Genomic DNA, 115,343 nt, shown 5'->3' on the forward strand with positions numbered 1-115,343 from the left:
CATTTGCAAGGTTTTTCTTTTCTGGCGCAACAGAGGTAGAAATAGACAAGCAGGGGCGAATTAATATTCCAGCTACTCTTATGCAACATGCACATCTTGTAAAGGAATGTGTAGTGTTGGGGGTTTCAAATCGAATTGAGATTTGGGCTAAAGATGCATGGGAAGCTTACTTCAGCGAGTCCGAACAATCTTTTAATGAAATTGCAGAAAATATGATTGGCTTTGATTTTTAACTTTTGATAAGCATGTCCATTCAAAGATGACATGAGGTTAAGGCCTGAAAGGAGCGAGTGGTATGTTCGATCATACAACCGTGTTATTAAAAGAAACTGTTGATGGGTTGAACATCGATCCTGATGGTGTATATGTGGACTGTACGTTAGGTGGTGCAGGCCATAGTGAATATTTAGTTCAACAATTATCTGATAAAGGCCGTTTAATTTGTTTCGATCAAGATATGACGGCTATCGAAAATGCGAAAATTCGATTAGCGCCTTATATTGAGCGCGTCACGTTTATACATTCGAATTTCCGGTATTTAAAAGAAGAATTATTAGCTCATGGTTTTGAACAAGTGGATGGTATTTTATATGACTTAGGCGTATCTTCACCTCAGTTAGATACACCTGAACGAGGCTTTAGCTATCACCATGATGCACCACTTGATATGCGCATGGATCAAACGGCAACACTTACAGCTTTTGAAGTTGTCAATCAATGGGCATATGAAGATTTAGTACGTATTTTTTTCCGTTATGGAGAAGAAAAGTTTTCAAAGCAAGTTGCTCGTAAAATTGAAGAGGCGCGTAAGTCAGCACCAATTGAAACAACTGGACAACTTGTAGAGCTTATTAAAGAGGGTATTCCAGCAGCGGCACGCCGAAAAGGTGGGCATCCAGCAAAGCGCATTTTCCAAGCAATAAGAATTGCTGTCAATGACGAGTTAGGCGCGGCAGAGGATTCATTAGTCGATGCGATTGATATGATAAACGTAGGTGGACGCATTAGTGTCATTACGTTCCATTCATTGGAGGACCGCCTATGCAAGACAATCTTTAAGGAAGCGTCATCATTACCGGAATTACCACCAAATTTACCAGTAATTCCAGATGACATGAAGCCAACTTTAAAGCTTATTTCACGAAAGCCAATTCTTCCATCAGATGAAGAATTAGAAGTGAATAATCGGGCTCGTTCAGCAAAGCTTAGAGTGGTGGAGAAAATTAACGACAAAGGGCGTGAGTAAATGGCAGCCGTACGTGTAAGGCAACAGCACCAACATCAACAAGTGCAACAACCGATAACACCACCTAGTCCACAACCCACTATCATACGTCGTAAAAAAACGAACCAGAAGTTTGAGAAAACAATGCTAATTGTTTTAGTTAGCATTATTGCTGTATTAGGAGTCCTAGTATTAAATAAACAAGCAGCTATTCAAACGACAAGCATGGACATTCAAAAGATCGAATCAGAAGCAGATGAGATTGCAAAACAGAATGTTGACTTAACGGTTCGTGTAAGTGAACTTTCTACATACGATAACATATGGAAAAAAGCGAAAGAACTCGGTTTAACTCAAAATGAGAAAAATGTAAAGGTAGTGCCGGGAGAATGAAAAAAAAGAGATTTCGATTCCAATGGGGAGCCTTTCTATTAATGATTTTTTATGGAGGGCTCTTTTTTCTATTATTCACAAGAATGGTGAACATTCAGGCGACAGGGCAAGTAGAAGGACAGGAGCTTGCAGCAAGAGCAGCTGCTAAGTATGGTAAGGAAAGTGTTATCACAGCAAACCGAGGAAAAATTTATGACCAAAACGGTCAAGTGATTGCAGAAGATACGTTAAGCTATCGTCTAGTTGCAGTCGTGAGTGAAGCTGCTACAACAGATCCAAAAAAACCTAGGCATGTTGTAGATGCTGAAAAAACGGCTCAAGTTTTAGCGAAGTATATTCCGGCAATGCAAGGAAAAGAAGATGAAGTTCTGAAAAAACTAAATAACCGTTATAGAAGCGATGGTGAACCATTATATCAAGTGGAATTTGGGAGTTCTGGACGCGGTATTAGTCACGAGGTTATGAGTAAAATAAAGGAAGAAAAATTACCAGGAATTCTATTTGTTAGTGATTTAAAACGTTATTATCCAAATGGTGTCTTTGCCTCCCATTTAATTGGCTATGCACTGAAAAAGGATAATGCGGATGGAACTGTTACTACAAAAGGCGAAATGGGCCTAGAATATACGTATGACAAAGAACTGACAGGTGTTAACGGTAAAATGAAATACGAAACAGATGCTTTCAGTTATTTATTACCGAACAGCGAGAAGATGGTGACACCTGCTAAAGATGGGGACGACATTTATTTAACGCTCGATAAAACCATCCAAAGCTTTTTAGAAGAAGCAATGACAAAGGTTGAACAGGAATATAATCCTGAGTCCATGACGGCTGTTGTAGCAGATCCGAAGACTGGGAAAATATTAGCGATGTCCCAGCGTCCTACATTTAACCCAGAAACACGTGATAGTCAAAATATGAAATGGCTGAACGAGGTAATTGAAGAAACAATTGAGCCTGGTTCAACGATGAAAACATTCACACTTGCTTCGGCTATTGATACAAATACATGGGCTCCGAATGCAGAATACCAATCAGGCTCTTATACAGTACATGACCGAACAATTCGAGATCATAATCAGGTTGGATGGGGACAAATTAGCTATTTACAGGGATTCCAACGCTCTTCGAATACGGCCATGGCACATTTATTAAAATTGATTGGCGATGATGTCTTTGTGGAATATTTAGACCGCTTTGGTTTTGGCCACAAAACCGGAATTGATTTACCGAATGAAGCGGCAGGTACAATATTATCAAAATATCCAATTCAACGAGTAACGACAACATATGGGCAAGGGTCAACCGTAACACCTATCCAAATGATCCAAGCCATGACTGCTATTGCGAATGATGGCAAGATGATGCAGCCTTATGTGATTGACCGTATTGTTGATTCATCAACAGGGAAGGTTATTCAAAACCATGAACCTGTTGAAAAAGGACAACCAATCAAAGCAGATACAGCTAAACAAGTACGAGAAATCCTTGCCTCTACACTGACATCAGAATTTGGTACTGCGAAGGATTTTATTCTAGAGGATTATGAGGTTGCAGGGAAGACAGGGACAGCACAAATTCCGAGAGCAGATGGTACGTATGCTTGGGGTGCTAACCAATTCCTATATTCATTTTTAGGAATGGCTCCTGTCGATGATCCTCAGCTCATCATGTATGTCTCAGTGAAAAAACCTAAGTTAAATAATGAGCTTGGATCAGTCCCAGTATCTAAAGTGTTTAATCCTGTTATGTTAAATAGCTTAAAGCACCTTAATATTAATCCAGGTGATGTACAGTATGTGGATAAGGTAGATATTAAGGATTATACAGGTCAAAGTGCTGAGGCGATTGAGGTAGAACTAGGGAATGATGGATTACAGCCTGTTATTGTTGGAAGCGGGGGTAAAATCATAGATCAATATCCGAAAGATACAAAACAACTAGTTAAAGGTAGTTATGTATTTTTGAAGACGGATGGCGATATCATATTGCCAGACTTTACGAATTGGTCATTGAGAAATTTACTTGTTTTCAAATCTATGACAGGGGTAGAGATGGAGATTTTCGGTGAAGGCTTTGTAGCGAGTCAAAGTGTGTCTCCAGGGACTACTATAACGGATAATTCACCGATTGTTGTTAAGCTCAAAACACCTGCTGAAAGCTTTGTACAAGATGTAGAGGCAGCTTCTGAGGGTGAAATTGAACAAGTAGAAGATGAATAATACTGAATAGAAGTCCACTTTATTTCATACGTTGTAAAAAACAAGGTGTGATGTCGAATGAAGTGGATTTCTATCCATTCTAAAAAGCGTTTACGTATTTTATATGTGTTGTTTATGTGTGCGGCAGTGGCGATAGTGATTAGGCTTTTCTTTTTGCAAGTGTTGGATCAAAAGGAACTGACAACGAAGGCAGAAGAGAACTGGGACCGAGAAATCCCATTTGCTAATGAACGAGGGCATATTACTGATCGAGATGGTGAGAGTATTGTAACCAATAAGCTAGCACCAACATTATATTTTATGCCTTCCCAGAGTAAAGATATTGAAGGGGCAGCTGAAAAAATTGCGCAAGTTCTAGAAGTGGACAAAGAGAAACTTTTAGAGAAGATGAAGAAAAAAGCCTATTTAGTAAAGCTAGCGCCTGAGGGGAAAAATATCCCCTATGAAAAAGCAGTGGAATTACAAGGCTTACAAATTGAAGGATTATATAGTGGTGTCGACTACTCAAGAGACTATCCATATGGGACACTTTTATCTCGATTTTTAGGTTTTACAGGGTATGATGCACAAGGCTTAGCTGGTATCGAATATGAATATGATAAGTTTTTGCAGGCTAATTCATCTGCAATTCGCCTATTTACCGATGCAAAGGGCAATAATTTACCGAATGTCGCGAGTGCTTGGAAGGCTGGCGAGGATGGGGCAACTATTGAGCTAACGATCGATGTCGATGTCCAACAGGTCGTTGAACGTGAATTGTCACAGGCTATGGAGCGCTATGAAGCGGACCAAGCATTGGCTATTGCTATGAATCCAAATAATGGAGAAATCTTAGCGTTAGCCTCCTATCCAACCTTTAATCCGGCTGAATATCAATTAGTCGAGCCTGCGATTTATAATCGAAATTTACCAGTGTGGATGACATATGAGCCTGGTTCTACTTTTAAAATTATTACCCTTAGCGCTGCATTGGAAGAAAATTTAGTGGATTTAGAGCATGATACTTTTTATGATCCAGGGTATACGATGGTTGCTGGAGCAAGACTTCGTTGTTGGAAGCGTGAAGGGCATGGACATGAAACCTTTTTAGAAGTTGTGGAGAATTCCTGTAACCCAGGCTTTATTGAATTAGGGCAGCGGTTAGGTAATGAGCGACTATTGCAATATATTAAAGATTTTGGCTTTGGTCAAAAGACTGGTTCCAATATTGCTGGTGAAGCTTCAGGAATATTATTTTCTAAGGAAGCCTTCGGACCTGTTGAACAGGCAACAACCTCATTTGGGCAAGGGGTAGCGGTAACTCCAATTCAGCAAGTTCAAGCGGTAGCAGCAGCAATAAATGGAGGCAAGCTTTATACGCCTTATGTTGTGAAAAAAGTATTTAATCCTAATACAGGCGAAGTCATACAGGAAACTAAACCTGTTGTCAAAAATCAGGTAATTCGTGAGGAGACTTCTGCAAAGGTTCGGGGCGCATTGGAGTCTGTTGTAGCGAATGGTTCAGGTCGACAAGCCTTCCGGGATGGTTTGCGAATTGGCGGTAAAACAGGAACAGCACAAAAGGTTGAAAACGGCCGTTACAAAAGTGGAGAATATATCGTATCATTTATTGGCTTTGCGCCAGCCGACAATCCGCAAATTGTCGTCTATGTAGCAGTCGACAACCCTAAAAAGACGACGCAGTTTGGTGGCGTTGTAGCAGCACCTATTGTTGGGCAAATTATTGAGGATGTTGCACCGTTTATAGGTATTGAAAAATCGAAGGAACAGCTCGAAAAGGATTATCGTTATGGGGATCCAATTACTGTGAAGGTACCGAATTTTATCGGGCAAACAAAGGATGATATTGCCAAGCAGTTTTATCCATTCCGTATAGAATGGCATGGAGAAGGGACTAAAATTGGTAACCAGTTACCTGAAGTGGATAGTGTTATCAAACAAGATGGTACCATTCATTTATATTTGGAGAACTGAAATAACTTTACCTTTAAAAAATGGGAAAGAACCACTATTATTATGAAGGGTAGTAATAAATAAATGAAAGTTTATGCTTTTTTCCTAACGAAGAAAGTGAAACAAGATTTAAAGGAGATTTTTCAATGAAACTCGCAACAACACTTACCATTTTAGCTCTTGCTTTTATAGTAACAGTTATCCTGGCACCAATTAGTATTCCACTTCTTCGACGCCTAAAGTTTGGGCAAAGTATTCGTGAAGAGGGACCAAAATCACATATGAAAAAAGCTGGTACACCAACAATGGGCGGTATAATTTTCTTAATTTCTATCGTCCTAACAACTGTTGGTGTAGGAAGCTTTTTAGATTTATTAACGACACAGACCGTAGTACTTTTACTAGTATTAGCAGGATTTGGCTTAATAGGTTTACTGGATGATGGTTTGAAGGTTGTATTTAAAAGGAATTTAGGGTTAACCTCTCTTCAAAAATTAATTGGTCAAATTGTTATCGCCATCCTTGCATATTTTCTACTGCATGTTGGATCGTTTGATACAACACTTGCTATTCCATTTACAAATTGGACAGTTGATCTTGGTGTCTTCTATGTTGCCTTTTTAATTTTTTGGTTAGTAGGTTTCTCCAATGCGGTGAATTTAACAGATGGTTTAGATGGACTAGTGGCAGGAACTGCATCGATTGCTTTTGCGGCATTTGGTGTTATTGCACTTTTCCAAAGCCAAGCTGATATTGCTTTATTTGCCTTTGCTGTTACAGGAGCATTATTAGGGTTTTTATTATTTAATGCGAATCCAGCAAAAGTATTTATGGGTGATACGGGTTCATTAGCATTAGGTGGGGCGTTAGCCATGGTATCGGTATTAGTAAAAGAAGAGTTTTTACTATTACTAGTTGGCTTGGTATTTGTCATCGAAACATTATCCGTTATTTTACAGGTAGGAAGCTTTAAACTGCGTAAAAAGCGTATTTTTAAGATGAGTCCAATCCATCACCATTTTGAATTATCAGGTTGGTCAGAGTGGAAAGTAGTGCTTGTCTTCTGGTCAACTGCCCTAGCAGTAGCATTGATTGCAGTCTTATCGGAGGCGTTTTAATGAAAAACTATACAGATTTACAACATAAAAAAGTACTTGTGTTAGGCCTAGCAAAAAGTGGTGTGGCAGCTGCAGAAATTTTACATGAGCTCGGCGCCTTTGTCACAGTCAATGATTCCAAACCATTTGATGAAAGCCCTGATGCTCAGGGACTATTACAAAGGGGGATTACCGTGATTTGTGGCCGCCATCCTGAGGATTTACTGGATGAAGGTTTTGAATTAGTCGTTAAAAACCCAGGCATTCCTTATAGTAATCGCATTGTAGCGGATGCTCTACATCGCGATATTCCTGTGTGGACGGAGATTGAACTTGCTTATTTAATAAGTGATGCACCATTTATAGGTATTACAGGCTCGAATGGTAAAACAACGACGACTACTTTAATCTTCGATATGTTGAACAACGGAAGTAAAAATCCTTTGATTGCAGGAAATATTGGTACAGTTGCTTGTGGCGTCGCTAAAGAAGCTAATGAAGATGACATTATTGTAACGGAGCTGTCATCGTTCCAATTGATGGGGACTAAAACATTTAAGCCTAAAATTTCTATTCTAACAAACCTTTATGATGCCCATCTTGACTATCATGGAACATTTGATAATTATGCTGAAGCGAAGTTTGCTGTGACGCGTAATCAAGATGAAAGTGATTACTTTATTTATAATGCTGATCAACCAATTGTAGTTGGATATGCAGCGCAATCAAATGCACAAAAAATTCCATTCAGTTCAAATGGACGTACTGTCAACGGAATCAGTGCAGATGAGACAACGATATATTGGCAAGGGGAACCTTATATGGACCGGGCGAATATCGCGCTGCCTGGTAAGCATAATTTAGAGAACATCCTAGCAGCAGTGGCAGCCTGTATTTTAGTTGGCTGTGACAAAGGGAAGATGGAAGAGGTTTTAGCAACATTTGGCGGAGTGAGACACCGTACTCAATTCGTACGCGAATGGAATGGTCGGAAGATTTATAATGACTCCAAAGCTACAAACTGTTTAGCAACAAAAAGTGCTTTAGACGCATTCCAAGCGCCGGTTATTTTGCTAGCAGGTGGTTTAGATCGAGGACACTCTTTTGAGGAGCTTCGATCAAGTATGAATCATGTGAAAGGCGTCGTCGCATTCGGAGAAACTGGACTACGTTTTGTTGAATTTGCAAAATCATGTGGTGTCCAACAAACAGTTATCGCTCAAAATGTGGAGGACGCTGTACACTATGCAGCACCGATGTCAGCAGAGGGAGATATTATTTTATTATCTCCAGCATGTGCAAGCTGGGATCAATATGACAGCTTTGAAATACGCGGAGATGTTTTTATTGATGCTGTAATGAAGCTGTAATGAGCCTGTAACTATTTTAGAATATACTTGACTTGGAAGGATGGCATTACTGAGAGGGAAAGAAAGTTACTTATTGCTCGTCACAACTTTGATGCTATCAGTAATCGGCATTATTTTCGTCTATTCTGCGGGGACTTATTGGAGTGCCATTCATTATAGTGGAAAAATGCCGTTTTATATGAAGCAAAGCGTATACTTTGTGGTAGCCATAATTGTATTTTTAATCACAATTCGATTAAATATTTTGAGAGAGCAGTCCTTTTGGAAAATGGCCTATATATTTTCGTTAATTTTACTTGTTCTAGTGTTAATACCTGGTATTGGGCTAGTTCGAAATGGTTCGCAAAGCTGGATAGGGGTTGGTCCATTGACAATCCAGCCAGCGGAGCTAACGAAAATAACTGTCATTGTTTACCTGAGTCATATTTTAGCGCAGCATAAAACAGGGACGCCCGTTGTTAATTGGCGCCATGCTTTAATCCTATTAATCCCTGTTGCTTTGATTATGTTGCAGCCTGACTTCGGTTCAGTATTTATTCTTGTTGTGGCTGTATTTTTATTGTTTTTTGTCGCTGGGTACCCGTTAAAGCTATATGCCATGATTATGTTGGTTGGTATAGCGGGACTAGTAGGGTTAATTGCAACTGCACCATATCGACTAAAGCGAATAGAAGCATTCCTCGATCCATGGGCTGATCCCTTGGTAAGTGGGTTCCAAGCAGTGCAATCACTAATGGCGATTGGTCCTGCCGGAATTTTTGGTCATGGTTTTGGACAAAGTCGGCAAAAGTTTCTATATTTGCCTGAGCCACAAAATGACTTTATTTACGCTATTATTTTGGAAGAAGTCGGCTTGATTGGTGGTCTCTTTATTTTAGCACTATTCGTACTGACAATTTATGCGGGCTATCGATTTGCTGTACAGGCTAAAAATCGAACATCCTATTATGCGATTATAGGGCTAGTCACAATGCTGATGGTGCAAGCGTTTCTTAATATAGCTGTAGTAATAGGTTTAGTACCTGTAACCGGTGTTACATTGCCTTTTATTAGCTATGGAGGAACATCTTTAGTCACAATGTGGTTAATAATAGGTATTATTTATCAATTGGCGAAATAAATATAAAGGAGGAGTACTTTTTGGAGAAAGTAATTGATATAGAAGATCGTATACCTACGCTAAAAAAGCGACGAAAAAAGCGTACAAATCGTAAATTTATCGTGCTAATATTACTTTTCTTTATTGTGTTAGCGGTACTCCTTTATTTTCAATCTCCTTACAGTAACATCAATAAAATAACAGTCAATGGTGCGAAGCTGGTAGATAATGAACATTATGTGGAGACAAGTACCCTTGCGCTAGGTAAATCAATGTGGGGGTTCAAAATAGAAGACGTGGAGAATCTTCTGTTAAAGGATAAATGGGTAAAAGAAGCACATGTTAAACGTAGCTGGCTTCGAGGCGTAACGATAGATGTGAAGGAATGGAAAAAAGTTGCGTATTTGGCTGGGGACGGCACCTATTATCCGTTGCTTGAAAATGGTGAACGTTTTGAGCAAAAAGGGAATGATACTCCAATTGATGCCCCTGTTTTTATTGGAATTACTGGTGAAAAAACAATTAAAAAACTAGTTGCACAGTTAGCACAATTAAAACCAGAAGTATTAGCTTTAATTTCTCAGGTTAACACGAATAGTAATGATACAAATCCGAACGCGGTAAAGCTTTATATGAATGATGGCTATGAGGTACGAGCTATTATTCAGACGCTTGCAGATAAGTTAAATTATTACCCCTCCATTGTTGCACAAATTGCAAATTTAGAAAAAGGTGTAATTGATTTAGAGGTCGGTTCCTATTATCGTCCTTTTAACGAGGAGTACAACAAAATAAGCATCGACATGGAAGCTAATGAAGATGGGGAAATGGTTGACCAGGAAGTGACAGAAGATGAACAACAAGAAGAATAGCAAAGGGAGTTTTTTTTCTAGAAAACAATTTGAACTATTGATTGTTTGTGTGACAACAGGGTTTATCATCGGCTATTCATATAATCAGGCAAAAGATAACCGCGAAGCAGGTACAATTAATTCAGAGCTTTATGAGCAAGAAGATTCTTATCGTGAGGAATTGATCACTCAGCAAGAACGCAATAAAGAGCTAACGGAAGAGTTAAATAGCCTACAGGAACAAATTCGGAAGTATGAGAAATCATTTGCTTCTGATGAGAAAGACTATAAGAAGCTTGTTGAACAAGCGGAGGATTTACGGCTCTTACTTGGTGAGTTGAAGAGTGATGGAAAAGGAATACGGATTACTCTCCAAGATGGTGATTATGATCCAAAATCTTTGAATCCGAATGATTATATCGTTCATGAAAGCCATGTTTTTAAATTGTTGAATGAATTGAAAATTTCGGGTGCTCAAGCAATTGCTATTAATGGGCAACGTGTCTTGGCCAATTCCTATATCAGATGTAATGGTCCAGTAATAACTATTGATGGTACACAGCATCCCGCTCCTTTTGTAATAGAAGCTGTAGGAGATTCCGATACTTTAATGGCTTCTTTAAATTTAAATGGCGGTGTCGTTGATCAATTATTAAATGACAATATTGTGGTGTCTTTAGAAGAACATCAGAAACTTACAATGCCAAGAGTAAAAGTAGAAAGTTAAGGACAAGTCCTAGTTCATGTTTAAAGTCTAATTTCAGCCTCTAGGGAAGTTTTACATTGACTACTGAGGGGCATACGATACGTCTAGGAGGGGCTATTTTGCGAAGAAATATGTACACCCGAATAACGATCGTGCTATTTATTATCGGTTTGATGATAGCGGTACAATACAATACCATACAAAAACCAGCAGAGCGAGATACACGAGATATTTGGGCAATAAGAGAGGAATTAGCACAAGAAAAGCAAAGGCATTCCGCATTACTGGCAGAAATTCGCTCACTTCATGAAGTAGTGGATCGCTATGAGCAATCTGAAAAAGTAAATCAGCAAGCAGCTTTACATGAAACATTAAATCGTTTAAAGCAACAGGCTGGACTAACAGAAGTGATAGGGCCTGGTGTCATACTTCGGATTGAACCAGCACCTGAATTAATAGAGATGGGCTATGAAATTAAAGAAATATCGCCCGATTTATTAACTCAATTATTAAATACGCTGTTTAAAAACGATGCAACCAGTGTTTCAATAGATGGCAATCGTGTTGTTCAAACAACGGCCATTCGGGACATTAATGGGAAGACAACGGTGAATAGTGTACCATTGTTGTCACCTAAATTTGATATATATGTTGGGACAAGCGACTATAAAGCAGCTCAAAAAATGTATAATTCGCTTCAAGCCTCGACGTTTATAGATTCATTTTATTTAGATAATTATAATTTAGTAATTGAAGAGCCAATAGATCAATTACAAATTCCAGCATTTGATCAGCCATTGACAAATGATTACTTAGCAGAGGTAAAAAAAGGAGATTAATTTATGTGGCTACCATTTTTAGGTTTGATATTTGGACTTGCCCTTGGCTTGTTAACAAATATACAAATCCCCTCTATGTATGAAAATTATCTGTCAATAGCAGTTTTAGCAGCTTTAGATACATTATTTGGTGGTATCCGTGCTCAATTACAGCAAGTGTACGACGATAAAGTTTTTGTATCAGGATTCTTTTTTAATATAGTTCTCGCAGCAGGGTTAGCGTTTATAGGTGTGAATTTAGGGATAGATTTGTATTTAGCAGCTATTTTCGCTTTCGGAGTACGTTTATTCCAAAATATTGCAATAATTAGGCGTATATTACTAACTCGCTTGGATGAGAAACGTCACAAGAAAGAAAAAACTTCCATAGATTAAGAGAAAAATTGACCAAAATACTCGATTTGCTTAGACATTATGCCAAATTTACAATAGAATGAAAATAAGAGCATTTTTCAAGGAGGTGCAGCGAATTGAATCAGCAAGATTTATACATTTCACTTGATATTGGATCCTCCTCTATCAAGGTATTAATAGGTGAAATGAGTGACGGACAATTACATGTAATTGGCGTCGGAAATGTAAAATCGAATGGGGTTCGAAAAGGAGCAATTGTTGACATCGATGCAACAGTTCAATCTATTCGAAAAGCAGTAGAACAAGCCGAACGAATGACAGGGTATCAAATTCAAGAAGTCGTTCTAGGCGTTCCTGCTAACCAAACGATGTTACAGCTAGTTAAAGGTGTTGTCGCTGTAAATAGTGAAAACAGAGAAATTACAGATGATGATTTAGACAGAGTGGTAGAATCTGCACAAGTCATGTCAATACCTCCTGAACGTGAATTAGTTAACATCATTCCAAGACAGTTTATTGTGGACAACCTTGATGAAATTAAAGATCCTCGTGGTATGATTGGCATCCGTCTAGAAATGGATGCAACAATGATAACGACATCCAAAACGCTTTTACACAATGTTCTTCGCTGTGTTGAGCGTGCAGGTTTAAGTATACGAGAAATATATTTGCAACCATTAGCATCAGGCTACTTTGCATTAACTGAAGATGAAAAAAACCAAGGAACTGCCTTTGTAGACATAGGAGGCGGCTCTACTACAATCGCGGTATTTGAAGAGGGATTGTTAACGCATACAGGCGTCCTACCAGTTGGTGGTGATCATATAACGAAAGATATTTCCATCGTTTTAAAGACACCAACAGAACAAGCTGAAAATATCAAACACCAATTTGGACATGCCTTTTATGATGATGCATCTGACGATGAAATCTTTGAAGTACCAATTGTAGGAACAGATTCTACTGATCAATATAGCCAACGCTATATCTCAGAAATTATTGGCGCTCGCCTAGAAGAATTACTAGAATTAGTGATTGACGAGTTAGCACGTCTAGGTGTTAGAGATTTACCTGGTGGCGTTGTTTTAACTGGTGGTGTTGCTAAACTTGAAGGTATCGCCCAGTTAGCACGTCAAATTCTACAAACGCGTGTAAGAATTTATACACCCGATTATATTGGCGTTAGAGAGCCTTCATTTGCAACAGCGGTTGGACTTATTCGTTACGCCTATTTAGAAGATGATTTTTACGGTAAAAGTACGAATACGCAACCTGTTGAATATGCAGCTGTAGGAGCTCAAGCAGCTATGCCTAAAAAGCAAGAGTATTCTGCACCTTCAGAACCAAAAGAAAGCGTAATCGGGAGAGCAAAAAAATTATTTGATAAGTTTTTTGATTAACTAGAATGCGTAATGATTGATACAGAGTCGAGTTACCGTGGGAGGAAAAAGAGATGTTAGAATTTGATACAAATGTAGATGAACTTGCAGTAATAAAGGTCATAGGTGTTGGTGGCGGCGGTAACAACGCTGTCAATCGAATGATAGAACATGGTGTACAAGGTGTTGACTTTATCGCAGTTAACACAGATTCACAAGCATTGAATTTATCAAAGGCAGAGGTTAGGCTTCAAATTGGTGCTAAACTGACGCGTGGATTAGGGGCAGGTGCTAATCCAGAAGTAGGAAAAAAAGCGGCTGAAGAGAGCCGTGAGCAATTAGAAGAGGTTCTACGTGGCGCAGACATGGTATTCGTCACTGCCGGTATGGGTGGAGGCACTGGTACTGGTGCAGCGCCAGTAATTGCACAAATTGCTCGTGAGTTAGGAGCACTAACAGTAGGTGTTGTGACACGTCCATTTACGTTTGAAGGACGTAAACGTCAAACACAGGCTATCGGCGGAATTGGTGGTATGAAAGAAGCCGTGGATACGCTAATTGTTATCCCGAACGACAAGTTATTACAAATTGTCGATAAATCAACACCAATGCTAGAAGCTTTCAGAGAAGCAGATAACGTACTTCGTCAAGGTGTCCAAGGTATTTCTGATTTAATCGCAACACCTGGTCTTATTAACTTAGACTTTGCAGACGTGAAAACAATTATGTCAAACAAAGGCTCAGCATTAATGGGTATCGGTATTGCTACTGGTGAAAACCGTGCTTCAGAAGCAGCAAAGAAAGCCATTTCGAGTCCTTTACTAGAATCGTCTATCGATGGTGCTAAAGGCGTTCTTATGAATATTACAGGTGGCTCTAATCTTAGCTTATTTGAAGTACAAGAAGCAGCAGATATCGTAGCTTCTGCATCTGATGAAGAAGTAAATATGATTTTCGGTTCTGTCATTAATGAAAACCTAAAAGATGAAATCATTGTGACAGTTATCGCAACAGGTTTTACGGAAGAAGCTTTACAACAACAACGTCATACAGTAAAACCATCACTCAATATAAATAGACAGTCTGCTCCACAACAACAAGCACCAATTCGTGAACAACGACAAGAAATGCATGTTCAACAAGAGCAGCCACGTCAAAATCAGCAACAGTATGCACAGGATGACATGCTTGAAGTCCCAGCATTTTTACGTAATCGCAAAAATCGTGGTTAATTGAAATCAAACAACTTCTAAAAAGCTCGTATTTTACATATGTAAAATACGAGCTTTTTAAATTTGTTGTCGAGATGTTCATTTGTGTAAGGAAACCATGTATTTTGTCAAAACATTTTAAGGAAATGATGCGATTGTTTGACAATATTTGTGGGAGTAACATGCTAACTTTGTAAGTAGGAGGCGGCTGTTATGTATGGAGAATGGCTGGTGCTCATTAATACGCTTTTTAATCTAGCGATACTCACGTTTACAGCAAGAGTAACAGGGGTTCTAGTCAAGAATTCAAGATTATTAATGAGTTCGTTTTGTAGTAGTTTAGTAGCTGTAATTGGCGGTCAAATGCTGTGGACAACGGTTCTTAGTTTTATATTACTTATAGGTATAGCTTTTCGCTTTAGGATTCGGAGCTTCCAGAAGCAAGGACCGATCGTTTTAACAGCAACGATCGTTATCGGCGGATTGTTAACAGCACTACAACCTTTTTTAAAAAATCTTTCTGCCACCCATTTTATAATGATTTGTTTTGTACTCGCAGTTTTAAATCTCGTTGCATTCTATAAGCAATGGGGATTTGTGAAGCTAGAGCGTTTAAGTGGACAATTTGTATTTGACACAACTTTAAAAATTTTTGGTGCAATAATACCACTTTCAGCATTTGTGGATACAGGTAACCAAGCAATTGAGCCGCTTTCAGGTAAGCCCGTTCATTTCGTCTCATATACAGCTTTAAGTCCACATTTACCTGCGGATTTCCGCAAATCATTAATAGAATGGCAAGAAACAGATCCGTACAATGTATCTATGTTTTCAGAAGACTATCAGCGTTATATACGATTTATTCATATCAATACTGTACAGCAACAAACTGTTGTATTAGGTTTTCGCTTTGATGAATGGCTTATAAAGGGGGAGCCTTCGCAGGTGAAATCGAATGAATATATCGTTTTAACAAAAAAGGCTAAAAATTTTCCACATAGCACAGCAGCAATTTTACATTTTTCAGCGCTTTCAAATAACTCATAGAGGGGGAGAACTATTGCTTCTTAGGCTACTTGCTAGCTTGAAAAAATTTTGGAGTAAGTTTCGTAGTCGTGAAACGTACTATATAGGGGGAAATGATTCATTGCCAGTGCCACTAAGTCGAGAAGAAGAAGTTACAGTCATTGCATCCTTTATGAAAGGTGATTTACGTGCTAGAGACACACTAATTGAACGTAATTTACGTCTTGTTGTTTATATTGCTAGACGTTTTGACAATACGGGGACGCCAATCGAAGATTTAATCAGCATTGGTTCTATCGGGTTAATAAAGGCGATTGAAACGTTCAATACAGATAAAAATATTAAGCTTGCAACTTACGCATCACGATGCATTGAAAATGAAATTTTAATGCACTTACGAAAAACTAGTCGTATGAAGGGTGAAGTGTCATTAGACGAACCATTAAACTCTGATGCAGATGGAAATGAATTATTACTATCAGATATTTTAGGTACAGAAGAGCACATTATTCTTGATAATGTAGAGAAAAAAATTGAACGTCAGCATATGTTCCATGCCATTAATTTATTAGGTGCACGTGAACGATATATTATGGAATGCCGTTTTGGTCTCAATGGGAAAGTGGAAATGACGCAAAAAGAAGTGGCAGATCATTTAGGGATATCACAATCATATATTTCCCGCTTAGAAAAGAAAATTATTCAGGATTTACGTGAAAATTTAAATCAGCCAATTTCTTAGAAAGGGAAAATTAACCTACCTAAAATTGGTCATAGCTTTTGTGCATATTCTTGTTTCTCTCGGACAAACTGATGTCACGGTTTAGTCAGAGAATAACATCCGGAGGAATCGAATATGCGAACAAAAGTAGATCTTTGCGGCTTAGATACATCGACTTTGCCAATTTTAAAGCACGAGGAAATGAAGGAACTCTTCATTCGTTTACAAGCTGGTGAAACTGAAATCAGAGAAGAGCTTGTCATGTGCAATTTAAGGTTAGTGCTAAGTATTGTTGGTAGATTTGCCTATAGAGGTGAACAGGCAGATGATTTATTTCAAGTAGGCTGTATTGGCCTCATGAAAGCCATTGATCATTTTGATTTAAAACATAATGTGAGATTTTCAACATATGCTGTCCCAATGATCATTGGTGAAATTCGTCGCCATCTGCGTGATCATCATGCATTACGAGTATCTCGTTCTTTAAGAGATATTGCGTATAAGGCAATGCAAGCAAAAGAACAGTGGATAACCGAAAATTTGCGCGAACCAACGATTGAAGAAATTGCTGACATGATCGAGATGAAAAAAGAAGATGTTTTATTTGCTTTAGATGCAATTCAAGACCCAATGTCATTACAAGAGCCCATATATTCAGATGGAGGGGACGCTGTCTATATGATGGACCAATTACGTGATGATGATGTATCAGAAGATCAATGGGTTGCCTATGTGTCGGTAAAGGAAAGCTTGCAAAAACTAGATGAACGTCAGCAAATGATCGTGGCAAAACGTTTTTATTATGGTGAAACACAAACTGAAATTGCTAAGGAATTAGGCATTTCACAAGCACAAATTTCACGTCTTGAAAAAAATGCAATTGAAACAATGCAAAAAGATTACAAATAAAAAAATGCGCATCGAATTATTCGGTGCGCATTTTATCTTCATTCAATGAACGATTGATACATAAATATAAAGAGACAGCAAAGTTTGATGATAGAGAAAAATAATTTAGATGAAAGAGTAATGGATAGAGGAGGTTTTTCATTGCGGTTCTCATTATTACAACAAAAAGAAGTAATTGAAGCAGGAAATGGGCGATTTATAGGATTTGTGGTAGATGCAGAGGTATCGAAAGAAACGGGCTATGTAACAGCATTTTTAATTGCCGAGCCCCGAAAATATCTTGGTTTTTTTAAAGGAGAAGAATCTGTAAGAAAAGTGTATATGAAAGATGTGCTTGTCGTTGGCAAGGATGTCATTTTGGTAAAGGCACTTTCCTAAAAGGCTGACATAGGTCAGGCTATTCATTGATAAATCAAGCATTGCTTGTTACAATAAGAGAAACTAATGTTGTAAAGTTGGGAAAAACAGTGACAAAAATTTTAGCAAATTTAAACAAACTAAATGATTTAATAGCAGCAGCAGAAACAAGAGTCAATCGTGAAGCCAATAATGTTCAAATAATAGCTGTGACGAAAGAGGTTTCTGTAGAAAGAACCCAAGAAGCAATCGAAGCTGGATTGACTCATTTAGGAGAAAACCGACCTGAAGGTTTAAATCGTAAACTATCTGCGATTCAAGCCCATGTCAATTGGCATTATATCGGGTCCCTACAAACACGTAAAGTAAAACAAGTGATTAACAGCATTGATTATTTACATTCATTAGATCGTTTGAGTTTGGCAGAAGAAATTGAAAAAAGAGCAGTAAAGCCTGTAAAATGTTTTATACAAGTAAATGTTTCAGGGGAAGAATCAAAACATGGTTTAAGCATGGAAGCAGTTTTACCTTTTGTAGAATCATTGAAAGGTTTTACAAAAGTCGAAGTTGTCGGTTTAATGACAATGGCACCAAACACAGAAGACGAAACACTTATTCGTTCTGTATTTAAGCAATTAAAACAATGTCAACAGCAAATAGCCGAGCAAGGATTCGCACACGCACCTTGTACCGAGTTATCAATGGGCATGTCTAATGACTTTGAAATTGCGGTAGAGGAAGGGGCTACTTTTGTTCGAGTCGGAACGGCTCTTGTTGGAAATGAAAGAGGGGAACAGGATGAGCATGAAAAATAAAATTAAAAACTTCTTTTACCTTGAAGAAGAATTAGAAGAAGAAATCACGCAAGCTCCTATTCAGCAGCAACAACCCGTACAACAACAACAACAGCAACCGATTCATTCAGTAAAGCCTAAAAAAACAATTAAAGAACGTAAGGCATCGATCCATGAAATTGTGCCGCAAAGTACAGCTACTCCGAATAATATTGTCAGCTTACAAGCTGCAATGAGTTCCAAAGGAGCAAAAGTTGTCTTAATAGAGCCTAGAGTCTATGCAGAAGCACAAGATATCGCGGAACATTTAAAAAATAAACGTGCAGCTATCGTTAATTTACAACGTATTGAGCGAGAGCAAGGTAAACGCATTATTGATTTTTTAAGTGGCACAGTTTATGCCCTTGCAGGGGATATACAACGTATTGGGAAAGATATTTTCCTTTGCACTCCAGACAGCGTAGAAGTGACTGGTGAAATTACGAACTTTATTTTAGACGATAATTAATAGCGAGGATTGTAGTTTATATGACTTTTTTTATAATACTTGGTTATGTATCATTAGCATTTAGGATTTATTCATTTATGCTAATTGCATATATCTTAATGTCTTGGGTGCCTGCCGCTCAAAATTCAGCCATTGGACGAATGCTTGAAAAAGTGTGTGAGCCTTATTTGGGGATATTCCGAAAGTTTATCCCACCGCTTGGTATGATTGATATTTCACCAATTGTGGCAATCTTTATGCTGAATTTTATTGAAAGAGGACTTGTGATAGTCATTCAGAAATTATTTCTTATGTTCGTATAAATATAAAATCCTCACGTTTTAGTGGGGGTTTTTTATTTATATTGAAAATAGAAGAAAAGCAGACGTCGCGAATTTTAAAGTGGCTATTCGAGTGAACTCGAAAAAATTTTAATGCCATGATGTCAAAGTACCAATGATTGGGAATACTATGTTTATCCAATCCATGAGGCAAATAGGAACGATGAAAGAGGAGACAACGAGATGGAGCACTTGATTCAGCATTTTCGGAAAGATGAGCAACCTTTTATTGAACAGGTAATAAGCTGGCAGCGGGAGGTAGAGGATCGCTATGCACCTAAGCTGACTGATTTTCTTGATCCAAGACAGCGCTTTATAGTGACATCTATTATTGGACAGGATGACTCAATGAATACATTATGTGCGGGGTTATTTAATGAGGCGGAGAGACAACGTATGCTCATTTATCCAGCCTACTATGAGCCTACAGATAAAGACTTTCAACTGACAGCTTTTACACTTCAGTATCCCGTTAAATTTGTACAATTACGCCATCCTGATGTTTTAGGAGCCTTGTTATCATTAGGGTTAAATCGTAGTAAATTTGGTGATATTCGCGTGAGTGAGCATCAAATCCAATTTGTCGTTGCACGAGAAGTGGCAGAATATGTACGTTTACATTTAACAGGCATTGGTAAAGTAAAGGTACATGTTGAATCCCTTAAAGAACAGGCGCCGCTCCTTATCAATGAAGATGAATGGCTGGAGGAATCTCACACGGTTACCTCCATGCGATTAGATGTTATTATGGCAACCGTTTTGAAAGTGTCTCGTCAAAAAGCACAAGCTTTAATTACTGGTAAAAAAGTGCGTGTCAATTGGACAGAGCGTGATGCCGTTGCTTTTGAATTACAAGAAGGGGATATTTTATCGATAAGAGGGAGCGGTCGTTTGAAAATAATTATGACAGAAGGCCGTACAAAAAAAGATAAAATCCGTCTACAAGTCGGTCGATTGGCTCAAAAAAGCTAAAAGAAAAGTAAATTTCATTATTTTATACTGCTAAGTTGTCGGAAGAATTGTATAATAGGAATTACGAATGTACACGAAAAGGAGAGAAGGATAGTATGCCATTATCACCTATTGATATACATAATAAGGAGTTTACAAAAGCTTTCAGAGGATATGCTGAAGATGAAGTAAATGAATTTTTAGATCAAATCATTAAAGACTATGAAATTTTGCTGCGTGAAAAAAAAGAGGTTGATAAGCAACTAGAAATGGCCTTAGAGCAAGCGAGGCATTTTAGCTCTTTAGAAGAAACATTACAAAAGTCTATTGTGGTTGCACAAGAAGCTGCAGATGAAGTACGTAGAAATTCTCAAAAAGAGGCAAAGCTTATTGTCAAAGAAGCAGAGAAAAATGCTGATCGAATCGTTAATGATGCTTTAACGAAAGCACGTAAGGTTACAATTGAAATTGATGAACTTAAAAAACAATCTAAGGTGTTCCGTAATCGTTTCAAAATGCTTGTTGAAGCCCAGCTTGATTTATTAAATGCTGACGATTGGGAGCATTTGCTTCAGTATGATATCGATTTAACAGAAATTCAAGCTTCTGTAGATGAAGCGCAAGAAGCAGAAGATATGTAACTCTCCTTTTCATGGAGAGGATCAAATTTAAATGAAACTTGACGCGATTGTTTGAATTTCATATACTTTGTTATAGCAATTATTTTGTACAGACATATGCATAGAAGCAGAGACGAAGACAGTATTTGTTAGGCGTGGTGAAGCGATTTGGGGATAGTGGAAGCCCAAACAAGCAACTAACAATGAACATCACTTCTGAGCTAAATAACTGAAAAAAGTAAGTTATTTCGTGATGCACGACGTTAATGTGCTTGAAAGAGGTAGTGCAACCTATTTGGATTGTGCTACAAGTAGGGTGGTACCGCGAGTAGAAGCTTCTCGTCCCTTAGTGGATGAGGGCTTTTTTTATTTGTCCGCGAATTGTTTCAGAAAAGTTAGCCCATAACTGTCGTATGAGAAGAGTGTCGATATGCTTGATGTAAAATAAAGGAGGATTTTTTTATGGTGGAATACAAAGATACTTTATTAATGCCAAAAACGGATTTCCCAATGCGTGGAAATTTACCAGCAAATGAACCAAAAATGCAAGATAAATGGAATGAGATGGATATTAACAAATTACAGATGGAGCGTACGGAAGGTCGCCCTGAATATGTACTTCATGATGGCCCTCCGTATGCAAATGGTGATATTCATATTGGACATGCATTGAATAAAGTATTAAAGGATATGATTACACGTCATCGTTCAATGACTGGTTACCATGTTAATTATATTCCTGGCTGGGATACGCATGGTCTACCTATCGAACAAGCATTGACAAATAAAGGTGTCAAACGTAAAGAAATGTCAGTAGCAGCTTTCCGTCAACTTTGTGAAGAATATGCATATGAGCAAATTGACAATCAACGAAATCAATTCCGTCGTTTAGGGATCCGTGGTAATTGGGAAAATCCTTATATTACATTGAAACCTGAGTTTGAAGCTCGTCAAATTGAAGTATTCGGAAAGATGGCGGAAAAAGGATATATTTATAAAGGTTTAAAACCAGTATATTGGTCACCGTCTTCTGAATCTGCTCTTGCTGAAGCAGAAATTGAATATAAAGATATTAAATCGCCTTCCATTTATGTAAGCTTTGCTATTAAAGATGCAAAAGGTGTTGTACCAGCAGATGCTAAATTTGTTATTTGGACAACAACTCCTTGGACATTACCAGCAAACTTAGGGATTTCTTTAAATCCTGAGTTCGTTTATGTTGTCGTTGCAGTAGCAAATAAAAAATTCATCATTGCAAAAGATTTATTAGAAACTGTGGCAACTGCTCTTGAATGGGAAGCATATGAAGTTGTTCAAGAAGTGAAGGGTGAAGCATTAGATCGTATTGTCGCTCAGCATCCTTTCTATGATCGTGATTCACTTGTAATGGTAGGGGAACATGTTACTGCTGACGCAGGTACTGGCTGTGTTCACACAGCTCCAGGACACGGGGAAGACGATTATCATATTAGTAAGCAATATGGCTTAGACATTCTTAGCCCACTTGATAACAGTGGCTGCTATACGGATGAAGCACCTGGGTTTGAGGGCGTCTTTTATAATGATGCCAATAAACTAGTGACAGAAAAGCTAAAAGAAGTAGATGCATTAGAAAGTCTTGGTTTCATTTCACACTCATATCCACATGATTGGCGTACAAAAAAACCAGTTATTTATCGTGCCACACCACAATGGTTTGCGTCTGTTGAAGCGTTCCGTGGAGAGCTATTAGAGGCTGTTAAAGCAACTGCATTTACACCAGCTTGGGGAGAAACACGTCTTTACAATATGATTCGTGACCGTGGAGATTGGGTAATTTCTCGTCAGCGTGCTTGGGGTGTACCAATTCCAATTTTCTACGCTGAAAATGGTGAACCAATTATTACACCTGAAACAATTAGCCATATCTCAGCACTATTCCGTGAACATGGCTCAAATATTTGGTTCCAAAAAACAGCAAAAGAGTTGTTACCAGAAGGCTTTACACATCCGGGTAGCCCGAACGGTGAATTTACAAAAGAAAATGATATTATGGACGTATGGTTCGACTCAGGTTCTTCACACCAAGGTGTACTTGTAGAACGTGGCATGAAATACCCTGCTGATCTATATTTAGAAGGCTCTGACCAACACCGTGGATGGTTTAACTCTTCACTTATTACATCAGTAGCTATTAATGGCTTAGCACCATATAAAGGACTTTTAACGCATGGTTTCGTTCTTGATGGTGAAGGTCGTAAAATGAGTAAATCATTAGGGAATGTCATCATTCCACAAAAGGTAATGGATCAATATGGAGCAGATATTCTTCGTCTATGGGTTGCTTCTGTAGACTATACTGCTGACGTGCGAATTTCTATGGATATGTTGAAGCAAGTATCAGAAGTATATCGTAAAATTCGTAACACTTTCCGTTTCCTACACGGCAATATTGCTGATTTCGATCCAACAAAAGATCGTGTAGCCTACGCAGAGCTTCGTGAAATGGATCAATATGTGTATATGCGTTTACAGGATGTCCTAAAAACTGTACGTGCTGCATATAATCGTTATGATTTTGCTGCTGTTTATCATGTTGTGAATAATTTTGTAGCAGTAGAGTTATCTTCATTCTATTTAGATATTGCAAAAGATGTAGTTTACATCGAAGGTTCTGACAACAAAGATCGACGAGCAATGCAAACAGTTATTTATGATACATTAATGACTTTAGTTAAAATTATGACACCAATCATCCCTCATACTACAGATGAAATGTGGTCATACTTACATGCTCAAGGTATTGTAGAGGAAGCTTCTGTTCAATTAACGGACTTCCCAATGGAAAATGTACAAGCTAATTTTGAAAATCTTCGTGCAAAATGGGAAAAAATCATTGATGTACGTGATGATATTTTAAAAGCATTGGAAGAAGCTCGTAATGCTAAAACGATTGGTAAGTCTCTTGAAGCAAAAGTAACAGTATATGCAAAAGAAGATATAGTATCATTATTGAACGATGCAAACATTGATTTTGCACAACTATCTATCGTTTCTGCTTTTGAGGTAGCTACAATTGAAGAAGCACCAGCAGATGCTTTGGTACTTGAACATGTATCCATTGTTGTTGAAAAGGCTACAGGTGAGAAGTGTGAACGTTGCTGGTCTATTACGGAAACAGTTGGTGCGAATGAGGCACATCCGACAGTTTGTGCGCGCTGTGCAGAAGTAGTAGAAAAATATTACGCGTAAGTGGAATCAGTGAATAATAAGAATCTGCTTTCTATGTAGCTTATAAGCAAGTCTCCTTTAAGGGGCTTGCTTTTTTCATGTGGTTTTTGCAGATTCTCGAAAAACTACATCCTATTTAAACAAAATTTCTTTCGTATTGCGGTAGTCTGTTGGCGATATTCCAACATATTTTTTAAAGGTTAGACTGTAATAATTCGGTGTATTGAACCCACAGGTAGAGGAGATTTTATCAACCGTATAATCAAACTTTCGTAAAAAGGGTAAAGTTTTGATAATACGTGTAAAGGCAACATAGTCAACAAAATTGCGACCCGTTTCTCTTTTAAATAGCCTGCTAAAATGTGTTGGGCTAAAGCTTATATATTTCGCAACTTCACTTATAGAAAGCTGTTCGTCAAAATGCTCCTCTATAAATTGAATGGCTTTTTGAAGCTGTGGGTGCTTCGTTAAATCTTCGTAATACCGTATATGAATGTTATCAATAGGCGGTTTTCTTCGAGCTTTTCGTGCCTGAGTATAGGATTCCTTCACTTGCATAGCATCCTGAAATACTCCCCCAACCCCCATGAAAAGGTGGATACAATGGTCCTTTTTTAGTGTCTCGATGACCTCTAATAAAGATGCTTTGCCCTCTGACCAATGCTTGAATGAGTTATAGTCTTTTGGAATTCGCAAAAGAAGAAGTAAATAGCGTTCAAAATGTAAAAAGGACAACGGCGCTTTATCGGCAAATTTCTGCTGAATAACAGTTGTGATAATGCTACACGCATCTTGTGGATGAGCTCTCTGTTCATTTACATCAATATAGCCTTGTATTAAGAACACCATATTAGGAATACAGTTAGTCGATAAAAAGGATGCAGATTGTATGATTTCCTGTTCATTATCGATCTCACCGCGTATCAGACGTTTTAAAAAAGCTTCTCGGAAAGGAGAAGTTTGATGTTGGGAAATTTGTTGTGTCAGTTCGAGCATGGTAAGTGTGCTACCCTTTTTCTCCTGATAGGAAGTGTGTAACTTTTTTACAATTCGTAAAAATTTTGATTTTTGTAATGGTTTGATGAGAAGTGCAGGTAAAACTAATTCAATTGCTATACCAGTCGAGTAGGTGAGGTGTTCTGTAACAATTGGGACAATTATACTATTAGGATAATTTCTTTTTAGTCGCTTAATCTTCACCCAATCAAATAACCGATTGACTTCATAGACAATAAGGGTGTCATCTTCTGGTTTTGGCTCTTTACACTCCATTAAAGCGTTTGGTAAAACTTCTTCTAACCAATCTCTCATTTGTTGCTTATCCAATGAGCTTTCCATAAACCATACCACCTTTAAAATGCTACCAACCCCCAAGAATAAAAATGATAGAAATATTTTAACTTAAAATAGCATTTTTTTGTACTAATACAGCAATATTTTATATCTATATTGAAGTTGAAATAGAATAAAATAATTGTAGTGAATAATAATTTGAAATTTCAGATAATTATTTACTGATACAAATAAAGGGGGAGTTGGCTATGGCAGAAGTAGGGAGTCATGATTATGAATACGTGGAGGCAGGCACCATTGATGTAAAGGATCTTCCACCTCTAGATGCGGAGACAAATAAAATTATGAAAGATGAATTTACAACGGGTTTAGGCTTATCGATATTTTATTTTATATTAATTTTTAGTATCCCTGTTATGAATTGGTTTGCACCAGCATTTGCCTTTAAGAAAATGTGGGGTGGCATGACGGTAACCTGGTTTGTGACAACTGTTGTCATGATGGCGATGGCATTTATTATCGCTTATGTGCATACTGCCATGTACGAAAAACGCCTGAAAAAATATGATTTAGCCAATAAGTAGTTGAAACAAGGGGGATGAGTTGAATGATGGGAGCTCTTTTAGAACCAAAGATGTTAATGACCATTGCATTAATGGGAACGATTGTATACATTACGTATTTAACAAAAAGAAATGCAACTGCATCGGATTTCTTTGTAGGAGGAAGAAGCTTTGGCTGGTTTACAAATGGTTCTGCAATCGGTGGGGATTATTTAAGTGCAGCCACATTCCTCGGTATTGCGGGTTTAACATTTCAACTAGGATATGACGGGGCTTATTATGCTTTTTGTTTCTCAATTGGTTTAACCTTATTAGCTATATTTGTAGCAGGCCCTTTGAGACGATTTGGTGCATTTACGGTAGCGGATTTTTTGGGCTATCGTTTTCATAGTAAACGAGCACGACTAGTAGCGGTTGCGGTAGTATTAGCAATTTCAGGCTTTTATGCAGCTCCGCAACTATTAGGTGCTGCTCAAATTTTAAGTATGTTTTTCGGCACTTCCTATGAATTTGGTATTATCTTTACATGTATTGTCATGATTTTTTATGTAGGTATTGGTGGTATGAAAGGAACAACCATTAACCAAGCTTTGGAGCTGTGGATTCGTCTTGGTGCATTTATTGTGATGCTAGTAGCAGCGGTATACAGTGGCTTGCATTACGATAAAATTCTTGCAGCTATTAATTCCTTTAGCGGTCCTATTACGGGCACATCCCCATATGCTTTAGATGGGAATGATGTTAATTTTGATGGTGCCGCATGGACAGGGACAGGCTTTTATTTCCCAACATTTTGGCAAACGATTAGCATGACGATTGGTTTAGCTTTAGGAACGATTGGACTTCCTCATATTTTATTGCGTTTTTATACGAATCCAAGTGCTAAAGCAGCTCGAAAATCCGCGCTGATGGCTATTGGGATTGCTAGTACATTCTTTTTATTAGCGGTTTATTTGGGTGTTGTTGGTCGTTCAATTTTCATCTCGGGAACAGCGAGTGAAGAGGTTATGCGTGATCTTGTACTGGGCGGAAACAACATGGTGATACCGACTACAGCGCTAGCTCTAGGTGGTAAATGGTTGCTTGGCTTAGTTATAGCGGGGGCATTTGCAGCTATATTCTCCAATCTTTCAGGGCTCTTTATTACAAGCTCTGGGGCACTTGCTCATGATTTGTATGCTAACATTATGAAAAAGGACATTACGCAAAAACAGCGCGTCATTGCTGGGAAATTTGCTATCGTCCTATTGGGTATTTTATATGGGGCCCTGGGGCTTCTTGTTAAGGATGCATCTATCGGTCATTTAGTGGCGCTCGCCTTTACAGTCGCAGCAAGTACATTTACGCCAATATTCATTTTAGGTATTTGGTGGAGAGGCATGACAGAAAAAGGAGCCATTGCGGGATTACTTATTGGACTTGCTGTGTCCATGTGGATGATTTTTTTACCAGGAACTTTACCGAGTTTCTTACAGTTTAAAATTCCAGGGATTGTGACGGTTCCTGTCGGTTTCTTATCAGTGATTATTGTGTCACTATTAGATCGAAAGGTACCTGCTGATGTCAATGATTTTATGAAGCGCGTCCATTCAAAAGAATCTGAAACAGTATAAAACAAGAAGTTTGGCTATTTCTATTGCTCAAAAAGTGATAGAGATAGCTTTTTTGTATTTTCAAGAGATTTGGAATCCGCCATATTTTGATGTGATATTAGTTATTGTCAATGGTGCTGATATGGTAGAATAGGTTAGATGTTGAGCGAACGGAGGAATGTTTGTGTATAAATATTATGGATTGGCTGCCTTTGTCGTCTTATTGGACCAATGGACAAAGTGGTTGATTGTGAAAAATATGGAGTATGGTGAACGTATTGCTGTATTAGACCCATGGTTTGGCATTTTGTCTCATCGTAACAGAGGTGCAGCATGGGGGATGCTAGAAGGGCAAATGTGGTTGTTTAGTATCGTAACAGTTGCCGTTATCTGTGCCATTGTCTATTTTTATCATAGAGAGGCAAAAGGGAAGCCAATTTTTCAAGTGGGCTTAATGCTCTTACTTGGTGGAGCAATAGGGAACTTTATTGATCGTATATTTAGAGGAGAAGTGGTCGATTTTGTAGATGTTTTAATTCCAATTATTAAGTATGATTTCCCAATTTTTAATGTGGCAGATGCTGCATTGACGATTGCTGTTGTTATACTTATGATTGGCTTAATTATGGAAGATAAAAAAGAGAAGAAACAGGTGAAACAATGACGCAAGTAACATATACAATCGAAGAACAACAGCAAGGAGAGCGCATTGATAAAGCACTTTCAAGCTTACAATCTGAATGGTCGCGCACGCAGATTGGGAACTGGGTTAGTGACGGAAATATCAAAGTAAATGGCGATGCTGTGAAACCAAAATATAAGGTAAAAGCGGGGGACGTTATTGCTATTGATGTACCAGAAGCTGAACCGCTTGATGTAATCGCAGAAAATCTAGCACTTGATATTGTTTATGAGGATGCTGATGTTCTTGTTGTGAACAAACCAAAGGGTATGGTCGTTCATCCAGCACCAGGGCATTTGACAGGCACGCTAGTAAATGGGTTAATGTATCAATGTAAAGATTTATCGGGGATCAATGGGATTATGCGTCCAGGTATAGTCCACCGTATTGATAAAGATACATCCGGCTTATTAATGGTTGCCAAAAACGATGTAGCTCATGAATCATTAGTGGATCAGCTAGTCAATAAAACTGTTACTCGTAAATATATTGCTCTTGTACATGGGCATATTGCACATGATAAAGGGACTATTGATGCGCCAATCGGTCGTGATCAGAAGGACCGTCAGAAGCAGGCTATTGTTGATAATGGTAAACATGCAGTAACTCATTTCCATGTGGTAGAGCGCTTTGGTGATTATACGCTTGTAGAGTGTCGTCTAGAAACAGGACGAACACATCAAATTCGTGTGCATATGAATTATATCGGCTTCCCGCTTGTTGGAGATCCAAAGTATGGACCGAAAAAGACAATTGATTTTGGTGGACAAGTTCTTCATGCAGCAACGCTAGGCTTCAATCATCCTTCTTCAGGTGAATACTTAGAGTTTGAAACACCACTTCCTGCTGATTATGAGCAATTATTAAATGAATTACGAAATAAGCATTGACGTATACGCAAAGAAAGTCTATACTAACGACAGTGAATGAACAACCTAACTAAATATTCACCTTTAATAGCAGTCCAGAGAGGCTGAGAAGGGTCATGTGATAGTGTTGCAAAAAAATTTGTGCTGCAAATTTTTCAACATGCTTTTTTAACACGTATACAACCCTCTCAGGCTATTCGCCTCGAGAGGTTTTTTTATGGACATATGACCACATTAGATGGTAGAGAGGAGGAAACGAATTTGGCTCAAAATGAATTGTTAGATGGTCCTTCAATGGCACGAGCATTAACACGTATTGCTCATGAAATTATTGAACGTAACAAAGGAATTGATGAATGTATTTTAGTTGGCATTAAAACACGAGGTGCCTTTCTAGCCAAACGCTTGGCACAACGAATTGAAAAGATCGAAGGTAAACCGATTCGTACTGGCGAGCTTGATATTACACTTTACCGCGATGATTTAACAATGAAGCATGAAAATGAACAAGCACATGTTGAGCAAGTTGACATTGAGCATGAAGTGAAAAATCAAAAAATTATTTTAGTCGATGATGTTCTTTATACAGGACGAACAGTTCGCGCAGCACTAGACGCTGTCATGGATTTAGGAAGACCTGGACAAATTCAACTAGCTGTTCTAGTTGATAGAGGTCATCGAGAGCTACCAATCAGAGCAGATTATGTAGGGAAAAATGTTCCGACTTCTGGCTCTGAGCGCATCATTGTCAATTTACAAGATGTGGATGGAGAAGATTGCGTTATTATTTATAAAGAAGACGAACAATAAAGTGAGGAAACAAAATGTCAAATGCAGTATTAGATATTAAGGATAAACCAACCCCACTTCAGCTAGTGACATTAAGCTTCCAGCATATGTTTGCGATGTTTGGTTCAACAATCTTAGTGCCACAGTTAGTAGGTCTTAGCCCTGCAATTGCCCTTTTAACAAGTGGGATTGCAACAATATTCTTCCTATTAATTACAAAATTTCAGGTACCGGCTTACTTAGGCTCCTCCTTTGCCTTTATTGCTCCCATATTATTGGCGGCAGGCGGTTTGAACGAGGATGGCTCCAGTGTAAACCCAGGAAATGCCATGATTGGCGCAATGGCTGTCGGAATCACCTACGGAATCGTATCCTTAATCATTTGGAAAAGTGGTTATAAGTGGATCATGAAAATTTTACCACCGATTGTAGTTGGACCAGTAATCATGGTTATTGGATTAGGCCTATCGGGTACGGCCGTGAATATGGCGATGAATGTCAATGGGGAGTATAGCTTTTTACACTTCTCAGCAGCTTTAGTCACAGTGTTTACAGCGATTATCTTCACGATTTTCTTTAAAGGAATTTTAAGTACAATGCCAATTTTGATGGGCTTAATCGTTGGCTATGTTTACTCCATGATTGTCGACATTGTAGATTATACACCGATTGCCAACGCAAAATTCTTTGCTATGCCAGACTTCTTGCTACCCGGTGTGCATTATGAATTTGAAATCACAACAAAAATTCTACTTGTCATGGTACCAATCGTGATTGTAACGATTTCTGAACATATTGGTCATCAGCTTGTATTAGGGAAAGTAGTTAACCGTGATTACATTAAGGAACCTGGTTTACACCGCTCCCTACTAGGTGATGGACTTGGCACATTCGTAAGTGCGCTAATCGGTGGTCCACCTAAAACAACTTACGGTGAAAATATTGGAGTTCTAGCAATTACTCGTGTTTATAGTGTGTACGTTATCGCAGGTGCTGCAATAGTAGCCATCTTACTATCATTCTTCGGGAAAGCAATGGCAGTGATTGCAACTATTCCAACCGCAGTACTAGGTGGGGTGTCCATCTTGCTCTTCGGTATTATTGCAGCTAGTGGTTTACGTATGCTAGTAGATAATCATATTGATTTCGGGAATAGTCGTAATCTAGTAATTGCTTCAGTGATTTTAGTCATCGGGATTGGCGGAGCGAAGTTCGTCATTTCAGAATCATTAAGTATTGAAGGAATGGCACTAGCCGCTATCATCGGGGTGCTATTGAATGCCATATTACCAGGTAAGAAAGAAGCCGAAAAACCTGTACCATACAATCAAAATAAAAATTCATAGTAGTACCTTTTAATGAATTGTCCAGAGAGGCAAAAAAAGGGAAGTTGTGGATAGACTAAAGTAAGGATGATTTCCTGCTGTAGTTTGTCACGCCTCCTTATGCCTCGTTGATGACATCAACGGGGCTTTTACTTTATGAAAAGAACGTCATACATAGACGTTCATGACATACAACCTTATGGGGGGTCACATGATGAAGAACTTATTATCGATGGAACATTTAACAACAGAAGAGATTAACCACATCCTAGATCTTGCGCAAGCGTTTGAAAATGGTGAAACATCATCGTTATCTCGGATATACAACGTTGCCAACTTATTTTTCGAACCAAGTACACGGACAAAATCAAGCTTCGAAATGGCTGAGCATAAAATTGGCTGTCATATCATCCCTTTCGACGCTGGATTTTCGAGTGTGACTAAAGGGGAAACATTGTACGATACGGTCAAAACTTTAGAAATGATTGGTTTAGATGCAGTCATTATTCGAGCATCAGAAGATGAATATTATAATGAGCTACTAAATGGTATTAATGTAGCTATCATCAATGCAGGAGACGGCGCAGGGCAGCATCCATCCCAATCATTATTGGATCTATATACGATAAAAAAAGAGTTTGGTTATTTTGAAGGGCTGAATATTACGATTGTTGGGGATATCTCACATAGTCGAGTAGCAAAATCAAATGCCCATGCATTACAACGTTTAGGGGCAAATGTTCACTTCCTTTGTCCAGAAGAATGGTCAGGAGGATTTGAAGCTCATCATTCTTGGGATGATTTAATCGAGAATAGCGATGTCATTATGCTATTACGTGTGCAACATGAACGTCATAAAGTAAATAAAAGCTTTTCGAAAGAAGGCTACCATCAAGAATACGGCTTAACAATTGAACGAGAAAAGCAAATGAAAGAATCAGCTATTATTATGCATCCAGCACCAGTGAATCGTGATGTAGAAATTGCTACTGAGCTTGTAGAGTGTGGACGTTCTCGAATTTTCGAGCAGGTACGAAATGGAGTCTACACACGGATGGCCATTGTGGAAACCATTTTAAGGGGGAGAGAATAACATGACGAAAGTACTTCAAAATGTGCAAATGTTAAATGAACAAGGTGAGCTGCAAACAGTCAATATCGCCATGGCAGAAGGAATAATTACAGCAATTGGCCAAGATGTAACGGTAGTAGGTGCGGAGGTTATTGAGGGTAAAGGCTTTATTGTAGCGCCAGGCTTTGTCGATGTGCATACACATTTACGAGAGCCAGGCTTTGAACATAAAGAAACAATCGCAACAGGGTCTGCCTCAGCAGCAAAAGGTGGCTTTACGACAATTTGCGCCATGCCAAATACAAAGCCGGTACCAGATTCAGTGGAAAACATGCAGCTTATTAATGGGCTGATCAAAGAAAGTGCTGTTATTCGAGTACTCCCATACGGTTCGCTAACAAAGGATATTTCTGGGGAAGTTCGAACAAATGTGGAGGAGTTAAAGGCGCATGGAGCTGTAGCGTTCTCAGATGATGGCGTAGGAATTCAGCTTGCTTCAACCATGTATGAGCAAATGAAGGATGCTGCCCAGCACGATATGGTAGTTGTAGCGCATTGCGAGGACAATTCATTAATTTATGATGGGGTTATGCATGAAGGAAAGCGGAATAAGGAGCTTGATCTTCCAGGGATTCCTTCCATTTGCGAATCCGTTCAAATTGCACGAGATGTACTGCTTGCTGAGGCTGCAGGTGCACGCTACCATGTTTGTCACGTATCAACAAAAGAATCTGTTCGTGCGGTAAGAGATGCAAAGGCAGCCGGAATTCGTGTAACAGCTGAGGTTTGTCCGCATCATTTATTACTTGAAGAAATGGATATTCCATCTGATGATGCGAACTGGAAAATGAATCCACCGTTGCGTGGGGCTGATGACAAAGATTCGCTACATGCCGCACTACTTGATGGGACTATCGATTGTATCGCGACAGATCATGCGCCACATACAGTGGAAGAAAAATGCTGTGGTATGGTGGGCGCACCATTTGGCATTGTAGGTTTCGAAACAGCCTTTCCACTACTCTATACACAATTTGTTGAAATAGGAAAATGGACTTTAAAACAATTAATCGACTGGATGTCCGTGAAAGCAGCTGAAATTTTTGATCTACCATATGGCACATTAGCAGTTGGTGCTTCAGCGGATATGATTTTAATAGATATTCAAAAAGAACAAACAATTGATGCGGAAGGCTTTGTATCAAAAGGACGTAATACACCATTTAACGGTTGGGTTGCAAAAGGTTGGCCGGTACTAACCATTTTTGAAGGAAATATCGTATATCAGGAGGCAGAGTAATGAAAAAACGTTTACTAGTTTTAGAGGATGGCACAGTATTTACAGGTACAGCATTTGGGAGTGATCGTGCTTCACAGGGTGAGGTTGTATTTACGACAGGTATGACAGGGTATCAAGAAACAATTTCAGACCCTTCATTCTACGGTCAAATTGTTACATTGACGTATCCAATGGTAGGAAACTACGGCATTAACCGAGATGATTTTGAGTCCATCACGCCAGCTATACGTGGATTTGTGGTACGCGAACTAGCTAAAACGCCTTCTAACTTCCGTTGCGATTTAACATTAGATGACTATTTAACATCGAAAGATATTCCTGGTATTGAGGGAATTGATACGCGTAAATTAACACGTATTATTCGTAGTAAAGGATCAGTAAAGGCGATTTTGACAGCAGCCGATGAAGAAGTAAATGTGAGTGAGGTTATCGCGCAATTGCAAACGACACCAGCTATAACACACCATGTACGTGAAGTATCGCCAAAAGCTGCCTATCCATCACCTGGACGAGGTAAACGAGTGGTCTTAATTGACTACGGCATGAAACACGGCATTCTTCGTGAATTAAATAAACGTGATTGTGATGTACTAGTCGTTCCTTACAATACGTCAGCTGAAGAAATTTTAGCTTGGCATCCAGATGGCATCATGCTATCAAACGGACCAGGAAATCCAGAAGATGTCCAAGAAGGTATCGAAACAGTACGTAACTTAATCGGAAAAGTGCCAATGTTCGGTATTTGCTTAGGTCATCAAATCTTTTCGTTAGCGAGTGGAGCGAAAGCCTTTAAACTACCATTTGGACACCGTGGTGGCAATCATCCAGTAAAAGATTTACGCACAGGTCGTACAGATTTAACATCTCAAAATCACGGCTACGCTATCGATATCGAATCATTACAAGATACTGATTTAGAATTAACGCATATCGCCTTAAATGACGGTACATGTGAGGGTGTACGTCATAAAAAATATCCAATTTTCACAGTACAATACCACCCAGAAGCATCACCAGGACCAGAAGATTCAAACCACTTATTTGATGAATTTATCGAAATGATGGAAGTAGAAGCAGGGAAGGGGAAACAACATGCCTAAACGTACAGATATTGAAACAATTTTAGTAATCGGCTCAGGCCCTATCGTCATCGGACAAGCAGCAGAATTTGACTACGCAGGAACACAAGCTTGTTTGTCATTAAAAGAAGAGGGCTACCGTGTTATCTTAATCAACTCAAACCCTGCCACAATTATGACTGATACAGAAATTGCGGATAAAGTTTATATCGAACCGATTTCTCTTGATTTTGTCTCTCGCATTTTACGTAAAGAACGCCCAGATGCTATTTTGCCAACGCTTGGTGGTCAAACTGGTCTGAATATGGCGATTGAATTAGATCAATCAGGCATCTTAGATGAGCTTGGTATAGAAATTCTTGGAACAAAATTAGATGCTATTCATAAAGCAGAGGACCGAGATTTATTCCGTAACTTAATGTACGAATTGGGTGCTCCAGTACCTGAGTCTGATATTATCCATTCCTTAGACGAAGCGAAAAAGTTTGTAGTCAAAATTGGTTACCCTGTTATTGTTCGTCCAGCCTTTACGCTAGGTGGTACAGGAGGCGGTATTTGCTACAATGATCAGGATTTAGAGGAAATCGTAACATCAGGCCTTAAATATTCACCCGTAACACAATGCTTACTAGAAAAATCAATTGCAGGCTATAAAGAGATCGAATATGAAGTAATGCGCGATGCAGTCGATAATGCCATTGTGGTATGTAATATGGAAAATGTTGACCCAGTAGGAATTCACACAGGTGATTCGATTGTAGTAGCACCGACTCAAACACTATCAGATCGTGAAAATCAAATGCTACGTAATATTTCATTAGATATTATCCGAGCGTTAAAAATCGAAGGTGGCTGTAACGTACAGTTAGCACTAGATCCATATAGCTTCAACTACTATGTAATTGAAGTAAATCCACGTGTATCACGTTCTTCTGCTTTAGCCTCTAAAGCAACAGGCTATCCAATTGCCAAGCTAGCAGCAAAAATTGCAGTTGGTTTAACATTAGATGAAATTAAAAACCCTGTAACAGGATCAACATATGCTTGCTTTGAGCCTGCTCTAGACTATATTGTCGCTAAAATCCCACGCTGGCCATTCGATAAATTCGAATCAGCTAAGCGTAATCTTGGCACGCAAATGAAGGCTACTGGTGAAGTGATGGCGCTAGGCCGTACATTCGAGGAAGCGATGTTAAAAGCGGTTCGTTCACTTGAAACAGGTCAAGTTCACTTAGAGCTAAAGCATCCTGAAGACAACTCTGATTCTTGGATCGAAAAACGTATCCGCAAGGCTGGGGATGAGCGTTTATTCTTCATCGGGGAAGCATTACGCCGTGGTGTGACAATTGAACAAATCCATGAATGGTCAGCCATTGACTTATTCTTCTTAAATAAATTTAAAAACATTGTAGATATGGAACAAACACTAGTTGACCATAAAGATGATCAAGAAGTGCTACGTACGGCAAAACGCTTAGGCTTTGCCGATAAGAAAATTGCTGAGCTTTGGAACACGACAGAAGAAGCAATCTACGCATATCGTAAAGAGCATGGAATTATTCCTGTCTATAAAATGGTTGATACATGTGCAGCAGAGTTTGAATCTGAAACACCTTACTTCTACGGCACATACGAGGAAGAAAACGAATCGATTAAGTCAGAAAAACCGTCTGTAGTAGTACTAGGTTCAGGACCGATTCGCATCGGGCAAGGGGTAGAATTCGACTATGCTACTGTCCATTCAGTATGGGCCATTCAAGAGGCAGGCTATGAAGCAATCATTATTAACTCAAATCCAGAAACAGTGTCTACGGACTTCTCAATTTCTGATAAATTATACTTCGAGCCATTAACAATCGAGGATGTTATGCATATTATCGACTTAGAACAGCCAATCGGAGTTGTTGTTCAATTCGGTGGTCAAACAGCGATTAATCTTGCTGATAAGTTAGCTGCAAATGGTGTGAAAATCTTAGGAACTTCTCTAGAGGATATCGACCGTGCAGAAAACCGCGATAAATTCGAACAAGCTTTACGAGACTTAGATATTCCACAGCCACAGGGTGAAACAGCGGTTTCTACAGTGGAAGCACTTGCCATTGGTGAGCGTCTAGGCTTCCCAGTACTTGTTCGTCCTTCCTATGTGCTAGGTGGACGCGCGATGGAAATTGTTTACAATCAAGAAGAGTTAAAGCACTACATGGAGAACGCAGTGGAAGCATCTCCAGATCATCCGGTTTTAGTGGACCGTTATCTAACAGGTCAGGAAATTGAAGTAGATGCTATCTGTGATGGAGAAAATGTATTAATCCCAGGTATTATGGAACATATTGAGCGCGCAGGGGTACACTCTGGTGACTCTATATCAGTTTACCCCCCACAGAAATTAACACAGCATCAAAAGGATACATTAGTAGACTATACAACACGTCTTGCAAAAGGTCTTGGAATCGTTGGCTTAATGAACATTCAATATGTAATTTCCCAAGGTGAGGTATTTGTCATCGAGGTGAATCCACGTTCATCACGTACAGTACCATTCTTAAGTAAAATTACAAATATCCCTATGGCTAATATTGCAACGAAAGCTATTTTAGGGAAATCAATTGTCGAGCAGGGCTATCCAACAGGGTTAGCGCCTGAACAAAAAGGTGTATTTGTGAAAGTTCCGGTGTTCTCATTTGCCAAATTACGCCGTGTAGATATAACATTAGGCCCTGAAATGAAATCTACTGGGGAAGTAATGGGCAAAGATGCAACTTTAGAAAAAGCACTTTATAAAGGTTTAGTTGCAGCTGGAATGGAAATTCGCACAGAAGGAACAGTATTGTTTACAGTATCTGATAAGGATAAAGAAGAAGCAATCGCATTAGCGAAACGTTTCTCAACAGTAGGCTATCGCATTGTAGCGACTGAAGGAACAGCAAAAGCATTTGAAGAAGCTGGAGTGCGCACAGATGTCGTTGGCAAGATTGGTGCGAAAGGACAAACACTGATCGATCTGATCCAAAATGGTGAAGCTCAGCTTGTTGTTAATACATTAACAAAAGGTAAGCAACCAGCTCGAGATGGTTTCCGAATCCGTCGTGAGTCTGTAGAAAATGGCGTACCTTGTCTCACATCATTAGATACAGCAGAAGCAATGGTACGTGTCATCGAATCTATGACATTTACAGCAGAGGAAATGCCAAAAGCGGAGGTAGTACACTAATATGATACGTCAAGAGAAAATGACGGTCGTCTCTCAAAAGCAAATTGCGACAAACATTTTCGAACTGACACTTCATGGTCAACTGGTTCAGGATATGACTCCTGGCCAGTTTGTCCATGTAAAGGTGTCGGATTCATTGGAGCCGCTTTTACGTCGACCGATTAGTATTGCAAATATAGATAAAGACAACAATGAATTTACAATGATCTACCGTGCTGAGGGTCGTGGTACCAAAGTGTTAGCGACAAATCGTGAAGGTCAACAGGTCAACGTCCTTGGTCCAATTGGCAATGGTTTCCCAGTAGACGCAGTAAAAGAGGGAGGAACAGCCCTGCTAGTTGGTGGAGGAATCGGAGTGCCTCCACTACACGAGCTTTCCAAGCAATTAAACGCACGTGGTGTTAAAACAATACATGTGCTCGGCTTTCAAACGGAAGATGTATGCTTCTACGAGGAAGAATTCAGTGCCCTTGGAGAAACGCACTATGTAACGGTTGACGGCTCTAAAGGGACAAAAGGCTTTGTGACAAATGTGTTAGAGTCCCGAGCACCTGAATTCGATATCTTTTATTCTTGTGGTCCTCTACCAATGTTAAAAGCGCTTGAAGGCTTCTATCCAGAAAAAGAAGGATTTTTATCATTTGAAGAGCGTATGGGCTGCGGTATTGGTGCTTGTTTTGCATGTGTCTGCAAAACAACCGATCAAGTAGCAAAAGATTATGTCAAAGTATGCTCTGATGGTCCAGTTTTCCCGAAAGGTACGGTGGCATTATGAGTCGTTTAAACATTCAATTACCAGGTTTAGATTTAAAAAACCCTATTATGCCAGCTTCCGGCTGCTTTGGCTTTGGACGTGAATATGCACAGCTTTACGATCTATCTAAGCTAGGGGCAATCATGATTAAAGCAACAACAGTTGAAACTCGTGCAGGTAATCCAACGCCGCGTGTAGCTGAAACAGCAGCAGGGATGTTAAATGCAATTGGCCTACAAAATCCAGGCATTGAAAAAGTGATGAATGAGGAATTAAAATTTTTAGAGGGCTACGATGTGCCAATCATTGCCAATGTGGCCGGAACGGAGACTGAGGATTATGTAGAAGTAGCAAGACGTATTTCGGCAGCACCTAATGTCCAAGCTCTAGAGCTGAATATTTCTTGTCCAAATGTTAAGTGTGGTGGCATTCAATTTGGGACTGACCCTACCACAGCGCGAGAGCTTGTTAAAGCGGTTAAAGCTGTATCCACTGTTCCTGTTTATGTGAAGCTATCACCGAATGTAACGAATATCGTAGACATTGCTTTGGCTGTGGAAGCGGGTGGCGCAGATGGTATAACAATGATTAACACATTAGTAGGTATGCGTTTAGATGAGCGGACAGGGAAACCAGTCATCGCGAATGGCACAGGTGGCCTATCGGGCCCTGCTGTAAAGCCCGTAGCCATCCGAATGGTTTATGAAGTATACAAGGCTGTCAATATTCCGATTATTGGCATGGGAGGTGTGACAGAAGCACAGGATGTCATTGATTTTATGTCCGCAGGTGCTTCGGCTGTAGCAGTAGGCACAGCAAATTTTGTAGACCACTTCGTTTGCCCAAATATTATTGATGAATTACCAGCAAAACTTGACGCACTTGGAGTAGAACATATAACAGATATTATTGGAAGGAGCCATCGTTAATGAATACTAAACCTATACTAGCATTAGATTTTCCAGGAGAAAAAGAAGTATTCGATTTCTTAAAGCACTTCCATGAGCCTCTTTTCGTGAAAATTGGTATGGAAATATATATGCAAGAAGGACCTGATATTGTTCGCAAAGTAAAAGAATTAGGTCATGATATTTTTCTTGATTTAAAACTGCATGATATCCCGAATACAGTAGGCTCTGCTATGAAGGGCTTAGCAAAACTAGGAGTAAATTTAGTGAATGTCCATGCGGCAGGTGGTCGTCCAATGATGGAGGCTGCCCTAGAAGGTCTAGAAGCCGGAACATCTGCTGGCAAGGAACGTCCAGCATTAATTGCCGTAACACAATTAACTTCCACAACAGAGGAGCAAATGCAGGCAGAGCAAAGAATTACTTTATCCTTACAGGAGTCTGTTCTACATTATGCACGTCTCACAAAACAAGCTGGCTTACAAGGTGTCGTTTGTTCAGTACACGAGGCGAAGGCAATAGCTGAAGTGTGTGGTGATGATTTTCTTCGTGTAACACCTGGGATTCGTTTAGCAGGTGGCGCTGCACACGATCAAAAACGTATTGCCACACCGGATGGGGCAAAGCGTGATGGTTCTTCACTCATTGTTGTTGGACGTGCTGTAACAGGTGCACAGGATCCAGTAGCGGCATATAAAATCGTAAGTGAATTATGGGAGGCATAAATAATGACATTACAAAATGAAATTGCACACGCTATGCTAAAGGTGGGTGCTGTAGAATTAAATCCAACTGAATTATTTACATGGGCATCTGGTATTAAATCACCTATATACTGTGATACACGTTTAACAATCTCGGACCCTATTATTCGTAAACAACTTGCAAATGGCTTAGCAGCTGTAATTAAAGAAAATTTTGGTGCGACGGAAATAGTAGCAGGTACAGCAACAGCAGGTATTCCACATGCAGCATGGGTAAGTGATATTTTAGAATTACCAATGGTTTATGTACGCTCTAAAGCGAAAGAACATGGCCGTGGCAATCAAATTGAAGGAAAATACGCAGCGGGTCAAAAAGTAGTTGTAGTAGAGGATATCGTCTCAACAGGTGGTTCTTCGATCACGGCAGTTGAAGCATTACGTGCAGCAGGTTGTGAAGTACTAGGAGTTGTTTGTGTCTACACATATAATCTCCCACGAGCTGAACAAGCATTTGATGAAGCAGGCATCCAATATGTCTCATTAACTAACTTCGATTATCTGATTGAAGCAGCAAATGAATCAGGTGCGATTAAAGAAGATGATATTCCATTCTTAAAAGAGTGGCATGCAAAATTAAAGGCAGGAGAGCTATAATGAAAAGCTGTTCTATAGGTTATTTGACCTGTAGAACAGCTCAGACTGTAGACAAAAGCCCATCGAGAAGTTGATCTGACCCAAAAAAGTTAGACATATTTAGTTAAGCAACTGCTAAGACCTGAGTTCGGTACTCCACCGGGCTTAGGTCTTTTAATTTTTCTTTCATTCGTTTGTGATTGTAGTAGTGAATATAGTCATTGAGCTCCTGTTCAAAATGTGCCATAGATTCAAATTCTTGTAGATACAGGAGTTCAGATTTTAATAAGCCAAAGAAATTTTCGATGACTGCGTTGTCCAAACAATTACCCTTACGGGACATACTCTGCGTAATACCATGTTGCTTTAATGTTTGTTGATACTTTTTCATTTGATAATGCCAACCTTGATCTGAATGAAGAATAACTTGATCACTTGATTCAAGGCGCTCCAATGCTTGTTCTAACATATTATGGACTAGTTTATACACTGGACGCTTCATAACCGAGTATGCAATGATTTCGCCATTACATAGATCAAGGACGGGTGATAAATAGCGTTTCTCACCAAATAGATGGAACTCTGTCACGTCTGTTACCCATTTCTCGTTCATTTTTTCCGCTGTAAAATCGCGTTGTAATATGTTTGGGGCAATTTTTCCGACGTTACCTTTATACGAACGATATTTCTTCATGCGGACTTCACACTTTATGCCAATGGCATTCATCAAGCAGTTAATCGTTTTCGGATCATGATGAATACCAAATTTTTTTAGTTCTTTGGTGATCCGACGATAACCATAACGTCCCTTATGTTCATGATAAATGGACTGAATTGCGACTTTCACATCAGCGTATTTATCATGACGATTCAAACGCTTTTCCCAGTAATAATACGTACTACGTGGAATATCAGCGACTTTGATTAATTCCACTACTTCATAGATTTCCTTTAGTTCATAAATTACTTGCGCTTTGATTTGATTGGTAATTTTTCTTGCATTTGAACTAAAGTATTCAACTTTTTTAAGTACGCATTCTCCATTTCTAATTGTTTGATTCGTGCTTCTAACGCCTCAACAGATCCTTCAGCTGGTGTTGATTTCGTTGTTCTTTTTGTCTCTTTTTTCATAGATAGATGCCCCTTTTTCTTAGAAACAAGAGCATCATAACCACCAACTTCAAACTTCAACTTCCAATTCCGAATCATGCCAGGAGATGAAATATTGAATAGTGCAGCTGTGTCTCTCGAAGATGTACCTGTCTCGTTCATATAATTAAGTACATTCATTTTATAGTCAGCTGAATAGTTTGTATAGGACTTTAAGAAAGTCTCTACGCCATTTTTTTGATAACGGCGAACCCATTCACTGACAATCTGAGCTGTAACACCGATATCATTCGCAATTTCGATCAAAGTTTCATTTCCATTTAAATATCGTTGAACTGCTTGAATACGTTGTTCAACACTTACTTTTGTCATAAAAAAACCCCCGTAAAAGTTAGATTAATGTCTAACTTTTACGGGGCAGTTCAAGTTCACTCTCGATGGCTTTTGTCATTTTTCTTCCTATTTTATCTTTAACATTTGGTAATATACTACCAAATTCAACATACTCTTCGAGTATAGTTGCTCTCTTAAGCTACTTGCCACGTCCAAGTAGCCAATTTCTTCAAATTCATGGCAGCAAAAGTAAGCATCGCCTGCATGGACAATTTTTTTAGACCTCTTAAGGTTGTCCATCGCATACCATGCTTTTCTTTTGCATCTGCAAAGACACGCTCAATCGTTTCTTTGCGCTTTGCATAAATCTGTTTGATGTCATAGGAATGGCGTAAATGTTCAGCTTCCTCCACATACGACTCCCAAATATGACGTTGAATGAGTTTTTGATGATGCTTACTTTCTGTACATTGGGAAAGGCTTGGACACTTCGCACAAATCAAAGGATTCGATTTATATTGGCGATATCCTTCCTTCGTCGTTGTCGCATACTTCAATATCTGCCCTTGTGGGCAAAGATAACAATTATAGTGCTCGTCATATGTATACTCGTGCTTTCGGAAGAATCCATCTTTCGTTTTAGGACGTGTATACGGAAGAACAGGCAACATTTGATTCTCTAACAAAAAGTTCGTAATCGCTGGTGTTTTATAGGCTGCATCTGCCGCAACAGCTAATGGTTTTTGAACGTTTTGAATGACCCTTTCAACAAGTGGCTGCAATACATGGCTATCGTGTACATTTCCCGGAGTCACAATGGCACCTAAGACAAAGCCCTTTTCATCTGTCGCAGCATGAAAGGAATATGCAAACTGTTTTGTACGTTCATCCTTCACGTAATAGCCACTTTCAGGATCTGTCGTACTTTCCTTTATTTCTTTCCATTCTTCCTTTTCAAACTTCTCCGGGGGAAAGGGCTTTTTTCCGTGTTCTTCACGATCTATATTTAACTCTAATTGAAGTTTTTCTTCATAAGCCCGTGTTTCTTTTCGCACAACCTTTTTATCATACTTCCGTTTATTCGCACTCGCTTTCACATGCGTGGAATCGATAAATAAATGGTCTGCATGGAGGAGTCCTTGATGCATAATCTCTTTTAAAATACGATAGAATATCTGTTCAAATATATCGGTGTCTTGAAAGCGACGGACATAATTTTTACCGAAGGTAGAGAAATGCGGGACTTCTGTATGGAAGCCAAATCCTAAAAACCAACGATACGCCATATTCGTTTCAATTTCTTTGATGGTTTGACGCATGGACCGAATACCAAAAACGTACTGAATAAACGTCATTTTAAAGAGAACAACAGGATCAATACTAGGACGCCCATTAGGTGAATAGAGATGTTCTACTAAAGGATAGATAAATGAAAAATCAATAGCAGCCTCTAGTTTTCGCACTAAATGATCGTTGGGAACTAATTGATCAATCGTTAACATTTCTAATTGTTCACGTTCATTGGTTTGATTTTTCGTCATCATGGTTGATCACCTCAAAATAGTTTACTTTTTATTAATAGATTAATAAGGAGTTCTTTATGTAGAAGTTGATTGGAACGAAGGGCGGCGACTCCTGCGGGAAAAGCGGGAAAGTCGAGATCCTGGACTGAGCGAAGCGAGGGAAGCAGCTCGACCCCGCCCGCGGAAAGCGTCCGCCCGTAGTGGAAATCAACGGCTTTACTTTATTTCATTGTAAAAGAAAAAAGACTGTAGGCAAACTCAAAATTCATCGAGTTTGTCTACAGTCTGAGCTGTTCTATAGGTTATTTGACCTGTAGAACAGCTTTTTTCTTCCTATTTAAATAGGGAGAGGGTATTTAAAATTGAATACTAAAACCATTAAAACGATGTATACCTGTCCCAAAATGTACTAGATTATTCTCTCGAAGTGTAATAACTGCCTTTTTTACCTCTAATAAGATAGAAGGGTCAAGACCTAATGTATGATGTGAACCAAAAATTTTAGTAAGAGAAGGTAAGTTAGCTATCTTCTCTAAAGATTGGACTAAATCCTCAGGGCTAGTAGTTGGAAAGAATGCATAAATAGGAGCTTGATCATATAGTAAGTCCCCTGTAAACAAATAACCATATTTATGGTCCAAAAGCGCAATATGGCCAGGAGAGTGCCCTGGCGTGTGGAGAATAGATAATTTTCGGTTCCCTATATTTATAACATCTCCATCTTCTAATACACCTGAAGGCTGTCCCTGAAAAGGCTTGTAGTGCGATGGATTAAACGTTTTGGGTGTGGGTAACGTAATATTACGGCCAACATCCGTTCTAATCTGTTCGATAGATAATTTAGGGATACCATGGATTAGCCAATCAACTTCCTCTTTATGAACATAAATATCATGAAACGCCCCATGACTACCAATATGATCCCAATGGACATGTGTTGTAATCACAGTAATGGGGAGAGATGTTAATTGTTTACTAATCCTTTGAATATTATCGATCCCAAGACCTGTATCAATGAGAACAGCGCGTTTTTCCCCAATTAATAAAAAAGAATGTACTTTTTCCCAATGACCATATTCACTTATAGCATACGTTTCATTATTGATTTCTTCTACTGTAAACCATTCATCATTAATTTTTGCCATCACAGACAACCTTTCCATATGCTGAAATTAAAAAATAATATAATAAAACTTTGTCATTGGAAATTTTAACATAAAAACATGTAATTTCCTTTAAAAATATTCTAAATAGTATTTTTATATTGAATATTATATAAAAATTCGTCAATTCGGAATAATTAAGAAGTATGGTAGATAGCCAAAAATTAAAAGCTTTAAATTGTTTTCTCAAAGTAATTTGAAATATTAGCACTTCAACGCCCGAAATTATTCATTGAAAGTAAAAATGTGTGAAATATAACTTTACCCTAAAAGTTAACTTTTAATTTTTTGCTATGAATTACTTGTTTCTTTAAGATTAATAGCATTTTATTTGTGAATATAAATTTATGACATGATTATTTTTGTTATATTAAAATAATTTTTATTTGTGAAAATTGTAACTTTGTAAAGAAGAAGTAAAATATTTCTTACAACCAAAATATAAAAAAACTATTTTTAAAAGGGAGATGTATGGTGGAAATTTATATGCCGGATTGAAAAAATTTGAAAAAGGGACTTGCGTTTATACATGTTTTCTAGCTAAAATAATAGCACGGTTTAATTTTCAGATAATTCTATCAGTGGATGACAAGTGGAAGGCAAAAAAATTATTAAAAACACGCTTGCCAAGATAAAAAGGAGAGGAGAAGAGAGAAAAACTATATATAATTCTGATATAAAGTACCGTTTGTATTTTCAGAATATTGAATTATAGAGGAGAGATTGTTTGAATACAGCAAAAGAATTACTAACAATAACAAATTTGACTACAAGTTTTCGCATAAAAGATACATACCACGCTGCTGTAGATGATGTCTCACTTTCGCTTCAAAAAAATGAGGTATTAGCAATAGTTGGAGAATCCGGTTGTGGTAAAAGTACGTTAGCGACTACAATTGTAGGCTTGCACAACGAAGTAAATACAAAGGTTACTGGTGATATTTTTTATAATAATCAAAATCTAGCTAAATTGAATGACCAACAATTTAATAACTTACGTGGTAATGATATAGGATTTATTTTTCAGGACCCACTTTCAGCACTTAACCCTTTAATGAGAATTAGCGAACAAATTGAAGAGGGGTTAATCTATCATACAAAGCTTTCAAAACAACAGCGAAGTGAAAGAGTATTAGAATTACTAAATCAAGTTGGGATTGCAAACCCAGAACGTGTAGCTAGACAATTTCCTCATCAGCTATCGGGGGGGATGCGTCAGCGTGTCATGATTGCAATCGCCTTATCATGTAAGCCTGCTATTTTAATTGCTGACGAACCAACAACAGCTTTAGATGTTACAATACAGGCCCAAATTCTGGACCTGTTAAAAGCATTACAGACTGAGACTGAGACAGGCATTATTCTCATTACGCATGATTTAGGTGTTGTAGCAGAGATGGCTGACCGAGTTGTAGTTATGTACGCAGGTGAAGTCGTAGAAGAGGCGCCCGTTCAGGAGTTATTCAATAATCCAAGGCACCCTTACACTCGTTCACTATTAAATTCAATTCCACAAACACATAGCGAAAATGAAAGACTCGAGGTTATTCAAGGAATGGTACCATCCTTAATTAATTTACCTCGAGAAGGTTGTCGTTTTTCAGGACGTATTCCGTGGATTGATACATCTTCACACGAAGCAAAACCACAATTACATGAAATTGCACCAGGACATTTTGTGAGATGTACCTGCTGGAAACACTTTCATTTTGAAGGTGAAGAAGGGGGCGGGACTGTATGAGCTTTATGCAAATTAAAGATTTAAGTGTTCACTATCCAATACGTGGTGGATTTTTTAATACCGTTGTTGATCGAGTATATGCAGTGGATGGCGTAACAATGGAGTTCGAAAAGGGCAAGACATATGGGTTAGTCGGAGAATCAGGATCAGGTAAATCAACAACAGGAAAAGCGATCATTGGCTTAGAAAAAATCACCTCAGGTCAAATTTTTTATGAGGGTGAAAATGTGACAAATCAGCAGAGAAAAAGGGATTCTGCTTATAACAGAGACATTCAAATGATTTTCCAAGACTCTCATTCCAGTATGAACCCTAGAAAACGCGTTCTCGATATACTAGCCGAGCCTATTCGTAATTTTATGAAGCTTAGTGACCAAGAGGAACGCAAGCGCATTAAAGAGTTGCTTGCTATTGTTGGGATGTCAGAAGATGTTTTACTAAAGTATCCCCATGAATTTTCAGGTGGTCAAAAGCAACGCCTGGGCATTGCGCGAGCGGTTGCTTGTAACCCTAAAATGATTATTGCGGATGAACCTGTTTCAGCGCTTGATTTATCTGTACAGGCACAAGTGTTGAATTTTATGAAAGATATTCAAAATGAGTATGGTCTAACGTACTTATTCATTTCCCATGATTTAGGCGTTGTTAAACATATGTGCGATCACATTTCTATTATGTATAAAGGACGCTTTGTGGAAACTGGCACAAGACATGATATTTATAAAAATCCGCAGCATATATACACGAACCGACTTTTATCAGCCATTCCAAATATCGAACCAGAGACTAGGAATGAACGTAAATTAGTTCGACAACAAGTAGAAGGAAATTATCAACAAGAGCAACATAAATATTATGATGAGCATGGAAAAGTCTATCCACTGAAATCCATTTCAGACACACATATGGTTGCAATGTCAGGAGGAATGTGAAATGTGGAAAACAATAGCTAGAAGAGTAATTTTAATGATTCCTCAAATGTTTGTCTTAAGCTTAATTATTTTTATTTTAGCAAAACAAATGCCAGGTGATCCTTTTACAGGGTTAATTACACCAGAAACAGATCCTGCACGTATAGAAGAACTTAGAATTCAAGCGGGTTATTATGATCCATGGTATGTACAATATTATCATTGGGTGATCAATGCCTTTCAGGGTGATTTTGGACAAAGCTATACATATAAACTTGCAGTGTCCTCATTGATTGGCGAGCGTGCATTAAACACATTTTGGCTTGCCCTACTTAGTACCATCCTTGTTTATTTAATAGCTATCCCATTAGGAATGATAGCAGGACGTAAGCAGGATACTTTGTATGATAAGTCGATTACTCTGTATAGCTTTATAAGCTATGCAATACCAACCTTTGTATTGGGCTTAATTTTCTTATATATTTTTGGCTATCGTTTAATGTGGTTTCCGACGAGTGGAACAGTCGATGTAGGTGTAGAGCCTGGAACGCTCGAGTATTATTGGAATCGCTTGTATCATTTAATACTACCTGCAATGACGTATGCCATTTTAGCGACAACGACGATTATTCAATACTTACGTTCAGAGATTATTGATGCCAAAACACAGGATTATGTTAAGACAGCTCGTAGTAAAGGCGTACCGATGAAAAAAATCTATAGAAGACATATTTTCCGTAACTCTTTATTACCAATTGCGGCCTTCCTTGGCTTTACAATTACAGGTTTATTAGGCGGCTCGATTTTCATAGAGACAATTTTTGGCTTCCCGGGCATGGGTCAATTATTCATCCATTCCGTAACAAGTCGCGATTATAGTGTTATTACAGCTCTTGTTATGCTTTATGGCTTCTTAGCGTTATTAGGTAGTCTATTGTCAGATATCATTATGAGCATTGTTGATCCACGTATCCGCATAGACTAACAGTTACATTGAACGCATAAGGAGAGGTGAATAAAATGGAGCAAAAAAATGATGTAGTGAAAGTTGAAAGTATGCCACCAACAGGAATTCAAGTCGTGATCCGTGAATTCAGAAAAGATAAATTAGCGTTATTGTCATTTATTGGAATAACATTGCTTATAATTGTAATATTGATTATGTCCGCCTTTATGAATCAGGATGAAATATTACGGATTAAATTATTAGAGCGTTTTACAGAGCCTGGTGTTAATGGATATATCCTTGGGGCTGATGAGGCTGGTCGTGATATGTATGGACAGCTAATTATCGGTGCGAAAAATTCTATATTAATTGCAGTTGCTATTACCCTTATTGCGAATGCCTTAGGGATCGCCCTTGGCATTATAATGGGCTATTATGGCGGCTTTATCGATAATTTATTTATGCGTATCATTGATTTCCTTATGACCTTACCGACATTAATGATTATCATTGTGTTAGTTACAATTATTCCGAAATATGGTGTTTTTGAGTTGATTTTGATTTTAAGTGCCTTTCAATGGATAGGGACTGCACGTCTCGTCAGAAGTAAAGCTTTATCTGAAGGGCGTAGAGATTATGTTAGTGCCTCGAAAACAATGGGGACTAGTGATTTTGCCATTATGTTTAAAGGGATACTACCAAATTTAAGTTCGTTGCTAATAGTAGAATTAACGTTAAACTTTGCAGGAAATGTGGGCATTGAAACGGGTCTATCATTCTTAGGCTTTGGTTTACCGCCATCTACACCTAGCTTAGGGACGCTAGTAAGCTATGCAACAAACCCGATAGTATTATCTTCAAAATGGTGGATTTGGTTGCCCGCATCATTATTAATTCTAGTTTTGATGCTTGGTATAAATTATGTCGGTCAAGCGTTAAGACGTGCAGCTGACGCAAAACAACGATTAGGATAAAGGGGAGGATTTACACATGAAGAAGAATTGGTTATTTTTGTCCATTCTATTTGCATTCATGCTAGTTTTAGCAGCCTGCAGTGGTGGAGGCAATGGGTCTGAAAAAGGCACGGAAACTGATAACACAGAAAAATCAGGTGAAACAGAAAAAGCAGGCGAATCAGAAGAAACGAAAGATTCATTATTACCAATGGAGGTAACAAATGAAGGAGACGCAATCCAAGGTGGTACATTACGCGTAGGACTTGTAACAAGCTCTCCATTCCAAGGTATTTTTAACTGGGAGCTATATGAGGATGCTTATGATTCAGAAATTTTAGCATTTGCTTCAAATGTGCTTTTTGAACAAGATGGGAACTTCCTTGTTACAGACAAAGGTATTGCAAAATTAGACGTTGATGCTGATGCAAAAACAGCAACTGTTACAATTCAAGGTGATTATAAATGGTCAGATGGTACACCTTTAACAGCTGATGATCTAATTTTCCCATATGAGCTAATTGGTCATCCAGATTATACAGGTGTTCGTTATGATGATGATTTTAAAAACATTGTAGGTGCAGAAGAATACCATAGTGGTAAAGCAGATACAATTTCTGGTATTACAAAAGTTGATGACAAGAGTATTAAAATCCAACTTAAAAAAGTGTCACCAGCTATTTACTCCATTGGTGACGGTTTATGGGCGTATGCAGAACCTAAACATCAATTAGAATCTATTCCAGTGAAAGACTTACTTGCATCAGATGCAGTGCGTAAAAATCCAGTAACACTTGGTGCATTTAAAATTGATAAAGTCGTAAATGGTGAATCTGTACAGTTTGTAGCAAACGAACATTATTTTAAAGGTAAACCGAAAGTTGATAAAGTAGTACTTGAGGTTGTTCCACCAACTTCAATTGGTGAAGCACTAAGAACAGGGAAATATGATCTTGCAACATCATATCCAACTAATCAGTACGATAGTATTAAGGATCTACAAAACTTAGCGTTATTAGGTCGACCAGAATTATCATATTCTTATATCGGCTTTAAATTAGGAAAATATGATACAACAAATAAAGTAAACGTATTTGATGAAAAATCAAAAATGAATAGTATTGAATTACGTCAGGCTGTTGCGTTTGCAATGGATGTTGAAGGTGTTGCAGAAAAATTCTATCAAGGCTTACGTGAGCGTGGAAATTCTTTAATCCCACCAGTATTTACATCATTCTACGATGCAACATTAGAAGGCTATAATTATGATCCTGAAAAAGCCAAAGAATTATTAGATAAAGCTGGCTTTAAAGATGTTGACGGTGATGGAATTCGTGAAGATAAAGATGGGAAGAAATTCTCTATTCGCTTAGCCTCAATGGCTGGTTCAGAAACAGATGAAGCAATTGTTGAATATTTCCGTCAAAACTGGAAAGAAGTAGGATTAGACGTACAATTAACTACTGGTCGTCTTATCGAGTTCAACGCATTCTATGATAAAGTTCAAGCAGATGATCCTGAAATCGATATGTATCAAGCTGCATGGGGAACTGGAACAAATCCATCTCCAAAAGGATTATATGGTGAAGGTGCTGAATTTAACTTTAGCCGTTATGTATCTCCTGAATTAACAAAATTATTAGACGCCATTGACTCAGAAGAGGCTATGGATCAAGATACACGTACAAAAGCATTTAGAGCATGGCAAGAATATATGAGCGAAAAAGCAATGGTAGTGCCGACTTTCTTCCGTACAGAAGTTATACCTGTTAATAAACGCGTGAAAAACTATAATGTGGAATATGGAAATTCTACAGAACTGCAAGATATTGAATTAACAGCAGATGCTCCAATAAAATAATTGGTATCGAAGAAGCAGTCTTTCTTGATAGAAGAAAGGCTGTTTTTTTCAAAAAAAGAAGTGTATCTGGCTTAAAATAAGTTAAAAGGGGAAAAGGCATTAATATCCCAATTAAAAATCCATCCATTGGAAATCACCAATGGATGGATATACAGTTAGTTTTATCGATTATTAACCCAAGTTTTAACTAAATCAGCAGTGCCATATACATAGTGTTGGTCGCCTACTTCATGATACGATGCAGTTTCGTCAACTTCAGTATGCTTGTACGGAATACGTTGACGACGTTTCTCTGACATTGGGTCAGGAAGTGGGATTGCTGATAATAAAGATTTTGTATACGGGTGAACAGGATGATTGTAAATATCATCTGCTTTACCTATTTCCATGATTTTACCGCGGTACATAACAGCAATACGGTCACTGATGTATTTTACCATCGAAAGGTCATGGGCAATGAAAAGATATGTTAAGCCACGTTCTTTTTGAAGTTGTTTTAGTAAGTTAACAACCTGAGCCTGGATCGATACGTCAAGCGCAGAAATTGGCTCATCGGCAATGATAAATTTAGGATCTAAGCTTAGCGCACGTGCAATCCCAATACGTTGGCGTTGACCACCAGAGAATTCATGTGCGTAACGATTCGCGTGCTCTTTGTTTAAACCAACAGCTTCAAGTAGCTCTTGAATTTTTGCACGACGTTCATTTTTCTCCTTGTAAAGGCCATGGATATCAAAGGCTTCACCAATGATTTCACCAGCTGTCATACGAGGATTTAAAGAAGCGTAAGGATCTTGGAAAATCATTTGCATTTGGCGGTTAAAATTCTTTAACTCATTTTTAGATTTTTTTCCATGAACATTTTCCCCATCGAAAATAATCTCGCCACCTGTAATATCATATAAACGAATGATTGAACGACCCGTTGTTGACTTTCCGCAACCTGATTCGCCTACAAGACCAAGTGTTTCACCTTCATAAACATCGAAGCTAATACCATCTACGGCTTTGATTGGATTACTTGGTGATCCAAAATGCTGCTTTAAGTTTTTAATTTCAAGAATTTTTTTAGCACCAATTTTAGTCATTTTCTTGTGCCTCCTTTGCTAAATACCCTTCAATACGTTTAGCAACTGCTTCAGGAAGAGGAATCTTTGGTGCATCAGGATGCAATAACCACGTTTTTGCAAAATGCGTTTCACTCACTTGGAACATTGGTGGTTCTTGTTCATAATCAATGGCCATTGCGAACTCGTTACGTGCTGCAAATGCATCCCCTTTAGGTGGGTTCGTAAGATCTGGTGGTGAACCAGGAATCGTGCGCAATAACTCATCTGTATCATTATCTAGATCAGGCATAGAACCTAGTAGACCCCATGTGTATGGGTGCTTTGGATTATAGAAAATATCATTAACAGTACCATACTCCACGATTTGTCCAGCGTACATTACGGCTACACGATCTGCAATGTTCGCCACAACACCTAAATCGTGTGTAATGAAAATGATAGATGTTTTCGAGTTCTTTTGAATTTCCTTCATTAGCTCTAAAATTTGTGCTTGAATGGTAACATCTAGAGCTGTTGTTGGCTCATCGGCAATCAATAGCTTAGGATCAGCCGCCAGGGCGATCGCAATAACCACACGTTGACGCATACCACCTGAAAACTCATGTGGATATTGATTATAGCGTTTCTCAGGGAAGGGGATACCTACCTGTGTTAAAAGCTCGATGGCACGGTTTTTTGCATCTACTTTAGAAACTTTTCTATGTTGCAAAATTACTTCAGTTATTTGACGTCCGACCTTCATAGTTGGATTCAAACTTGTCATTGGATCTTGGAAAATCATCGCAATTTCATTTCCGCGTACTTTAGACATTTCTTTATCAGTTAACGGAACTAAATCACGGCCATTAAATAAAATTTGTCCTGACTCATAAATACCAGGTGGCTGCGGAATTAGTTTCATTAATGCATTACTCGTAACACTCTTACCCGAACCTGATTCACCAACTATAGCTAGTGTTTCACCTTCCTTTAAATCAAAGTTAACACCACGTACAGCATGAACAAGCCCAGCATAAGTTTTAAAGTTAATTTTTAAATCTTTTACTTCAAGAATTGTTTTACTCATTTCGGCCACCTCCTTATTTACGTAGTTTTGGATCTAGAGCATCACGTAAGCCGTCACCAACTGCGTTAAACGCAAAGATTGTTAGTGAGATAAATACTGCTGGGAAAATCAAGCGCCATGGTGCATTAGCTATAGCCTTATTACCGTCAGAAGCCATTGTACCCCATGAAGCAGTTGGAGCAGGAACCCCAAGACCAAGATAACTTAAGAATGACTCAGTGAAGATAGCCGATGGGATTGTTAAAGTCATCGTTACTAAAATGGCACCAAGAGCATTCGGAACTAAGTGTTTAATAATTAAATGTCCTGTACTTGCACCTAATGTACGGGCAGCAAGAACGTATTCTTGATTTTTAATAGATAATACTTCACCACGAACGATACGTGCCATATTAATCCATCCAGTGATAGATAAGGCAATAATCATAGGGAATAAACCTGGTTGCATAACAACTAAAAGTACGATTACTACTAAAAGGTAGGGTACAGCTGTTAAAACGTCAGCAATACGCATCATAATATTATCAACGCGACCGCCTGATAAACCTGAAATACTTCCCCAAATAACACCGATAATTAAGTCAATAACCGCCGCAGCAATTCCGATAAATAGGGAAATACGAGCTCCTTCCCAAATACGAACGAAAATGTCACGACCTAGATCATCTGTTCCAAACCAAAATTGTGCAGATGGTGGTGCATTGTATACACCAAGCTGATCACTTGCTTTATATTGAGATAAAATTGGTACAAAAATTGCCATTAAAATGACAACGATTAAAATAATTATACCGATAATGGCCAATTTATTATGAGAGAAACGGAGAAATACTTCTTTCCAAAAGGAGACTGATTTATCAGCTAATTTTTCCGTTGCTTCATGATTGCCACCAACAATTTTAAACTTATCTTTTTCAATTTGTTGCTGTGTCATTATTTTTTCGCTCCTTTCAGCTTGATACGCGGATCAATTACGCTATATAGAATATCAACGATTAATACCGCAAATAAAAGGATGATGGAATAGAACACTGTCGTACCCATAATTACCGTATAGTCACGGTTTGTAATACTTTGAACGAAGTGTTTACCAAGTCCAGGAATAGCGAAAATTTGCTCTACAATGAAACTACCTGTAACAACCCCAGCTGTTAAAGGACCAATGTACGTTACAACTGGTAATAGGGCATTTCGTAATGTATGGCGGAATACGATTGTCCATTTACCAATACCTTTCGCACGAGCCATTTTTACATATTCACTATTGTTTTGTTCTAGCATACTTGAACGAGTTAACTTTGCAATAAAGCCCATGTGTGAGAAAGCGATTGCAAGGGCTGGCAATATACTATAAACAAAGCCTTTCCATCCACTGATTGGGAACCAACCTAGCTTAAAGGCTAAGAAATACTGCATTAAACCTGCTAAGATAAATGAAGGTACTGATATACCGAGCACCGCAAAGGACGTTGCCAAATAATCCGGGAACTTATTATGATATAGCGCGGAAACTACGCCAATTAAAACACCGAATCCAATTGCTAATAGCATAGCCTCAATCCCTAATGTTAAAGAAACAGGGAAACTTTCAGAAATCATATCATTTGTAGAACGCGCTTTATATTTCATTGACTCACCGAAATTGAAAGTGGCCGTATCGATTAAATAATCTTTATATTGTATATACCAAGGGTTATTTAATCCATACGTTTCGTTTAACTTCTCCTCGATTTGAGGTGGGAAATTACGTTCACTCGCAAAAGGACTACCAGGAGCGAGACGCATTAAGAAAAACGTAACAGTTACGATGACGAAAAGCGCGAGAAGTATATACATCAGCCTTTTCAAAATATATTTAATCACATAAAACTCCTCCTTCTATTTGTCAATTGTCTGACAAATATATGCCTTCGTATTTTAAAAAGAGCTGACTCGCGCCGTAGGGGCTACGAGGCAGCTCTTCGCTGTAGAGCTAAATAAGCGAAATGTTGTTGATTATTTCTCTACTTTAACCTCTTTAAGAGAGATGTTACCAAGGATGTCTGCCTTCATGTCTTTCACATAATCTTGTACTACAGAAAGGTTCGTGTAGTAGTAAATTGGAACAACTGGGAACTCAGAAACAGCAATTGCTTCAGCTTGTTTTAAAAGCTCAAGACGTTTCGCTGGATCTGCTTCAGTATTAGATTGATCTAATAATTTTTTGTATTCTGCATTTTCCCAACCTGTATCATTGTTACCGTTTGCAGCAGTGTCATACATTTCTAAGAAAGTATAAGCATCATTGTAGTCACCAACCCAGCCCATACGGCCAACTTGGTAGTCTAATTGGTTAAGCTTTTCTAAATAAACTTGCCATTCAGAGTTATCAAGACCTACAGTGATACCAAGGTTTTTAGTCCAGTTCTCTTGAACGAATTGTGCGATAGCAGCGTGTGCTTCACTTGTGTTGTAAGAAAGGTTAATTTTTACATCTGCTGGGTTTGTAATACCAAGTTCTTTCATACCAGCTTCAAGTGCAGCTTTTGCACCTTCGATATCATTATCTTTGTAGTAACCACGGTCTTCCTCAAAGCCATGAACCGCAGTAGGAACCATACCTAATGCAGGTTTTTGTTCACCTTTAGTAACATTATCAATTAATCCTTGTCGATCAACTGCTAATGCTAACGCTTTACGGATGTTAGCGTTTCCAGTGATTTTATCTTTTGTATTTAGCTTGTACCAGTATACAGAAGCTTGGTCATTGATATTTAAAGATTTGTCAGCTTTAAATCCATCGATAGCATCAAGTGCTACAGATTGGAAAGGTGCTCCAAGGTAATCAATTTCGCCACCTTTGAACATTGTTACTGCTGTTGCTTCAGATTCAACCATACCGATATTAACAGTATCTAAAGCCACTTTATCAGCATCCCAGTATTCTGGGTTTTTCTTTAATACGATTGTATCGTTGTGTCTCCACTCACCTAATGTGAATGGACCGTTTGTTACAAAGTTTTCACCAGCATCTGTGTACCACTCATCATTACCTTCAACTACTTTTTGGTTTAATGGTGCGTATGTTTTGAATGCTGTTAATTCTAAGAAGTAAGGTGTTGGGTTTTCTAAAGTTACTACTAATGTTTTGTCATCTTCAGCTTTAACGCCTACGTCATCAGCAGAACCTTCACCATTGTTGTATGCTGCAGCACCTTTAATAGAGTAAAGGATTGAAGCATATTCAGAAAGATTGTCTGGGTTTAATGCCCATTTCCAAGCATATTCGAAGTCACCAGCAACTACTGGATCTCCGTTTGACCATTTCGCATCACGTAATTTGAACGTGTATGTTTTTAGATCTTCGCTAACTTCCCAGCTTTCAGCCGCAGCTGCAACTGGACGAGCGTCTGCATCAAGCGTTGTTAATCCTTCAAAAGTATTTGTAAGAATAACTCCAGAAGTTGTATCTGTTGCTAATGCAGGATGAAGTGATGGTGGTTCAGAAGCTACTACTACATTTAATTCGCCGCCTGAAGAAGCTGTTTCTGATGAACCAGAATCTTTTCCATCGTCTTTTGATTTTTCAGACGAATCTCCACCGAAGCCACATGCAGCAAGTACTAAAGAAAATACTGCAAGAACTGTTAGTAATAAAAACTTTTTGTTTTTATTCATGTGAATCCCCCTTATACAATTTTTAAGCCTTTTGTGAAGCTCCTATTTAATATACCAAAAAAATCATTGTGCACAAAATAAAAAAGATTCAAATTTATATAGTATTATCTGACAGTTAAGAGAATAATAAATTTTTCCGATTTACCACGCTAATGAAATAGAGTGCTTATGTAATAAAAATTTGATATTTACCTATTCTGAATATCAAAAATAGAATAAAAATAAAAAAATGATTTACTATATAGAAAATTCCTATTTTTTCGATAATAATATCAATATTTGAAAAATGATACAAAAGTCATAGATGTAATACTTTGAGGATATTGTATAGATTTGTAGAAAATCTAAGCAAAACTAAGTGAATTACATTCATTTGTAGGTAATTTCTTGTAATTTATGATCTCGAAATATGAATATTTCTATCTATTAATGATATATAAGAAACTTATTTTGTAATTTTCTAGGATTATCCAATTATGAAGTGTGAAAAGAAATAATAGAGTTAATCTATGAAAAAATGTACCCATACTAAGAAAAAAATGGATTTAATGAAAGATTGATTATGTTAAATATATTCTATTGAAATAATTTCCTTGGAATGAGGTTAGCTATGTATATATGCAATCAGGTTAAGTTTTATTCATTAAAGATGAAGTATATAAATACCTTGAATTCTGTACGCCCTTTGCTAATTTAATCCATTTTATTTGTAGTGTTTTTTTGAGGCTGTCATTTGTCTTACTGGCGAGGATTGATTATGCAAATAATTACTAAAAATCTGATTTTTTTAACGTTCAAGTTCTTTGCCAAATCTCCTGTTTGAGGTATTGTGCTTTGTCCTTCAGAAGATTTACATAACATAATGAATAAAAAATAGTGCATTCCAATATAAAGAATGCACCATTTGCTTCATTAAAGTTTAAACTGATTAATTTGATGCTGTAAATCTAAGGACTTTTCACTTAGATGTGCGGCAACTTGATTGATTTGTTGCATCGTGATTGTTTGTTCTTTGCTAGCAGCGGCCACTATTTGTGTACTATCTGAGCTAGTTGAAGCGCCGTGAGCAATTTCTGCGACAGAAGCAGCTACCTGTTCTGCGCTAGCTGAAATTTCCTCAGAAGTTGCTGATATATCTTCTATTTGATCTGTCATTACATTGATGGCTTTCACGATTGCCTCAAATGCTTGTCCTGCATGTCCAATAATTTTGACTCCATCTGTAACCGAATGGAGGCCATCTAAAACAGCTTTCTCTACATTTTGCGTATCTTCTTGAATCTCCTGCGTTAAGGCAACAATTTGATTAGCCGATTGTTTAGATTCCTCAGCTAACTTACGAACCTCATCAGCGACAACCGCGAATCCTTTTCCATGCTCCCCAGCACGGGCTGCTTCAATGGCAGCGTTGAGTGCTAATAAATTAGTTTGATCGGTAATGGCTGTAATAACTGTAGTGATTTGGCTAATCTCTTCTGATTGTTTACTTAATTTTTGAACAAGATTATTTATTATTTGTGTTGAATCATTGATTACATTCATTTGTTGTTGAGCATTCTCTACGGTACTGTTCCCGTTTGTAGCTAATTCATTCGTTGTTACAGCACTGTGATGAAGTTGTTGCGTTGCTTCTGCTATACGTTGAACACCTACGGCTGTTTCATCCATTGCATGAGCACTTTCATTGGCAGCAACTGTGGCTGCTTTAGCAACATTGGCTGTTTCATTAATACGCACCGTTATTTCATCAGCTGAGGAAGTAATTTCCTCGGTAGAAGCAGAAAGTTCTTCTACTGATGCTGTTAAATGCTCAGCATTGTCTTGAATATGGGTTAATAAATTTTTCAGATTGCCTTTCATTGAATTAAAGGCCGTTGAAAGTTGACCGATTTCATCTTTAGAATGGTGAGTGACATCTTGATGGAATAATTCTCCGTTTGCAATTTGGTTTGCTGAATGGACTACCGATTTTAAAGGGCGAGAAATAGTTCGCTGTATATAAACCATCAGAATAATGCCAAGGACAACACCAATAATGATGGCAATAATTGAAATGATTTGAGAGTTGAACACAGCTTGTTTAGATTCTTGTGTAACCGTTTCGAGTTGTCCCTTTTGATAGTTCGCAATTTTATTGGATATATCTTGGATGCCTTTATTAGCTTGCTGCACTTCACCATTAACCTTTTGTAAAGCTCCTTCTAGGTCGCCTGCTTCAAAAAGTGCGAGTGCCTCAGTAGCTGATTTATTAAAAGCATCATTAAACGTATTTAATTCGTTTGCATATGTATGCATTTCAGAGGAATTTGATTTTTCGTTGATTTCAGCTACTAGCTGATCGAGTAAATTTGCATGTTCTGTAAAACTTTCTTTATTCGCAGGATTGTCTTCGATAATAATGGCGCGGATAAATAGACCTTGCATGGCCATTTCAAATTGAATATCATCTGCTAATTCCACAAGGGCTACGTGAACTTCTAATGCATTTTCAATCTTTTTTTCTATGTTTGAAAATAGCATGAACATAATCATTAATGAAATGATTAACGTGAGAATAATGGTAAAGAAACCGAAACTTAATTTTTTGCCTACAGACATATTGATACGCCCTTTCCGAAATGCTATTCAATCTTTTATATTTTGATTTTGCTTTGCTAAAAGGTAGAAGTCAATAACTGTTGTAAGAAACAGTTCAGATGATTCATATGTTTTTTTATTGTTATTATAATAAGGAAGATTGTCTGTAAGAATCAATCAAGGTGTGGCTGTTTTCATTGATTTATAGTACGGATTACGTGCTATAAATTGAAAAAAAGAAAAAACCGAGAAAATTTATCTCGGTCTCTATCTTTACGACTGCTTTTTTAATTGTAATATGAGTGCCTCATCTGGATCGATATACAAAGTTTTTTGTTCGAAGTAAATCACAAAACCGGGTTTAGCCCCATTTGGTTTTTTGACCTGACGAATGTCAGTGTAATCGACTGGAACAGAAGAAGACTCTCTTGCCTTTGAAAAATAAGCAGCTAATGTGGCTGCTTCCCGTAGAGTTGTTTCATCGGGTTCACTAGAATGAATGACAACATGAGAGCCTGGAATATCCTTCGTGTGTAACCATATATCTGTGCGTTTTGCAATTTTAAATGTCAACATATCATTTTGCTTGTTGTTCTTGCCGACAGAGATGGCTATACCTGTGGAAGAAATATAGCGCTCGGGTTCAGGTTTCACAGGCTTTTTCTTTTTCTTAGAATGACGTAGCTTTAAGTAGCCCTGTTCGGCTAGTTCTTCACGAATTTCTTCAATATCTCCTGGTGATGCTTGCTGCACTTGTTGTGCCAGCATTTCAAAGTAAGTAATTTCTTCTTTTGTTTTTTCAAGTTGTTGTTGCACCATGATTAATGCATTTTTGGCCTTAGTATATTTTGTATAATAGCCTTGAGCATTTTCTATAGGTGTTTTACGCTCACTGACGGGGATCGTAATCTCCTCGCTATTTTCACTGTAGTAATTAATGACCGTTACTTCCTTGACACCCTTTTCAAAGGAGTAAATATTAGCCATTAACAGTTCACCATATAACTGAAATTGATCGAGCTTTGAGGCACGCACATAGTCCTTTGTTAGCTTTTTCGTTTTTAAAGCCAGTTTATCAATTTCATTTTGTAGCCATCTTTCTAAATCACCCGCTTGCTGCTTGACACGGTCCCGCTCCGCACGTGCAAAGAATACTCGATCAAGAAGCTCGTGAACATTCGGATATGCTGTCATATCTCCATGTAAGTGAGTTAATTCAATTGGTGAGAAGTAAGTTTTATGATCAGCCAATACATACATAGGGCTCGTTCCACCATTAGCAAAGCTGGCTATAAATTCCTTAAAGCATTGTACTCGATTGGATGCTGATGTCATGCGGTACAATAATTCCTCAGCATGAAGAGGTGAAAAGCCAGTAAATTGTGTCACAACATCTTTGGCATTTTTAGTTTCCACAAAAAATGTTGCTAGCTCTTCCTCTGTAACTAATAGAGGATTCCATTTATTTTGTGTTGGTGGAGCCAAGTAAGGCTGGCCAGGTAATACGGTACGAAAACTGTTTACAGATGGAGGTAAGTGCTTTAAACTATCAACAATTTTATTTTGCTCTTTATCAATTAAAAGTAGATTACTATGTCTACCCATAATTTCAGCATGTAGTTGTCTAACAATAGGGTCGCCAATTTCATTTTTACTTTCGATTTCTACTATTATAATACGGTCAAATCCAAGCTGTTTAACGGAGGAAATAAAACCACCCTCTAAATGCTTGCGCAGCAGCATACAAAACATAGGTGGTTCTGCTGGATTTTCAATCGATTGTTCCGTAAGATGCACTCGTGCATAAGAAGAATGAATAGAAAAAAGCAATTTATGATTTTTCCCGTTTGCACGAACATGTAAAATAACCTCTTGAGCGTTAGGTTGATGTATTTTAGTAATTCGACCTGTCACAAGCTGTTGTAGGTCGGCTGTTATTGAATAAGTAAATAAGCCGTCAAATGCCATATGAATTCCTCTTTCCAATGATAGCAAGCATCTTGGTACTTTCGTATTTTTTCTTTTTGCACTTGCTTTCGCTATTTCCAAGCTTCAGCAGAGCACTAATTGTATGTTTATCATAGCATTTTTTAGGCGAATATTAAAATATAGCTTCAATTGTGGTAGAATTAGCTCTTATTCGATCCAATTTTTTTTGGAGATTCGTCATATTCGATAGAGCTTATGTTATAATATTCCCAGTATGCAAAGAAAGGTGTGACGAACCTTGGTGCGTAGTATGACTGGTTTTGGCAGAGGTGTCACAACAACTAGAGACTTTCAATTAACCGTAGAAATGCGCTCGGTCAACCATCGCTTTTTAGAAATTAACGCTAAATTTCCGAAAGAATGGCTTGAAGCTGAAATTTTTGCAAAGAAATTTATTTCTCAAGCTTTGTCACGCGGCAAAATTGATGTGATGGTATATGTGAAGGACTTAGAAAATGTAGAGCAATCTATAGAGATTAATTGGTCATTAATTGAAGCGTATCGTAAGGCAAAAGAGCAATTAGCAAGTAAAGTACCACTAGAGGAAAAATGGACGATGCAGGAGCTTTTATCGTTAGAGCAAGCACTCGTACAGCAAAAACCACAATTAACACCTGAGGATTTACTTAGTGCTGTTGAACATGCGATTTCACAAGCGATAAAGCAGCTCGTACTTATGCGTGAGCGTGAGGGGCAAGAATTGCAGGAAGTTGTTGTACAATATAAGGAACAGTTAAAAGAACAAGTGAACCAAATACGTTCATGTTCATCTCTTGCTGTTGAAAAATATCGTACACGATTAGTAGAACGGATTGCAGAGGTTGCAGATGGAACTTTGTTAGATGACCGTTTACTAGCAGAAGTAGCGATTTTTGCAGAACGCGTTGACATTTCTGAGGAATTAGACAGATTGGATAGTCATTTTAATCAATTGGAAGAAACGTTACATGAAACGATTTCAGTTGGACGAAAATTAGACTTTTTAATGCAGGAGATTCATCGTGAAATCAATACGATTGGCTCGAAAAATCAATCTACAGAAGCAGCGGTTGCTGTTGTTCAGGCGAAAACAATTTTAGAAAAGATGCGTGAGCAAGTTCAAAATATCGAATAACTTGCACGTGTCTGTTATAAATTAAGGGAGATATAGAGAATAAATGATAAAAGAACGTGGATTATTAATTGTTCTGTCTGGCCCATCTGGTGTAGGTAAAGGGACAGTGCGAAAAGAATTATTTTCTCAGCCGAATACGAATTATGAGTATTCCATCTCGATGACGACACGAAATCCTCGCGAAGGTGAAATCGATGGTGTAGACTATTTTTTCAAGAAACGTGAAGACTTTGAAACGTTAATTGAACAGGGTGGCTTATTAGAGCATGCTGAATTTGTAGGAAACTACTATGGTACACCATTAGCCTACGTGAATGAAACACTGGATGCAGGTCGCGATGTGTTTTTAGAAATAGAAGTGCAGGGTGCAGCGCAGATTCGTAAAAAAGCACCAGATGCCTTATTTATTTTCTTAGCCCCTCCAAGTTTAACTGAATTAAAAGATCGTTTAGTTGGACGTGGGACGGAAACAGAGGACATCATAGCAAAACGTATTGCTACAGCAAGTGAAGAGCTTGAAATGATGAGCTTATACGATTATGTTGTAGAGAATGATGAAGTGACAAATGCCTGTGATCGTATTAATGCGATTATTAAAGCAGAGCATTGCCGTAGAGAACGTGTTGAAAAAAGATATTTGTCAATGTTGAGAGGAGAATAAACAATGTTATACCCATCAGTAGATGCTTTAAAAAAAGAAATCGATTCAAAATATTCACTAGTGAGCCTTGCTTCAAAACGTGCTCGTCAAATGCAGGAAGAGCAAAATACAGAACGTTTACACAAGTACGTATCTCATAAATACGTAGGAAAAGCACTTGAAGAAGTAGCGGCAGGTGTACTTACGAAAGTATCACAGGATGAGTCAACTGTGTACGAAGACGAAATTTAACTTCAAGTTAGTCAGCAGTTGATTTGATTATACAGAATGCCGAGAGCTCCCAGGGAATCCTCCTTTGGGAGCTTATCATTTGAAGGGAAGACACCTAGCATGAATAAAAATATTTTACTTTGTGTTTCAGGCGGGATTGCCGTATATAAAGCTGTTGCTCTAGTTAGCAAGCTATCACAAGCAGGGGCGAACGTAAAAGTGATAATGACTGCCTCAGCTAGACAGTTTGTGAATCCATTAAGCTTTCAAGTGATGTCCAAAAATGATGTTTATTTTGACACATTTGATGAAAAAGATTCAAATGTGATTGCCCATATTGATTTAGCGGATTGGGCTGATTTGATTTTAGTTGCGCCGGCAACTGCCAATATAATTGGGAAATTGGCCAATGGAATTGCAGATGATATGGTATCAACAACCTTACTTGCTACTACTGCGCCTGTGTGGATAGCTCCAGCTATGAATGTACATATGTATGACCATCCAGCAGTAAAGCGTAACTTAGATAGGTTAGCAGCAGATGGCTACCAATTTATCGAGCCTTCAGAAGGATTTTTAGCATGTGGCTATGTTGGGAAGGGGCGCTTAGAGGAACCTGAAAAAATAACAACTATTGTACAGGATTTTTTTTCAGCGACGGCTACACCAAAACCACTTACTAATAAAACGGTAGTAGTGACAGCTGGTGCTTTGTATGTACCGTTCGATGAAAAGCATATGATTAAACCACCAGCGAATGGTGTCATTGGACAGGCTTTGGCTAATGAAGCCAGGACCTTAGGAGCACATGTGATTCAAATAGAAGATAGTAGTTTGAATGATTTGATGCAACAGCTGGAAAACTATAAAAATCAGGACCCAGAGGTTCTCTTCATACATGCAGCTAATGTACCGACAATAGAGAAAACACCACTTATTTCAGTAGAGGGTATCAAGGCTGTCACATTTGGACAAGAAGTGCTTGGCGAACCTCTGCTAAGCATTCAATCGGAGCGTTGGATTGACTTCAGTGAGGAAGCTCAAATAAATGGGCAGATTATTGCTACAACTAATCCACAGCACTTTGCCCGAACGTTATGGGCTCAAATACTAAAGGGTGAGGAGCAATGAGCTTTTTAATAGCGGAAGTCATTGTAGATGTCTCGACCTACCATGTGGATCGTCCCTTCGATTATCAAGTACCACCTGAATGGGTAAATGTAATAGAAATGGGCTGTCGTGTAAAAGTGCCATTTGGTCCTAGAAATGTTTTAGGCTTTGTCGTGGGCATAAAAACTGAAACAGACGTGCCCCTCAATAAATTAAAATCAATTGCTCAAATTTTAGATATGGAGCCGGTACTAACTGATGAAATGCTACAAATGGCAAAGTGGTTGAAGAATCAAACGATTTGCTATGAAATAGATGCTTTACAAGTAATGTTACCTTCAGCATTACGTGCAAAATATGAAAAAATTGTAAAGCTACATGAAGATCCAAATATCCCGAGTGAAGTACAAGTGATTTTTGGTAAACGACAAAAGGCTAATTTTAAAGAATTTGAACGTGCAGGTTTACTGCCTTTATTAAAGCAATTAGTTGCCCAAAATATGGTGACTATTGATCATGTTGTGAAACAACAGGGTCATGTAAAAGAAATACGAATGGTGAAAATTATAGAAAAGCCAAGCATTATTGAAAAAGCGATTGAGCAATCAGCTAGAGCTGTGAAGCAACGTCTATTACTAGAATGGATGAGGCAGCATTTAGGAGAAGTTTTGTCACCTCAGCAAATTTGTGAGGAAGCAGGAGTCTCTTCTTCAGTTTTAGAGAGCGTTATTGACAAAGGTGCGGCGCAATTTATTCAAGAAGAAGTATACCGAGACCCGTTTACGAAAGAAGTTTCACGTACGCAAGCCTTACAATTAACAGATGAGCAGCAAATTGCTTTACAAGCCATTACCGTGGCTATGGAGAAGCAACAAGCGCAAACATTTTTATTGCATGGTGTAACAGGGAGTGGTAAGACAGAGGTCTATTTGCAGGCGATACAAAAAGTGTTGAACGAAGGCAAAGAAGCTATTATGCTTGTACCTGAAATCTCTTTAACACCTCAAATGACGGAGCGATTTCGTAGTCGTTTTGGAGAGATGGTTGCAGTTATGCATAGCGGATTGTCTGTGGGCGAGAAGTATGATGAATGGCGTAAAATCCAACAAGGGAAAGTAAGAGTAGTTGTTGGTGCTCGTTCAGCAATATTTGCCCCCTTTACAAATATAGGTCTTATTATTTTGGATGAAGAGCATGAGTCAACATATAAGCAAGAAGATTCACCACGTTACCATGCAAGAGATGTAGCTATCTGGCGTAGTGAATATTATAATTGCCCTGTTATTTTGGGTAGTGCTACACCAGGGTTAGAATCTTTTGCAAGAGCCAAAAAGGGTGTTTATACCTTACTTTCATTAAAGCTGAGAGCCTTACATCAGTCATTACCAACCGTTTTTATTTCAGATATGCGTGAGGAGCTTCGACAAGGAAATCGATCCATGTTTTCGCAATCCCTTATAGAAGCAATCCGTGTTAGATTAGAGAAAAAAGAGCAAATGGTGTTGTTTTTAAATCGACGTGGCTACTCGTCTTTTGTGCTCTGTCGGGATTGTGGGACCGTTGTACAATGTCCCAACTGTGATATTTCATTAACCTATCATCGTACAACTGAAAAATTGAAATGTCATTACTGTGGTTATGAGGAACATGTTCCTCAAATATGTCCACAATGTCAAAGTGATCATATTCGTTATTTTGGTACTGGTACACAAAAGGTGGAGGAAGAAATATATAAGCTGTTCCCAGAAGCAAGGGTATTACGTATGGATGTAGATACGACAAAGCATAAAGGTGCACATGAAGAAATATTAGCTGCTTTTGGTGAAGGGCACGCAGATATTTTATTGGGCACGCAGATGATTGCAAAAGGGCTTGACTTTCCAAATATTACACTTGTAGGTGTACTGAGCGCCGACACCTCCTTACATTTACCAGATTATCGTGCAGCAGAACGTACATTTCAGCTTTTAACACAGGTAAGTGGGAGGGCAGGAAGACATGATAAACCCGGAGAGGTAATTATTCAGACCTATACACCTGAGCATTATGCTATTGAATTAGCTAAAACGCAGGATTATGAGCCATTTTATGAGCGAGAGATGTTTTTACGCCGTCGTTCCAGTTACCCTCCATATTACTATGTGGCGCTTGTTCAGATTTCTCATGAGGATGTTATGATGGCTGCTGAATATGCAGGACGTATGGCAGATTGGCTCCGTGGAAATTTATCGAATCAAGTAGCTATTATTGGCCCAACGACGGCAAGTATTGCTCGACTCCAAAATAGATATCGTTATCAATGTTTGATAAAATATAAAATTGAACCAAATCTTATTCCAGTATTACAGCGTCTGCTCGCTATGTATCGAGCAGATTGGATCAAACAAGGAATATTAATGACGGTAGATTTAGATCCGTCTACTATATAAGAGAGTATAAACACAGTTTTACGAGCATAAGACCATAAAAATAAATAAAGTGGTATGGCTCAAGCTAAAAGCGGAAATGAGGAAATAAAAATGGCAATAAAAAAAGTAATCGAACACCCAGCACAAGTACTTTCAACACCATGTGCTGAAGTAACAGAAATTAACGATGAACTCATTACATTACTGGATGATTTATATGACACAATGGTGGAATATGATGGTGTTGGCATTGCAGCCCCACAAATTGATATAGGGTTACGAGTAGCGATTGTAGAACTAGGTGAAGAACGCGATATTTTAGAAATGGTTAATCCAACTGTTATTGAAACGGATGGGGCGGAAATAGATATTGAAGGTTGTTTGAGTTTCCCAGGATTATATGGTGAGGTAGAACGCCCTAGCTATGTAAAAATTGAAGCATGTGACCGTGAAGGACGTGTTTATGAATTAGAAGCAGGGGGCTTTGATGCTAGAGCAATTTTACATGAAATTGATCATTTAGATGGCGTGCTATTTGATTCAAAAATTAAACGTGTTATAACTGCAGAAGAACTTGAAGAAATGTATGCAAACGAGGAGGAATAAAATGACTTCGATTATTTTTATGGGGACACCTGACTTCTCTGCACCCATTTTGCGTATGCTACATGAAGAAGGGTACGATATTAAAGCAGTAGTGACACAACCTGATCGACCAGTAGGCCGTAAACGTGTATTGACACCACCACCTGTCAAGGCAGCAGCATTAGAGCTAGGATTACCTATTATCCAACCAGAAAAGCTACGTGGATCAAATGAGCTACAACAGATTCTTGCGTTACAACCAGATATAGTCATTACCGCTGCATTTGGACAAATATTACCGAAAGAACTATTGGATGCTCCTGCACTCGGCTGTATTAATGTCCATGCCTCGTTATTACCAAAATATCGTGGAGGCGCCCCTATTCACCAAGCTATTATGGATGGTGAAAAGGAAACTGGCGTCACAATTATGTATATGGCAGAAAAACTTGATGCAGGTGATATTATTTCTCAAAGAGCTATTCCAATTGAACAAGATGATCATACAGGTGGATTTTTTGAAAAGCTAAGTATAGTTGGTCGTGATTTATTAAAGGACACACTTCCATCTATTATTAATGGAACAAATAGCCGTACAGTTCAAGATGAAACGCAAGTTACTTTTGCGAGCAATATTTCGAGAGAACAGGAACGTATTGATTGGACAAAGGATGCCACAACTCTTTACAATCAAGTACGCGGACTTCATCCGTGGCCTGTAGCATATACAACTTTTGAGGATGGGAATTTTAAAGTATGGTGGGCAATTATTGGCAATAGCAAGCATGATACGATTCCTGGTACTGTAGTAGCGATTGCAAAAGATCATTTTGAAGTAGCGGCAGGCAATGGGACAACCTTAGCATTATTTGATGTACAACCTGCAGGTAAAAAGCGCATGACAGCTGAGGAATATTTACGTGGTACAGGTTCTAAATTACAGATTGGGGACCAATTTAAATGAGTAAAAAAAGTGTAGTAATTTGGGATGGAAATGTGCGAGACGCCGCATTGTCTATTCTGTTAGCAGTTGATAAAAATCAAGCCTATAGCAATTTACTTCTCAATGAAACCATTAAACGACATAAAATAGAGGCGAAGGACCGTGCTTTATTAACAGAATTAACCTATGGCACATTGCAACATAAAATGACCCTTGATTATTATTTAGAGCCTTTTATCCGTGGCTCTATAGATCATTGGGTTCGTTGGTTATTGCGTATATCTTTGTATCAAATGCAGTATTTAACGCGTATCCCAGCGCATGCAGCCGTTAATGAGGCAGTAGAAATTGCGAAGCGCCGAGGGCATCGTGGTATTGCTTCGACGGTCAATGGTATTTTAAGATCTGTCTTGCGTCAAGGTGTACCTGCTATAACTGATATTGAAAATCCAATAGAGCGTCTTGCTATTGAAACAAGTCATCCGATTTGGCTAGTACAACGTTTTGTTGATAATTACGGTCTAGAAGTAGCTACAGGAATGTTACATGAAAATAATGTACCACCTATGCAAACTGTTCGTGTCAACACAACGAAGGTAACTGTTGAGCAAGCGATAGCGGAACTCGAAGCGGAAGGTTTAACAGCGAAGCAAAGTGAGGTCATCCCAGAATGTCTACACTTAACAAATGGTCAACCCGCTCGTACTCATGCATTTAAAGAGGGGCATATTACTATTCAAGACGAGAGTTCAATGATACCAGCCAATGTTCTAAACCCATCTCCTGGTATGCGTGTCTTGGATATGTGTGCAGCACCAGGTGGTAAAACAACGCATTTAGCTGAAATCATGAAAAATGAAGGTTCTATTTTAGCAACAGATCTTCATCCACATAAATTAGATTTAATCGACCATAATACAGAACGTCTAGGGCTAGATATTATTGAAACAGCCCCAATTGACGGTCGCAAAGCACCTGAATTTTTACAAGCAGAGTCTTATGATGCCGTTTTAGTGGATGCACCATGTAGTGGACTAGGAGTTATGCGACGTAAGCCAGATATTAAATATACGAAGCGAGAAGAAGATTTAGAAAATCTTCAAACAATCCAACTAGCATTATTAGATGCAGCGACAAAAGTATTGAAGATAGAGGGTAAGCTTGTGTATAGTACTTGTACCGTCGATAAACAAGAAAATGAAGGCACAGTAAAAGCCTTTTTAGCAACGCATCCAGAAATGGAAGCGATACAACTAGAATCTTTACCAACAAAATTAGCGGAAAAGCAAGCTAATGGCATGCTTCAAGTCTTTCCACAAGACTTTGGCAGTGACGGTTTCTTCGTTGCCGCCTTTCGTAAAAAAGGAGAATCCAACTAATGCTGGATCAAAAGGAATTTAATGAACGTATCAACGATTTAGTTGAAGAGGCAGAAGAAAAGCCAGTTCGACGTGTGAAAAAGGAAAAACCAAATTTAAAGGAATCGATTTATTCATTCCAGCCACATCAATTAGAAGAATGGTTAAAGGAAAACGGAGAAAAGCCTTTCCGTGCAGCACAGATTTTTGATTGGTTATATAATAAACGTGTTAAGACGTTTGAAGAAATGTCAAACCTTTCAAAGGGATTACGGGACAAGCTAGCTGCAAATTTTGCCTTATCTACCTTGTCAACAATTATCAAGCAAGAGTCTAAAGACGGTACCATTAAGTTTTTATTCCAATTGCAAGATGGTTACTCTATAGAAACGGTATTAATGCGCCATGAATATGGAAACTCTGTCTGTGTGACAACACAGGTGGGCTGCCGCATTGGATGTACATTTTGTGCCTCAACCTTAGGTGGCTTGAAACGACATTTATTGGCTGGGGAAATTGTAGAACAAGTTGTAAAAGTGCAGCAAACTTTAGATGAAGTAAGTGAGCGAGTATCACATATTGTTATTATGGGTATTGGAGAACCTTTCGATAATTATGATGCAATGATGAACTTCTTAAAAGTGATTAATCATGAAAAGGGATTAAACATTGGAGCGCGTCACATTACTGTATCCACATCAGGTATCGTTCCAAAAATTTATCAATTCGCTGATGAACAACTACAAATTAACTTTGCTGTATCTTTACATGCACCAAATCAAGAGGCTCGTCAAAAGCTTATGCCAATTGCGCGTGCCTATAAATTAGAAGAGTTAATGGAAGCCGTTCGTTACTATACTAAAAAGACTGGCAGACGTGTAAGTTTTGAATATGGATTAATGTCTGGTGAAAATGATTCAGTAGAAATTGCAGAAGAGCTTTCTGCTTTAATTAAAGGAATTAAATGTCACGTTAACTTAATTCCTGTTAACTACGTACCAGAACGTGATTATGTTCGTACGTCTCGTAGCCAAATTTTTGCGTTTGAAAAAACATTAAAGAAAAATGGGATAAACGTAACGATCCGCCGAGAGCAGGGTTCTGATATTGCGGCTGCGTGTGGTCAATTACGTGCGCAAGAGAGATCTGAAGAAACGAGGTGACCAGTGTTGGAATACACAGTCGAAAGTGATATTGGTTTAAAACGATCAATTAATGAAGACCGTGCTGCATTATTTAAACGTCCTGACGGGCTTGCGCTAGCACTTGTGGCGGACGGCATGGGTGGTCATAATGCTGGAGATGTGGCAAGTGATATGGCAATAAAACAGATGGAGACCTTTTTTTTACAGGCAGACGCACATCATTTTGTATCAACAACATCAAAGAAAGAATGGTTATTACAAACAGTAAAGCAATTGAATAAAAATATTTATGACTATTCTTTATCACACGAAGACTGTAAAGGAATGGGCACGACGTTTATTGCAGTGTTAATAGAAGGACATCATTGTTTCATTGCACATGTTGGAGATAGTCGTGTGTATTATTTCTTTGAAGATGGTGCACAACAAATCACAAAAGATCATTCTTATGTGAATGTACTGGTTGAAAATGGAGAAATTAGTGAAGAGGAAGCATTGACGCATCCAAAGAAAAATTTCATCTTAAAAGCTGTAGGTACAGAGGAAGCAATAGAACCAGATTTTTATGAAGTAGAGTTGGCACCAAAATCGTATTTACTCATTTGTTCAGATGGATTAAGCAATAAACTAACTGTCTATGAAATGGCTTCGATCATTACGTATCCCGATCCTATATTGGAAAAAGGACGTAAACTTGTAGAATTAGCAAATGCTAGCGGGGGAGAAGATAATATCTCCCTCGTGCTACTAACTAAAAAGGATGAGGAGGTGTAAGAATGCTGGTAGGTAAAAGAATTAGTGACCGTTATAAGATATTAGACCTCATTGGTGGCGGAGGTATGTCCAATGTTTATTTAGCTCATGATATGATATTAAATCGTGATGTAGCCATAAAAATATTACGCTATGATTTTTCCAATGAGGATGAGTTACATCGACGTTTTCAACGTGAGGCACTGTCTGCCACAAGTCTTACACATCCTAATATTGTTAGTGTTTATGATGTAGGTGACGATGGGGATCTACACTATATTGTAATGGAATTTGTTCAAGGAAAAACGTTAAAGCAGTACATACAAGAATTTGCACCAATTTCTCCGTCTAGAAGTGTGCATATTATGAAGCAATTAACGTCTGCTATTGCTAATGCCCATGAAAATCATATTATTCACCGTGATATTAAACCACAAAATATTTTGATGGATGCAGAGGGAAATGTCAAAGTAACTGATTTTGGCATTGCCATGACGTTAAGCGCTACATCCTTTACTCAAACGAATTCTGTGCTAGGGACAGTGCATTACTTATCACCAGAGCAGGCTCGGGGTGGGACGGCTACAAGTCAATCGGACATCTATGCACTGGGTATTGTATTGTATGAATTATTAACAGGTGAATTACCTTTTTCAGGGGAGTCAGCTGTTTCTATTGCCCTTAAGCATTTACAAGCGGAAACACCTTCAGTTCGCGCTTTTGATGGAACTATTCCGCAAAGCTTGGAAAATGTGGTGCTCAAGGCTACAGCAAAAGATGCATCTCATCGCTATAATACAGTGGAAGAAATGTATGATGATTTGGAAACCGTCTTATCATCTTCCCGAATAAATGAACCAAAGTTTGTTATTCCAGTGGATAATGATGCGACAAAGGCCATTCCAATTATTAAAGAGGAAGCTCTAAAGAAAGATGAAGATTTAACTAAAACAAGGGTTATTGAACCCATTGTGGAATATAAATCTCCAGCTCAGGCACCACCTAAAAAACCTGTAGAAAAACCTACTCCTGTTAAAGCAAAGAAGAAAAAATGGCCTAAGATTGTGGCGGGATTATTAATAGCGGTAATTATCATCTTCTTATTCTTCATATTTGCAGCAGATTTATTTAGCCCGAAAAAAGTGGCAGTCCCAGATGTAATAAATTTGACTGTAGAGGAAGCTACAAAAAAATTAGAAGCCGAGGGATTTGTTGTTGGTGAGGAGCATCAGGAACGAAATCATGAGGACATTGAAAAGGGTCATGTTATAGAAACCGATCCAGAGAAAAACTCGATGCGCGCAAAAGGCTCAGAGATTGACCTAATTGTTAGTTTAGGTGTGGAGACGACGACCGTTGATAATTATGTCGGACAAAATTATAGTCAAGTAGAGGCTTTAATAAAAGGAAAGTATAAAGAAGTAAGGAAAGAGGAAGTTCCTTCTCGTGAACCTGAAGGTAGAATTATTGAGCAAAGTATTGCGGCAGATACGGAAGTGGTAGCGAAAGAGGAAACGATTACCTTTAAAGTAAGTCAAGGTGTTCGTATGGTCAGAGTAGAAAATGTTGTGAATTATTCGAAAGCGGATATGGATAACTATGTGAATAGAGTAGGTCTCAGCTGGCGAGTATCTCGTGAAGACTATCATGAATCGATCCCTGCTGGTAGTGTAATTTCGCAATTGACAAAAGCAGGTACTATGGTGGAGGAAGGTTCTGCTATTTCGGTTATAATTAGTAAGGGACCAGCTAAAAAGCCTGAGAAACTTCTGCTTAAGCCCGTAGTCATTGAGTATAAACCTAAAGAAGAGGGTGTACCTCAAAAAGTTCGAATTGAAATTCAAGATAAAAATCATACATTTTCTGAACCAGTTACGGAGCTGGAAATTTTAAATGATACGCCTTACAATATACAGCTTGTTATTGAAGAAGGCAAAGATGCGAGTTATAGAATTATCCGTGACTCAGAAATCATCTTAGAAGAAAAAGTTAATTATAACGATGTCAATTAAGGAGGAATTGGATGGCGCAAGGCCAAATAAGAAAAGCGTTAAGCGGTTATTATTATGTTTATGATGGTCATCAGCTTATTCAATGCCGAGGACGTGGGGTCTTTCGCAATCGTGGAGAATCCCCGCTTGTCGGTGATATTGTAGAATATTCATTGGAAACAGAAGGATCGGATGGCACTATTCAAAAGATTTTAGAACGTCAAAATGAATTAGTTAGGCCGCCAATTGCCAATATTGATCAGGGTATCTTGGTTTTTTCTGTAAAAGAGCCTAATTTCAATACGATATTACTCGATCGCTTTTTAGTTGTTTTAGAATCATTCCATGTACACCCTATTATTTGTCTAACAAAAATGGATTTACTAGAAAATAACGAACATGAGGAATTACAGCGTTATATCGCTGATTACGAAAATATGGGCTATACCGTTCTTCAAACTTATAAAGATGAAGAAGAATTAGTGGAAAGATTACAGCCTATATTAAAGGGAAAAACAACTGTGCTAGCAGGCCAATCTGGTGTTGGAAAATCAACATTACTAAATACATTAATTCCTGAATTGAATTTAAAAACAGGAATTATCTCACAGAGCCTAGGACGTGGAAAACATACGACGCGTCACGTTGAGCTAATTGAGGTCTGTGATGGTTTATTGGCAGATACGCCTGGTTTCAGTTCGTTTGATTTTGATGAAATTGAGAAAGAAGAATTAGGCGCATGTTTTCCAGAAATGATTAGAGTAGCGGATCATTGTAAATTCAGAGGCTGTTTACATATGAAAGAGCCCAAATGTGCAGTCAAGGCGTCCGTAGAGACAGGGGAAATTCGTGACTACCGCTACAAGCATTATGAACAATTTATGCAAGAAATTATGGATCGAAAGCCGAGGTATTAATGATGATACAAATAGCACCATCAATTTTAGCAGCGAATTTTGCAAAATTAGGAGAAGAAGTAAAAGAAGTAGAGCAAGCGGGTGCAAAACTAATTCATATAGATGTGATGGATGGTCATTTTGTGCCGAATATTTCATTTGGCTCAATCGTATTGGATGCTATCCGTCCATTAACAGATTTACCATTAGATGTACATTTAATGATTGAAAACCCAGATCAGTATATTGAACAGTTTGCTCAAGCTGGAGCAGACTATATTACCGTACATGTTGAAGCTTGTCGTCACCTACATCGTACAATTCAATTAATCCGTTCGTATGGTATAAAGGCGGGTGTCGTTTTAAATCCACATACACCGATAGAATCTATCCAGCATGTTCTTGAAGATATCGATATGGTTTTATTAATGACTGTCAATCCAGGGTTCGGCGGACAAAAATTCATTCATTCGGTTGTGCCTAAAATCGAGGCTTTATCTTCACTGATTAAAGAGCGTGGATTGGACATCGCCATTGAAATTGACGGTGGCATTACAGCCGAAACGATTGTTCCATGTGCACAGGCAGGAGCGACGATTTTTGTGGCAGGATCAGCCATCTATAGTAAAGAGGATCGAACAGCTGCGCTTCAAGAAATTTTAGCGGCTGGTGAGGCAGCGATTAACGGATGACGACAGTCGTTGTTTGTGCAGGTGGTCCAAAACAAGAGCTGTGTTCATTCACATCGTTTCAATTACAACAGGATGTAGTGTTTATTGGCGCAGATCGTGGTGCTTTATATTTAATAGAGCAGGGGATTACGCCACATGCAATTGTTGGAGATTTTGATTCTTTATCAGAAGAAGAATATCAGCGGGTGATGGCGCGGACAAATGATCAACAACGTTTTCAAGAAGAGAAAAATGAAACAGATACGGATTTGGCCTTGCTTAAAGCATTTACGTATGCACCAGAAGAAATTATTTTGACAGGTGTTACGGGAGGGCGTCTAGATCATTATGAGGCAGCTGTTCGTTCTATATATCGTTTACAAAAAGAGCATCCACACATTGTATTGAAGATTATTAATCATACAAATATGTTACAATTTTTATTGCCGGGTACACATCCTATTTATGCAGATAACCGATATCGGTACTTATCCTTCTTTGCTCATGAAGAGCCGATAAAAGATGTGACATTAAGGCAAGTGAAATATGAAACGACGAAAGAAGAAATTTCTTTAGGAACATCCCGATTTACAAGTAATGAAATAATAGGAACTTCAGGGTCTATATCTTTCTCAAGAGGCATATGTTTAATGATAAGAAGCATAGATTAGCGTAAGGGGGAGAGAGTCCTGAAAGTATATACGTTCCAATTGCCGAAATTCGTTAGTAGTATTACGCGCACGTGTATTAACCTATTTAAAAAAGATAAGAAAGTAAAAAAATCCGACTAATAGTAGTCGGATTTTTTCATTCTTTGCTATATGTAGATTTTTACTGCAGTAATCATTCTATAACCAAAGAAAAAAATCGATTTACGCTCAAAGCGAAATCGATTTTTTAGAAGCGTCGATTAAACGCGCTCGATTTTACCTGATTTTAATGCACGAGCAGAAACCCATACACGTTTTGGTTTACCGTCAACTAAGATACGAACTTTTTGAAGGTTAGCACCCCAAGTACGTTTGTTAGCGTTCATAGCGTGGGAACGGTTGTTACCAGTACGAGCTTTACGTCCAGTGATTACACATTGTTTTGGCATGTTGTATTCCCTCCTTACTGTTGATGCTGAAAGATTATTATATTTCAGTTCGGTATTTCACATACCATAATAATTTAACATACGATGGCGTTCAGTGCAACAGTTTTCACATAACCTTTCAAGAAAAAAACCTTTACAGGCAAAATTGATGAACAAAAATAGATTTTCTTTGAAGGAATCAGTTCTTCTAATATTTTCCTCGATAACCGAGTTTCAGTGAGACGCGTTTGCCGGTATTAACCAAACGTTCAATGAGTGTTAGAATGTGCTCTTGAGAAACATTAAAGCTGACAAAACCGATGCTTACTGCTCCTATTACTTCACCAAAACCATCTAAAACGGAAACGGCAATGGAGGAAGTACCAGCCGTTCGTTCTCCGTGACTAATCGCATAACCTTGTTGTCGAATTTGACGAAGTTGCTCCTCCAGTTCAGGCATTTCATCTTGCGTTACTAGTTGTTCTAATATTTCTTTCGATTGTGCGTCAGACATAGAGGCGAGAATGGCCTTATTGGCTGCTCCAATATGTAGAGGTATACGAATGCCCAGCTGGTCATAAATACGAATTGGATTGGCAGCGCTATCTATTCTTTCAATAATAATCGTGTCTAAACCTGCTGGCTTACTTAAATAGACACTTTCCTCAACATCTCTTGCTAATCGCTCTAGCTCTGGTCGGATTTTGCTAATATAATCCATCGTATCATAGACTTGCAAGCCGAGTTCCATCCAAATGGTCCCGAGTCGATAATGTTTAGTTTGTTCATCTTGCTCAATCATTCCTTGATTAATCATCGCTTTTAAAATTCTATGTAAAGTACTTAGAGGTAAATCACATTTTGTAGAAAGCTCCGAAATGGACAAGCTACTGTCATTTGCTTCAGAAGCTAAAACCTTCGCAATAGTCATAGCCCGCTCTAATAATTGCATTTGTCCTACCTCCTTTTCTCCTATTTTATTTTTATTCTCCATCTACGTCTAGTTCCAATCTTACTGAGACCATGAGTTCATTGAATACAAAAAGAAAGAGAATACCCTTTTAGAAAAATTCAGACTTAATTCAACAGGGCTTACTGAGAGTGGTTTGAGAAGAAAATGAAAAATAAAAAGTTTTCTAAATATATTGACAGTATAACATAAAACGCATATATTTTTCATATAAACTTTCCTCTAAACGGAAACGTTTTCCACTACACGGAAAAGGAGTGAAGGGAATGCATTATTGCTCGTCGATGTATACACCTTTAAAACACGTAATAGTAAAACATCCAAAAGATGCTTTTCGAAGTCAGAAACATCTTAGTGATGAATGGAAAACTTTTAACTACTTATCTGAGCCCAACTTTGAAGAAGCATTAAAGGAATATGCAGAATTTGTTGAGATTCTTAAGAAGTATGTTGACACAATTGATTATCTACCACTTTCAGATGAGGTAGGGTTGGACTCGCTTTATGCCCATGATCCAGTCAAATTTACGCCGAAGGGTGCCATTTTATTAAAGTCTGGAAAAAAATTAAGACAGCCAGAAGCTTCCATCTACAAAGAATTTTTAAAGGACAAGGGTATTTCCATAATCGGAGAACTCACTGGAGATGCAGTAGCAGATGGTGGAGACATTGTTTGGTTAGATGATCGAACACTTGCTGTTGGGAGAGGTTATCGAACAAATGATGAGGCCATTCGTCAGCTAAAAGAAATGACAGCTGAAATGGTAGATGAATTTATAGTGGTACAGCTACCACATGATTTAGGTGAAGCTGAATGCTTACATCTTATGTCTTTCATTAGTATGGTTGATAAAGATTTAGCAGTTGTACATTCCCGTTTAATGCCTGTATTTTTCCGCCAATTACTAGTGGAAAGAGGTATTCAGTTAGTGGAAGTGCCAAAGGATGAATACGATACACTTGGCTGTAATGTGTTAGCGCTTGCACCTAGAGTTTGTGTTCTTCCTGAAGGAAACACGGTCACAAAACAGCAACTAATCGAAGCTGGTGCAACGGTATTTGAATATAAAGGTCAACAAATTTCTGTGTTAGGAACAGGCGGGCCTACATGTCTGACTTGTCCTGTAATAAGAGCATAAAAGGAGAGAAAAGAAATGTTTAAAAATGTTATTGTTAAAAATCCAGGAAATAGTTTTGTAAACGGTTTAACAACTAGTGATTTAGGAAAACCGATTTTAGAGAAATTATACGAGCAGCATGACAAGTATGTAGAAGCTTTAAAAAAATGTGAGGTTGAAGTAACACAATTACCAGCGAATGAGGCATTTCCTGACTCAACATTTGTAGAGGATACGGCAGTTTTAACACCAGAATTTGCTATCATTTCAAATCCAGGAGCTGCTGCCCGTAACCGGGAAATTGAAGATATCGAACCTGCTGTAAAGCAATTCTACGATAAAATTTATTATATAAAAGGATCTGGAACGCTTGATGGAGGGGACATATTACAGGCTGAAAAGAAATTTTATGTAGGAATTTCAGATCGTACAAATGAAGAAGGGGCACAACAATTTAAGGAAATCGTTGAACAAGAGGGGTATGAGGCGACGATTATCCCATTAAAAGAATTCTTCCATTTAAAAACGGGTATTGCTTATGTAGGAGACAATCGTATGGTGCTAGCTGGTGAGTTCGTAGATCATCCGGCATTTGAATCCTATGAAAAAATTATTATTCCAAAGGAAGATGAATATTCTGCTAACTGTATTCAAGTCAATGATTATATTATTATTCCAGCAGGATACCCGGACACAAATCGTAAATTACTCGATCTAGGTTATCAAACGATTGAACTTGAAATGTCCGAATTTAGAAAACATGATGGTGGCTTAAGCTGCTTATCATTACGTTTTTAAGTAATACTACTTGAACCCAATCAATTTTAAAAAAATAAATTGGTTGGGTGCTTTCGTTATTTGTATATCAGAATATTCAATATATTCACATTATATGGGAGGGATGGATGAATGTTGGATAAAGGGGATCAAGTTCACAATCAACAATTAAACCGTTCAATGAAAAGTCGTCACTTATTAATGCTTTCACTTGGGGGGGTTATCGGAACAGGGTTATTTTTAAATGTAGGCTATACCATTAATCAAGCGGGTCCAGGTGGAGCACTTATTGGTTATTTATTTGGTGGGTTAATTTTATTTATGGTAATGAACTGTCTAGGGGAATTAGCTGTTTACATGCCTGTTACTGGTTCCTTTCAAACATATGCTACACGTTTCATTAGCCCCTCAGCCGGATTTTCATTAGGCTGGATGTACTTTGTCGGTTCAGCAGCGACAGCGGGTGTTGAGTTCACAGCTGCCGGAATTTTAATGCAGCATTGGTTTCCAGATATCCCTATTTGGATATGGTGTGCTGTATTTATGGTTCTTTTATTTGTCTTAAATGCTTTAACTACAAAGGGGTTTGCTGAAGCAGAATTTTGGTTTGCGAGTATTAAAGTAGTCGCAGTTATTGCCTTTATTATAATAGGTGGGGCTGCTATTTTTGGTATGATACCGTTAGCAGATCGTCCAACACCTCATCTCACAAATTTAGCACCTTCTGGCTTATTCCCAGCAGGTATTACCATTATTTTTGTGACGATGATGAATGTTATTTTCTCTTATCAGGGGTCAGAGCTTGTGGGAATTGCAGCCGGTGAAACCGAAAATCCAGAAAAAAATATTCCAAGAGCTATCCGGACAATACTTTTTAGAATTATTGTTTTTTATATTGCTTCTATTATTGTATTATCAGCCATCTTCCCATCATCAGAGCTTGGTCTAATGGAGAGTCCATTTGTGACGTTGATGAATTTAGCGGGTGTTCCCTATGCAGCTGGTATCATGAATTTTGTTATTTTAACCGCGATTCTATCCGTTGGTAATTCATGTTTGTATGCGTCAACTCGTTTATTGTTCTCGATGTCTCATGAGGGAATGGCACCAAAATTATTTGGTCGTCTTACTAAAAATAAAGTGCCTCTAAATGCACTGATCTTTACGATGGTTTTCTCACTCTTATCATTACTAACAAGTGTGATGGAAGCAGATGCGGTATTTGTTTTATTAATGTCGGTTGCAGGAATATCTGTCACGATTTCATGGATGGGGATTTGTGCTTCTCAATTAATGTTCCGCTATCGTTATATTAAGTCGGGTGGAAATTTAGCAGATTTAAAGTTTAAGACACCTTTATTTCCATTAATACCTATATTTTGTATTTTCTTTTGTTTAGTGATTTTGATTTTTTTAGCATTTGATCCAACCCAAAGAATTGGCCTATTGTATGGCATTGGCTTCTTTATTGCTTGTATGATTTTTTATCGCTTGAAATTAAAAAAAGCACCTATGGCAACTACAGATACCAAAAATGAAGAGTCACTAGATATTCGTTAAGAACCTTTAACGAATGAGATTTAAAGGAGAATTTTTATGGATAATTATATGTGGAATACACCAGAAAAACTGCGAGCACTACTATGTGAAATTGTCAGCTGGGACAGTAGAACATTGACTGAGGGTGAAAATGAATTTGCCTATAAATTGAAAAATAAATTGATGGCGCTTCCATATTTTAATAAGCATCCTGAGTTGATCGAATTGCATGAAGCAGGTCTAGGAAGAAACGCTGTAACAGCATTATATAAACATCCTACAGCAACCAACACAGTAGTGCTAATTAGTCACTTTGATACAGTGCATACTGAAGAATATGGAGAATTAGAGCCTCTAGCTGTTTTCCCTGAGGAATTGACTAAAAAGCTTATGGAGCCTAAGTACAAAAAGGATTTACCAGAAGCTGCTAGATTGGATTTGGAATCAGGCAATTATTTGTTTGGTCGTGGCACAATGGATATGAAAATGGGACTGGCATTACACATGCAGCTAATTGAAAAAGCAAGCTTCGAGCAATGGCCAATTAATCTGATTTTAACAGCGGTTCCCGATGAAGAAGTAAATTCAGCGGGAATGAGAGCTGCTGTAGTGGAGCTTGTAAGAATACGAGAACAGTATGATTTAACGTATCAATTATTTTTAAATAGTGAACCGTCTTTTTCACAAGGACCATCTGATACGAATGAATATATTTATTCAGGCACCATTGGTAAGATAATGCCCGCCGCACTGTTTTATGGGAAGGAAACACATGTCGGTGAACCTTTAAAAGGAATGACAGCTAATTTCATTGCTTCTTATATGACACAGCATATGGAGTGGAATCCTCTTTTCCGTGAAACAGATTTAGGAGAGAGTACACCACTACCAGTCTCTTTACAGCTAAAAGATTTAAAAATGGAATACTCTACACAAACGCCATATCGTGCTGCGGCTCTTTACAATGTATTTTTATTAAAACGAACAGCAGCAGAAGTGATGGATATATTTGAACAGGTCGCATTCGAAGCAATGACGGCTTGTAATCAACAGTATGTGCAAATTTGTAAACGAGAAAAAGTACAAGGTGTTGGGACAGTCAAAGTATTGCGATATGAAGCTCTCTTAGAACATGCCATCCGGAAACTGGGAGCTGCCGAAGTCGATTCTATCAAATCTCAAGTTCTTCAGCATAGTACGTGGGATGACCGTGAAAAGTCAATACGCATTGTTGATCAGCTTATGATACGTTGTCAGGAATTAGCACCAGCTACTGTCCTGTTATATGCTCCACCTTATTACCCGGCTATTAATTCATCCAATCATCCACTTATTATAAAATCGATTGAATTAATGAAGAAAACGGCGCAAACATTCGATGTTGCGGTGGAGCAAATCCATTATTTTAATGGAATTTGTGATTTAAGCTATGTGAACTATACAGATGAATCAGATGAATGGTTAGCCTTCGAACGCAATACACCTGTATGGGGGGAAACGTATAGTATCCCATTTAAAGAAATGACCGCTTTACAAGGGCCGGTCTTAAATGTAGGACCATTTGGTAAGGATGCGCATCAAAAAACAGAAAGATTACATGTGGATAGTGCCTTTAAAGAAATGCCAGTTATGATCGATACCCTTATAAAAAGTTTAATTTAATGCAATATAAAGTTGATGCTTTCATAGTATCAACTTTTTTTATCTAGAATTGACTGTGATGTTTAAGATTAATAAAGAGAGGCCATATAGGCATGTGTCCTAATAAGATTTTGATGTAAGGGCATATATAATTAGGCTATGAGCTTGCTGACCGAGCGTTATACGTCATAACACAATTAGGCGGAAATAAATTTTATTGTAAGAACGCCATTTTTGATGAATTCATAAATACGTCGATTTAAAGTCACAAAACGTTGCTACATAGCCTTTCTTTACCCCCTTAGGTTGCTTAAATTACAACGAAAGTGTTACAATATAGTTTAGTCAAAAAGAGCCAAGGGGGCATTTCTATGTCAATTGAATTAAACAGTGAATTCGGCCAAATTGATATTTCAACAGATGTACTTGCACAAATTGCTGGTGGTGCTGCTGTAGAATGCTACGGGATTGTTGGCATGGCATCTAAACATCAAATTCGTGATGGTCTAACTGATATTTTACGTAAAGAAAACTTCGCAAAAGGTGTTGTGATTCGACAACAAGACGACGATTTACATATTGATATGTACATTATTGTTAGTTACGGGACAAAAATTTCGGAAGTTGCTTACCAAGTACAGTCGAAAGTGAAATATACAGTAGATAAAACATTGGGTATGAGCGTAAAATCTGTCAATATCTTTGTACAGGGCGTTCGTGTAGCGAATTAAGAGGAGGAACTAAATCGAATGCAGTCTTTAGACGGTATAAAGTTTGCAGAAATGGTACAAATGGGTGCGCATCACCTATTCCAAAATGCAAATTATGTAGATTCATTAAATGTTTTCCCGGTACCGGATGGTGACACAGGGACAAATATGAACTTATCGATGACATCTGGTGCAAAGGAAACGGAGCTTTATGCTTCAGAGCATATTGGTAAAACGGCACAGGCCTTATCAAAAGGTTTATTAATGGGTGCGCGTGGAAATTCAGGTGTAATTCTATCACAATTATTCCGTGGATTTGGGAAATTCATTGAAAAAGAAGCAACAATTGATGCAAAAGGTTTTGCAGGTGCCTTCCAAGCTGGGGTAGATACAGCATATAAAGCCGTTATGAAACCTGTCGAAGGAACTATTTTAACGGTTGCTCGAGAAGCGGCGAAAAAAGGCGTAGAAGTGGCAGAAACTGAAACCGATATCATTGCGGTTATGGAAGCTTTTACTGCAGAGGCAAAGGCATCGCTAGATCGAACACCGGATTTACTACCTGTTTTAAAAGAGGTAGGGGTTGTCGATAGTGGTGGCCAAGGATTATTGTTTGTATATGAAGGGTTTTTAGCTTCTTTAAAAGGAGAGCCTCTCCCAGAAAAAAATGATGCGACATTAGATGATTTAATCAATGCAGAGCATCATAGAGCTCAAGACTTTATGAATACTGAAGATATTGAATTCGGCTATTGTACAGAAATAATGGTGCGTTTAGAAGATGGGAAAGAGCCATTTAATGAGGAGCAATTCCGTCAAGAATTAAGTCCTTTAGGTGATTCGTTACTTGTTATTTCAGATGAAGAAATTGCCAAGGTTCATATCCATTCTGAGCAACCAGGCTCTGTTTTATCAATTGGACAAAAATATGGTAGTCTTATGAAAATAAAAGTCGATAATATGCGTGAACAACATTCAGCTATCGTCGGTGAAGAACATAAGGCACCTACGACAACGAAAAAATTAGAAAAACATCCCTATGCTATTGTAACAATTGCGATGGGGGAGGGTGTTGCAGGTTTATTGCGTTCGATCGGTGCATCTTATGTCATTGAAGGTGGCCAAACGATGAACCCTTCAACAGAAGATATCGTTAAAGCAGTACAAGAAATTGGTGCAGAAAAAGTTTTAATTCTACCTAATAATAAAAATATAGTGATGGCTGCAGAGCAAGCTGTTGAGCTTTTAGAAATTGAAGCAGCAGTTGTCCCAACGAAGACAATTCCGCAAGGGATGGCTGCGATTTTAGCGTTTAATCCTGAAGCGGCTGTAGACTTAAATAAAAAGACAATGACGGATGCATTTGCAAATGTAAAAACAGGTCAGGTAACTTATGCTGTGCGTGATACATCTATTGATGGTGTTGAAATCCATAAAGATGATTTTATGGCGTTAGCAGAAGGAAAAATTGTCCTTTCTACACCAGCTTTAAAAGATGCAGCTGAAAAAGTAATCGTTGATTTAGTTGATGAGGATGCTGAAATTGTAACAGTCATTTATGGAGAGGATACAACTGAACAAGATGCTACAGAGTTAGTAGCATTCATTGAGAAGAACTATCCAGACGTAGAAGTTGAATTATTTAATGGAAAACAAGGGTTATACCCATATATTATTTCGGTAGAATAATTACATGCTACTTTGCTATTCCGTAAAGAAAGCAGTGCACAAAATGTGTACTGCTTTTGTTTATGCTACAAAGAGAGTATTATCTATATTTAGTCGGAAACATACGTACTATTCATAGTTGAATGTACGTATGTAGAGGATATAAAAAATTGGAAATATTGGAATATCAATGATTTTCATTATGTGTGCACAGGGTATGGACAATGTAAAACATATCACGATTGGCTACAAATTATAGTAGTGGTAATTTTCTGAAAGCTGACAAATTAAATACTTTACTTTTGTGGTAACTATCAAGCATGATATAAGTAAATATAAATATTATTATAGGAATAGAATAGAGGGGTGTTTGTATGAAATTTACTTCGGTTTTTGATATTATTGGGCCAGTCATGATTGGGCCTTCCTCCTCTCATACGGCAGGGGCAGCTCGTATCGGACGAGTTGCAAGGGATTTATTTGGTAGACAACCTAAATGGGCGAAAATTCATTTATATGGTTCGTTCGCAGAAACGTATAGAGGGCATGGGACAGATGTTGCAATCATTGGGGGCTTATTGAACTACGATACATTTGATGATCGTATTAAAACGGCATTTGAAGATGCAGAAAAAGCAGGGTTGGAATATGAATTTATTCCAGAAACAGCTAATACGGAGCATCCAAATACGGCACGTCTAGTTATTGGAGACGATGAAGGAGAAATGTCTGTCGTCGGTATTTCTATTGGTGGCGGTAAAATAGAAGTAAGTGAAGTAAATGGCTTTAAATTGCGTTTAACAGGTGGCATGCCAGCGATTCTTGTCGTACATGATGACCGTGCTGGCTGCATAGCGAACGTAGCCAATTGCTTAGCGATGCACGAAGTTAATATTGGACATATGGAAGTATCACGTATAGAACGAGGTTTAACGGCTTTAATGGTTATTGAAGTCGATCAAAATATAGAAGACAAAGTACTACAGCAGATTTCATTAATCCCATATATTACAAAAGTATCAAAGATTAATAACTAAGGGGGTGTCCCAAGATGGACGTTTTATTTCATAATGTTCGCGAGCTTGTGGAACGAGCAGAACAGGAAGATAAATTAATATCAGAAATTATGATTGAACAGGAAATGTTGATAACTGGCAGAACACGAGAAGAAATCATTCAACAAATGGATCGAAACCTAACGGTGATGGAAGAAGCGGTAGAACGCGGCTTACAAGGTGTACAATCTGTTACAGGTTTAACAGGTGGGGACGCCGTATTACTTCAAAATTACATTGCACAAGGAAAATCACTATCAGGTGATTTATTATTAGATGCAGTAAGTAAAGCGGTTGCAACCAATGAAGTCAATGCAGCAATGGGAACAATTTGTGCAACGCCAACAGCAGGTTCAGCTGGGGTTGTACCTGGAACACTTTTTGCGGTAAAAAATAAATTAAATCCAACTCGTGAGCAAATGATTCGTTATTTATTTACATCAGGTGCATTTGGCTTTGTTGTGGCTAATAATGCTTCCATCTCAGGTGCTGAAGGTGGCTGCCAAGCAGAGGTTGGTTCAGCGGCAGGTATGGCAGCGGCAGCTATCGTTGAGATGGCTGGTGGAACACCGCAACAATGTTCAGAAGCATTTGCGATTACGTTAAAAAATATGCTTGGCCTTGTTTGTGATCCAGTAGCAGGCTTAGTGGAAGTACCATGTGTTAAACGGAATGCTATGGGCGCTGCTAACTCTCTTGTAGCAGCAGATATGGCGCTTGCAGGTGTGACAAGCCGAATTCCATGTGATGAAGTAATTGGAGCGATGTATCGCATAGGACAATCTATGAGTCCAAACCTGAAAGAGACGGCACGCGGTGGTTTAGCAGCAACGCCAACAGGTAAGGCAATTAGTAAAGCCATTCTCGAAAATGGTGGATTACAAAGTATTAAGGCAATTCAATAAAAATGAAGAAACATGCTATCTGAATAGGTAGCATGTTTTTATGTTGATTGATATCTTAATGAAAAGAAAAACCCTCTTACGTACATAGTCGATTTAAGTATAATTAAATTTTAATAAGGAAAAAATATTTATCTTAATTTATAGCAGGGATGTGAATAGAGATGGATTTACGTAATTTGAAAACGTTTCATGTTGTTTCAACTTACCTCAACTTTACAAAAGCGGCTCAAATTTTAAATTATAGCCAGCCTACAATTAGCCAACAGATTAAAGCGTTAGAAGAAGAATTAGGGCATATCTTAATTAATCGAATAGGCAAGAAAATGTTTCTTTCTCAAGTAGGAAAAATAGTAAAGGAACATACAGATCAATTATTTGGGATTATTGAAGAAATGGAACAGGATTTGAAGAATTTTGAAAAGCCATTTGGCCATTTGACAATCGCTGCACCAGAATTTTATTGTGGCTATTATTTATCCCATATTATTGGCTCGTTTTTAAAACAGTACCCTCAGGTAAACCTAAAACTTCTTTGTGCCAATAGTAAAGAAACAGCCAAACTTGTGAGTTCAAATCAAGCAGATATAGGTTTTATAGCTGGATACCCTAGTTACGCTGGTGTAGAGGGGATTTTATTGGAGGAAGAGGATTTGGTATTGGTTGGAAATCCGCTTATTATAAAGGATCGTACTGTGCAGGAAATATTCGATGATTATCCCTTTATAACCTATGGTATGGATGACTGTATTGTCAGTTGCCTTCAAGAAATTCAGTGTAAGCCCCAAACGATAGTGGAATTTGGAAGCGAGGAAGCAATTAAGCGAGCAGTAATGGAACAAGTAGGTCTAGCCTTGCTGAGTGATATTATTATTCAAAAAGAGGTAAGCAAAGGGAGTCTTCAGGTTCTTTACCGATTTCCTAAAAAGTTACCTACTTATTTAATCTTTCCTCAAAATGCTAAAACATTTAGTAATGTAAGTACTTTTATTGATTTAGTTAAAGATACATGGAAAACAATTTAAATGGTTTGTATATGAAAAGAATGTTGCAGCCTGGTGAAATCGCAGGAATGTAATGTTCTTTTTATTTGTAATTTTTTTGATGTATCCCGATGAATTTATATGTAAATTTATCAATAGTAACTATTCGAAATAGTAATTTTTTATTTTTTTTTTAATCAATTACAATGAAGAAGACGGAAATTTCAAAAAAAGGGGATGGCTTTTTATGTTGGAGAGATGCGATATGCATTGATAGTGGTAATAAAAATTTGTTTTTGATCAATGATTCAACTAAGGAGGATGACGGATGAGTAAATTTATAGCTAATAAAGAAATAGAGCAACCAAAAGGAATTAATGTTTATGTGTTAATCTTTTGCCTTATTGTTGTATCATCCATTTTAACGTATTTTATCCCAGCTGGTTCATTTCAACGAGAAGAAGTTAATGGACGTCAAGTAATTCAACCAGGAACATTTAGTTTTACAGATATGAACCCTATTGGATTTTTAGATATTTTTAGCAGCGTACATTCTGGCATGATGCAAGGAGCAAGTATTATTTTCTTCGTATTGATTGTAGGAGGTACCTTTGGAATACTATCAGCCACAGGGGCATTGGAATCCTTTATCGCCATGCTATCTGTAAAAATGGCTAAACGTGAAATGTTAATAATACCAGTATTGATGTTGTTTTTCGCCTGTGCTGGGTCATTAATGGGGATGTCTGATGAAACGATTGTGTATGTAGGGATTCTTGCACCGCTTGCTGTTGCCCTAGGTTTTGATGCAATTACGGGTTTTGCTATCGTTATTCTAGGTGCATCTGTAGGATTTTCGGCAGCTGTTATGAATCCGTTTACAGTAGGAATAGCGCAAGAAATTGCGGGCTTGCCATTATTTTCAGGAATTGCTTTTCGAATTGTAATATTTATTGTCTTATACACAGTAGCAACAATATATGTTTATCGCTATGCAAGAAAAGTGAAAAATAATCCTAAAATTGGCTTTTATGGAAATTTTCTTAATAATGAAGGTAGTATTGTACAGGCGAATTCGAAAATGGAAATAAGACATAAGCTTGTTATGGCTACATTTCTTTTGAATTTTATCGTATTGATGTACGGGGTTGTAAAACTAGGTTGGTACATTACCGAAATAGCCGGTTTATTTTTATTGTTTGGTATTTTAATGGGACTTATTGGCAAACTATCACCTTCGCATATTGCTAATTCATTTATGAAGGGTGCAGGTGATTTAGTTGGTGGCGCTCTTATCATTGGATTAGCACAGTCTATTTTAGTGATTTTCAATAACTCAGGATTGATTGATACAATCCTATTTTACACGTCTGTATTGCTTGATTCAGTTCCACCTGTACTAAATGCAGTAGGGATGTTTATCTTCCAGTTATTTTTAAATTTTTTAGTACCATCAGGAAGTGGACAGGCTGCCTTAACAATGCCGATTATGGCGCCTTTATCAGATATGATTGGCGTTACAAGACAAACAGCAGTACTTGCCTATCAATTTGGAGATGGTATGTCGAATATTATTTTCCCAACTGTAGGTTTTTTAATGGCGGGATTATCAATTGCGGGTATTCCTTGGGGTAAATGGATAAAATGGATTTTTCCGTTTATGCTTATTCAAGTAACAGTTGCTGTAATATCGCTTATTATTGCACAAGTCATACAATACGGACCTTTCTAAAGGAGTTTAACAATGGAAATAATGAATATAAAAAGATTAGCAGAAAAGGCAATAGAGGATCGCCGTCATCTGCACCAATATCCAGAGCTTTCTGGTCAGGAATACGAAACAAGTGAGTTTATTCGCCAAAGACTAGAGGAGTTAGACATAGAAATTCTAGATTACGAACCTCCAGGTGTAGTGGCATTTATAAAAGGGACAAATGGAACAAAAACTATTGCATTACGTGCCGATATAGATGCATTACCTATAGAAGAAGAGGGAGACAAACCATATATTTCTCACAAGCAAGGTGTTGCTCATATGTGTGGCCATGATGGTCATACTGCGATTTTATTAGCAGTTGCTGCATGGATAAGCTTAAATAGAGAGAAAATCGAGCCGAATATCAAGTTTATATTTCAATCGGCAGAGGAAATCACCCCAAGTGGAGCTGATTTATTAATTCAAAAAGGTGTGTTGGAAGATGTAGAGGCTATTTTTGGCATTCACTTATGGCAAGGTTTAGAGAAAGGGATGATTGGTCTAACACATGGACCAATGATGGCTTCTATTGATGATTTTGAAATTATAATTCAAGGATATGGTGGCCATGGATCAATGCCACATGAAACAATTGATCCTATTTATATAGCGAGCCATTTAATGCAAGCTTTTCAAAGTATTATAAGTAGAAATGTCAATCCTATTGATGCGGGTGTCATTACAGTAGGTAATATTCAAGCTGGAACCACTTATAATATTATTCCTGATACGGCAAAATTAACTGGAACGATCAGAGCTTTGACACCGAACACTATAAAAATCATTAAAACGAAAATGGTAAGTTTAACAGAAGGAATTTGTCGAGCATTTGGAGCAGAGGGAAAAATCGATTTTATTTTAGGAACACCTCCGCTCATAAATGATCCGACACAATCACGAAATATTGAATCGATTGTACGGGAACAATTTGGAGATACCGCATTTAAAGTAGTCGAACCAGTCATGGGTGGAGAAGATTTTTCTTATTATTTACAACATAAGCCTGGAGCATTTGTTTTTGTAGGTATGGGTGGTGAAAAAAGCCAATATCCACATCATCATCCACGATTTGATGTAGATGAAGATGTTTTCCCTAATGCTATTCAACTATTTATAAACATTATCTTGCAACATAAATAATTAGACTATTTATACAAAAAGGAGTTATACGTCGTGATAAAAAAGATTGAAGTGTTTGCAGCACGTTTACAATTAAAGGAACCATTCGTTATTTCGTATGTTCATTTAGATGATATGCCAACTATTCTTACCAGAATAGAGACGGATGAGGGTGTAGTTGGCTGGGGCGAAGCTGTGCCTGATCAAAATGTGACTGGTGAAACTTGGGAGAGTACGTATCATGTTATTAAACATGAATTAGCCCCATTATTGATTAATGAAGATCCATTTGCTGTAGAGCGTATTCATAAAAAGTTTAATGAAAAAATTGATGGAGTCCCTTCAGCAAAAGCAGCATTGGACATTGCGCTCTATGATTTGATGGGAAAAATGACTGGACAACCTGTTTATCAATTAATTGGTGGAAAAGCACATGAGGAATTACAGGTGCCAAGAGTGATTAGTATTAAGAGTCCTGAGGAAATGGCTAAAGATGCAAGTGAATTTGTAAAATCGGGCTTCCGTAATATTAAAATTAAGGTTGGTACAAATGCTGAATCAGATATTGCTCGTATTCGTGCGGTAAGAGAAGCAATAGGTGACGAGGTGCAACTGCGGGTAGATGCCAATCAAGGCTGGAATAGGATGGAGACACTAAAAGTAATAAGAGAAACTACAGCTTGTCATGTAGACTGGTACGAGCAACCTGTAAAAGCACATGATTTAAGAGCGTTAAAAGAAATCAGAGCCCTTTCACCTTGTAGTATTATGGTAGACGAGGGTGTTCATAATATTTATGATTTAGTCGATGTCATAGAAATGCGTGCTGCGGATATGCTAAATATAAAATTAATGAAATCAGGTGGAATATATCCAGCTCTAGCTCTTGCAAGTCTGGCTGAGGCTGCAGAGATGCCTTGTCAAGTAGGCTCTATGGTGGAATCAGCAATCGGAACAATGGCTGGAGCGCACCTAGCGATCAGTAAGTCTATTATCCATACAAACGAGATGGTTGGGCCTTTAATGTTTGTAAAAGATGTGGCAAATGTTACATACTATAAAGACATCCTGCAGTTAAGCCATAAAGCTGGATTAGGTATAGAAGTTGATGAGCAATATGTGAAAGAAATTACATGTTTCTCTTGTGAAATTAAATAATCAAAAATTTAACCCTATCATTCATTGGTAGGGTTTTTGCTTATGTGTAGGGTTAGGGAAAAAAATTATGGTACATTAGAGAGAGAGGCTATAACACTACATAAACAAGCAATGAAGGGAGTGTGGGATAAGATGACTGAATTATATGGACCCGTCAATGAATTAAAAGGCGTCGGGAAAGAAACAGCAGCACATCTTGAATCACTAGGAATCAATACAATAGCTGATTTATTATGGACGTTCCCACATCGACATGAAGATTTTCGTTTAAAAGATTTAGCGCAAACACCACATAACGAACGGGTTACAGTTGAGTGTAAGGTGGAGCGGGAGCCTACGGTTTTATTTTTAGGTCGCAATAAATCAAGACTCCAAGTAACCGTTTTAGCAGGAAGACATTTAGTGAAAGTCGTATTTTTCAATCAGGGCTATTTAAAGCAAAAGCTTGTACCTGGTTCTATTATTACGGTGACTGGTAAATGGGATCGTGGTAGACAAGTAATCAATGGCACTTCTGTTATATTTGGTCCTAAAACGGATCAAGTAGACTTTGAGCCTGTCTACAGTCTGAAAGGTTTGATTCAACAAAAAAGATTTCGAAAATATATGAGACAAGTATTGGACGATTATGGTGCTAATTTGCCTGATGCAATTCCACAAGATTTGCAGGATTCCTATAAGCTTGTGCCTATACAGGAAGGCTTGGAGGGTATTCATTTTCCGCTAGATGCACAACATGCTAAACAAGCGAGAAGACGTTTTGCTTATGAAGAGCTATTAAATTTTCAACTACGTATGCAGGCGTTACGTAAGGTACGGAAGGAAAATGAACAAGGAACTGTCATTCAATATGATGTGCATATGCTACGTGAATTTATCGCGGCATTACCATACGAATTAACCAATGCTCAAAAACGTGTTGTCAATGAAATTTGTAAAGATTTGAAGGAGCCACATCGAATGAATCGCTTATTACAAGGTGATGTAGGTTCGGGGAAAACCGTGGTGGCAGCTATAGGCCTATACGCTGCAGTTTCAGCAGGTTATCAAGGTGCGTTAATGGCACCAACAGAAATTTTAGCAGAGCAACACTTGGAGAACTTGCTAGAATGGTTCCAACCATTTGGCGTTCGTGTGGCTTTATTATCTGGTTCAACCAAAACGAAGGAGCGCCGTGTTATACTTGCAGATTTGGCAAATGGAGAGCTCGATATTGTAATTGGTACACATGCCTTAATCCAACCTGATGTTATTTTTAAAAATCTAGGTTTTGTTATTACCGATGAACAACATCGTTTTGGTGTTGAACAACGTCGCATATTGAGAGATAAAGGGGAAAACCCGGATGTGCTCTTTATGACAGCCACTCCAATTCCCAGAACACTTGCCATTACAGCGTTTGGAGAAATGGATGTGTCGATGATTGATGAAATGCCGGCAGGGCGTAAGCAGATTGAAACCCATTGGATGAAAAAAGAACAATTCGGATCGGTTATATCAAAACTAGAAGGAGAGCTAGCCGCTGGAAGGCAGGCCTATGCCATTTGTCCTCTTATTGAGGAATCAGATAAACTGGATGTTCAAAATGCAGTTGAAATCTATGAACAGCTAGCAACTTATTTTACAGGCCGCTATCAAGTTGGTCTAATGCATGGACGTTTATCTGCAGATGAGAAGGATGCTGTTATGCGTGCTTTTAGTGATGGGTCCATACAGGTTTTAGTTTCTACGACAGTCGTTGAAGTAGGGGTGAATGTACCGAATGCTACATTTATGATTGTCTATGACGCTGAACGCTTTGGTTTAGCACAATTGCACCAGCTACGAGGGCGTGTTGGACGAGGTGAACATCAATCCTATTGTATTTTACTGGCTGATCCTAAGTCTGACGAGGGGAAAGAGAGGATGCAGTCTATGACAGAAACAAATGATGGTTTCCGCTTAGCTGAGAAAGACTTAGAGTTGCGAGGACCAGGGGATTTCTTTGGACGTAAGCAAAGTGGTCTACCAGATTTCAAAGTAGCTGATTTAGTACATGATTACCGGATTCTTGAGACTGCTCGAAAGGATGCTACTACGATGCTTGAAACCGATGATTTTTGGCATGGTGACGACTATCGGTACTTGAGAGAAGTGTTAGAAAATTCTGGCGTTTTGCAAGGGGAGCGCTTCGATTAATAATTGTATGATGATTCATGCGGAGAATGCAGGACTTGATTTCAAAACAAGTCTTGCATTCTTTTTTTAACCTCTATATACTGATATTAGTACCAAGTGCTAATAACAACTCAAAAGGTGGCGAATGATGTTGAGACGAACAAAAAAAGAACGACAGCGACTACTATCTGAAACGATAGCTGAAAATCCATTCGTCACAGATGAACAGCTAGCAACACAGTTTCAGGTAAGTGTTCAAACAATTCGTTTAGATCGTATGGAATTATCCATACCAGAATTACGAGAGCGTATTAAAGATGTCGCTTCAAAAAACTATGAAAATGAAGTAAAATCTCTACCGATTGATGAGATCATCGGAGAAATTGTTGATATTGAATTAGATAATCGAGCACTTTCGATTTTTGATGTGAAAGAAGAACATGTTTTCCAGCGCAACGGCATCGCACGAGGACATCATTTGTTCGCGCAAGCAAACTCCTTAGCGGTAGCCGTTATTAACGATGAACTAGCATTGACAGTACATTCTACTATTACGTTTGTGAAACCTGTTCGTGCTGGAAATCGTGTTATTACAAAAGCGATTGTTGTCGGACGAGATGATAAAAATCATCGGACAAAAGTCGAGGTAACATCTACTGTGAATGGTGAAACCGTTTTTGTTGGTGAATTTGATATGTACCGTACGAAAGGTAAGGGTGAGTAATAATGAAATTAGCGCTTGATGGAATGGGTGGAGACAATGCACCAAAATCAGTAATTGAAGGTGCACTCTTAGCATTAGAGCAAATTCCAAATTTAGAAATTCAATTATATGGACAGCAAGAGAAGCTCGAGCCATTTTTAAAACAACATGATCGATTAACGATCGTACATTGTGAGGAAGTCGTTGAAGGAACGGACGATCCAGCACGTGCTGTTCGTAGAAAAAAGGATTCTTCCATGGCGCGCATGATGGACGCAGTGGATGAGGGTAGAGCAGAGGCTTGCCTGTCAGCAGGAAATACAGGTGCTTTAATGGCAGGCGGTTTATTTAAAGTAGGTCGTATTGAGGGAATTGCTCGACCAGCTTTAGCTACGACATTACCAACACTTGATGGTAAGGGCTTTTTAATGCTTGATTTAGGTGCAAATGCAGATGCCCGTCCAGAACATTTAGTGCAATATGCTATTATGGGCGATATTTATGCGAAGAAAGTTGGCGGCCTACAAAAACCTAGAATCGGCCTATTAAATATCGGTACAGAAGATAAAAAAGGAAATGAATTAACAAAAGCAGCCTTTGATTTATTAAAGGAAGCGGATTTGAATTTTATTGGTAATGTAGAGGCACGTGATTTACTTGAAGGAGTAGCTGATGTCGTTGTTACGGATGGCTTTACAGGAAATATGGTGCTGAAGTCAATTGAAGGTACTGCAGGTGCTTTATTTTCAATGTTAAAAGAGGCGTTTATGTCTTCAACAAAAACGAAGATCTCAGCTGTCCTTATGAAAAATAATTTACGTGACTTAAAACATAAAATGGACTATACAGAATATGGTGGTGCTGGATTGTTTGGCTTACAAGCACCCGTTATAAAGGCGCATGGATCATCTAATGCGAAAGCGATTTTTAGTGCTATCCGCCAAGCAAACACAATGGTAGAACATACTGTTATTTCGACAATTACAGAGACAGTACGCCACATAGAAATTGATTAGACAAAGGGGACTATTCAAATGACGAAAATTGCATTTATTTTTCCAGGACAAGGTTCGCAAGTAGTAGGAATGGGGCAAGAGTTTGTTGAAAATGCTGCGGAAAGTAGAGCCTTCTATGATCGTGCAGATCAAGCTCTTGAATTGGAGCTATCTAAGCTTATGTTAGAAGGTCCAGTAGAGGAATTAACATTAACATATCATGCTCAGCCAGCACTACTTACTACTGGGGTAATGGTAGCAGAGAAGCTACGTGCAGCAGGAATTCAACCTCATTATGCAGCAGGTCACTCTCTTGGAGAATATGGCGCATTGGTCATAGCGGGTGTCATGTCCTTTGAAGATGCAGTGAAGATTGTGCATAAACGTGGTCTATATATGAATGAAGCTGTACCTGCTGGACAAGGTGCTATGGCAGCCATTTTAGGCATGGAATTAGAAGCGTTAAATGAAGTAACTGAGCAAGTGTCAGCAGCAGGGGAACCTGTGCAGGTAGCCAATGTTAATTGTCCGGGTCAAATCGTTATTTCAGGTACAAAAGAGGGTGTTGAGAAGGCATCAAGCTCTGCAAAAGAAGCAGGGGCTAAGCGTGCTATATCATTAGTTGTAAGTGGTCCATTCCATTCTGAGCTAATGCGACCATCGTCAGAGAAGTTGAAAGCGGTGTTGGCGGATGTTACTTTAGCTGCTCCGCAAATTCCTGTTGTAGGGAACGTTATGGCGAAGGAGTTAACGGATGTTCCAGCCATTCAACAAGAGCTTGTTGAACAGGTTTATAGTGCTGTACAATGGGAGGCCTCTATGCGCGAAATGATTGCACAAGGTGTGGATGTCTTTATTGAATGTGGCCCAGGTAAAGTATTAAGTGGTCTCTTGAAAAAAATCGATCGCTCTGTTACTGCCTATTGTGTCTATGATGAGGCATCACTAGAAGCGGTTTTAGAAGCGTCAAAGGAGTGGTCAATCAATGCGTAAACTTGAAGGAAAAGTAGTTGTTGTAACAGGAGCTTCACGAGGAATTGGTCGTGCTATTGCATTAAAGCTTGCTGACGAGGGTGCAAAAGTTGTCGTGAACTATAGCGGCTCGCAAGCAAAAGCTGAAGAAGTAGTTGCTATGATTCAAGAGGGCGGTGGCGAGGCAATTGCTGTACAAGCTAGCGTTTCTCAAACAGAAGAAGTGACAGCCTTAATGGATACTGCTGTGAAAACATTTGGCTCCCTTGATATTTTAGTGAATAATGCTGGTATTACAAGAGATAATTTACTTATGCGCATGAAGGAAGATGAATGGGATGATGTATTAGATACGAATCTTAAGGGTGTTTTCCTATGTACCAAAGCGGTAACACGCCAAATGATGAAGCAGCGTGCCGGTCGTATTATCAATATTTCATCGATTGTTGGCGTAGCTGGAAATGCGGGCCAAGCAAACTATGTTGCAGCTAAAGCAGGTGTTATTGGGTTAACTAAAACAACTGCGAAGGAATTAGCGTCACGTAATATTTTAGTCAACGCTATTGCACCTGGCTTTATTGAAACAGAAATGACTGATCAGTTACCAGAAGATATTAAACAAGGGATGTTAACACAAATCCCACTTGCGAAACTAGGGCAGCCGGAAGATATTGCTAAGGCAGTTGTTTTCCTTGCATCTGAAGACGCTAACTATATGACAGGACAAACACTTCATATAGACGGTGGTATGGTCATGTAATTTGAATTAGGCATAGGCGCTAATTTTCTGTATAATCATTTGAGGGGAGGTGAATCATTTGTCTACAGTATTAGAACGCGTAACAAAAGTAATCGTGGACCGTTTAGGTGTTGAAGAAAGCGAAGTAACACTTGAAGCTTCTTTCCGTGATGATTTAGGTGCTGACTCATTAGACGTAGTTGAGCTTGTAATGGAGCTTGAAGACGAATTCGATATGGAAATTTCTGATGAAGATGCTGAAAAAATCTCAACAGTAGGTTCTGCAATTTCATACATCGAAAGTAAAATTAACTAATTTCGTTTATACTTTATTTAGCAGAAATTTATCACCCTTATAGGTGTAATGGTTATCGTAATTATACAAATCGTATTTATGATTGGTTGAATAAAGAGAAATAGTTTACTGCTTTTCTTTACAAAGAAGCAGATCTAATAGACAAAGATGTATTCAAAGGGGACGAAATAGATCGGTTTACGATCTATGGACGTCCCTTTTTTGTGTCAATTATACAGTGGATTTATATTCCGAAGATCGATTCGGACGCAAATGTGCCAAGGCTTTATTGAATTTGAAATAAATTTTCTAAAAATTTTCCAAAATATTGTGTTTAAGCCGAAATACTTTTGCATAAACGCTTTGAAAAAGGTACACTAAAACGGTAGAAACTATTAGGAAGGCAGATTTGTTCAATGGCTATGAAAAGAAAAGGAACTATGCAGAAATCTGGCGTACTTCCTGAAAAAGTACGCAATCAATTCGAGCTGTTACAGCATGAATTAAATATCACATTTGTTAATAAAAATTTATTGTATCAAGCATTCACGCATTCATCTTATGTGAATGAGCATCGCCGTAAGTTATTTACGGATAATGAGCGTCTTGAATTTTTAGGAGACGCAGTACTTGAACTGTCTGTTTCTAAATATCTTTTTGAGAAATACCCGAATATGAGCGAGGGTGAGTTAACAAAGTTACGAGCATCCATTGTTTGTGAACCATCTCTAGTTATTTTTGCGAATGAACTAGGCTTTGGTCGCTTTGTTTTACTTGGAAAAGGTGAAGAATTAACAGGTGGACGGGAACGCCCAGCACTACTTGCAGATGTGTTTGAGTCATTTGTAGGTGCCCTATATTTAGATCAGGATTTACAAACGGTCGTGTCTTTTTTAGAACGTATCGTGTTCCCAAAAGTAGAAGTCGGTGCTTTTTCGCATGTGATGGATTTTAAAAGCCAATTGCAAGAAATGGTACAGCAAACGAATAATGGACTTCTTCATTATGAAATCATTGATGAAAAAGGTCCTGCACATAATCGTACCTTTGTATCAAGCGTCTTACTGAACGGACAAGAGCTTGGTATAGGTCGGGGAAAATCGAAAAAAGAAGCCGAGCAGCAAGCTGCACAATGTGCGATGCGAATGATGCGAGAAGAAGCTGCGAAAGAGGAGGCTTAAAAGATGTTCCTAAAACGACTAGAAGTGATTGGCTTTAAATCATTTGCGGAGCGCATTGGTATTGATTTTGTACCCGGTGTTACAGCAGTTGTGGGACCAAATGGCAGTGGAAAAAGTAATGTCACAGATGCAATACGTTGGGTACTTGGTGAGCAATCGGCAAAGTCGTTACGTGGATCAAAGATGGAAGATGTAATTTTTGCAGGGAGTGACTCTCGGAAGCCACTCAACTTTGCAGAGGTAACACTAATATTAGATAATACCGACGAGCAACTTGCTTTTTCCTATACAGAGGTCAGCGTAACAAGACGCGTATACCGTTCAGGTGATAGTGAATATTTATTAAATAACCAGCAGTGTCGCCTGAAGGATATTACGGACTTGTTTATGGATTCAGGGCTTGGAAAAGAGGCATTTTCTATAATTTCACAAGGTCGTGTCGATGAAATTTTAAATAGCCGACCTGATGACCGTCGTTCGATTTTTGAAGAGGCAGCTGGCGTATTAAAGTATAAAATAAGAAAGAAAAAAGCAGAGCATAAGCTTGTTGAGACAGATGAGAATTTATATCGTGTATTAGATATTCTTCATGAATTAGACAGTCGACTTGGACCGCTTGAAATGCAAGCATCTAGTGCAAGAGACTATGTACAAATGTCTACTGAGCTAAAAGATTTTGATATTGCCATTCTTGTGCATGATTTTAAAAATTGTGCACAATCTTTGCGTGCGCTTAAAGAAGAGTACACAAACCTATCTGAGATAGAGCAAAAGCAAGCTCAAGATATTGCTACTTTCGATAAACAGACAACTAATATTCGCAAGCTATTAAAAGAACTTGATGAATATTTGGATGTTTCTCAAGCTGACCTAGTCAATGCCACAATGGAGGTAGAACGTTGGGATGGACGAAAGGCGCTAATGGCTGAAAAGCGTCAAAATGCGTCCAATCAATTACAGCAGCTGAATACGTCATTACAAGAGGCCAAAGCAGAAGTAGAGGCACTGTTTATGCAGGAGCAGGAGAAAAAAGACGTATTTTCTGAAAAACAACAAGCCGTGTTGGTGCTCAAACAAAGCATTAAACAGTTAGAGCAATCTTTAAATCGCTCCGTAACGGAAATCGAACAAGAAATTGAGGAGCAAAAAAACCGATATATCGATTCGTTGAATGAAGAAGCGACCATCAAAAATGAGTTGAAAAATATCGATCAGCAGTTGGCTCAACAAAAAGCTATGGCAACACGAATGTCCGACCAAACTGATGAAATCGGGCAAGAGCTTATGCAAATTGTTGCTGAAAAAGAACAGCTAATAGCTGCACATACTTCAACAACAAATGACTTACAAGAAAAGCTAGAACAATATGAAGCTTTACAAATACAGTTGAAAAATGTTAATTCTACCTTTACTGAAAAGCAAGATATGCTTTATAAGGCTTATCAGCATCAACAGCAACTAAAAGCTAGAAAAGATACGTTAGCGGAGCTTGAAGCTGACTTTTCAGGGTTTTTCCAAGGGGTTAAAGAAGTGCTGCTTGCACGAGATAAAGGTGAATTACAAGGTATTGAGGGTGCTGTAGCTGAATTAATCCAGGTTGAGGGGAAATACTCACAAGCGATAGAAACGGCTTTAGGAGCCGCCTCTCAGCATATTGTTACAACTAATGAACGCCATGCCCAACAGGCTATTCATTGGCTAAAGCAAAAGCGAGCTGGGCGTGCTACTTTTTTACCAAAAACCGTAATGAAATCACGTAAAATTAATTTAGCGACTATCCAATTAGCAACTGAGCACCCAGCATTCATTCGGATGGCGGATGCGTTAGTGACTTTTAATGAAGATAATCGAACGATTGTTGAAAATCTTCTAGGCAATGTCATTGTTGCAGCAAATCTTGAAGGGGCAAGTCAAATTGCTAGATTATGTGGATTCCGTTATCGAGTGGTTACACTTGATGGAGATATTGTTAATGCAGGGGGCTCGTTAACGGGTGGTGCCCTTAAACAGCAATCTTCACTCTTTACAAGAAAAGCAGAATTAGATGGTTTAATTCTTAAGTTAGAGACATTGCAAGCTTCCATTTATGGTGCAGAACAGGCTGTTGCAGCGGAAAAAGAAAAGCTAGCAACACTTCGAGATCAAGTAGAGCTATTGAAGCTTGAAGGGGAGCAATTACGAAAAGATGAGATGCAGCAGGCGGGTCGTTTACGTGAGCTAGAGGCTGTAGAAAAAAGCTTATCGGCTAGAGTAACCTTTGCTTCGACTGAAACACAGGATGTTAAAACACGTGAAGAGTCATTATTGGCTCAAAAGCAAGAAGCAGAGGAACGTTTAAGTGCGCTTGCAGGAGAATTAATCGAAATCAATGAAACCGTTGAGCAATTAAGTAAGGTTAAGCTACAAAGTGAGACAGAGAAAGATGTATTACGTGAGCAATTGGCAGAAAAACGCTCACAATTAGCTGTTATGCAAGAACAAATGTCACAAGTTCAAATAGCTACAGCTGACTTAGCCCTACAATTAAACAAAGCTCAACAAAAAGTTGAAAATATTTCTCAGGAAATATCGTGGCTTCAATCTGATGAATCGACAAATTATTTAAGTGATGAAGAGGTCGATGAACAGGTGTTGACATGGAAGAACAGAAGAGATGCGCTACAAGAGACAATTTCTCAGAAAAAAGAGGAAAAAGTAGGGCAACAGAATGAACTTTCATCGTTAGAGGCTCAGCTGAAGGAATTACAACGTATCCATAAGGGGTATCTTGAAGCGATACGTGCAAATGAGTTGAAACGAAATCGTGTTGAATTTGAAATGGACAATTTCACAGCTCAGCTCGAGGAGAATTATCAGTTAACATTTGAAGAGGCAGAAGAAGAAGCACAGGCTATAGAAGATGAGGAATTTGTACGTCGACGTGTTAAATTGCTTAAAAAATCAATTGAAGAGCTAGGCCCTGTTAATTTAGGCGCGATTGAAGAATATGAAAGAGTGCTTGAACGACATACTTTCTTAACTGAACAGCGAGAGGATCTACTTGCGGCGCAAGAAACATTGCATGAAGCCATTAAAGAAATGGATGAAGAAATGACAATGCGCTTTAGCGAAACGTTCTATGCGATTCGCGAACAATTTAAACGTGTATTCCGTGAATTATTTGGTGGAGGGCAAGCCGATTTAGTGCTAATTGATCCGCAGAATTTACTAGAAACAGGCATTGACATTGTTGCTCAGCCTCCAGGGAAAAAGTTACAAAACTTAAGTTTGCTTTCTGGTGGTGAACGTGCGCTAACGGCGATCGCTTTATTATTCTCCATCTTAAATATAAGACCTGTCCCATTCTGTATTCTCGATGAAGTAGAGGCTGCCCTTGATGAAGCAAATGTTGTGCGCTACAGCCAATATTTGAAGAAGTTTAGTGGTGAAACACAATTCATTGTCATTACACATCGTAAAGGAACGATGGAGGGAGCGGATGTCCTGTATGGTATAACTATGCAGGAGTCAGGCGTATCAAAACTTGTATCAGTAAAATTAGAAGACGAACCCGTACTTGCGGAGCAAAGGAGCAAATAAGGATGAGCTTTTTTAAACGTATAAAAGATAAATTGATGGGGAATCCAGCGGACGAAGAAAAACTAGAAGCCATTGAACATGATTTAGATTCTCATCCACAGGAATTAGAAGAAGGCGGTGAACCTGCCACTACTGAGACTGTTGTTGAAGAACCTTCTGAGCAATTCTCACCAATAGAAGATACTACAGAATCCGAACAATCTTCGGACATCGAAGGTACAAAGGATTTAGAGCCGCCTTCTCCAATAGAGGAAGAAGAGCAGCTAGAAGTACAAATTATTGAGGAACAACCAACAGAGGAGAAAAAACCTTCTGCTTGGTCTATTACGCAAAAATTTAAAGCGGGCCTTGAAAAAACACGTAATTCCTTTACATCAAAAGTGAACGACCTTGTTGCACGTTATCGTAAAGTGGATGAGGATTTCTTTGAGGAATTAGAGGATCTTTTATTACAGGCCGATGTTGGTTTTGAAACGGTCATGGAACTGATGGATAAATTACGTTTCGAGGTACAACGTAAAAACATAAAAGATACAAATGGTATCCAAACTTTAATTTCTGAAAAGCTTGTAGAAATTTATGAGCAAGGTGAAGATGATTTAATTGAATTAAATATGCAGCCTGATGGTGAACTGACAGTCATTCTATTTGTTGGGGTGAATGGTGTAGGGAAAACAACGACAATTGGTAAACTCGCTCGTCGTCTCAAGTCCCAAGGCAAAACAGTTGTTTTAGCTGCGGGTGATACATTCCGTGCAGGTGCTATCGATCAATTACAAGTGTGGGGAGATCGTGTAGGCTGTGAGGTTATTAAACAATCTGAGGGCTCTGATCCAGCGGCAGTTATGTATGATGCAATTCGTGCTGCGAAAAACAGAAAAGCAGATGTGTTAATTTGTGATACAGCAGGACGCTTACAAAACAAAGTGAATTTAATGAACGAGCTTGAAAAGGTACATCGTGTCATTTCCCGTGAAATTCCAAGTGCTCCACATGAAGTATTATTAGCGTTAGATGCAACAACTGGTCAAAATGCCCTTGTTCAAGCACAAACATTTAAAGAAGCAACGAATGTGACAGGTATCGTTTTAACAAAGCTGGACGGTACAGCTAAAGGCGGTATTGTACTTGCAATCCGTAACAAATTACACATTCCTGTGAAATTTGTAGGTCTTGGGGAGAAAATGGACGATTTACAGCCATTTGATGCAGAACGATATGTCTATGGATTATTTGCCGATGGTTTAGATAAAGAATTACAAAATAATGAAGAATAACAGTAAAATGGGCAGTGTCATTTTATCTTGATCTAGCATTCATCTCCTTCATGTATCGGAGGGGATGAATGTTTGTTTTGTTTTTTTATGAGTCATTCATTTTAGGTTAACCTCTCGATGTTTAACTTAAGAAATGTGGCACCAATCCACTGAGTGTAGTGGAGTAGAAACGCTCGACTGTGATCAGTTGAATTGACTTGTTGGAAAGAGTCATACTAGCTACAGGCAAGAATTGCCCGAAAGTAAGTAAATTAGGCTTTTAGACAAGGAGATTACCTTGACACAGACGGGCGCTTTTCGTTATGATACAAATGACTAAATAGCGGGAGGAGAAACATTCGATGCTACTTGAAAAAACAACACGCATGAACTTTCTCTTCGACTTTTATCAAGCATTATTAACAGATAAGCAAAGAAGTTATATGGAACTATACTATTTGGATGATCACTCACTAGGTGAAATCGCTGAATCGTATGGTGTATCACGCCAAGCTGTCTACGATAATATTCGTCGAACAGAAGCAATGCTTGAGGAATATGAAGAAAAATTATGTTTACTTGAAAAATTTCAACAACGTACCCAAATGCTTTCACAGCTAACAATGGGGATAACAGAACAAAGTATGACGGCTGAAGAGCAGCTAGTGCTTATCGAACAGCTGAAAGAATGGGATTAGGAGGCGAAAGCAATGGCTTTTGAAGGATTAGCGGAACGACTCCAAGGAACGATCCAAAAAATTAAGGGCAAAGGGAAAGTATCGGAGCAAGACGTCAAAGAAATGATGCGTGAAGTCCGATTTGCTTTAATTGAGGCGGATGTTAACTTAAAAGTAGTCAAGGAATTTGTAAAAAAGGTTAGTGAACGTGCTGTTGGCGTCGATGTTATGCAAAGCTTAACACCCGGTCAACAAGTTATTAAAATTGTACAAGACGAATTAACAGAATTAATGGGTGGCGAGCAAAGTCCAATTAAATTTAATACGAAGCCTCCAACTGTTATTATGATGGTCGGCCTCCAAGGGGCAGGGAAAACGACAACTTCAGGTAAATTGGCAAATGTTCTAAGGAAAAAATATAATCGTAAACCATTGTTAGTAGCAGCCGACGTTTATCGTCCAGCAGCTGTTCAACAATTAGAAACATTAGGTAAACAACTTTCATTACCAGTTTTTTCGTTAGGCACTGATATTTCCCCTGTAGAGATTGCACGTCAGGCAATTGAAAAGGCGAAAGAAGAGCATCATGATGTCGTAATTATCGATACGGCTGGTCGTTTGCATATCGATGAGGATTTGATGCAAGAATTAAAAGATATTCGCGCATTAAAAGAGCCAGATGAGGTCTTCCTTGTTGTCGATGCAATGACAGGTCAAGATGCTGTAAACGTAGCAGAAAGCTTTAATGAGGCTATTGGTATTACAGGGGTTGTCTTAACAAAACTTGATGGTGATACTCGTGGTGGTGCAGCATTATCTATTCGTTCTGTAACGCAGAAACCAATTAAGTTTGTCGGTATGGGTGAGAAAATGGATGCGCTAGAACCTTTCCATCCTGAGCGTATGGCGTCTCGTATTTTAGGTATGGGAGACGTTCTATCGCTGATCGAAAAGGCCCAAGCCAATGTAGATGAAGCAAAAGCCAAAGAGTTAGAAGAAAAATTCAAGACTCAAACCTTTACACTTGATGATTTCGTGGAGCAATTGCAGCAAGTTAAAAAAATGGGACCTATAGATGAAATTTTAAAAATGCTCCCTGGTGCAAACAAAATCAAAGGCTTAGATAATGTTAAAGTTGACGATAAGCAAATGGGACGTGTAGAGGCGATTATTTACTCGATGACGCCTGCAGAAAAGACGAATCCTGAATTAATTAATGGTAGCCGTAAAAAGCGTATTTCTAAAGGTTCAGGGACTTCTATTCAAGAGGTGAATCGTCTGATCAAGCAATTTGATGAAATGAAAAAAATGATGAAGCAAATGACTGGAATGGCTAGTGGTAAGGGCAAGAAAAAAATGAAATTACCAGGCTTTGATTCATTGTTTAAATAATAATTTTTAGGTGTTAAGAAAAAACACTTTACAAACAACCTAAACATTGATAATATACTATCTTGTGTGAAACTTATTCGGAGGTGCTATTAAAATGGCAGTTAAAATTCGCTTAAAACGTATGGGAGCTAAAAAATCTCCTTTCTATCGTATCGTAGTTGCAGACGCTCGTTCACCACGTGACGGCCGTCAAATCGAAACAGTTGGTACTTACAACCCACTAACTCAACCAGCTACTGTAAACATTGATGAAGAGAAAGCTCTTAAATGGTTAGCTGACGGTGCAAAACCATCAGATACAGTACGTAACCTGTTCTCAGAACAAGGTATCATGGAGAAATTCCATAACCAAAAATTCAGTAAATAATCGGGGGCGACGTCTTTGAAGCAGCTGATTGAAGCAATCGTTTTACCGTTAGTCGATTATCCAGAAGAAGTTCGTATTGAGACGGATGAAAATGCAAATCGAATTGTTTATAAACTTTTTGTTCATCCAGAGGATCGAGGGAAAGTCATAGGCAAGCAAGGGCGAGTAGCGAAAGCGATTCGTACAATTGTTTATTCAGCGGCAGGTAGTCACCATCAAAAGAAGACCTACGTCGATATATTGGATTAATAGAAAAGATTTTCGCGCTCTTGCAACGAGTACAATTGAGTCCTGATAGGTGTGTTTACATGTCGCTTAGGAGTTCGAAGTGGACTTTAGCATGAAGCGTAATATCTGGACTAAGAAGGAGGGAGCTTGTAGGTTCCTTCCTTTTTTTCTTTATTTCGCCTAGAGTTGTTCTTTTTATTTTGGACAAACAGGGCAACAAAGATTACAGCTAGAGACAATTGATTATATTAATATGGACGAGACAATTGATTGTCTTAGCTGAACCTACATTCTTCCAAAGTGAATTTGAGTAAGAGAATGAATGCAATGGGAGAGAGTAGTACGTTTTTAATGAGGTGATAGTTGAATGGAATGGTTTAATGTAGGTCGAATTGTCAATACACACGGTATTCGAGGAGAGGTGCGTATATTATCGACAACAGACTTTGAAAAAGAACGTTTTGCGGTAGGGAATAAGCTTGCTGCCTTTAAAAAGGACGATAAAAAACCAACTTGGGTAACGATTCAATCAGTGCGTCGTCATAAAAACTTTATTTTATTAACATTTGAAGGTATGAATAACATCAATTTGGTCGAGCCGTTTAAAGAAGGTTTGTTAAAAGTGACAAAAGATCAAATGACTGACGATCTCCTTCAAGAAAATGAATTCTTTTTCCATGAGATTATAGGTTGTACAGTTGTTTCTGAAGAAGGCGAAACAATTGGCGTTGTGAACGATATTCTACAAACAGGTGCTAATGATGTATGGGTGGTTAAAGGCTCGAAGAAAGAGCATTATATCCCTTATATAGAAGATATCGTGAAAGATATTGATGTGGTAGAGAAGAAAATTGTCATTCACGTAATGGAAGGTTTATTATGATGAATATTCATGTGCTGAGTCTTTTTCCCGATATGTTTTCAGGTGTTTTCGGGGCTTCTATTTTAAAGAAAGCTCAAGAAAAAAATGCGGTCAAGCTAGAGGTAACCGACATCCGTACATTTTCGGGGAATAAGCACAATCAAGTGGACGACTATCCATATGGCGGCGGAGCAGGCATGGTTTTAAAGCCTGAGCCGATGTTTAGCGCTGTAGAAGCAATTTGTGCAGGAAAACAACCACGCATCATTTTAATGTGCCCTCAGGGAGAACGATTTACCCAAAAAAAAGCAGAAGAATTATCACAGGAGAAGGAATTAGTCTTTTTATGTGGTCACTATGAAGGCTATGATGAACGTATACGCCAGCACCTTGTAACAGATGAAATTTCTATTGGAGATTTCGTTTTAACAGGTGGAGAACTAGGAGCAATGACGGTTATCGATAGTGTTGTACGCCTATTACCAGGTGTATTAGGCCAAGAAGATTCACATATACAAGATTCCTTTTCAACGGGTCTCTTAGAGCATCCTCATTATACTCGACCAGCAGAATTTCGAGGAATGAAGGTGCCGGATGTTTTATTATCGGGCAATCACGCAAAAATTGAGCAATGGCGTGAGGAGCAATCGTTGAAAAGAACCTTTGAACGTCGTCCTGATTTACTCGATGATTATCCTTTAACTGACAAGCAAAAATTGTATTTAGAAAAACTTAAAAACAATCAACAAGATGCTTGATTGCCTAGTATATTTATGATAACATTTAATCTGTACTTCTATGTGAAGTACTGAATTACGGTGTTCCGCTGTGGCATAGATTGCGTGCAAGAGCATCTGTCTAAGGAGAGAAAACAATGTCAAACATTATTACAGAAATTACAAAATCTCAACTTCGCACTGATCTACCTGCTTTCCGTCCTGGTGATACTGTTAAGGTACACGTGAAAGTAGTAGAGGGTACTCGTGAACGTATCCAGCTTTTCGAAGGTGTAGTAATTAAACGTCGTGGTGGCGGTATTAGCGAAACTTTCACAGTTCGTAAAATTTCTTACGGTGTAGGTGTTGAGCGTACATTCCCTGTACACACACCAAAAATCGCTAACTTAGAAGTTGTACGTCGTGGTAAAGTACGTCGTGCTAAACTTTACTACCTACGTAACCTACGTGGTAAAGCTGCTCGTATTAAAGAAATTCGATAATTATGACTTAAAAGTGAGGGGCTTGTACGCAAGCTCCTTTTCTTTTTGCTTGTCATCTTAATTCCCTATCAACTAAAATAGTGTTAGACAAGGGGGCATTTCTCAATGGAAAAACAGGTGAAAGAAAAGAATGAATTATGGGAATGGACAAAAGCGCTATTAATTGCATTTGCGATTGCTGCAATCATACGATATTTTTTATTTACACCAATTGCAGTTGATGGTGAGTCCATGATGCCAACCCTTGAAGATGGCGACCGCATGATTGTGAATAAAATTGGTTATAAAATAGGTGAACCGAAACGCTTTGATATTGTTGTGTTTCATGCGCCTGAACAAAAAAATTACATTAAACGTGTAATTGGATTGCCAGGGGATTCACTGGAATATAAAGACGATCAATTATATATCAACGGTGAGCCAATTGATGAGCCCTATTTAGATGCTTATAAAGCTCAAATCGCAGGGGGAACATTAACAGAAGACTTTACCTTAAAAGACATCGATGTTTCATTAGATGAGATTCCAAAGGGGTATGTTTTTGTCATGGGGGATAATCGACGAAATAGTAAAGACAGTCGACATATTGGTCTTGTAGATCAAAAGGAAATCATCGGCAATACAAGTTTGATTTTCTGGCCGTTTAATGACATAAAAATTGTAAAGTAATGCAAGAAAGGGAGCGTTTATGAACTCCCTTTTTCTTTTAATTTAGGAGGCAAAGCAGTGACAATTCAATGGTTTCCCGGGCATATGGCAAAGGCCCGACGTGAAGTAACAGAAAAATTAAAGCTTGTTGATATTATATTTGAGTTAATAGACGCCCGTTTACCTTTATCGTCTCGTAATCCAATGATAGATGAAGTCATTAATCAAAAACCACGTCTTTTAATTTTGAATAAGGCGGATATGGCAGACGAGCAAGAAACACGCAAATGGGTAGATTATTTTGCACAGCGTGGTCATAAAGCAGTAGCCATTAACTCCCTTGAGGGTAAAGGCTTACAACAAGTAACAAAGGCAGCGCAGGAAATATTAAAAGAAAAGTTTGATCGCATGAAAGCAAAAGGGATGAAGCCTCGAGCTATTCGTGCAATGATTGTTGGTATTCCAAATGTTGGGAAATCAACACTGATTAATCGCTTGGCGAAAAAAAATATTGCTAAAACGGGAAATACACCGGGTGTAACAAAGGCACAGCAATGGATTAAGGTCGGGAAAGAACTTGAGCTATTAGATACGCCAGGGATTTTATGGCCAAAATTTGAAGATCAAGAAGTGGGCTTTAAATTAGCTTTAACAGGAGCTATTAAAGACACCATCACAAACATGGAAGACTTAGCAGTATACGGCTTACGTTTCTTATCCGTTCATTATCCAAAGCGTATGGAGGAGCGTTACGGCTTTGAATTCGTCCATGAAGATTTGGTTGAAACCTTTGACCATATTGGGAAACTTCGTCGCGTGTTTGGTGCAGGTGGAGAAATTGATTATGATCAAGTAGCTCAACTAATCGTTCGAGATATTCGAGGCTTGCAATTAGGCAAATTAACATTTGATTTTGTGGATGAACAACTAGAAAAAGAATCAGAACAATAAAAAGTATTGGAAACTGTCACACCCTCTTTGTGACAGTTTTTCTTTTAGGAATGAATTTTCCTACCGATAATAATTATATAGAGGAAAAAAATGAAGCTACATAATGACTGAAATGGATATATAGGTTTAATAAGTAGAGGCAAGAAGGAGTAAGAAATGAGAAGTATTAAAGAAATTACAGTAGCATTAAAAGATGCGGAAGAATGGCAAGAGTGGATGTCAGGTATTGCAGAAGATGAACGAGTAGGTGTACAAAAGGCTTGGGTTTCTTGGCAAAAGAAACAAGAAAAAAGGCGCCAATTACTTCAGGAACATCAAGCAAAAGTGGCATTTGATTTAAGTTATGGGGGAATAGATGCTTTAATTGCAGGTGTCGATGAAGCGGGGCGTGGTCCTCTTGCTGGGCCAGTCGTTACAGCGGCTGTAATTTTGCCAACAAATAGTGAGGCTCTAGTTGGTTTGAATGATTCTAAGCAATTATCGAAGGATAAACGAAATGCCTTTGCCGCTTTAATTAAAGAACATGCAATTAGTTATTTTATTCACTTCCAACCGGCTCAACAAATAGACGAGCTTAATATTTATGAGGCGACCAAACAATCTATGAAGGCAAGTGTGGAATCGTTATCGAGAAAACCAGATTATGTTTTAGTAGATGCCATGACATTACCTATGGCTATCCCTCAGGATTCCATCATTAAAGGAGATGCCAAAAGCTTAGCAATAGCAGCAGCCTCCATTCTAGCTAAAACAGCCCGAGATGATTATATGGAACAATTAGATAAAGATTTTCCTATGTATGGTTTTGCACAACATGCTGGCTACGGTACAAAGCAGCATTTAAAAGCACTAGAAGAATACGGACCAACGATTCACCATCGTAAATCGTTTGAGCCGGTTAAATCCATGTTTGAATAATACGTTAACACCAATTACCGAAGGAGTAATTGATGAAAGGAGTATATATATGACAGCCACATCATTTAATCCGATCCAGATGCAACAAAACCCAATAACTGCAAATAATCAGCCACTGGCCTTAAAACAGGGACAAGTATTTCATGGAACGATTAAGAAATTATACCCAGATCAAATGGCGGAGATACAAGTAGGAAATCAAAAATTTATCGCTAAACTTGAAGTTCCATTAAAAGCTGGAGATGCCCATTTTTTTCAGGTAACAGGAACAGATCCACAAGCAGAATTGAAAGTGGTGTCAGGACCGATGACGCCAACCACTTCACCAAGCCAACAAATTAATCAGCTATTAGAGTCTATGAATTTACCTAAGTCAGCAGAGATGCAGCAATTATTAGGACATTTTATGAAGGCAGAGCTACCAATTTCAAAAGATCAACTTTTACAAGCTGAAATGTGGTTAAAGGCATTACCAGAGGGTATATCTAAAATGGATGCTTTGCAAACGATTCAAAAAATGATAGAGCTTAAAATGCCAATGACTAATGAAGTGTTTCAAGCGCTAATGAGTGGACAAAAGACTTCTGGTATGGCGGCTATTATGGAAAACTTTGCACAGCTTCTAGCAAAAGATACAGCCTTGCCTGAACAGCTTAAACAAAATTTAATGCAGCAAGTACAAGCAATTACAAAGCCATTTGAAGTAGAAACAGGTAGCGTGGTTCTTGCAAAAGTTCTAGAAAGTTTAACAAATAATGCTGCTACAACTAGTGAAAAAATGCAAGCCTTGTCGATCTTAAAGGAGTCGGGGATAATTCCGAATCAGGCAACATTGCAAAATTGGTCAAGTATGAACGAGGGAAAAGCTTCTCAGCAAATGCAGCAAGCGGGTCAAGTCGTTCAGACTATCCTAACAACGAAGCCTGAAAATGCCGCTCAGCTGATCGAGCAACTTAAATCTTGGACAACAAATCAACAATTTTTAACAAATGATCAAAAGCAACAGATTAATCAGCTAATTGATCGTTTTAATCAGTTACCTGTCACAAAGCAAACAGTAGATATTTTTGCTAAACAAATGCAGGATCAATTATTAAAAGCCTTTTCTCAAAATACGTCCAATCATTTATTTACACAGGACATAAAAGGACTGTCAGTAAAAGATCATCTACTGTCTTTATTGAAGCAAGAGGTAGCTTCTCCCTTACAAAATGAAGCCTTTATGCGTAATCTTGTAAAAAATAGCATCGCTTCTTCACAGCCCCTCATTCAACAAATAGTGACACAAGCAGACGCTCTTGTACAAAATTCGATGGATAGTAAGGCAATGGAGCATGCGATGAAAACAGTGTTAAAAAATTTAGGGATTAGCTATGAGGCGACACTCGGAAACAAATCAGCGGATTTACAAATGATTGCACATCAATTAAAACCGCAGCTTCATACATTATTGCAGGAAACTAATATGACACCGCAATTGAAGGAAGCGGCAGAAATGTTAATGACACGAATGAATGGGATGCAGCTATCATCAGGCGAAAATGGACACCAACATCAACTGATTATGCAAGTTCCGCTAGAATTTTTCGGTAAGAGAATGGATGCTACATTGCAATGGAATGGTCGCATGAAAGATGATGGTAAAATTGATGCCAACTATGCGAGGGTATTATTTTATTTACAAATGGCATCCATGCAAGAAACGGTCATTGATATGCAGGTTCAAAATCGAGTAGTTACAGTAACGGTCTTTAATGAACATTTGGAGATTCAATCGATTGCAGAACCACTAAAGGCAGCATTAAAAGTAGGGTTGGCAGAAAAAAATTATCAACTATCAGGCGTTTTTATGAAACAATTTGACAAGGGCCAGGCGGTCAAAAATAGTCCTGTAGTAGAACAGCAAGAGGAACAGAGTGGGGTGGATATCCGCGTATGAGCGAAGAAAAATTTACCCGTAAAGAGGCAATTGCGCTAACTTATAAACTCGGTCAATTCGATAGTCCGACTGTTGTAGCAAAGGGAAAAGGGAAAATTGCCGAGAACATTTTGGCAAGAGCAAATGAGCATAATGTGCCGATTTATGAGGATCCTAACCTTGTACATCTGCTTGGTCAATTAGATTTAAATGAGTCCATTCCTGAGGAATTATATCAGGCTGTGGCAGAGGTATTTGCTTTTATATATCGTTTAGATCAAGAGCATGCGCGAAAATATAGAAAAAATGAAGTATTCTGATTATTTTTTACAAGCTGTTTTAGTACACAAATTAGAAGAATGCGTCATAATAATAGAGAAAATTCGAACAAAAGACAAAGTGTAGACTTTATCAGAATGTTTCGTTAGAATAGACTATGTTAGTAAAACAATTTTATGCAAATGTTTGATGGGAGGATGTATTATGAATATCCATGAATATCAAGGGAAAGAGATTCTGAGAAAATATGGTGTAGCTGTACCAAACGGAAAAGTTGCTTTTTCCCCTGATGAAGCAGTGAAAGTAGCGAAGGAACTTGGCTCTAATGTAACTGTAGTCAAGGCGCAAATTCATGCAGGTGGACGCGGTAAAGCCGGTGGTGTAAAAATCGCTAAAAACCTTGACGAGGTACGTACGTACGCAAAAGAATTATTAGGGAAAATTTTAGTGACTCATCAAACAGGTCCTGAGGGAAAAGAAGTAAAACGCTTGTACATTGAAGAAGGTTCTGATATCCAAAAAGAATACTATTTAAGTTTAGTTTTAGACCGTGCAACTTCCCGCGTAACAATGATGGGATCTGAAGAAGGCGGTATGGATATTGAAGAAGTAGCGGAAACAAATCCGGAAAAAATCTTCAAAGAAGTAGTTGATCCAGTTGTTGGATTAACAAGTTTCCAAGCACGTCGTATGGCGTTTAATATGAATATTCCAGCAAACCTTGTAGGGAAAGCTGTTAAATTAATGTTAGGTTTATATCAAGCATTTATCGACAAAGATGCATCAATTGTTGAAATTAATCCACTTGTAGTAACTGGACAAGGCGATGTAGTGGCACTAGATGCTAAGTTCAATTTTGATGCGAATGCATTATACCGACATAAAGATATTGTCGAATTACGCGATTTCGATGAAGAAGATCCAAAAGAAATTGAAGCGTCAAAATATGATTTAAGCTATATTTCTTTAGATGGTAACATTGGCTGTATGGTTAATGGTGCTGGTCTTGCTATGGCGACTATGGACACAATTAGCTACTACGGCGGTAGCCCGGCCAACTTCCTTGATGTAGGGGGCGGTGCAACAGCTGAAAAAGTAACAGAAGCTTTCAAAATTATCCTTTCTGATCCACATGTAAAAGGCATTTTTGTAAACATTTTTGGCGGAATTATGAAATGTAACATTATCGCTGAAGGCGTTGTGACAGCTGCTAAAGAAATCGGTTTAGCTGTGCCACTAGTTGTACGTTTAGAAGGTACAAATGTAGAACTTGGAAAAGAAATTTTAAATGCATCTGGTTTAAACATCGTTGCAGCTGATTCAATGGCTGACGGTGCACAAAAAATTGTGGGACTAGTAGGCTAAGGAAGGCAGGGAGAACAATGGCTGTATTTATTAACAAAGATACGAAGGTAATTGTACAAGGGATTACGGGCGAAACAGCTCTTTTCCATACGAAGCAAATGCTTGAGTATGGTACTAAAATCGTAGCAGGTGTAACACCAGGTAAAGGTGGACTTGAAATCGAAGGAGTTCCTGTTTTCAATACAGTGGCAGAAGCTGTAGCTGCAACAGGCGCGACAACTTCAGTTATCTACGTTCCTGCTCCATTTGCAGCAGATGCTATTTTAGAAGCTGTTGATGCTGAATTAGAATTAACAATCTGTATTACTGAACATATTCCTGTTCTTGATATGGTGAAGGTTAAACGTTACATGGAAGGCAAAAAGACTCGCCTAGTAGGTCCAAACTGTCCAGGTGTTATTACAGCTGATGAATGTAAAATCGGTATTATGCCTGGTTATATCCATACAAAAGGCCATGTAGGAGTTGTATCTCGTTCTGGTACATTAACTTATGAAGCAGTACATCAATTAACACAAGCTGGCATTGGTC

At 38.3% G+C, this 115,343-nt stretch carries 106 protein-coding genes and 1 other annotated feature (2 of these 107 only partly in view); of the genes, 93 read left to right on the forward strand and 13 right to left on the reverse strand.

The window, feature by feature from the left end:
- From mraZ to ileS, 24 genes are all read left to right on the forward strand, one after another.
- Positions 1-233, forward strand: partial view of a division/cell wall cluster transcriptional repressor MraZ gene (gene mraZ / locus MKX57_RS04525; RefSeq protein WP_008173894.1) — the 3' portion only. Its footprint begins 199 nt before the window's first position; the window shows 233 of its 432 coding nt (coding positions 200-432); the start codon falls outside the window, past its left edge; it ends in the stop codon at positions 231-233.
- 62 nt (positions 234-295) lie between these two features.
- Entirely contained in the window at positions 296-1,246 is a 951-nt protein-coding gene (gene rsmH / locus MKX57_RS04530; RefSeq protein ID WP_036123772.1) for a 16S rRNA (cytosine(1402)-N(4))-methyltransferase RsmH, read from the forward strand.
- Positions 1,247-1,618, forward strand: a complete 372-nt coding sequence (locus MKX57_RS04535) for a septum formation initiator family protein (RefSeq protein ID WP_008173890.1) — start codon at positions 1,247-1,249, stop codon at positions 1,616-1,618. It abuts the gene before it with no gap.
- On the forward strand, positions 1,615-3,843 hold the full coding sequence (locus MKX57_RS04540) for a penicillin-binding protein (protein ID WP_090001946.1): 2,229 nt from the start codon (positions 1,615-1,617) through the stop codon (positions 3,841-3,843). Before MKX57_RS04535 ends, MKX57_RS04540 begins: the two co-directional genes overlap by 4 nt.
- Positions 3,844-3,900: 57 nt before the next feature.
- On the forward strand, positions 3,901-5,817 hold the full coding sequence (locus MKX57_RS04545) for a stage V sporulation protein D (protein ID WP_008173886.1): 1,917 nt from the start codon (positions 3,901-3,903) through the stop codon (positions 5,815-5,817).
- Positions 5,818-5,942: 125 nt separating this feature from the next.
- A complete protein-coding gene (gene mraY / locus MKX57_RS04550) occupies positions 5,943-6,914 on the forward strand; it encodes a phospho-N-acetylmuramoyl-pentapeptide-transferase (RefSeq protein ID WP_036123778.1) in 972 nt (323 codons plus the stop codon).
- Entirely contained in the window at positions 6,914-8,263 is a 1,350-nt protein-coding gene (murD, locus tag MKX57_RS04555; RefSeq protein WP_008173881.1) for a UDP-N-acetylmuramoyl-L-alanine--D-glutamate ligase, read from the forward strand. Before mraY ends, murD begins: the two co-directional genes overlap by 1 nt.
- Before the next feature lie 40 nt (positions 8,264-8,303).
- Positions 8,304-9,383, forward strand: coding sequence for a putative lipid II flippase FtsW (gene ftsW / locus MKX57_RS04560; RefSeq protein ID WP_008173880.1), 1,080 nt, complete (start codon positions 8,304-8,306; stop codon positions 9,381-9,383).
- A 20-nt stretch (positions 9,384-9,403) separates the two neighbouring features.
- Positions 9,404-10,234 (forward strand): cell division protein FtsQ/DivIB, encoded by an 831-nt coding sequence (locus tag MKX57_RS04565; protein ID WP_342550823.1) that lies wholly within the window; start codon positions 9,404-9,406, stop codon positions 10,232-10,234.
- Positions 10,215-10,940: a DUF881 domain-containing protein gene (locus MKX57_RS04570; RefSeq protein ID WP_008173876.1), complete on the forward strand. Its 726-nt coding sequence runs from the start codon at positions 10,215-10,217 to the stop codon at positions 10,938-10,940. The genes MKX57_RS04565 and MKX57_RS04570 overlap by 20 nt, the downstream gene beginning before the upstream one ends.
- 98 nt (positions 10,941-11,038) lie before the next feature.
- Positions 11,039-11,758, forward strand: a complete 720-nt coding sequence (locus MKX57_RS04575; RefSeq protein ID WP_090001944.1) for a DUF881 domain-containing protein — start codon at positions 11,039-11,041, stop codon at positions 11,756-11,758.
- Positions 11,759-11,761: 3 nt separating this feature from the next.
- Positions 11,762-12,133 (forward strand): small basic family protein, encoded by a 372-nt coding sequence (locus MKX57_RS04580; protein ID WP_008173872.1) that lies wholly within the window; start codon positions 11,762-11,764, stop codon positions 12,131-12,133.
- 95 nt (positions 12,134-12,228) lie between these two features.
- On the forward strand, positions 12,229-13,512 hold the full coding sequence (gene ftsA / locus MKX57_RS04585; protein ID WP_008173870.1) for a cell division protein FtsA: 1,284 nt from the start codon (positions 12,229-12,231) through the stop codon (positions 13,510-13,512).
- Positions 13,513-13,565: 53 nt separating this feature from the next.
- Positions 13,566-14,723, forward strand: coding sequence for a cell division protein FtsZ (ftsZ, locus tag MKX57_RS04590; RefSeq protein ID WP_008173868.1), 1,158 nt, complete (start codon positions 13,566-13,568; stop codon positions 14,721-14,723).
- 192 nt (positions 14,724-14,915) lie between these two features.
- Positions 14,916-15,749: a sigma-E processing peptidase SpoIIGA gene (locus MKX57_RS04595; RefSeq protein ID WP_089985278.1), complete on the forward strand. Its 834-nt coding sequence runs from the start codon at positions 14,916-14,918 to the stop codon at positions 15,747-15,749.
- Between the two features lie 13 nt (positions 15,750-15,762).
- The gene (gene sigE, locus MKX57_RS04600; RefSeq protein WP_025113851.1) at positions 15,763-16,470 is read left to right on the forward strand and encodes an RNA polymerase sporulation sigma factor SigE; all 708 of its coding nucleotides are present in this window, start codon (positions 15,763-15,765) and stop codon (positions 16,468-16,470) included.
- Between the two features lie 114 nt (positions 16,471-16,584).
- Positions 16,585-17,358, forward strand: coding sequence for an RNA polymerase sporulation sigma factor SigG (gene sigG, locus MKX57_RS04605; protein WP_025113852.1), 774 nt, complete (start codon positions 16,585-16,587; stop codon positions 17,356-17,358).
- Positions 17,359-17,499: 141 nt separating this feature from the next.
- Complete coding sequence (locus MKX57_RS04610) at positions 17,500-17,736, forward strand: YlmC/YmxH family sporulation protein (protein ID WP_025113853.1); 237 nt, start codon at positions 17,500-17,502, stop codon at positions 17,734-17,736.
- Between the two features lie 89 nt (positions 17,737-17,825).
- Entirely contained in the window at positions 17,826-18,530 is a 705-nt protein-coding gene (locus tag MKX57_RS04615) for a YggS family pyridoxal phosphate-dependent enzyme (protein ID WP_164908764.1), read from the forward strand.
- On the forward strand, positions 18,514-19,017 hold the full coding sequence (locus tag MKX57_RS04620; protein ID WP_342550824.1) for a cell division protein SepF: 504 nt from the start codon (positions 18,514-18,516) through the stop codon (positions 19,015-19,017). The genes MKX57_RS04615 and MKX57_RS04620 overlap by 17 nt, the downstream gene beginning before the upstream one ends.
- A gap of 20 nt (positions 19,018-19,037) precedes the next feature.
- Positions 19,038-19,319 carry a YggT family protein gene (locus MKX57_RS04625; protein ID WP_008173852.1) on the forward strand — a complete coding sequence of 94 codons (282 nt, stop codon included), beginning with the start codon at positions 19,038-19,040 and terminating at the stop codon, positions 19,317-19,319.
- Positions 19,320-19,520: 201 nt separating this feature from the next.
- The gene (locus tag MKX57_RS04630; protein ID WP_239354247.1) at positions 19,521-20,309 is read left to right on the forward strand and encodes an RNA-binding protein; all 789 of its coding nucleotides are present in this window, start codon (positions 19,521-19,523) and stop codon (positions 20,307-20,309) included.
- A 95-nt stretch (positions 20,310-20,404) separates the two neighbouring features.
- Positions 20,405-20,929 carry a DivIVA domain-containing protein gene (locus MKX57_RS04635; RefSeq protein ID WP_008173848.1) on the forward strand — a complete coding sequence of 175 codons (525 nt, stop codon included), beginning with the start codon at positions 20,405-20,407 and terminating at the stop codon, positions 20,927-20,929.
- 100 nt (positions 20,930-21,029) lie between these two features.
- Positions 21,030-21,258 (forward strand) — a binding site (T-box leader).
- Between the two features lie 112 nt (positions 21,259-21,370).
- Positions 21,371-24,139 (forward strand): isoleucine--tRNA ligase, encoded by a 2,769-nt coding sequence (ileS, locus tag MKX57_RS04640; protein ID WP_275443942.1) that lies wholly within the window; start codon positions 21,371-21,373, stop codon positions 24,137-24,139.
- Positions 24,140-24,250: 111 nt separating this feature from the next.
- Here the strand turns inward: ileS and MKX57_RS04645 are convergent, their stop codons facing one another.
- Positions 24,251-25,456 (reverse strand): AraC family transcriptional regulator, encoded by a 1,206-nt coding sequence (locus MKX57_RS04645; RefSeq protein WP_043989666.1) that lies wholly within the window; start codon positions 25,454-25,456, stop codon positions 24,251-24,253.
- A gap of 203 nt (positions 25,457-25,659) precedes the next feature.
- On the opposite strand from MKX57_RS04645, the gene MKX57_RS04650 reads away from it, so the two are divergent.
- The 14 genes from MKX57_RS04650 (at position 25,660) to pyrE (ending at position 40,913) form a co-directional block, all read left to right on the forward strand.
- Entirely contained in the window at positions 25,660-25,995 is a 336-nt protein-coding gene (locus MKX57_RS04650; RefSeq protein WP_008173844.1) for a hypothetical protein, read from the forward strand.
- A 23-nt stretch (positions 25,996-26,018) separates the two neighbouring features.
- On the forward strand, positions 26,019-27,587 hold the full coding sequence (locus MKX57_RS04655; protein WP_008173842.1) for a cation acetate symporter: 1,569 nt from the start codon (positions 26,019-26,021) through the stop codon (positions 27,585-27,587).
- Between the two features lie 163 nt (positions 27,588-27,750).
- Positions 27,751-28,230 (forward strand): signal peptidase II, encoded by a 480-nt coding sequence (gene lspA / locus MKX57_RS04660; RefSeq protein WP_025113863.1) that lies wholly within the window; start codon positions 27,751-27,753, stop codon positions 28,228-28,230.
- Positions 28,227-29,138: an RluA family pseudouridine synthase gene (locus MKX57_RS04665; RefSeq protein WP_008173836.1), complete on the forward strand. Its 912-nt coding sequence runs from the start codon at positions 28,227-28,229 to the stop codon at positions 29,136-29,138. The genes lspA and MKX57_RS04665 overlap by 4 nt, the downstream gene beginning before the upstream one ends.
- A gap of 204 nt (positions 29,139-29,342) precedes the next feature.
- On the forward strand, positions 29,343-29,927 hold the full coding sequence (gene pyrR, locus MKX57_RS04670; protein WP_043989716.1) for a bifunctional pyr operon transcriptional regulator/uracil phosphoribosyltransferase PyrR: 585 nt from the start codon (positions 29,343-29,345) through the stop codon (positions 29,925-29,927).
- A gap of 14 nt (positions 29,928-29,941) precedes the next feature.
- Positions 29,942-31,252 carry a solute carrier family 23 protein gene (locus MKX57_RS04675; RefSeq protein WP_089985285.1) on the forward strand — a complete coding sequence of 437 codons (1,311 nt, stop codon included), beginning with the start codon at positions 29,942-29,944 and terminating at the stop codon, positions 31,250-31,252.
- A 193-nt stretch (positions 31,253-31,445) separates the two neighbouring features.
- Positions 31,446-32,324: an aspartate carbamoyltransferase catalytic subunit gene (locus tag MKX57_RS04680; protein WP_107921521.1), complete on the forward strand. Its 879-nt coding sequence runs from the start codon at positions 31,446-31,448 to the stop codon at positions 32,322-32,324.
- Position 32,325: 1 nt separating this feature from the next.
- Complete coding sequence (locus tag MKX57_RS04685; protein WP_239354252.1) at positions 32,326-33,603, forward strand: dihydroorotase; 1,278 nt, start codon at positions 32,326-32,328, stop codon at positions 33,601-33,603.
- Positions 33,603-34,703, forward strand: a complete 1,101-nt coding sequence (locus tag MKX57_RS04690; RefSeq protein ID WP_008173828.1) for a carbamoyl phosphate synthase small subunit — start codon at positions 33,603-33,605, stop codon at positions 34,701-34,703. Before MKX57_RS04685 ends, MKX57_RS04690 begins: the two co-directional genes overlap by 1 nt.
- Positions 34,696-37,893: a carbamoyl-phosphate synthase large subunit gene (carB, locus tag MKX57_RS04695; RefSeq protein WP_008173826.1), complete on the forward strand. Its 3,198-nt coding sequence runs from the start codon at positions 34,696-34,698 to the stop codon at positions 37,891-37,893. Before MKX57_RS04690 ends, carB begins: the two co-directional genes overlap by 8 nt.
- Before the next feature lies 1 nt (position 37,894).
- Positions 37,895-38,668: a dihydroorotate dehydrogenase electron transfer subunit gene (locus tag MKX57_RS04700; RefSeq protein ID WP_008173824.1), complete on the forward strand. Its 774-nt coding sequence runs from the start codon at positions 37,895-37,897 to the stop codon at positions 38,666-38,668.
- Entirely contained in the window at positions 38,665-39,576 is a 912-nt protein-coding gene (locus tag MKX57_RS04705; RefSeq protein WP_096363706.1) for a dihydroorotate dehydrogenase, read from the forward strand. Before MKX57_RS04700 ends, MKX57_RS04705 begins: the two co-directional genes overlap by 4 nt.
- Positions 39,576-40,280, forward strand: a complete 705-nt coding sequence (gene pyrF, locus MKX57_RS04710) for an orotidine-5'-phosphate decarboxylase (protein ID WP_239354253.1) — start codon at positions 39,576-39,578, stop codon at positions 40,278-40,280. The genes MKX57_RS04705 and pyrF overlap by 1 nt, the downstream gene beginning before the upstream one ends.
- 3 nt (positions 40,281-40,283) lie before the next feature.
- Positions 40,284-40,913 (forward strand): orotate phosphoribosyltransferase, encoded by a 630-nt coding sequence (pyrE, locus tag MKX57_RS04715; RefSeq protein WP_008173819.1) that lies wholly within the window; start codon positions 40,284-40,286, stop codon positions 40,911-40,913.
- Between the two features lie 103 nt (positions 40,914-41,016).
- Here pyrE and MKX57_RS04720 read toward each other — a convergent pair.
- The 3 genes from MKX57_RS04720 to MKX57_RS04730 form a co-directional block, all read right to left on the reverse strand.
- A protein-coding gene (locus MKX57_RS04720) for an IS3 family transposase (protein WP_085961709.1) occupies positions 41,017-42,374 on the reverse strand; the annotation gives its coding sequence in 2 pieces (ribosomal slippage) (positions 41,017-41,921 and positions 41,921-42,374; 1,359 coding nt in all).
- A gap of 155 nt (positions 42,375-42,529) precedes the next feature.
- The gene (locus tag MKX57_RS04725) at positions 42,530-43,879 is read right to left on the reverse strand and encodes an IS1182-like element ISBsp5 family transposase (protein ID WP_008174389.1); all 1,350 of its coding nucleotides are present in this window, start codon (positions 43,877-43,879) and stop codon (positions 42,530-42,532) included.
- A 335-nt stretch (positions 43,880-44,214) separates the two neighbouring features.
- Positions 44,215-45,003, reverse strand: a complete 789-nt coding sequence (locus MKX57_RS04730) for an MBL fold metallo-hydrolase (protein ID WP_090001919.1) — start codon at positions 45,001-45,003, stop codon at positions 44,215-44,217.
- A gap of 745 nt (positions 45,004-45,748) precedes the next feature.
- On the opposite strand from MKX57_RS04730, the gene MKX57_RS04735 reads away from it, so the two are divergent.
- The 5 genes from MKX57_RS04735 to MKX57_RS04755 are packed head-to-tail and all read left to right on the forward strand — an operon-like array spanning position 45,749 to position 51,433.
- Positions 45,749-46,762 carry an ABC transporter ATP-binding protein gene (locus MKX57_RS04735; RefSeq protein ID WP_036226357.1) on the forward strand — a complete coding sequence of 338 codons (1,014 nt, stop codon included), beginning with the start codon at positions 45,749-45,751 and terminating at the stop codon, positions 46,760-46,762.
- Positions 46,759-47,694 carry an ATP-binding cassette domain-containing protein gene (locus MKX57_RS04740; RefSeq protein WP_008173813.1) on the forward strand — a complete coding sequence of 312 codons (936 nt, stop codon included), beginning with the start codon at positions 46,759-46,761 and terminating at the stop codon, positions 47,692-47,694. The genes MKX57_RS04735 and MKX57_RS04740 overlap by 4 nt, the downstream gene beginning before the upstream one ends.
- Before the next feature lies 1 nt (position 47,695).
- Positions 47,696-48,658 (forward strand): oligopeptide ABC transporter permease, encoded by a 963-nt coding sequence (gene opp4B / locus MKX57_RS04745; RefSeq protein ID WP_008173810.1) that lies wholly within the window; start codon positions 47,696-47,698, stop codon positions 48,656-48,658.
- Between the two features lie 35 nt (positions 48,659-48,693).
- Entirely contained in the window at positions 48,694-49,593 is a 900-nt protein-coding gene (locus MKX57_RS04750) for an ABC transporter permease (protein WP_008173808.1), read from the forward strand.
- Positions 49,594-49,609: 16 nt separating this feature from the next.
- Positions 49,610-51,433 (forward strand): oligopeptide ABC transporter substrate-binding protein, encoded by a 1,824-nt coding sequence (locus MKX57_RS04755; RefSeq protein ID WP_090001917.1) that lies wholly within the window; start codon positions 49,610-49,612, stop codon positions 51,431-51,433.
- A 161-nt stretch (positions 51,434-51,594) separates the two neighbouring features.
- On the opposite strand, the gene MKX57_RS04760 is transcribed toward MKX57_RS04755, so the two are convergent.
- The 7 genes from MKX57_RS04760 to MKX57_RS04790 form a co-directional block, all read right to left on the reverse strand.
- On the reverse strand, positions 51,595-52,521 hold the full coding sequence (locus MKX57_RS04760; RefSeq protein ID WP_342532230.1) for an ATP-binding cassette domain-containing protein: 927 nt from the start codon (positions 52,519-52,521) through the stop codon (positions 51,595-51,597).
- Positions 52,514-53,569, reverse strand: a complete 1,056-nt coding sequence (locus MKX57_RS04765; RefSeq protein ID WP_090001915.1) for an ABC transporter ATP-binding protein — start codon at positions 53,567-53,569, stop codon at positions 52,514-52,516. The genes MKX57_RS04760 and MKX57_RS04765 overlap by 8 nt, the downstream gene beginning before the upstream one ends.
- A 13-nt stretch (positions 53,570-53,582) precedes the next feature.
- Entirely contained in the window at positions 53,583-54,503 is a 921-nt protein-coding gene (locus tag MKX57_RS04770) for an ABC transporter permease (protein ID WP_008173799.1), read from the reverse strand.
- Positions 54,503-55,432 carry an ABC transporter permease gene (locus MKX57_RS04775; protein ID WP_043989660.1) on the reverse strand — a complete coding sequence of 310 codons (930 nt, stop codon included), beginning with the start codon at positions 55,430-55,432 and terminating at the stop codon, positions 54,503-54,505. Before MKX57_RS04775 ends, MKX57_RS04770 begins: the two co-directional genes overlap by 1 nt.
- A 132-nt stretch (positions 55,433-55,564) precedes the next feature.
- Positions 55,565-57,226 carry a peptide ABC transporter substrate-binding protein gene (locus tag MKX57_RS04780; RefSeq protein WP_008173795.1) on the reverse strand — a complete coding sequence of 554 codons (1,662 nt, stop codon included), beginning with the start codon at positions 57,224-57,226 and terminating at the stop codon, positions 55,565-55,567.
- 912 nt (positions 57,227-58,138) lie between these two features.
- A complete protein-coding gene (locus tag MKX57_RS04785; RefSeq protein ID WP_089985298.1) occupies positions 58,139-59,824 on the reverse strand; it encodes a methyl-accepting chemotaxis protein in 1,686 nt (561 codons plus the stop codon).
- Between the two features lie 252 nt (positions 59,825-60,076).
- The gene (locus MKX57_RS04790) at positions 60,077-61,771 is read right to left on the reverse strand and encodes an NFACT RNA binding domain-containing protein (RefSeq protein ID WP_043989659.1); all 1,695 of its coding nucleotides are present in this window, start codon (positions 61,769-61,771) and stop codon (positions 60,077-60,079) included.
- A 259-nt stretch (positions 61,772-62,030) separates the two neighbouring features.
- Here MKX57_RS04790 and MKX57_RS04795 point away from each other — a divergent pair, with 259 nt between their 5' ends.
- The 15 genes from MKX57_RS04795 (at position 62,031) to spoVM (ending at position 76,428) form a co-directional block, all read left to right on the forward strand.
- Positions 62,031-62,906 (forward strand): YicC/YloC family endoribonuclease, encoded by an 876-nt coding sequence (locus MKX57_RS04795; protein WP_043989658.1) that lies wholly within the window; start codon positions 62,031-62,033, stop codon positions 62,904-62,906.
- 43 nt (positions 62,907-62,949) lie between these two features.
- The gene (gene gmk, locus MKX57_RS04800; protein WP_008173787.1) at positions 62,950-63,567 is read left to right on the forward strand and encodes a guanylate kinase; all 618 of its coding nucleotides are present in this window, start codon (positions 62,950-62,952) and stop codon (positions 63,565-63,567) included.
- 3 nt (positions 63,568-63,570) lie between these two features.
- Entirely contained in the window at positions 63,571-63,798 is a 228-nt protein-coding gene (gene rpoZ / locus MKX57_RS04805) for a DNA-directed RNA polymerase subunit omega (protein ID WP_008173785.1), read from the forward strand.
- A gap of 99 nt (positions 63,799-63,897) precedes the next feature.
- Entirely contained in the window at positions 63,898-64,908 is a 1,011-nt protein-coding gene (coaBC, locus tag MKX57_RS04810; protein ID WP_043989657.1) for a bifunctional phosphopantothenoylcysteine decarboxylase/phosphopantothenate--cysteine ligase CoaBC, read from the forward strand.
- Entirely contained in the window at positions 64,905-67,316 is a 2,412-nt protein-coding gene (gene priA, locus MKX57_RS04815) for a primosomal protein N' (RefSeq protein WP_090001912.1), read from the forward strand. The genes coaBC and priA overlap by 4 nt, the downstream gene beginning before the upstream one ends.
- Before the next feature lie 90 nt (positions 67,317-67,406).
- Complete coding sequence (gene def, locus MKX57_RS04820; protein WP_043989715.1) at positions 67,407-67,901, forward strand: peptide deformylase; 495 nt, start codon at positions 67,407-67,409, stop codon at positions 67,899-67,901.
- Position 67,902: 1 nt separating this feature from the next.
- A complete protein-coding gene (gene fmt / locus MKX57_RS04825; protein ID WP_008173774.1) occupies positions 67,903-68,844 on the forward strand; it encodes a methionyl-tRNA formyltransferase in 942 nt (313 codons plus the stop codon).
- The gene (gene rsmB / locus MKX57_RS04830; RefSeq protein WP_008173773.1) at positions 68,841-70,202 is read left to right on the forward strand and encodes a 16S rRNA (cytosine(967)-C(5))-methyltransferase RsmB; all 1,362 of its coding nucleotides are present in this window, start codon (positions 68,841-68,843) and stop codon (positions 70,200-70,202) included. The genes fmt and rsmB overlap by 4 nt, the downstream gene beginning before the upstream one ends.
- A complete protein-coding gene (gene rlmN, locus MKX57_RS04835; RefSeq protein WP_008173770.1) occupies positions 70,202-71,344 on the forward strand; it encodes a 23S rRNA (adenine(2503)-C(2))-methyltransferase RlmN in 1,143 nt (380 codons plus the stop codon). Before rsmB ends, rlmN begins: the two co-directional genes overlap by 1 nt.
- Positions 71,345-71,350: 6 nt before the next feature.
- On the forward strand, positions 71,351-72,100 hold the full coding sequence (locus MKX57_RS04840) for a Stp1/IreP family PP2C-type Ser/Thr phosphatase (protein WP_008173768.1): 750 nt from the start codon (positions 71,351-71,353) through the stop codon (positions 72,098-72,100).
- A 2-nt stretch (positions 72,101-72,102) separates the two neighbouring features.
- Positions 72,103-74,091, forward strand: a complete 1,989-nt coding sequence (pknB, locus tag MKX57_RS04845) for a Stk1 family PASTA domain-containing Ser/Thr kinase (protein ID WP_008173766.1) — start codon at positions 72,103-72,105, stop codon at positions 74,089-74,091.
- Between the two features lie 11 nt (positions 74,092-74,102).
- Entirely contained in the window at positions 74,103-74,987 is an 885-nt protein-coding gene (rsgA, locus tag MKX57_RS04850; protein ID WP_008173764.1) for a ribosome small subunit-dependent GTPase A, read from the forward strand.
- Positions 74,988-74,989: 2 nt separating this feature from the next.
- The gene (rpe, locus tag MKX57_RS04855) at positions 74,990-75,658 is read left to right on the forward strand and encodes a ribulose-phosphate 3-epimerase (RefSeq protein ID WP_043989656.1); all 669 of its coding nucleotides are present in this window, start codon (positions 74,990-74,992) and stop codon (positions 75,656-75,658) included.
- On the forward strand, positions 75,655-76,308 hold the full coding sequence (locus MKX57_RS04860) for a thiamine diphosphokinase (RefSeq protein WP_008173760.1): 654 nt from the start codon (positions 75,655-75,657) through the stop codon (positions 76,306-76,308). Before rpe ends, MKX57_RS04860 begins: the two co-directional genes overlap by 4 nt.
- A gap of 18 nt (positions 76,309-76,326) precedes the next feature.
- Positions 76,327-76,428, forward strand: a complete 102-nt coding sequence (gene spoVM, locus MKX57_RS04865; protein WP_099805045.1) for a stage V sporulation protein SpoVM — start codon at positions 76,327-76,329, stop codon at positions 76,426-76,428.
- Positions 76,429-76,547: 119 nt separating this feature from the next.
- Here spoVM and rpmB read toward each other — a convergent pair whose 3' ends face one another.
- Both rpmB and MKX57_RS04875 read right to left on the reverse strand, forming a co-directional pair.
- Positions 76,548-76,736: a 50S ribosomal protein L28 gene (rpmB, locus tag MKX57_RS04870; protein WP_004227417.1), complete on the reverse strand. Its 189-nt coding sequence runs from the start codon at positions 76,734-76,736 to the stop codon at positions 76,548-76,550.
- Between the two features lie 187 nt (positions 76,737-76,923).
- Positions 76,924-77,667 carry an IclR family transcriptional regulator gene (locus tag MKX57_RS04875; protein WP_043989654.1) on the reverse strand — a complete coding sequence of 248 codons (744 nt, stop codon included), beginning with the start codon at positions 77,665-77,667 and terminating at the stop codon, positions 76,924-76,926.
- Positions 77,668-77,951: 284 nt separating this feature from the next.
- On the opposite strand from MKX57_RS04875, the gene MKX57_RS04880 reads away from it, so the two are divergent.
- The 35 genes from MKX57_RS04880 to sucD all read left to right on the forward strand — a co-directional run.
- On the forward strand, positions 77,952-78,824 hold the full coding sequence (locus MKX57_RS04880) for an arginine deiminase family protein (RefSeq protein WP_089985303.1): 873 nt from the start codon (positions 77,952-77,954) through the stop codon (positions 78,822-78,824).
- Between the two features lie 15 nt (positions 78,825-78,839).
- Complete coding sequence (locus tag MKX57_RS04885) at positions 78,840-79,601, forward strand: arginine deiminase family protein (RefSeq protein WP_008173746.1); 762 nt, start codon at positions 78,840-78,842, stop codon at positions 79,599-79,601.
- A 111-nt stretch (positions 79,602-79,712) separates the two neighbouring features.
- A complete protein-coding gene (locus MKX57_RS04890; protein WP_008173745.1) occupies positions 79,713-81,140 on the forward strand; it encodes an amino acid permease in 1,428 nt (475 codons plus the stop codon).
- A 36-nt stretch (positions 81,141-81,176) separates the two neighbouring features.
- On the forward strand, positions 81,177-82,781 hold the full coding sequence (locus tag MKX57_RS04895; protein ID WP_342532249.1) for a M20/M25/M40 family metallo-hydrolase: 1,605 nt from the start codon (positions 81,177-81,179) through the stop codon (positions 82,779-82,781).
- A gap of 350 nt (positions 82,782-83,131) precedes the next feature.
- Positions 83,132-83,491 carry an Asp23/Gls24 family envelope stress response protein gene (locus MKX57_RS04900; protein ID WP_008173742.1) on the forward strand — a complete coding sequence of 120 codons (360 nt, stop codon included), beginning with the start codon at positions 83,132-83,134 and terminating at the stop codon, positions 83,489-83,491.
- 18 nt (positions 83,492-83,509) lie between these two features.
- On the forward strand, positions 83,510-85,159 hold the full coding sequence (locus MKX57_RS04905) for a DAK2 domain-containing protein (RefSeq protein ID WP_089985306.1): 1,650 nt from the start codon (positions 83,510-83,512) through the stop codon (positions 85,157-85,159).
- Between the two features lie 353 nt (positions 85,160-85,512).
- The gene (gene sdaAB, locus MKX57_RS04910; RefSeq protein WP_008173738.1) at positions 85,513-86,175 is read left to right on the forward strand and encodes an L-serine ammonia-lyase, iron-sulfur-dependent subunit beta; all 663 of its coding nucleotides are present in this window, start codon (positions 85,513-85,515) and stop codon (positions 86,173-86,175) included.
- Between the two features lie 14 nt (positions 86,176-86,189).
- Complete coding sequence (gene sdaAA / locus MKX57_RS04915; RefSeq protein ID WP_008173736.1) at positions 86,190-87,098, forward strand: L-serine ammonia-lyase, iron-sulfur-dependent, subunit alpha; 909 nt, start codon at positions 86,190-86,192, stop codon at positions 87,096-87,098.
- A 161-nt stretch (positions 87,099-87,259) separates the two neighbouring features.
- On the forward strand, positions 87,260-88,120 hold the full coding sequence (locus MKX57_RS04920) for a LysR family transcriptional regulator (RefSeq protein WP_089985308.1): 861 nt from the start codon (positions 87,260-87,262) through the stop codon (positions 88,118-88,120).
- A 286-nt stretch (positions 88,121-88,406) separates the two neighbouring features.
- Positions 88,407-89,810: a C4-dicarboxylate ABC transporter permease gene (locus MKX57_RS04925; RefSeq protein ID WP_342532253.1), complete on the forward strand. Its 1,404-nt coding sequence runs from the start codon at positions 88,407-88,409 to the stop codon at positions 89,808-89,810.
- A 12-nt stretch (positions 89,811-89,822) separates the two neighbouring features.
- Positions 89,823-90,974, forward strand: coding sequence for an amidohydrolase (locus MKX57_RS04930; protein ID WP_342532255.1), 1,152 nt, complete (start codon positions 89,823-89,825; stop codon positions 90,972-90,974).
- A gap of 33 nt (positions 90,975-91,007) precedes the next feature.
- Positions 91,008-92,111, forward strand: a complete 1,104-nt coding sequence (locus MKX57_RS04935) for a dipeptide epimerase (RefSeq protein ID WP_008173727.1) — start codon at positions 91,008-91,010, stop codon at positions 92,109-92,111.
- A gap of 111 nt (positions 92,112-92,222) precedes the next feature.
- Positions 92,223-94,289 carry an ATP-dependent DNA helicase RecG gene (gene recG / locus MKX57_RS04940; RefSeq protein ID WP_342551110.1) on the forward strand — a complete coding sequence of 689 codons (2,067 nt, stop codon included), beginning with the start codon at positions 92,223-92,225 and terminating at the stop codon, positions 94,287-94,289.
- 130 nt (positions 94,290-94,419) lie between these two features.
- Positions 94,420-94,992 (forward strand): transcription factor FapR, encoded by a 573-nt coding sequence (gene fapR / locus MKX57_RS04945; protein ID WP_025113910.1) that lies wholly within the window; start codon positions 94,420-94,422, stop codon positions 94,990-94,992.
- A gap of 2 nt (positions 94,993-94,994) precedes the next feature.
- Positions 94,995-95,987, forward strand: coding sequence for a phosphate acyltransferase PlsX (gene plsX / locus MKX57_RS04950; protein WP_089985313.1), 993 nt, complete (start codon positions 94,995-94,997; stop codon positions 95,985-95,987).
- Between the two features lie 18 nt (positions 95,988-96,005).
- The gene (gene fabD / locus MKX57_RS04955) at positions 96,006-96,959 is read left to right on the forward strand and encodes an ACP S-malonyltransferase (protein ID WP_239354270.1); all 954 of its coding nucleotides are present in this window, start codon (positions 96,006-96,008) and stop codon (positions 96,957-96,959) included.
- Positions 96,952-97,698, forward strand: a complete 747-nt coding sequence (gene fabG / locus MKX57_RS04960) for a 3-oxoacyl-[acyl-carrier-protein] reductase (RefSeq protein ID WP_008181677.1) — start codon at positions 96,952-96,954, stop codon at positions 97,696-97,698. The genes fabD and fabG overlap by 8 nt, the downstream gene beginning before the upstream one ends.
- A 58-nt stretch (positions 97,699-97,756) precedes the next feature.
- The gene (gene acpP / locus MKX57_RS04965; protein WP_008181678.1) at positions 97,757-97,993 is read left to right on the forward strand and encodes an acyl carrier protein; all 237 of its coding nucleotides are present in this window, start codon (positions 97,757-97,759) and stop codon (positions 97,991-97,993) included.
- 395 nt (positions 97,994-98,388) lie between these two features.
- Complete coding sequence (gene rnc, locus MKX57_RS04970; RefSeq protein ID WP_008181680.1) at positions 98,389-99,153, forward strand: ribonuclease III; 765 nt, start codon at positions 98,389-98,391, stop codon at positions 99,151-99,153.
- 3 nt (positions 99,154-99,156) lie between these two features.
- The gene (smc, locus tag MKX57_RS04975; RefSeq protein ID WP_239354272.1) at positions 99,157-102,732 is read left to right on the forward strand and encodes a chromosome segregation protein SMC; all 3,576 of its coding nucleotides are present in this window, start codon (positions 99,157-99,159) and stop codon (positions 102,730-102,732) included.
- A 2-nt stretch (positions 102,733-102,734) separates the two neighbouring features.
- Positions 102,735-104,009, forward strand: a complete 1,275-nt coding sequence (ftsY, locus tag MKX57_RS04980; protein ID WP_089985317.1) for a signal recognition particle-docking protein FtsY — start codon at positions 102,735-102,737, stop codon at positions 104,007-104,009.
- Positions 104,010-104,350: 341 nt separating this feature from the next.
- Positions 104,351-104,686 carry a putative DNA-binding protein gene (locus MKX57_RS04985; RefSeq protein ID WP_008181685.1) on the forward strand — a complete coding sequence of 112 codons (336 nt, stop codon included), beginning with the start codon at positions 104,351-104,353 and terminating at the stop codon, positions 104,684-104,686.
- A gap of 12 nt (positions 104,687-104,698) precedes the next feature.
- The gene (gene ffh / locus MKX57_RS04990; RefSeq protein ID WP_089985319.1) at positions 104,699-106,057 is read left to right on the forward strand and encodes a signal recognition particle protein; all 1,359 of its coding nucleotides are present in this window, start codon (positions 104,699-104,701) and stop codon (positions 106,055-106,057) included.
- A 94-nt stretch (positions 106,058-106,151) separates the two neighbouring features.
- The gene (gene rpsP, locus MKX57_RS04995; protein ID WP_004269411.1) at positions 106,152-106,424 is read left to right on the forward strand and encodes a 30S ribosomal protein S16; all 273 of its coding nucleotides are present in this window, start codon (positions 106,152-106,154) and stop codon (positions 106,422-106,424) included.
- 15 nt (positions 106,425-106,439) lie between these two features.
- Positions 106,440-106,673, forward strand: coding sequence for a KH domain-containing protein (locus tag MKX57_RS05000; protein WP_004269410.1), 234 nt, complete (start codon positions 106,440-106,442; stop codon positions 106,671-106,673).
- A 346-nt stretch (positions 106,674-107,019) separates the two neighbouring features.
- Positions 107,020-107,535: a ribosome maturation factor RimM gene (gene rimM / locus MKX57_RS05005; RefSeq protein WP_089985320.1), complete on the forward strand. Its 516-nt coding sequence runs from the start codon at positions 107,020-107,022 to the stop codon at positions 107,533-107,535.
- Entirely contained in the window at positions 107,535-108,272 is a 738-nt protein-coding gene (gene trmD, locus MKX57_RS05010; protein WP_089985545.1) for a tRNA (guanosine(37)-N1)-methyltransferase TrmD, read from the forward strand. Before rimM ends, trmD begins: the two co-directional genes overlap by 1 nt.
- Before the next feature lie 116 nt (positions 108,273-108,388).
- Positions 108,389-108,733 carry a 50S ribosomal protein L19 gene (gene rplS / locus MKX57_RS05015; RefSeq protein ID WP_008181294.1) on the forward strand — a complete coding sequence of 115 codons (345 nt, stop codon included), beginning with the start codon at positions 108,389-108,391 and terminating at the stop codon, positions 108,731-108,733.
- Between the two features lie 105 nt (positions 108,734-108,838).
- Positions 108,839-109,402: a signal peptidase I gene (lepB, locus tag MKX57_RS05020; RefSeq protein WP_008181292.1), complete on the forward strand. Its 564-nt coding sequence runs from the start codon at positions 108,839-108,841 to the stop codon at positions 109,400-109,402.
- 57 nt (positions 109,403-109,459) lie between these two features.
- The gene (gene ylqF / locus MKX57_RS05025; protein WP_025113918.1) at positions 109,460-110,332 is read left to right on the forward strand and encodes a ribosome biogenesis GTPase YlqF; all 873 of its coding nucleotides are present in this window, start codon (positions 109,460-109,462) and stop codon (positions 110,330-110,332) included.
- 156 nt (positions 110,333-110,488) lie between these two features.
- Positions 110,489-111,250: a ribonuclease HII gene (locus MKX57_RS05030; protein ID WP_008181288.1), complete on the forward strand. Its 762-nt coding sequence runs from the start codon at positions 110,489-110,491 to the stop codon at positions 111,248-111,250.
- A gap of 49 nt (positions 111,251-111,299) precedes the next feature.
- Positions 111,300-113,189 (forward strand): hypothetical protein, encoded by a 1,890-nt coding sequence (locus tag MKX57_RS05035; RefSeq protein WP_342550825.1) that lies wholly within the window; start codon positions 111,300-111,302, stop codon positions 113,187-113,189.
- Entirely contained in the window at positions 113,186-113,488 is a 303-nt protein-coding gene (locus MKX57_RS05040) for an EscU/YscU/HrcU family type III secretion system export apparatus switch protein (RefSeq protein ID WP_008181284.1), read from the forward strand. The genes MKX57_RS05035 and MKX57_RS05040 overlap by 4 nt, the downstream gene beginning before the upstream one ends.
- Before the next feature lie 163 nt (positions 113,489-113,651).
- Positions 113,652-114,812 (forward strand): ADP-forming succinate--CoA ligase subunit beta, encoded by a 1,161-nt coding sequence (sucC, locus tag MKX57_RS05045; RefSeq protein ID WP_008181283.1) that lies wholly within the window; start codon positions 113,652-113,654, stop codon positions 114,810-114,812.
- Positions 114,813-114,829: 17 nt separating this feature from the next.
- Positions 114,830-115,343, forward strand: the 5' portion of a protein-coding gene (gene sucD / locus MKX57_RS05050) for a succinate--CoA ligase subunit alpha (RefSeq protein WP_008181281.1). The gene runs 389 nt beyond the window's last position; only the first 514 of its 903 coding nucleotides appear in the window; its start codon is at positions 114,830-114,832; the stop codon falls past the right edge of the window.

Source organism: Lysinibacillus sp. FSL M8-0216 (assembly GCF_038595555.1).
GTDB classification, from domain to species: domain Bacteria; phylum Bacillota; class Bacilli; order Bacillales_A; family Planococcaceae; genus Lysinibacillus; species Lysinibacillus fusiformis.

Bases quoted from the DNA above. Each gene is read 5' to 3' on its own strand.
- rsmH (WP_036123772.1), top strand. From the start codon at position 296: ATGTTCGATCATACAACCGTGTTATTAAAAGAAACTGTTGATGGGTTG.
- MKX57_RS04535 (WP_008173890.1), top strand. From the start codon at position 1,247: ATGGCAGCCGTACGTGTAAGGCAACAGCACCAACATCAACAAGTGCAA.
- MKX57_RS04540 (WP_090001946.1), top strand. From the start codon at position 1,615: ATGAAAAAAAAGAGATTTCGATTCCAATGGGGAGCCTTTCTATTAATG.
- MKX57_RS04545 (WP_008173886.1), top strand. From the start codon at position 3,901: ATGAAGTGGATTTCTATCCATTCTAAAAAGCGTTTACGTATTTTATAT.
- mraY (WP_036123778.1), top strand. From the start codon at position 5,943: ATGAAACTCGCAACAACACTTACCATTTTAGCTCTTGCTTTTATAGTA.
- murD (WP_008173881.1), top strand. From the start codon at position 6,914: ATGAAAAACTATACAGATTTACAACATAAAAAAGTACTTGTGTTAGGC.
- ftsW (WP_008173880.1), top strand. From the start codon at position 8,304: ATGGCATTACTGAGAGGGAAAGAAAGTTACTTATTGCTCGTCACAACT.
- MKX57_RS04570 (WP_008173876.1), top strand. From the start codon at position 10,215: ATGAACAACAAGAAGAATAGCAAAGGGAGTTTTTTTTCTAGAAAACAA.
- MKX57_RS04580 (WP_008173872.1), top strand. From the start codon at position 11,762: ATGTGGCTACCATTTTTAGGTTTGATATTTGGACTTGCCCTTGGCTTG.
- ftsZ (WP_008173868.1), top strand. From the start codon at position 13,566: ATGTTAGAATTTGATACAAATGTAGATGAACTTGCAGTAATAAAGGTC.
- MKX57_RS04595 (WP_089985278.1), top strand. From the start codon at position 14,916: ATGTATGGAGAATGGCTGGTGCTCATTAATACGCTTTTTAATCTAGCG.
- sigG (WP_025113852.1), top strand. From the start codon at position 16,585: ATGCGAACAAAAGTAGATCTTTGCGGCTTAGATACATCGACTTTGCCA.
- MKX57_RS04620 (WP_342550824.1), top strand. From the start codon at position 18,514: ATGAGCATGAAAAATAAAATTAAAAACTTCTTTTACCTTGAAGAAGAA.
- MKX57_RS04625 (WP_008173852.1), top strand. From the start codon at position 19,038: ATGACTTTTTTTATAATACTTGGTTATGTATCATTAGCATTTAGGATT.
- MKX57_RS04630 (WP_239354247.1), top strand. From the start codon at position 19,521: ATGGAGCACTTGATTCAGCATTTTCGGAAAGATGAGCAACCTTTTATT.
- MKX57_RS04635 (WP_008173848.1), top strand. From the start codon at position 20,405: ATGCCATTATCACCTATTGATATACATAATAAGGAGTTTACAAAAGCT.
- ileS (WP_275443942.1), top strand. From the start codon at position 21,371: ATGGTGGAATACAAAGATACTTTATTAATGCCAAAAACGGATTTCCCA.
- MKX57_RS04645 (WP_043989666.1), bottom strand. From the start codon at position 25,456: ATGGAAAGCTCATTGGATAAGCAACAAATGAGAGATTGGTTAGAAGAA.
- MKX57_RS04650 (WP_008173844.1), top strand. From the start codon at position 25,660: ATGGCAGAAGTAGGGAGTCATGATTATGAATACGTGGAGGCAGGCACC.
- MKX57_RS04655 (WP_008173842.1), top strand. From the start codon at position 26,019: ATGATGGGAGCTCTTTTAGAACCAAAGATGTTAATGACCATTGCATTA.
- MKX57_RS04665 (WP_008173836.1), top strand. From the start codon at position 28,227: ATGACGCAAGTAACATATACAATCGAAGAACAACAGCAAGGAGAGCGC.
- pyrR (WP_043989716.1), top strand. From the start codon at position 29,343: ATGACCACATTAGATGGTAGAGAGGAGGAAACGAATTTGGCTCAAAAT.
- MKX57_RS04675 (WP_089985285.1), top strand. From the start codon at position 29,942: ATGTCAAATGCAGTATTAGATATTAAGGATAAACCAACCCCACTTCAG.
- MKX57_RS04680 (WP_107921521.1), top strand. From the start codon at position 31,446: ATGAAGAACTTATTATCGATGGAACATTTAACAACAGAAGAGATTAAC.
- MKX57_RS04685 (WP_239354252.1), top strand. From the start codon at position 32,326: ATGACGAAAGTACTTCAAAATGTGCAAATGTTAAATGAACAAGGTGAG.
- MKX57_RS04690 (WP_008173828.1), top strand. From the start codon at position 33,603: ATGAAAAAACGTTTACTAGTTTTAGAGGATGGCACAGTATTTACAGGT.
- carB (WP_008173826.1), top strand. From the start codon at position 34,696: ATGCCTAAACGTACAGATATTGAAACAATTTTAGTAATCGGCTCAGGC.
- MKX57_RS04700 (WP_008173824.1), top strand. From the start codon at position 37,895: ATGATACGTCAAGAGAAAATGACGGTCGTCTCTCAAAAGCAAATTGCG.
- MKX57_RS04705 (WP_096363706.1), top strand. From the start codon at position 38,665: ATGAGTCGTTTAAACATTCAATTACCAGGTTTAGATTTAAAAAACCCT.
- pyrF (WP_239354253.1), top strand. From the start codon at position 39,576: ATGAATACTAAACCTATACTAGCATTAGATTTTCCAGGAGAAAAAGAA.
- pyrE (WP_008173819.1), top strand. From the start codon at position 40,284: ATGACATTACAAAATGAAATTGCACACGCTATGCTAAAGGTGGGTGCT.
- MKX57_RS04725 (WP_008174389.1), bottom strand. From the start codon at position 43,879: ATGATGACGAAAAATCAAACCAATGAACGTGAACAATTAGAAATGTTA.
- MKX57_RS04730 (WP_090001919.1), bottom strand. From the start codon at position 45,003: ATGGCAAAAATTAATGATGAATGGTTTACAGTAGAAGAAATCAATAAT.
- MKX57_RS04740 (WP_008173813.1), top strand. From the start codon at position 46,759: ATGAGCTTTATGCAAATTAAAGATTTAAGTGTTCACTATCCAATACGT.
- opp4B (WP_008173810.1), top strand. From the start codon at position 47,696: ATGTGGAAAACAATAGCTAGAAGAGTAATTTTAATGATTCCTCAAATG.
- MKX57_RS04750 (WP_008173808.1), top strand. From the start codon at position 48,694: ATGGAGCAAAAAAATGATGTAGTGAAAGTTGAAAGTATGCCACCAACA.
- MKX57_RS04755 (WP_090001917.1), top strand. From the start codon at position 49,610: ATGAAGAAGAATTGGTTATTTTTGTCCATTCTATTTGCATTCATGCTA.
- MKX57_RS04760 (WP_342532230.1), bottom strand. From the start codon at position 52,521: ATGACTAAAATTGGTGCTAAAAAAATTCTTGAAATTAAAAACTTAAAG.
- MKX57_RS04765 (WP_090001915.1), bottom strand. From the start codon at position 53,569: ATGAGTAAAACAATTCTTGAAGTAAAAGATTTAAAAATTAACTTTAAA.
- MKX57_RS04770 (WP_008173799.1), bottom strand. From the start codon at position 54,503: ATGACACAGCAACAAATTGAAAAAGATAAGTTTAAAATTGTTGGTGGC.
- MKX57_RS04780 (WP_008173795.1), bottom strand. From the start codon at position 57,226: ATGAATAAAAACAAAAAGTTTTTATTACTAACAGTTCTTGCAGTATTT.
- MKX57_RS04785 (WP_089985298.1), bottom strand. From the start codon at position 59,824: ATGTCTGTAGGCAAAAAATTAAGTTTCGGTTTCTTTACCATTATTCTC.
- MKX57_RS04790 (WP_043989659.1), bottom strand. From the start codon at position 61,771: ATGGCATTTGACGGCTTATTTACTTATTCAATAACAGCCGACCTACAA.
- gmk (WP_008173787.1), top strand. From the start codon at position 62,950: ATGATAAAAGAACGTGGATTATTAATTGTTCTGTCTGGCCCATCTGGT.
- rpoZ (WP_008173785.1), top strand. From the start codon at position 63,571: ATGTTATACCCATCAGTAGATGCTTTAAAAAAAGAAATCGATTCAAAA.
- coaBC (WP_043989657.1), top strand. From the start codon at position 63,898: ATGAATAAAAATATTTTACTTTGTGTTTCAGGCGGGATTGCCGTATAT.
- priA (WP_090001912.1), top strand. From the start codon at position 64,905: ATGAGCTTTTTAATAGCGGAAGTCATTGTAGATGTCTCGACCTACCAT.
- def (WP_043989715.1), top strand. From the start codon at position 67,407: ATGGCAATAAAAAAAGTAATCGAACACCCAGCACAAGTACTTTCAACA.
- fmt (WP_008173774.1), top strand. From the start codon at position 67,903: ATGACTTCGATTATTTTTATGGGGACACCTGACTTCTCTGCACCCATT.
- rsmB (WP_008173773.1), top strand. From the start codon at position 68,841: ATGAGTAAAAAAAGTGTAGTAATTTGGGATGGAAATGTGCGAGACGCC.
- rlmN (WP_008173770.1), top strand. From the start codon at position 70,202: ATGCTGGATCAAAAGGAATTTAATGAACGTATCAACGATTTAGTTGAA.
- pknB (WP_008173766.1), top strand. From the start codon at position 72,103: ATGCTGGTAGGTAAAAGAATTAGTGACCGTTATAAGATATTAGACCTC.
- rsgA (WP_008173764.1), top strand. From the start codon at position 74,103: ATGGCGCAAGGCCAAATAAGAAAAGCGTTAAGCGGTTATTATTATGTT.
- rpe (WP_043989656.1), top strand. From the start codon at position 74,990: ATGATACAAATAGCACCATCAATTTTAGCAGCGAATTTTGCAAAATTA.
- MKX57_RS04860 (WP_008173760.1), top strand. From the start codon at position 75,655: ATGACGACAGTCGTTGTTTGTGCAGGTGGTCCAAAACAAGAGCTGTGT.
- rpmB (WP_004227417.1), bottom strand. From the start codon at position 76,736: ATGCCAAAACAATGTGTAATCACTGGACGTAAAGCTCGTACTGGTAAC.
- MKX57_RS04875 (WP_043989654.1), bottom strand. From the start codon at position 77,667: ATGCAATTATTAGAGCGGGCTATGACTATTGCGAAGGTTTTAGCTTCT.
- MKX57_RS04880 (WP_089985303.1), top strand. From the start codon at position 77,952: ATGCATTATTGCTCGTCGATGTATACACCTTTAAAACACGTAATAGTA.
- MKX57_RS04885 (WP_008173746.1), top strand. From the start codon at position 78,840: ATGTTTAAAAATGTTATTGTTAAAAATCCAGGAAATAGTTTTGTAAAC.
- MKX57_RS04890 (WP_008173745.1), top strand. From the start codon at position 79,713: ATGTTGGATAAAGGGGATCAAGTTCACAATCAACAATTAAACCGTTCA.
- MKX57_RS04895 (WP_342532249.1), top strand. From the start codon at position 81,177: ATGGATAATTATATGTGGAATACACCAGAAAAACTGCGAGCACTACTA.
- MKX57_RS04900 (WP_008173742.1), top strand. From the start codon at position 83,132: ATGTCAATTGAATTAAACAGTGAATTCGGCCAAATTGATATTTCAACA.
- MKX57_RS04905 (WP_089985306.1), top strand. From the start codon at position 83,510: ATGCAGTCTTTAGACGGTATAAAGTTTGCAGAAATGGTACAAATGGGT.
- sdaAB (WP_008173738.1), top strand. From the start codon at position 85,513: ATGAAATTTACTTCGGTTTTTGATATTATTGGGCCAGTCATGATTGGG.
- sdaAA (WP_008173736.1), top strand. From the start codon at position 86,190: ATGGACGTTTTATTTCATAATGTTCGCGAGCTTGTGGAACGAGCAGAA.
- MKX57_RS04920 (WP_089985308.1), top strand. From the start codon at position 87,260: ATGGATTTACGTAATTTGAAAACGTTTCATGTTGTTTCAACTTACCTC.
- MKX57_RS04925 (WP_342532253.1), top strand. From the start codon at position 88,407: ATGAGTAAATTTATAGCTAATAAAGAAATAGAGCAACCAAAAGGAATT.
- MKX57_RS04930 (WP_342532255.1), top strand. From the start codon at position 89,823: ATGGAAATAATGAATATAAAAAGATTAGCAGAAAAGGCAATAGAGGAT.
- recG (WP_342551110.1), top strand. From the start codon at position 92,223: ATGAAGGGAGTGTGGGATAAGATGACTGAATTATATGGACCCGTCAAT.
- plsX (WP_089985313.1), top strand. From the start codon at position 94,995: ATGAAATTAGCGCTTGATGGAATGGGTGGAGACAATGCACCAAAATCA.
- fabD (WP_239354270.1), top strand. From the start codon at position 96,006: ATGACGAAAATTGCATTTATTTTTCCAGGACAAGGTTCGCAAGTAGTA.
- fabG (WP_008181677.1), top strand. From the start codon at position 96,952: ATGCGTAAACTTGAAGGAAAAGTAGTTGTTGTAACAGGAGCTTCACGA.
- rnc (WP_008181680.1), top strand. From the start codon at position 98,389: ATGGCTATGAAAAGAAAAGGAACTATGCAGAAATCTGGCGTACTTCCT.
- smc (WP_239354272.1), top strand. From the start codon at position 99,157: ATGTTCCTAAAACGACTAGAAGTGATTGGCTTTAAATCATTTGCGGAG.
- ftsY (WP_089985317.1), top strand. From the start codon at position 102,735: ATGAGCTTTTTTAAACGTATAAAAGATAAATTGATGGGGAATCCAGCG.
- MKX57_RS04985 (WP_008181685.1), top strand. From the start codon at position 104,351: ATGCTACTTGAAAAAACAACACGCATGAACTTTCTCTTCGACTTTTAT.
- ffh (WP_089985319.1), top strand. From the start codon at position 104,699: ATGGCTTTTGAAGGATTAGCGGAACGACTCCAAGGAACGATCCAAAAA.
- rpsP (WP_004269411.1), top strand. From the start codon at position 106,152: ATGGCAGTTAAAATTCGCTTAAAACGTATGGGAGCTAAAAAATCTCCT.
- rimM (WP_089985320.1), top strand. From the start codon at position 107,020: ATGGAATGGTTTAATGTAGGTCGAATTGTCAATACACACGGTATTCGA.
- trmD (WP_089985545.1), top strand. From the start codon at position 107,535: ATGAATATTCATGTGCTGAGTCTTTTTCCCGATATGTTTTCAGGTGTT.
- rplS (WP_008181294.1), top strand. From the start codon at position 108,389: ATGTCAAACATTATTACAGAAATTACAAAATCTCAACTTCGCACTGAT.
- lepB (WP_008181292.1), top strand. From the start codon at position 108,839: ATGGAAAAACAGGTGAAAGAAAAGAATGAATTATGGGAATGGACAAAA.
- MKX57_RS05030 (WP_008181288.1), top strand. From the start codon at position 110,489: ATGAGAAGTATTAAAGAAATTACAGTAGCATTAAAAGATGCGGAAGAA.
- MKX57_RS05035 (WP_342550825.1), top strand. From the start codon at position 111,300: ATGACAGCCACATCATTTAATCCGATCCAGATGCAACAAAACCCAATA.
- MKX57_RS05040 (WP_008181284.1), top strand. From the start codon at position 113,186: ATGAGCGAAGAAAAATTTACCCGTAAAGAGGCAATTGCGCTAACTTAT.
- sucC (WP_008181283.1), top strand. From the start codon at position 113,652: ATGAATATCCATGAATATCAAGGGAAAGAGATTCTGAGAAAATATGGT.